General features: G+C 56.2%; 92 protein-coding genes and 2 tRNA genes (2 of these 94 cut by a window edge). 38 read left to right on the top strand and 56 right to left on the bottom strand.

The features are described from left to right. A protein-coding gene (locus RGU70_RS07425) for a LysR family transcriptional regulator (protein ID WP_322208753.1) crosses the window boundary here: on the top strand, positions 1 to 465 show its 3' portion. It extends 462 nt beyond the left edge of the window; 465 of the gene's 927 nt are visible here — the last part of the coding sequence; the start codon falls outside the window, past its left edge; its stop codon occupies positions 463 to 465. A gap of 166 nt (positions 466 to 631) precedes the next feature. Here the strand turns inward: RGU70_RS07425 and RGU70_RS07430 are convergent, their stop codons facing one another. Further along, entirely contained in the window at positions 632 to 1,219 is a 588-nt protein-coding gene (locus RGU70_RS07430; protein ID WP_322208754.1) for a DUF2889 domain-containing protein, read from the bottom strand. Between the two features lie 248 nt (positions 1,220 to 1,467). Next, positions 1,468 to 3,102 carry a 3-(methylthio)propionyl-CoA ligase gene (locus RGU70_RS07435; RefSeq protein ID WP_322208755.1) on the bottom strand — a complete coding sequence of 545 codons (1,635 nt, stop codon included), beginning with the start codon at positions 3,100 to 3,102 and terminating at the stop codon, positions 1,468 to 1,470. Between the two features lie 333 nt (positions 3,103 to 3,435). On the opposite strand from RGU70_RS07435, the gene RGU70_RS07440 reads away from it, so the two are divergent. Beyond that, positions 3,436 to 4,626: an amino acid aminotransferase gene (locus RGU70_RS07440; protein WP_322208756.1), complete on the top strand. Its 1,191-nt coding sequence runs from the start codon at positions 3,436 to 3,438 to the stop codon at positions 4,624 to 4,626. Continuing rightward, on the top strand, positions 4,619 to 5,251 hold the full coding sequence (locus RGU70_RS07445; RefSeq protein WP_322208757.1) for a YitT family protein: 633 nt from the start codon (positions 4,619 to 4,621) through the stop codon (positions 5,249 to 5,251). Before RGU70_RS07440 ends, RGU70_RS07445 begins: the two co-directional genes overlap by 8 nt. 114 nt (positions 5,252 to 5,365) lie before the next feature. Here RGU70_RS07445 and RGU70_RS07450 read toward each other — a convergent pair whose 3' ends face one another. Further along, positions 5,366 to 6,106, bottom strand: coding sequence for a hypothetical protein (locus RGU70_RS07450; protein ID WP_322208758.1), 741 nt, complete (start codon positions 6,104 to 6,106; stop codon positions 5,366 to 5,368). A 485-nt stretch (positions 6,107 to 6,591) separates the two neighbouring features. Here RGU70_RS07450 and RGU70_RS07455 point away from each other — a divergent pair, with 485 nt between their 5' ends. Both RGU70_RS07455 and RGU70_RS07460 read left to right on the top strand, forming a co-directional pair. After that, positions 6,592 to 7,287, top strand: coding sequence for a response regulator transcription factor (locus tag RGU70_RS07455; RefSeq protein ID WP_322208759.1), 696 nt, complete (start codon positions 6,592 to 6,594; stop codon positions 7,285 to 7,287). 2 nt (positions 7,288 to 7,289) lie between these two features. After that, positions 7,290 to 8,693 (top strand): ATP-binding protein, encoded by a 1,404-nt coding sequence (locus RGU70_RS07460; RefSeq protein ID WP_322208760.1) that lies wholly within the window; start codon positions 7,290 to 7,292, stop codon positions 8,691 to 8,693. A gap of 189 nt (positions 8,694 to 8,882) precedes the next feature. Here RGU70_RS07460 and RGU70_RS07465 read toward each other — a convergent pair whose 3' ends face one another. Next, positions 8,883 to 10,391: a leucyl aminopeptidase gene (locus RGU70_RS07465; protein WP_322208761.1), complete on the bottom strand. Its 1,509-nt coding sequence runs from the start codon at positions 10,389 to 10,391 to the stop codon at positions 8,883 to 8,885. 203 nt (positions 10,392 to 10,594) lie between these two features. Between RGU70_RS07465 and lptF the strand changes: the two genes are divergently transcribed. The 3 genes from lptF (at position 10,595) to RGU70_RS07480 (ending at position 13,423) form a co-directional block, all read left to right on the top strand. Next, on the top strand, positions 10,595 to 11,719 hold the full coding sequence (lptF, locus tag RGU70_RS07470) for an LPS export ABC transporter permease LptF (protein WP_322208762.1): 1,125 nt from the start codon (positions 10,595 to 10,597) through the stop codon (positions 11,717 to 11,719). A gap of 148 nt (positions 11,720 to 11,867) precedes the next feature. Then, positions 11,868 to 13,052, top strand: a complete 1,185-nt coding sequence (lptG, locus tag RGU70_RS07475) for an LPS export ABC transporter permease LptG (protein ID WP_322208763.1) — start codon at positions 11,868 to 11,870, stop codon at positions 13,050 to 13,052. Then, a complete protein-coding gene (locus RGU70_RS07480; RefSeq protein ID WP_322208764.1) occupies positions 13,049 to 13,423 on the top strand; it encodes a CbiX/SirB N-terminal domain-containing protein in 375 nt (124 codons plus the stop codon). The genes lptG and RGU70_RS07480 overlap by 4 nt, the downstream gene beginning before the upstream one ends. 170 nt (positions 13,424 to 13,593) lie before the next feature. Here RGU70_RS07480 and RGU70_RS07485 read toward each other — a convergent pair whose 3' ends face one another. Continuing rightward, complete coding sequence (locus RGU70_RS07485; RefSeq protein ID WP_322208765.1) at positions 13,594 to 14,322, bottom strand: LexA family transcriptional regulator; 729 nt, start codon at positions 14,320 to 14,322, stop codon at positions 13,594 to 13,596. 85 nt (positions 14,323 to 14,407) lie between these two features. Here RGU70_RS07485 and RGU70_RS07490 point away from each other — a divergent pair, with 85 nt between their 5' ends. After that, entirely contained in the window at positions 14,408 to 14,755 is a 348-nt protein-coding gene (locus tag RGU70_RS07490) for a helix-turn-helix domain-containing protein (protein ID WP_322208766.1), read from the top strand. Here RGU70_RS07490 and RGU70_RS07495 read toward each other — a convergent pair. The 7 genes from RGU70_RS07495 to RGU70_RS07525 all read right to left on the bottom strand — a co-directional run bounded on the left by RGU70_RS07495 (position 14,752) and on the right by RGU70_RS07525 (position 23,255). Further along, entirely contained in the window at positions 14,752 to 15,840 is a 1,089-nt protein-coding gene (locus RGU70_RS07495) for a M48 family metalloprotease (RefSeq protein ID WP_322208767.1), read from the bottom strand. The genes RGU70_RS07490 and RGU70_RS07495 overlap by 4 nt on opposite strands. Before the next feature lie 130 nt (positions 15,841 to 15,970). Next, positions 15,971 to 16,417, bottom strand: coding sequence for a dUTP diphosphatase (gene dut, locus RGU70_RS07500; RefSeq protein WP_322208768.1), 447 nt, complete (start codon positions 16,415 to 16,417; stop codon positions 15,971 to 15,973). Between the two features lie 25 nt (positions 16,418 to 16,442). Beyond that, a complete protein-coding gene (gene coaBC / locus RGU70_RS07505; RefSeq protein ID WP_322208769.1) occupies positions 16,443 to 17,636 on the bottom strand; it encodes a bifunctional phosphopantothenoylcysteine decarboxylase/phosphopantothenate--cysteine ligase CoaBC in 1,194 nt (397 codons plus the stop codon). Positions 17,637 to 17,755: 119 nt separating this feature from the next. Next, positions 17,756 to 18,256: a signal peptidase II gene (gene lspA / locus RGU70_RS07510; protein WP_322208770.1), complete on the bottom strand. Its 501-nt coding sequence runs from the start codon at positions 18,254 to 18,256 to the stop codon at positions 17,756 to 17,758. A 115-nt stretch (positions 18,257 to 18,371) separates the two neighbouring features. Further along, a complete protein-coding gene (gene ileS / locus RGU70_RS07515) occupies positions 18,372 to 21,251 on the bottom strand; it encodes an isoleucine--tRNA ligase (RefSeq protein ID WP_322208771.1) in 2,880 nt (959 codons plus the stop codon). A gap of 109 nt (positions 21,252 to 21,360) precedes the next feature. Beyond that, positions 21,361 to 22,347 carry a bifunctional riboflavin kinase/FAD synthetase gene (locus RGU70_RS07520; RefSeq protein WP_322208772.1) on the bottom strand — a complete coding sequence of 329 codons (987 nt, stop codon included), beginning with the start codon at positions 22,345 to 22,347 and terminating at the stop codon, positions 21,361 to 21,363. A 182-nt stretch (positions 22,348 to 22,529) separates the two neighbouring features. Next, positions 22,530 to 23,255: a 16S rRNA (uracil(1498)-N(3))-methyltransferase gene (locus RGU70_RS07525; protein ID WP_322208773.1), complete on the bottom strand. Its 726-nt coding sequence runs from the start codon at positions 23,253 to 23,255 to the stop codon at positions 22,530 to 22,532. 181 nt (positions 23,256 to 23,436) lie between these two features. Between RGU70_RS07525 and tkt the strand changes: the two genes are divergently transcribed. The 3 genes from tkt (at position 23,437) to RGU70_RS07540 (ending at position 27,405) form a co-directional block, all read left to right on the top strand. Then, positions 23,437 to 25,434, top strand: coding sequence for a transketolase (gene tkt / locus RGU70_RS07530; RefSeq protein ID WP_322208774.1), 1,998 nt, complete (start codon positions 23,437 to 23,439; stop codon positions 25,432 to 25,434). 112 nt (positions 25,435 to 25,546) lie between these two features. Next, entirely contained in the window at positions 25,547 to 26,560 is a 1,014-nt protein-coding gene (gene gap / locus RGU70_RS07535) for a type I glyceraldehyde-3-phosphate dehydrogenase (protein WP_322208775.1), read from the top strand. Positions 26,561 to 26,733: 173 nt separating this feature from the next. After that, positions 26,734 to 27,405, top strand: coding sequence for a hypothetical protein (locus RGU70_RS07540; protein WP_322208776.1), 672 nt, complete (start codon positions 26,734 to 26,736; stop codon positions 27,403 to 27,405). Between the two features lie 268 nt (positions 27,406 to 27,673). On the opposite strand, the gene RGU70_RS07545 is transcribed toward RGU70_RS07540, so the two are convergent. The 6 genes from RGU70_RS07545 to glnE form a co-directional block, all read right to left on the bottom strand. Beyond that, entirely contained in the window at positions 27,674 to 27,982 is a 309-nt protein-coding gene (locus RGU70_RS07545) for a hypothetical protein (RefSeq protein ID WP_322208777.1), read from the bottom strand. 71 nt (positions 27,983 to 28,053) lie between these two features. Further along, positions 28,054 to 28,314 (bottom strand): PAAR domain-containing protein, encoded by a 261-nt coding sequence (locus RGU70_RS07550; RefSeq protein WP_322208778.1) that lies wholly within the window; start codon positions 28,312 to 28,314, stop codon positions 28,054 to 28,056. Between the two features lie 2 nt (positions 28,315 to 28,316). Then, entirely contained in the window at positions 28,317 to 29,819 is a 1,503-nt protein-coding gene (locus tag RGU70_RS07555; protein ID WP_322208779.1) for a type VI lipase adapter Tla3 domain-containing protein, read from the bottom strand. Positions 29,820 to 29,835: 16 nt separating this feature from the next. Continuing rightward, positions 29,836 to 31,707 carry an effector protein Tle3 domain-containing protein gene (locus RGU70_RS07560; RefSeq protein ID WP_322208780.1) on the bottom strand — a complete coding sequence of 624 codons (1,872 nt, stop codon included), beginning with the start codon at positions 31,705 to 31,707 and terminating at the stop codon, positions 29,836 to 29,838. After that, complete coding sequence (locus RGU70_RS07565) at positions 31,704 to 34,376, bottom strand: type VI secretion system Vgr family protein (protein WP_322208781.1); 2,673 nt, start codon at positions 34,374 to 34,376, stop codon at positions 31,704 to 31,706. The genes RGU70_RS07560 and RGU70_RS07565 overlap by 4 nt, the downstream gene beginning before the upstream one ends. Positions 34,377 to 34,620: 244 nt before the next feature. Next, positions 34,621 to 37,356, bottom strand: coding sequence for a bifunctional [glutamate--ammonia ligase]-adenylyl-L-tyrosine phosphorylase/[glutamate--ammonia-ligase] adenylyltransferase (gene glnE / locus RGU70_RS07570; RefSeq protein ID WP_322208782.1), 2,736 nt, complete (start codon positions 37,354 to 37,356; stop codon positions 34,621 to 34,623). Between the two features lie 223 nt (positions 37,357 to 37,579). On the opposite strand from glnE, the gene RGU70_RS07575 reads away from it, so the two are divergent. From RGU70_RS07575 to aroG, 4 genes are all read left to right on the top strand, one after another. Further along, complete coding sequence (locus RGU70_RS07575) at positions 37,580 to 41,821, top strand: YhdP family protein (protein WP_322208783.1); 4,242 nt, start codon at positions 37,580 to 37,582, stop codon at positions 41,819 to 41,821. 38 nt (positions 41,822 to 41,859) lie between these two features. Then, entirely contained in the window at positions 41,860 to 42,666 is an 807-nt protein-coding gene (locus tag RGU70_RS07580) for a carbon-nitrogen hydrolase family protein (protein WP_322208784.1), read from the top strand. Between the two features lie 126 nt (positions 42,667 to 42,792). Then, the gene (tldD, locus tag RGU70_RS07585) at positions 42,793 to 44,253 is read left to right on the top strand and encodes a metalloprotease TldD (protein WP_322208785.1); all 1,461 of its coding nucleotides are present in this window, start codon (positions 42,793 to 42,795) and stop codon (positions 44,251 to 44,253) included. Between the two features lie 329 nt (positions 44,254 to 44,582). Then, the gene (gene aroG, locus RGU70_RS07590) at positions 44,583 to 45,641 is read left to right on the top strand and encodes a 3-deoxy-7-phosphoheptulonate synthase AroG (RefSeq protein WP_322208787.1); all 1,059 of its coding nucleotides are present in this window, start codon (positions 44,583 to 44,585) and stop codon (positions 45,639 to 45,641) included. Positions 45,642 to 45,829: 188 nt separating this feature from the next. Here aroG and RGU70_RS07595 read toward each other — a convergent pair whose 3' ends face one another. Next, positions 45,830 to 46,315, bottom strand: a complete 486-nt coding sequence (locus tag RGU70_RS07595; RefSeq protein ID WP_322208788.1) for a YajQ family cyclic di-GMP-binding protein — start codon at positions 46,313 to 46,315, stop codon at positions 45,830 to 45,832. Between the two features lie 94 nt (positions 46,316 to 46,409). Here RGU70_RS07595 and murB point away from each other — a divergent pair, with 94 nt between their 5' ends. Further along, positions 46,410 to 47,435 (top strand): UDP-N-acetylmuramate dehydrogenase, encoded by a 1,026-nt coding sequence (gene murB / locus RGU70_RS07600; protein WP_322208789.1) that lies wholly within the window; start codon positions 46,410 to 46,412, stop codon positions 47,433 to 47,435. Between the two features lie 267 nt (positions 47,436 to 47,702). Here the strand turns inward: murB and RGU70_RS07605 are convergent, their stop codons facing one another. From RGU70_RS07605 to RGU70_RS07635, 7 genes are all read right to left on the bottom strand, one after another. After that, the gene (locus RGU70_RS07605; protein ID WP_322208790.1) at positions 47,703 to 48,194 is read right to left on the bottom strand and encodes a DUF3828 domain-containing protein; all 492 of its coding nucleotides are present in this window, start codon (positions 48,192 to 48,194) and stop codon (positions 47,703 to 47,705) included. A gap of 297 nt (positions 48,195 to 48,491) precedes the next feature. Next, the gene (locus RGU70_RS07610; protein WP_322208791.1) at positions 48,492 to 48,806 is read right to left on the bottom strand and encodes a pyrimidine/purine nucleoside phosphorylase; all 315 of its coding nucleotides are present in this window, start codon (positions 48,804 to 48,806) and stop codon (positions 48,492 to 48,494) included. Positions 48,807 to 48,904: 98 nt separating this feature from the next. Continuing rightward, positions 48,905 to 50,137, bottom strand: a complete 1,233-nt coding sequence (locus RGU70_RS07615; protein ID WP_322208792.1) for an argininosuccinate synthase — start codon at positions 50,135 to 50,137, stop codon at positions 48,905 to 48,907. A gap of 72 nt (positions 50,138 to 50,209) precedes the next feature. After that, a complete protein-coding gene (gene argF / locus RGU70_RS07620; protein WP_322208793.1) occupies positions 50,210 to 51,127 on the bottom strand; it encodes an ornithine carbamoyltransferase in 918 nt (305 codons plus the stop codon). 107 nt (positions 51,128 to 51,234) lie between these two features. Beyond that, entirely contained in the window at positions 51,235 to 52,176 is a 942-nt protein-coding gene (gene rsgA / locus RGU70_RS07625) for a ribosome small subunit-dependent GTPase A (protein WP_322208794.1), read from the bottom strand. Positions 52,177 to 52,180: 4 nt separating this feature from the next. After that, entirely contained in the window at positions 52,181 to 52,540 is a 360-nt protein-coding gene (locus RGU70_RS07630) for a 4a-hydroxytetrahydrobiopterin dehydratase (protein ID WP_322208795.1), read from the bottom strand. A gap of 8 nt (positions 52,541 to 52,548) precedes the next feature. Beyond that, positions 52,549 to 53,832: a M48 family metallopeptidase gene (locus RGU70_RS07635; protein ID WP_322208796.1), complete on the bottom strand. Its 1,284-nt coding sequence runs from the start codon at positions 53,830 to 53,832 to the stop codon at positions 52,549 to 52,551. 110 nt (positions 53,833 to 53,942) lie between these two features. On the opposite strand from RGU70_RS07635, the gene orn reads away from it, so the two are divergent. Next, positions 53,943 to 54,539 carry an oligoribonuclease gene (orn, locus tag RGU70_RS07640; protein WP_322208797.1) on the top strand — a complete coding sequence of 199 codons (597 nt, stop codon included), beginning with the start codon at positions 53,943 to 53,945 and terminating at the stop codon, positions 54,537 to 54,539. Positions 54,540 to 54,704: 165 nt separating this feature from the next. On the opposite strand, the gene RGU70_RS07645 is transcribed toward orn, so the two are convergent. Both RGU70_RS07645 and RGU70_RS07650 read right to left on the bottom strand, forming a co-directional pair. Continuing rightward, positions 54,705 to 55,364 carry an outer membrane beta-barrel protein gene (locus RGU70_RS07645; RefSeq protein WP_322208798.1) on the bottom strand — a complete coding sequence of 220 codons (660 nt, stop codon included), beginning with the start codon at positions 55,362 to 55,364 and terminating at the stop codon, positions 54,705 to 54,707. A gap of 259 nt (positions 55,365 to 55,623) precedes the next feature. Continuing rightward, positions 55,624 to 56,334, bottom strand: a complete 711-nt coding sequence (locus RGU70_RS07650) for a UPF0149 family protein (RefSeq protein WP_322208799.1) — start codon at positions 56,332 to 56,334, stop codon at positions 55,624 to 55,626. Positions 56,335 to 56,417: 83 nt separating this feature from the next. On the opposite strand from RGU70_RS07650, the gene RGU70_RS07655 reads away from it, so the two are divergent. Both RGU70_RS07655 and RGU70_RS07660 read left to right on the top strand, forming a co-directional pair. Beyond that, a complete protein-coding gene (locus RGU70_RS07655) occupies positions 56,418 to 57,413 on the top strand; it encodes a serine/threonine protein kinase (protein ID WP_322208800.1) in 996 nt (331 codons plus the stop codon). 8 nt (positions 57,414 to 57,421) lie between these two features. Then, a complete protein-coding gene (locus RGU70_RS07660; RefSeq protein ID WP_322208801.1) occupies positions 57,422 to 58,030 on the top strand; it encodes a DNA-3-methyladenine glycosylase I in 609 nt (202 codons plus the stop codon). A gap of 86 nt (positions 58,031 to 58,116) precedes the next feature. Here the strand turns inward: RGU70_RS07660 and RGU70_RS07665 are convergent, their stop codons facing one another. Both RGU70_RS07665 and RGU70_RS07670 read right to left on the bottom strand, forming a co-directional pair. Then, positions 58,117 to 59,550 (bottom strand): NAD-dependent succinate-semialdehyde dehydrogenase, encoded by a 1,434-nt coding sequence (locus RGU70_RS07665; protein WP_322208802.1) that lies wholly within the window; start codon positions 59,548 to 59,550, stop codon positions 58,117 to 58,119. Positions 59,551 to 59,781: 231 nt separating this feature from the next. Next, positions 59,782 to 60,834 (bottom strand): GGDEF domain-containing protein, encoded by a 1,053-nt coding sequence (locus RGU70_RS07670; RefSeq protein WP_322208803.1) that lies wholly within the window; start codon positions 60,832 to 60,834, stop codon positions 59,782 to 59,784. 453 nt (positions 60,835 to 61,287) lie between these two features. Here RGU70_RS07670 and RGU70_RS07675 point away from each other — a divergent pair, with 453 nt between their 5' ends. Beyond that, positions 61,288 to 61,518, top strand: coding sequence for a hypothetical protein (locus RGU70_RS07675; RefSeq protein ID WP_322208804.1), 231 nt, complete (start codon positions 61,288 to 61,290; stop codon positions 61,516 to 61,518). Positions 61,519 to 61,581: 63 nt separating this feature from the next. Here the strand turns inward: RGU70_RS07675 and RGU70_RS07680 are convergent, their stop codons facing one another. Further along, positions 61,582 to 61,944, bottom strand: a complete 363-nt coding sequence (locus RGU70_RS07680; RefSeq protein WP_322208805.1) for a hypothetical protein — start codon at positions 61,942 to 61,944, stop codon at positions 61,582 to 61,584. Positions 61,945 to 62,187: 243 nt separating this feature from the next. Between RGU70_RS07680 and RGU70_RS07685 the strand changes: the two genes are divergently transcribed. The 3 genes from RGU70_RS07685 to RGU70_RS07695 all read left to right on the top strand — a co-directional run bounded on the left by RGU70_RS07685 (position 62,188) and on the right by RGU70_RS07695 (position 65,875). After that, positions 62,188 to 63,099: a LysR family transcriptional regulator gene (locus RGU70_RS07685; RefSeq protein ID WP_322208806.1), complete on the top strand. Its 912-nt coding sequence runs from the start codon at positions 62,188 to 62,190 to the stop codon at positions 63,097 to 63,099. Positions 63,100 to 63,386: 287 nt separating this feature from the next. Beyond that, complete coding sequence (locus RGU70_RS07690) at positions 63,387 to 64,703, top strand: MFS transporter (protein ID WP_322208807.1); 1,317 nt, start codon at positions 63,387 to 63,389, stop codon at positions 64,701 to 64,703. A 188-nt stretch (positions 64,704 to 64,891) separates the two neighbouring features. After that, positions 64,892 to 65,875 carry a M14 family metallopeptidase gene (locus RGU70_RS07695; RefSeq protein ID WP_322208808.1) on the top strand — a complete coding sequence of 328 codons (984 nt, stop codon included), beginning with the start codon at positions 64,892 to 64,894 and terminating at the stop codon, positions 65,873 to 65,875. 199 nt (positions 65,876 to 66,074) lie between these two features. Here RGU70_RS07695 and RGU70_RS07700 read toward each other — a convergent pair. The 4 genes from RGU70_RS07700 to RGU70_RS07715 all read right to left on the bottom strand — a co-directional run bounded on the left by RGU70_RS07700 (position 66,075) and on the right by RGU70_RS07715 (position 69,411). Next, a tRNA-His gene (locus RGU70_RS07700) sits at positions 66,075 to 66,150 on the bottom strand. Between the two features lie 110 nt (positions 66,151 to 66,260). Then, positions 66,261 to 67,178, bottom strand: a complete 918-nt coding sequence (murI, locus tag RGU70_RS07705) for a glutamate racemase (protein WP_322208809.1) — start codon at positions 67,176 to 67,178, stop codon at positions 66,261 to 66,263. A 21-nt stretch (positions 67,179 to 67,199) separates the two neighbouring features. Continuing rightward, the gene (locus RGU70_RS07710) at positions 67,200 to 68,741 is read right to left on the bottom strand and encodes a fumarate hydratase (protein WP_322208810.1); all 1,542 of its coding nucleotides are present in this window, start codon (positions 68,739 to 68,741) and stop codon (positions 67,200 to 67,202) included. A gap of 58 nt (positions 68,742 to 68,799) precedes the next feature. Then, positions 68,800 to 69,411 carry a YqhA family protein gene (locus tag RGU70_RS07715; RefSeq protein WP_322208811.1) on the bottom strand — a complete coding sequence of 204 codons (612 nt, stop codon included), beginning with the start codon at positions 69,409 to 69,411 and terminating at the stop codon, positions 68,800 to 68,802. Between the two features lie 272 nt (positions 69,412 to 69,683). Between RGU70_RS07715 and acs the strand changes: the two genes are divergently transcribed. The 3 genes from acs (at position 69,684) to RGU70_RS07730 (ending at position 72,570) form a co-directional block, all read left to right on the top strand. Continuing rightward, entirely contained in the window at positions 69,684 to 71,666 is a 1,983-nt protein-coding gene (acs, locus tag RGU70_RS07720) for an acetate--CoA ligase (protein WP_322208812.1), read from the top strand. Positions 71,667 to 71,860: 194 nt separating this feature from the next. Continuing rightward, entirely contained in the window at positions 71,861 to 72,334 is a 474-nt protein-coding gene (locus RGU70_RS07725) for a GNA1162 family protein (RefSeq protein WP_322208813.1), read from the top strand. Positions 72,335 to 72,479: 145 nt separating this feature from the next. After that, positions 72,480 to 72,570: transfer RNA gene (locus RGU70_RS07730), tRNA-Ser, on the top strand. A 204-nt stretch (positions 72,571 to 72,774) separates the two neighbouring features. On the opposite strand, the gene RGU70_RS07735 is transcribed toward RGU70_RS07730, so the two are convergent. The 3 genes from RGU70_RS07735 to RGU70_RS07745 form a co-directional block, all read right to left on the bottom strand. After that, positions 72,775 to 73,806: a hypothetical protein gene (locus RGU70_RS07735; RefSeq protein ID WP_322208814.1), complete on the bottom strand. Its 1,032-nt coding sequence runs from the start codon at positions 73,804 to 73,806 to the stop codon at positions 72,775 to 72,777. Between the two features lie 137 nt (positions 73,807 to 73,943). Further along, entirely contained in the window at positions 73,944 to 75,692 is a 1,749-nt protein-coding gene (locus RGU70_RS07740; RefSeq protein ID WP_322208815.1) for a diguanylate cyclase, read from the bottom strand. A gap of 576 nt (positions 75,693 to 76,268) precedes the next feature. Beyond that, positions 76,269 to 76,697, bottom strand: coding sequence for an RcnB family protein (locus RGU70_RS07745; RefSeq protein WP_322208816.1), 429 nt, complete (start codon positions 76,695 to 76,697; stop codon positions 76,269 to 76,271). Between the two features lie 400 nt (positions 76,698 to 77,097). On the opposite strand from RGU70_RS07745, the gene RGU70_RS07750 reads away from it, so the two are divergent. From RGU70_RS07750 to RGU70_RS07770, 5 genes are all read left to right on the top strand, one after another. Then, complete coding sequence (locus RGU70_RS07750; protein WP_322208818.1) at positions 77,098 to 78,762, top strand: diguanylate cyclase domain-containing protein; 1,665 nt, start codon at positions 77,098 to 77,100, stop codon at positions 78,760 to 78,762. Positions 78,763 to 78,893: 131 nt separating this feature from the next. After that, on the top strand, positions 78,894 to 80,129 hold the full coding sequence (locus RGU70_RS07755; RefSeq protein WP_322208819.1) for a SpoIIE family protein phosphatase: 1,236 nt from the start codon (positions 78,894 to 78,896) through the stop codon (positions 80,127 to 80,129). Between the two features lie 10 nt (positions 80,130 to 80,139). After that, positions 80,140 to 80,727, top strand: a complete 588-nt coding sequence (locus RGU70_RS07760; protein WP_416186489.1) for a SiaB family protein kinase — start codon at positions 80,140 to 80,142, stop codon at positions 80,725 to 80,727. A 78-nt stretch (positions 80,728 to 80,805) separates the two neighbouring features. Then, entirely contained in the window at positions 80,806 to 81,195 is a 390-nt protein-coding gene (locus RGU70_RS07765) for a DUF1987 domain-containing protein (RefSeq protein WP_322208820.1), read from the top strand. Between the two features lie 11 nt (positions 81,196 to 81,206). Beyond that, the gene (locus RGU70_RS07770; RefSeq protein WP_322208821.1) at positions 81,207 to 81,983 is read left to right on the top strand and encodes a GGDEF domain-containing protein; all 777 of its coding nucleotides are present in this window, start codon (positions 81,207 to 81,209) and stop codon (positions 81,981 to 81,983) included. A gap of 131 nt (positions 81,984 to 82,114) precedes the next feature. On the opposite strand, the gene RGU70_RS07775 is transcribed toward RGU70_RS07770, so the two are convergent. The 12 genes from RGU70_RS07775 to RGU70_RS07830 all read right to left on the bottom strand — a co-directional run bounded on the left by RGU70_RS07775 (position 82,115) and on the right by RGU70_RS07830 (position 97,928). After that, positions 82,115 to 83,746 (bottom strand): methyl-accepting chemotaxis protein, encoded by a 1,632-nt coding sequence (locus tag RGU70_RS07775; protein WP_322208822.1) that lies wholly within the window; start codon positions 83,744 to 83,746, stop codon positions 82,115 to 82,117. A 318-nt stretch (positions 83,747 to 84,064) separates the two neighbouring features. Then, the gene (locus RGU70_RS07780; protein ID WP_322208823.1) at positions 84,065 to 85,687 is read right to left on the bottom strand and encodes a methyl-accepting chemotaxis protein; all 1,623 of its coding nucleotides are present in this window, start codon (positions 85,685 to 85,687) and stop codon (positions 84,065 to 84,067) included. Positions 85,688 to 86,301: 614 nt separating this feature from the next. Beyond that, positions 86,302 to 86,697 (bottom strand): hypothetical protein, encoded by a 396-nt coding sequence (locus RGU70_RS07785; RefSeq protein WP_322208824.1) that lies wholly within the window; start codon positions 86,695 to 86,697, stop codon positions 86,302 to 86,304. A gap of 393 nt (positions 86,698 to 87,090) precedes the next feature. Next, positions 87,091 to 87,555 (bottom strand): type II toxin-antitoxin system YhaV family toxin, encoded by a 465-nt coding sequence (locus tag RGU70_RS07790; RefSeq protein WP_322208825.1) that lies wholly within the window; start codon positions 87,553 to 87,555, stop codon positions 87,091 to 87,093. A gap of 48 nt (positions 87,556 to 87,603) precedes the next feature. Continuing rightward, positions 87,604 to 87,963 carry a hypothetical protein gene (locus RGU70_RS07795; RefSeq protein WP_322208826.1) on the bottom strand — a complete coding sequence of 120 codons (360 nt, stop codon included), beginning with the start codon at positions 87,961 to 87,963 and terminating at the stop codon, positions 87,604 to 87,606. A gap of 79 nt (positions 87,964 to 88,042) precedes the next feature. After that, on the bottom strand, positions 88,043 to 89,002 hold the full coding sequence (locus tag RGU70_RS07800; protein ID WP_322208827.1) for a chemotaxis protein: 960 nt from the start codon (positions 89,000 to 89,002) through the stop codon (positions 88,043 to 88,045). A gap of 45 nt (positions 89,003 to 89,047) precedes the next feature. Continuing rightward, complete coding sequence (locus RGU70_RS07805) at positions 89,048 to 90,766, bottom strand: methyl-accepting chemotaxis protein (RefSeq protein WP_322208828.1); 1,719 nt, start codon at positions 90,764 to 90,766, stop codon at positions 89,048 to 89,050. A 777-nt stretch (positions 90,767 to 91,543) separates the two neighbouring features. Next, positions 91,544 to 92,503, bottom strand: a complete 960-nt coding sequence (locus tag RGU70_RS07810) for a chemotaxis protein (RefSeq protein WP_322208829.1) — start codon at positions 92,501 to 92,503, stop codon at positions 91,544 to 91,546. A gap of 256 nt (positions 92,504 to 92,759) precedes the next feature. Next, a complete protein-coding gene (locus RGU70_RS07815) occupies positions 92,760 to 95,036 on the bottom strand; it encodes a hybrid sensor histidine kinase/response regulator (RefSeq protein WP_322208830.1) in 2,277 nt (758 codons plus the stop codon). A gap of 58 nt (positions 95,037 to 95,094) precedes the next feature. Continuing rightward, positions 95,095 to 95,502, bottom strand: coding sequence for an Hpt domain-containing protein (locus tag RGU70_RS07820; RefSeq protein ID WP_322208831.1), 408 nt, complete (start codon positions 95,500 to 95,502; stop codon positions 95,095 to 95,097). 70 nt (positions 95,503 to 95,572) lie between these two features. Next, positions 95,573 to 97,249 (bottom strand): ATP-binding protein, encoded by a 1,677-nt coding sequence (locus RGU70_RS07825; protein ID WP_322208832.1) that lies wholly within the window; start codon positions 97,247 to 97,249, stop codon positions 95,573 to 95,575. Between the two features lie 73 nt (positions 97,250 to 97,322). Beyond that, the gene (locus RGU70_RS07830) at positions 97,323 to 97,928 is read right to left on the bottom strand and encodes a response regulator (protein WP_322208833.1); all 606 of its coding nucleotides are present in this window, start codon (positions 97,926 to 97,928) and stop codon (positions 97,323 to 97,325) included. A 470-nt stretch (positions 97,929 to 98,398) separates the two neighbouring features. Between RGU70_RS07830 and RGU70_RS07835 the strand changes: the two genes are divergently transcribed. The 6 genes from RGU70_RS07835 to RGU70_RS07860 all read left to right on the top strand — a co-directional run bounded on the left by RGU70_RS07835 (position 98,399) and on the right by RGU70_RS07860 (position 107,570). Continuing rightward, positions 98,399 to 98,899 carry an Hpt domain-containing protein gene (locus RGU70_RS07835; RefSeq protein WP_322208834.1) on the top strand — a complete coding sequence of 167 codons (501 nt, stop codon included), beginning with the start codon at positions 98,399 to 98,401 and terminating at the stop codon, positions 98,897 to 98,899. Beyond that, entirely contained in the window at positions 98,896 to 99,957 is a 1,062-nt protein-coding gene (locus RGU70_RS07840) for an HD domain-containing phosphohydrolase (RefSeq protein WP_322208835.1), read from the top strand. The genes RGU70_RS07835 and RGU70_RS07840 overlap by 4 nt, the downstream gene beginning before the upstream one ends. A gap of 92 nt (positions 99,958 to 100,049) precedes the next feature. After that, complete coding sequence (locus RGU70_RS07845; protein WP_322208836.1) at positions 100,050 to 101,468, top strand: HD domain-containing phosphohydrolase; 1,419 nt, start codon at positions 100,050 to 100,052, stop codon at positions 101,466 to 101,468. Next, the gene (locus RGU70_RS07850; protein WP_322208837.1) at positions 101,465 to 102,304 is read left to right on the top strand and encodes a response regulator; all 840 of its coding nucleotides are present in this window, start codon (positions 101,465 to 101,467) and stop codon (positions 102,302 to 102,304) included. Before RGU70_RS07845 ends, RGU70_RS07850 begins: the two co-directional genes overlap by 4 nt. A gap of 70 nt (positions 102,305 to 102,374) precedes the next feature. Beyond that, positions 102,375 to 103,316 (top strand): HDOD domain-containing protein, encoded by a 942-nt coding sequence (locus RGU70_RS07855; RefSeq protein WP_322208838.1) that lies wholly within the window; start codon positions 102,375 to 102,377, stop codon positions 103,314 to 103,316. Positions 103,317 to 104,243: 927 nt separating this feature from the next. Then, on the top strand, positions 104,244 to 107,570 hold the full coding sequence (locus tag RGU70_RS07860) for a hypothetical protein (protein WP_322208839.1): 3,327 nt from the start codon (positions 104,244 to 104,246) through the stop codon (positions 107,568 to 107,570). Here the strand turns inward: RGU70_RS07860 and guaD are convergent. From guaD to RGU70_RS07890, 6 genes are all read right to left on the bottom strand, one after another. Continuing rightward, positions 107,535 to 108,848, bottom strand: coding sequence for a guanine deaminase (gene guaD / locus RGU70_RS07865; RefSeq protein WP_322208840.1), 1,314 nt, complete (start codon positions 108,846 to 108,848; stop codon positions 107,535 to 107,537). The genes RGU70_RS07860 and guaD overlap by 36 nt on opposite strands. 55 nt (positions 108,849 to 108,903) lie before the next feature. Then, a complete protein-coding gene (gene xdhC / locus RGU70_RS07870; RefSeq protein ID WP_322208841.1) occupies positions 108,904 to 109,953 on the bottom strand; it encodes a xanthine dehydrogenase accessory protein XdhC in 1,050 nt (349 codons plus the stop codon). Positions 109,954 to 109,971: 18 nt separating this feature from the next. Then, entirely contained in the window at positions 109,972 to 112,329 is a 2,358-nt protein-coding gene (gene xdhB / locus RGU70_RS07875; protein ID WP_322208842.1) for a xanthine dehydrogenase molybdopterin binding subunit, read from the bottom strand. Next, on the bottom strand, positions 112,326 to 113,828 hold the full coding sequence (gene xdhA / locus RGU70_RS07880) for a xanthine dehydrogenase small subunit (protein ID WP_322208843.1): 1,503 nt from the start codon (positions 113,826 to 113,828) through the stop codon (positions 112,326 to 112,328). The genes xdhB and xdhA overlap by 4 nt, the downstream gene beginning before the upstream one ends. 367 nt (positions 113,829 to 114,195) lie before the next feature. Then, on the bottom strand, positions 114,196 to 114,717 hold the full coding sequence (locus tag RGU70_RS07885) for a hypothetical protein (protein ID WP_322208844.1): 522 nt from the start codon (positions 114,715 to 114,717) through the stop codon (positions 114,196 to 114,198). 379 nt (positions 114,718 to 115,096) lie between these two features. After that, positions 115,097 to 115,343: the final stretch of an 8-oxoguanine deaminase gene (locus tag RGU70_RS07890; protein ID WP_322208845.1), read on the bottom strand. Its footprint extends 1,115 nt past the window's final position; only the last 247 of its 1,362 coding nucleotides appear in the window; its start codon lies off the right edge, out of view; its stop codon occupies positions 115,097 to 115,099.

Consider the following 115,343-nt stretch of genomic DNA (forward strand, 5'->3'; position numbering starts at 1 on the left):
GATGCGCCTGAAAAATTCGGCATGGTTCCTCTGACGCGTTCGCGTCGGCAATTGTGGCTGCCAGCGGCGCATCCGCTATTGAATAAGCGCAGCATCGCCTTGTCCGAAGTAGCCAACTTGCCTTATATCCTCTACGACATGGACGAAACACCGAAGAACACCCTGTTGTTTTGGGAGAAAGCCGGATTGCAGCCCAACATTCGCTATCGGGTGACGTCCATCGAGGCTGTGCGCAGTCTTGTTGCGCAGGGACTGGGCGTCTCTATCGTGTCCGATGTTTGTTACCGTCCGTTTTCGCTGGACGGATTGCGTATCGAACATCGTCCCCTGCTCGATTCCATGGCTTTTATCGAAATCGGACTGGCCTGGGATGCGACGCAGGAATTATCCGGCGCGGTGGAGGCGTTCAAGCTCTTCATGGAACTCACCTTCGGGGGACCCGGCTCCGGCGTCAAAGTCATCTAGAAACCGCTCACTAAGCGACTGCGCGATGCAATCTCGGGGCGGCAAGGATTCAAAATCGTCACCGTACTCAGGCACGGCTGCGCTTCTTGCCCTGCGCTTGCGGCGCTTGCTACGCTTACTGAGCGGTTTCGTTGCGGTAATGGGGGGCGTGTTTTGCGACGTTAAGTCAGGGCTTCACGTACCACCGTGGATGGTATTGGGCGACCAGTTCGCCGTTGGTGGCGAGGGCGTGGCAACCGTCCAGTTGGAACGGCTTTCGCGTCGGGTCCTGAACAGTGCGTCCCGACATGGTTTGCATGGCGACCGAGGCCATGCGTCCTATCATTTCGGAAATATGCGTGCAGCCGTTGATGCCGCGAAATAATTCGCTGGCCCGGGCGTTGAAGCCGGGGCCGATCTGCAGGCCTTTGAGGGCGGCGTAGGCGGGGGCGATTTTGTCGCAGGTGCCGGGATAGGGGACGGCATTGGATACGGCCTGCGCTTCCACAATCATGCGCTGGCTGTTGATGGTCATGTGCAAGTTCATGTCGTGAACGGCGGAGCCTGCAGGCCGAATGCTATGAAACACGTCGTGATCGACTTGCTTGGTATCGTTGATATTTGCTTCGATATCCCACAGTCCGTCGCTGCGTTCATAGCCGTCTATGCGGATGATGCGGGTGTGAATCAGCTTGCGTTCACAGGCGGGTGTGGCTGCTCCGGCTTGGGCCAAATCCAGGGGAGGTGCGTTCTCTTGCAGGTCTGGCGCAGGCATCGTTAATCCAATCATTAATCCGCAAGTCTATCTTTAATCGGTAAAGGCAGTAGGCGGGCAAGGATTCGGGCGCTCCTGCACTCCCGTTGAGGCGACTGGCCGTCCCAAGGAAAAAGCCGCGTATGGTCTGAAACAGCACCATGCCGCGGCTTTTTTTCTGCCAATCAATCTTTAGCGTGTGGGGGAATTCAATTCCTTGCGGGTGGCGTCCAGCAAGTCCTTAGCTATCCCGGCAGCGCTTTCTGCATTCACACCTTCGGCCAGAGATGTTCGCGAAAGTCGGCGCGCAACGCGGTTTTCAATAATTTTCCTGTGGCCGTGTGCGGTAATTGATCGACGAAGACCACATCGTCAGGGATAGACCATTTCGCCACTTTGCCTTCGAAATAGCTGAGCAGCTCGCGTCGTTCGACTTCCATGCCCGCCTTGCGCACCGCAACCAGCAAGGGCCGTTCCCCCCATTTTTCGTGATAGATGCCGACCGCCGCCGCTTCGCTGATGGCCGGATGCGCGACGGCGACATTTTCCAGTTCGATCGAGCTGATCCATTCCCCGCCGGATTTAATAACATCCTTGGAGCGGTCGGTAATGTGCATGAAGCCGTCGGCGTCGAGGGTGGCCACGTCGCCGGTCGGAAACCAGCCATCGCGCAGGGCGTCGCGGTTTTCCGCGCCGAAATAGCCGCCGGCAATCCAGGCGCCGCGGATCATCAGTTCGCCGAACGCCACGCCGTTTTTGGGCAGGGGAACGTGGTTTTCATCGACGATTTTCAATTCCACGCCGAACAAAGGACGGCCTTGTTTCGCCAGCAAGGCGTTGCTGGCCGCGACCGGCAGGCTGCCATGTTTGCTCTTGAGTTTGCTGACGGTGGAGAGCGGACTGGTTTCTGTCATGCCCCAGGCGTGGATGGGCTCGACTCCCAGCGCCTGCATGGTCTGGATCAGCGAGGGCGGGCAGGCCGCGCCGCCGATCACCACCCGTTGCAGACTGCTTAAACGCACATTGTTATTTTGCAGATGGGCAATGAGTCCAAACCAGATGGTCGGCACTCCGGCGCTGATGGTCACTTGTTCCGCCTCACAGACGCGATGCAGGCTGGCACCGTCGAGATTGGAGCCGGGCAGTACCAGCTTGGCTCCCATGGCGGGCGCGCAATACGGCATGCCCCACGCCATCACATGGAACATAGGAGAAACCGGCATGACGGTATCACGCGCCGAAATATTGAAGGCATCCGGCAGCGCCGCTGTGATCGCATGCAGGACGCTGCTGCGGTGGCTGTACAGCACGCCCTTGGGATTGCCGGTGGTGCCGGAGGTGTAGCACAGACCGGACGCGGTGTTTTCATCAAGCGCGGGCCAGTCGTATTGGTCGGACTGGGACTCGATCAGTTGTTCGTAATTGAGGTAGCTCACTCCCGAGGCCGATGCAGCGGGCGTGGCTTCCGGCAGGGTGTCCGATAAAACAATCCACTCTTTGACGCCTTGGCACAAGGGAATCAGATCTTCGACCAGCTTCAGGAAGGAGGTGTCAAAAAAGATCAGCTGATCGTCGGCGTGATTGATGATGTAGGCGATTTGCGAGAGGAACAGGCGCGGGTTGATGGTATGGCAAACCGCGCCCGAGCCGGAGATGGCGTAATACAGTTCCAGATGCCGGTAGCCGTTCCAGGCCAGCGTACCGATGCGGTCGCCGGTCTTGCAGCCCTGCGCCGTCAGCGCGTTGGCCAGCATGCGGGAACGGCGGTGGGCATCGGCATAGGTGTATTCGTGGCGGGTGCCATCGCTGGCGTAGGAAACGATGGCGGTATCGCCGTGATTGGTATCGGCATGGCGGATGATTGAGGAAATCAGCAGCGGGTAATTCATCATCAGGCAAGTCAAGGAGGTCTCCTTTGTTTTTAATTATGAGGACTACGCACATGGACGCCGGCGTTGTGTGTAAATCCCGGTTATGTTGGTGCTAAGGCGTATTGAATATAGTCGGATATGCGGTACTTGTCAGGCTGTTTCGATTCGTCGGGCGTGGTATGGTCTTTTGATCTTTCCTGCCGGAATCTGCCTGGTATCTGATTGCCATTTTTCATTTGCCATTTTCGTTGAAAACAATACATTTTGAAGCTCTACATTTAACCGGTACTTGCTTTGTCAGCCATTACGCCTGATGGTGAATCCCATCGGTGCAGGCTGGAAGTCAGTGCCCTTTCAAGGATAGTGATGTTTGCCCATTTACCCCCCTACGCTGGTGACCCGATTCTGGGCTTGATGGATGTCTACCGGCGCGATCCACGGCCTGAAAAAGCCAATCTCGGCATCGGTATTTATACCGACGAAAACGGCGTCGTTCCTATTTTGCCCTCGGTGCTGGCGGTCAGTGCCGAGCTGCAAGCAGCCGCTGCACCCTATACCTACCTGCCGATGGAGGGGCTGGCCAGCTACCGGCAGGCGGTGGCCGAGTTGATTTTTGGCGATGCGCTGCCGGATGAAGCGCATCTGGCCGTGGTGCAAACGCCGGGCGGTTCCGGGGCGCTCAAAGTAGGGGCCGATTTCCTGCATCGTTTCTTCCCGACCATGCCGGTCTGGATTCCCGATCCCACCTGGGACAATCACATCGGCATTTTCGAAGGCGCTGGTGTGGAGGTGCAGCGCTATCCTTATTACGATGCCGCCACCGGCGCGCTGGCTTTTGACAAGATGCTGGACTGCTTCGACCGGCTGGCTCCCGGCACGCTCGTCCTGCTCCATCCTTGCTGCCATAACCCCACCGGCATCGATCCCGATCGGGCGCAATGGACGCAGATCATCGACCTGCTCGAACGGCGTCGCTTGCTGCCGTTTTTCGATCTGGCCTATCAGGGTTTTGCTGAGAATCTGGAGCAGGATGTCTGGCCGGTGAGGGAATGCGTACGGCGCGGCATGAATTTCTTGCTGGCCAATTCGTTTTCCAAGATTTTCTCGCTGTATGGCGAACGCTGCGGCGCGCTCAGTGTGTTTTGCCCCGCCGACGGACAAGCGACGAATGTACTGGGACAACTGAAGCAGTCTATCCGCCGCAATTATTCCAGTCCCCCTATGCATGGGGCAATGATCGTCAGCCATATCCTGCACCATCCCGAGCTGCGGCGGCAGTGGGAGGGCGAAGTTGCGCACATGCGCGAGCGCATCCGACACATGCGTGTGGCCTTGCATGCCGGTTTGTCGGCAGCCTTGCCGGATCGCGATGTCGGCTTTCTGCTCCGGCAAAACGGCATGTTCGGCTATACCGGCTTGTCTGAGCAGCAGGTCGAGCGCTTGCGTGAGCGGCATGCGGTGTATGCGATAGCGACGGGCAGAATTTGTCTGGCGGGCGTCAATCAGGGCAATCTGGCGCACGTCTGCGCGGCGCTGGCCGAGGTGATGCATGCCTGATGTCCATCAGGTATCGGCAGGATCGGCAGCGGCGGCAAAGCACGCCCTTTACGAAGATGTGTTCGCTATGCTGACCGGCACCCTGTTCATTTCTCTGGGGGTGCACATGTACAGCACCGTCGGTCTGCTGACGGGCGGTACTGCCGGGCTGGCGTTTCTGGTGCATTACCTCAGCGGCATCGGCTTTGGTCCGGTATTTTTCCTGGTGAATGTGCCGTTCTTTTACTTTTCACTGCGCAGCATGGGCTGGCGCTTCACAGGCAAAACGATCGCTTCGGTGATGCTGGTGTCCGGGTGGTCGATGCTGCATCCGCATTTCATCCGCTACGACATGCTTAATCTGTTTTATTGCGCGATTCTGGGCGGCTTGCTGATGGGCGCGGGCTTTGTGGTGTTGTTCCGCCATAGCGCCAGTCTGGGTGGCGTCAATGTGGCGGCGCTATTTTTACAGGAGCGTTACGGGATGAGCGCAGGCAAGCTGCAAATGGGCGTCGATCTGGCGATTGTTCTGGCCTCGCTGTTCGTGGTCAAACCTTCGGTGCTGCTGGCTTCAGTGCTGGGGGCGATTGCCCTCAATCTGGTCATCCTGCTCAACCATCGTCCCGGTCGCTACGCCGGGATGTGAATGAGGGAACGATGCGCGGAGGACTGCATTTTCGTCGCCGGATACGTTTCTTAATCAGAACTTACGCAAAAGGCCGCTGGCGTTGTCGCATCGCCAGCGGCCTTTTGCAGATGCTTACGCGGAGGTATTGATGACGTTACCGCTGGTGCGCGTGCCTTCCATGTCGCTCGACATCGTTTGCAGGAATTTGCTCAGCGTCACGCTGCTGCCGGAATTACCCATCGCGCTCATCAGGTTCTGAAAGCTGCTCTGCAAATTGGCGTCTGCGGTGCTGGTGGTGTTTGTCCCCGTCGTCGTGGAGCCGCTGGCGCTCGAACTGCTGCTGCTGGCAGAAGACAATTCCTGAATCAGACTTTGCAAATCGGCTTCCATGCGGCCACCGCGGTGCGCGCGCGGCGTCGGCGTTGCACTGAGCGAGAGGGCGGCGCTGGAGGCGGTGGTGCTGGCTGTACTTGCTGTGCTTGCCGCACTGGTCGTACCAGAGGCCGCGCTCACACTGCTGGTGCTGCCATCGTGGCCGCCGTCGCTGTCAGTGCCTGATTGCGAACCGCTCGGGTTGGTCTGTGCATGCAGGGCGGCCATCAGCGTTTGCATGAATGCCGACAATGCCTGAGCGACATTGGTCGAATTCGTTGCAGAAGTGGATGCACTGCCAGAGGTGGACGAGGTGGAAGCCGAGGTCGAGCTGGCTGCAGTAGCGGCTAATTGTTCCAGTGCTTTGGTGATCGCGCCCATCAGACCGCCGCCACCGCCAGGAGGAGGTGGTGGTGGGCCGCCTCCGTTCATGCGCAGACCGGCAGACGAAGAAGTGCTTTGTGAAATCCCTGCCAGTTGCGCGAGTTGGGACAGGGACATACTGCTGCCTGAGACGCTGCTGATGGACATTGTTATTCTCCTGATCTGTGACGCGAAGTAATGAAATTTGCAATATTGTCTTTTTTGCAAGTTTTGCACAGATTTAATCGTTTATTTCGTGCTGGTATGTAAAGTTCGGTTAAGACGCCGTTGATTAAGTTGCTGCGCGGCATTCCCTGAGTACGGCGTAAGTACGGCAGCGCTTTTGCCTCTGGGTTTGCCCTGAGCTTGGGTCGCTGGCTATACGTCTTGCTATTCCCCTTACTTGGGGAATGCCGCTCACAAATGAAACGTCAATACGCCCCGGTCAGTGGTCTTGAGCGCAAGTCCTGATTTGTAAAGCCGAGTAAAGATAGTGCGCTGTGGCCGGGAAATCCTGAGCGGCTTGCTATGATCCGGCCTTTTGCATGGCAAGCTGCGGTGACGGATGGTGTCCCCATCACTGCGCTTCGATACCGCTCCTAACTCTCTTCAACGTTCCTCCTATGACCAAAGTTCTTCTGATAGATGATGATGTCGAGCTGACCGGCATGCTCAAGGAATATTTCGAGCAGGAAGGCTTCGAGGTGACGGCCGTGCATGATGGCGCGACCGGTGTGACGGAAGCGCTTTCCGGTCTGTATGCGATTGCGATTCTTGATGTGATGATGCCGCGTCTGAGTGGTGTCGAGGCGCTCGGGAAAATCCGGGCCGGCAGCAGTATGCCGGTGCTGATGTTGACGGCAAGGGGCGATAACGCCGACCGCATTACCGGTCTGGAGTTGGGCGCAGACGATTACGTTGCCAAGCCATGCACGCCGCGCGAGTTGACTGCACGTCTGCGTGCCATCCTGCGACGCACCCTGCGCGATCCGGTTGTGCCGGAGGAGGAGGGGCTCAAGCCGGTGATCGTCGGTGCTTTGTCCATGTGGCCGGCGCAACGTTATGCAGAGTGGGGAGGAAAACCGCTGGCGCTGACCAGCACCGAATTTAATCTGCTGGAAATCCTTGCGCGCAATGTCGGGCGTCCGGTGAGTAAAAGTATTTTGTCGGAAGAAGGCCTGGGCCGACCGCTGGCGCGCTTCGACCGCAATATCGACGTGCATCTGAGCAGTTTGCGGCAAAAACTGGGATTACTGGCCGATGGCCGTTCCTGCATCCAGACGGTTTATCGTCTCGGTTATCAATTTATTCGGGAGTAAGGGTGGGGCGTCTTTTCTGGAAATTCTTTACCTTTATCCTGCTGGTTCAGTTGCTGGTGCCGCTTTCTATCGGCGTCACGTTTTGGCTCAAGGATCGCGCCCGCGATAAAAATGCCCAGTATCTGGATATGGGGCCGCCTGCGGTATTCATGATCAATGCCGCTGCGGCCACGCTGCGGTTTGACGGGACGCAGGCATTTGCCGATTTCGAGCAGGGCAACGACGGACGGCATCGCTTGTATGCGATCGATGCCAGCGGCCATGACTTGTTGGGTCGTACAGTCAACGCCGACATGGTCCAAGACGCCCGACGCGTGCTGGCCGAGCATGATGTGCGACCAGTGGTGCGGATGGTAACGGCGGCCAACGGTCTGGAGTATTTATTACTTTTATCGGATGAAGAGCAAATGCGCGGGCCGCCACGCGGTTTTGGTCCGGGGCCGGGGCCTGGATTATTCTTTTTTGGGAAAAACCCCCATTCTTCGCAAGAGTTTGCTCTGCATGAGCTGATGCCGGTCGTCATGGCCGTGATCGCCAGTCTGATTTTCGCGGCTTTGCTGGCATGGTATTTTTCCAAGCCGATTCGAACTTTGCGGCTGGCCTTCAAAGCGGTGGCGGGAGGCAATCTGGATACCAAGGTCGGGCCGGACATGGGTCCGCGGCGCGATGAACTCGCCGATCTCGGGCGCGACTTTGACAGCATGGCCGGTCAGTTGCGGGACTTGATGGATGGGCAGCGACGCTTGTTGCATGATGTTTCGCATGAACTGCGCTCGCCGCTGGCGCGCATGCAGGCGGCGATCGGTCTGGCGCGGCAGCAGCCGGACAAAGTAGACGTGACGCTGGAGCGCATCGAGCGCGAGAGTATCCGCATGGATAAGCTGGTGGATGAATTGCTGACTTTATCGCGACTGGAGTCCGGCGTCGCGCCGGCCCTGAGCGAAGAAATTCATATCGACGAGATCATCCGCGAAGTCGTCGACGATGCCCGTTTTGAAGCGACTGCCAAAGGATGCGCCGTGGAGTGGCGCGGGGATGGCAAGGTCAGCATCGACGGCCAGCCGGAGCTGATTCACAGAGCGATTGAAAATGTGGTGCGCAATGCGGTCAGGCATACGGCAGCAGGCAGTAGCGTGATCTTGCAGAGCAAGATTGATTTTGCGCTGCGGGAGTTGTCGCTGGCGATTCTCGATCACGGTCCCGGTGCGCCTGAGCAATTGCTGACCGCGATTTTCGCGCCGTTTTTCCGTGGCGAGTCCGGTGCCAGCAATCCCGGCGGGAGTGGTTTGGGTCTGGCGATTGCGCAACGTGTGGTCGAGATGCATGGTGGCGTGATTCGCGCTTCGAATCGGCCGGAAGGGGGCTTGTGCGTGGAAATCCGTTTGCCTTTCAGCGTGGTTCGCTAAAAAGTCTGTGAGCGCTGAATCGGGCGCGGCGGCAGGATAAAAAAATCCGCCAGTCCTTTGCAGGACGGCGGATTTTTTCATGGCCGATGTGGCCGGCAGATCATTTTGTTGCAAAAGCGTGATGGTTCAGGGCTTTTTAGTGACACCCCTGCCTCGTCTGCAACTTCTCTGCAACTTCTCTGCAACTCCTTAAGCGGCTTTGGCGCGTCCGATCAGGAAGTTGGTCAGCAAAGGCACAGGTCGGCCGGTAGCACCCTTGGCAGCGCCGCTTTTCCATGCGGTGCCGGCAATATCCAGATGCGCCCAAGTGTATTTCTTGGTGAAGCGTTCCAGGAAGCAGGCCGCTGTCACGCTGCCGGCCGGTTGGCCGCCGATATTGGCGATGTCAGCGAAATTCGACTTCAGCTGTTCCTGATAGGCGTCTTCGATAGGCATGCGCCATGCGGTGTCGCCGGAAGTCTTGCCGGCCGCCAGCAACTCGTTGGCCAGTTTGTCGTGCGGCGCATCGCTGCGGGTGAACAGGCCGGAGTTGTGATGGCCCAGCGCGACGATGCAGGCACCGGTCAGCGTGGCGATATCGACGACCACGGCCGGATTAAAGCGTTCGGCGTAGGTCAGTGCATCGCACAGCACCAGACGGCCTTCGGCATCGGTGTTGAGCACTTCAATCGTCAGACCGGCCATCGAGGTCACGATGTCGCCCGGCTTGGTAGCGCTGCCGGACGGCATGTTTTCACAGGTCGGGATGATGCCGATGACGTTGAGCTTCAACTGCATTTCCGCGATGGCGCGGAAAGTGCCGAGGACCGAGGCCGCGCCACACATGTCGTACTTCATTTCATCCATGCCGGAACCCGGCTTGAGCGAGATCCCGCCGCTATCGAAGGTAATGCCTTTACCGACCAGCACGACCGGGGCATCCTTGATTTTGCCGCCGAGATGCTTGATCACGATGAACTTGGGCGGCTGATCGCTGCCGTTGGTGACCGAGAGGAAGCTACCCATTTTCAGGGCTTCCAGTTGTTTGCGGTCCAGAACTTCGACGCCCAGCTTGAAATCGCGTGCCAGTTTTTTGGCGGTATTGGCCAGATAAGTCGGCGTGCAGACATTGGCGGCCAGATTGCCCAGTTCCTTGGTCAGCTCGACGCCATTGGCCAGCGCCACGCTTTGCGCGATCGCCAGTTTGAAGACCGGCGTTTCGGCCTTGTCGGCGGCAAAGGCGATCTTGCTCACGCCGGTAGGCACCGGGTCTTTTTTGCTTTTCAGTGCATCGGGACGATAGATGCTGTCGCGGCCGGCGGCGACGAGGACGTTGATGGCCCAGGCAGCGTCGCGGTCTTTGATCGCTTGCAGGGGCAAGGCGAGCAGGGCATCGGTCGCTCCCAGCGTGGCCAGCGTGCGGATGATGGAGGCAGCGGCGGTGCTGAAGGATTTCTCCAGAATGGCCTCGTCGCTGCCCATGCCGACCAGCAGTACGCGTTGCGCGGTGACGCCGGCGACATCGCGCAACAGCAGTGTGGAACCCGGTTTGCCGGACAGGTCGCCCGACTTGAGCGCGGCGACGATGGCAGGATTGCCGGCGAGGGCCTGTGCGCCGGAGGCCAGCTTCTTGCCATCCAGTACGCCTACGACCAGACAGCCGGTCTTTTGCGCCGTCACGGGGGTCTTGCCATCCAAAGTTTTTATGCTAAAGTCCATCGCTTAGTTCCTTTGCGTTGCGGTTTATAGGTGTTTTGCGTAGTTGTTGTCTGTTCATTGCCGCGCTGCCACGCTGTCACTTTGCGGCATTGAGTCAATAATCAAGTCATGACTCAATGCGCGGGTGCCGACCGTGCCCGACGACGCGTTTGCCGCCGTTGTCTGCGCCTCAGGATTGTTAACCTCTCGATTATAAGCCTCGAATGATTTTTCAGCGCGCACTCAGACGCGAACTGGTGAGCACCGCCGGTGCCGTTTTCACCACGCTTTTCACTATTACGATCACCGTGATGCTGGTCAAGATTCTGGGCCAGGCCGCCGGAGGCCAGATCAATTCGGGCGATGTCCTGGCGCTGATCGGTTTTCAGGCGCTCAATTATTTGCCGGTGATTTTGATTCTGACCGGTTTCATTTCCGTGTTGCTGGTCGTGACCCGCAGCTATCAGGATTCCGAAATGGTGGTCTGGTTTGCGTCCGGCATGAGCCTGACGCGCTGGGTCGCGCCAATATTGCGCTTCGGCTGGCCTATCATTGTGTTGACCGTGGTGCTGAGTTTTGTGGCGACGCCGTGGGCCAATCAGAAGAGCGCCGAATTCCGCGCGCGCTTTGAAAAACGCGACGATATCGCCCGTGTCTCTCCCGGAAAATTTCAGGAATCCGCCAGCGCCAACCGCATCTTTTTCGTCGAAGGTTTTTCCGGTGACGCCACCAAGGTGAAAAATATTTTCATCAATACCGTCAGAGAAGACGGCAAGAGCAACATTGTGGTGGCGCGCGAAGGTGAAATGCAGACCGATCAATACGGTCAGAAATTCGTCGTCATGGAGAAGGGCCGGCGTTATGACGGTATGCCGGATCAGGCGAATTTTCAGATGATCGAATTCCAGCGCTATGGGATTCTGGTCGGCAATACCTCGCAAACTGCGGCTGGCGATAAATCGGCGCGCGAGCTGTCGACCTTGGGGCTGCTGCAAAAACCGACGAATTACAATCTGGCCGAACTGATGTGGCGCGTGTCGCTGCCGCTGATGGCGCTGCTGCTGATGCTGCTGGCGATTCCGCTGTCGTTCGTCAATCCGCGTGCGGGTCGTTCCATCGGTTTGCTGATTGCCTTGCTGCTGTTTGTCACGTATAGCAACATGGTGAGTTTTTTGCAGGCCACGGTAGCGCAAGGTCGTCTGAGTTTCATGATGGGCTGGTGGCCTATCCATCTGGCGATATTGTTGCTGACCGGCTTGCTGTTCCTGTGGCGGCTTAACGTCAACAGCCGCTATCATCCGCTCGTTTTCTGGCTGGTGCTGCGCCGCGCTGTGCTGTTGCGCCAATGAGGGGGCGGCTGATGGCGTCGGCCAGCGTGGATGCATTGGCTGCATTGACTGCATTGACTGCATTGACCTTATTTACCGGATTGATTCCCTTTTTTCTGCAAGCGCCTGCGCTGAGTAATTCCACCGGCCTCCGAAGCCAGAGGGCGACATGAAAGTTCTGCAAAAATATTTTGTTACCGAAATCGTGCGTTCGGTCTCGTTCGCGCTGATTGCCTTTATGGCGCTGTTCTCGTTTTTCGATTTGATCGGGGAGCTCGAATCGGTGGGCCGCAACGGCTATACCTTGCAACGTGCCTTGTTGTATGTGGTGATGGGTTTGCCGGCGACGGCGTATGACCTGATGCCGATCGCGGTCTTGATCGGCACGATCTATACGCTGGCGCAATTTGCGGCACGCTCGGAATTCACGATCATGCGGGTGTCGAGTCTGTCGACGGTGCAGGCGGCCGGGATGCTGGTCAGAATTGGTGTGATCTTTGCGCTGCTGACGATTCTCTTCGGTGAATTCATTGCGCCCAAAGCGGCGGAGTGGGCGGAAAGACTCAAGTTGCAGGCGCAGGGCAGTGCGGTGTCGCAAGAATTTCGCTCCGGTCTGTGGGCCAAGGATGTGATCCGGACGCAGGGCTTGACCGGCGATGTGATCGGTTCGCGCTTTTTGAATATACGGAAAATGCAGCCGGACGGTAGTCTGGAAGGCGTCAAGATGTATGAGCTGGATAATGATTTCCATCTGGCGATGACGGTGACGGCCAAACGGGGCGAGTATCTGGGAAATCACCTCTGGCAGTTGTCGGAGGTGACCGAAGCGCACTTCGGCAATAAGCCAGGAGACAAGCAAGGAGATAAGCCAAGCGATAAGTCCGGCAGCGTGCAGGCGAAAGCGCTCGATATTACGGCACCGATTTCGATTACTACGGTGGCTACGCGCACCCTGGTGTCGGAAGTGACGCCGGAAATTCTGTCGGTCGTGTTTGCCAATCCAGACCGCATGTCGGCGTATGACCTGCGCGCCTATACCAAGCATCTGGCGGCGAATAATCAGCGCACTGACCGTTACGAAATCGCTTTCTGGAAGAAAGTCGTTTACCCCCTGTCGATCTTTGTGATGCTGGCGCTGGCTTTGCCCTTCGCGTACATGCATTTCCGCGCAGGCGGAGTGAGTCTGAAAATTTTTACGGGCATTATGATCGGCGTCATGTTTCAATTAATCAATAGTTTGTTTTCGCATCTCGGCCTGCTCAATACCTGGCCGCCCTTCCTCACGGCCATTGTGCCCAGTCTGCTGTTTCTGCTGCTGGGATTAGGGACGCTGCGTTGGGCGGAGCGGCATTGAGCGCCGCACTGGTGTTATTCGCCCACGGCGCACGCGATCCGCGTTGGGCCGAGCCGTTTCAGCGCTTGCTGCTGAGTACCCGGGCGCGTTTGCCGCAGGTCAGGGTCGAGCTGGCGTTTCTGGAGCTGATGGAGCCCGGCGTGCCGCAACTGGCGGCGCAGCTGGCGGCAGAGGGCGTGCAGAGTGTGACGCTGGTCCCGGTATTTCTCGGGCAGGGTGGGCATCTGCGGCGTGACCTGCCGTTGATTGTGGAGGAGTGCCGTCAGGCGCATCCGACGCTGGAATTCACGATTGTCGCGCCGATTGGCGAGGACGATGCGGTGCTGGAGGCGATTGCCGGCTACTGTGCAGCAGCCTTGCCGCTCAAGTAGGGCAATGGCAGCCTGACGCAGTACTTGCCGACCAGAATGGTTTTGGCTGAAAGTCGTATTGGCGATTGCGTAAGTGCATCAGCGCGTCAGCCAAGTCATCTGCATGACGGCGATCAGCCAGAATAATCATTACAAAATTTATTTGTACTAAAAATACAGGAAACTTGTTTCTAGCCACCCTGACGATAAACAAACCGGCCGTGTATCTTGAGCAAGGCACCCTGTTCGGGGGCGAGACGCTCGTCGGGATAGCGGTGTTTGTCTGTATTTCTGTTTTCCAATATCCAGGAGCCGTCTATTTCGCGTCGCAGTTGCTTGATGCGTAAACCGTCAGGATGGGCGATGACGAAAATTTTCCCGCTTTGCGGTTCGGTGCAGGAATGATCGAAGATGACGGTGTCGCCATCGATAATATAGTCAGCCATGCCGTTGCCGTCGGCCAGGATGGCGAAGGCATTCTCGGGGTCCAGTCGATATTTCTGGAAAAACGATAACTCCTTGAGTACCGTATCCCCCAGCTCCTTCCCCTCATTCGGCAGCGAGCTGCCGCCGCATGAGTTGGGCGCGACCCGGCAAGGGATTTCAAACAGGCGCTCCGAGATGCCTCCTGCCGTTTCGTAGATTGCTTCGGCCGGTTCCGAGCTGATCAGATTGACCCGGTTGGCCACGGGTATCGCCGCATACAGCATGGCGGCAACGGCTTCGCCATAGATCAGATCTTGTTCAGTAATGCCGAAATAAGTCGCGATTTGCGTAATTCTGTGGACGCGTGGCGTGGTGCCTTTGGAGACCCATTGCTGCACTGCTTGCGGCGTGACACCGCAGAACCTCGCCAGAGGGGTCATGTTGCCGCCATCCTTGGCGTTGAGCAGTTCTTTTAATCTGTGTTTGAATTCCATCGGGCGAGTGTACAAGCTGGGCTTGTAAGTCGCATCAAAAAAAATAATTGTAAAAATGGAAATGTTTCTTTAAGATAACTTTTCTATGGAAAACGCCATCCTAAAAGCATGTCGCCTCGTCGGTGGTCAGTCGAAACTGGCCAAAGCATTGGGCATTTCACCGCAAGCTGTACAGCAATGGGTATCGCGCCAATTCGCCCCAGCCTGTCGCTGCCGGGCGATTGAAACGGCCACCCTGGGCAGGGTCAGCCGGTTTGAACTCCGGCCCGACATCTTTGGCGATGGGAGTGATAGGGGTGACAAGGGTGATAGGGGCGATGAGAGCCTTGGGGCGAGCGTCACCGATTTCAGCGAAGCGAAGGAGGCGGGCCAGACGAGCCGGGATGGGGCTACTGCCCCGCCGTATTCCCTCGATGTGGAGGAGATGGACTAGGGCGCCAGAGGTTTGCCGGTTTCCTGTTTCATCTTGATGGTGCGCAGGCTTCTTTCCATCACTGTCATGCGTGAAGCAAAGGAAGGATGCAGCGCGGTGTGGGAATTAGGCGTACTGGCCGGATAACGTGTGGCCAGTCGCCGCCAGAAAGCCGGCGCATCGTCAATCTTATAACCGGCCCGTACCAGCATATAGAGCGAGAGGGTATCGGCGTTTCCATCCATATCCTGCGGATAAGGGCGTAGCGCCGGGCTGCCGGAAAGAGTCGTGCTATCGGGGCGGGTTTTTGTCAGGTTGTCGATAATGCCACCGGCGATCGCCATCATTTTCTGACGTTGAACATGACCCAGCGAGCTATGCGCCATTTCCTTGGCGATGACGAAGGCCAGTTCCTCGTCGGTCTTGGTGAAGTCCAGCATGCCTTGCGTGATCAGTATGCGGCGGCCATCGCTGTAGCTGTTGACGTTATCGGTATTGCCCAATTCGATGCTATAGGCGCAGGCCCGGGTCAGCGGCACCGTGGTGGAGACCGGTTCCGTACCTCGTTCCAGCATCAGCTTGATGCCGTTACGGGCGTTGAGCATCAGCGGGCCCAGTAATTGGGCGGCGCGTTGTTCGGCGTCCTGTCCCGGCGGCAAGGACTTATCGGCAACGGCCAACAGTCGGTCGCCGACCTGCACATCGCTTTTTTGCGCGCCACTGTCCGGCAATACACCGGTGACTTGCAATCGCTCACCAAAACCGGCTTTTTCTGCTGCCTTACTCAGTTCGGCCGGAAACGAGTACTTATTTTTGGCCGTAAATCCAAGCAGATTGCGCGCGCCAGCACGGCACAGGCCTGCGTTGGTGACCAACAGCGGCGCAGCAACGCGATACAGTCGGTTTTGCTGGTCGAGCAAGGTGCGCAGCGCGACCTGGTCTTTCGATATCGCTGCGCTGGAAGCGGAGGCGCCGGAGGAGGGGGTCGTGATCGATTGCGGCGGTGCGGACGGCCCGGCGCAGGCACCGAGCAGCGTGAGCAACAACAAGCCGGCATACCTGCCGGAAAATCGGCGAGGCTGCTTGCCGGGGTGTTTTTCTGCCATTGAGTTCTCCAAAATGAAAAGGAAATGCCAGGATTGATGTCCTGGCAACAGGCGTAAAAAAGGGGGAGTCCGGTGCGTACTGAACGCTGCCCGGCGGGGGTTACTTAGATTACTTGGATTCCTTGAATGCTTACTTGCCAGTGCTGCCGAAACCATCGATGCCGCGGCTGCTGGCGTCAAAATCGTCCACCACGTTGAAGCCGACTTGCAGCACCGGCACGATCACCAGTTGCGCCAGCCTGTCCAGTGGTTGCAGCACGAATTCGGTCGTGCCGCGGTTCCAGGTCGAGATCATCAGTTCGCCCTGGTAATCGGAGTCGATCAGTCCGACCAGATTACCCAGCACGATGCCGTGTTTGTGACCCAGTCCGCTGCGCGGCAGAATCATCGCGGCATAGGCCGGATCGGCCAGGTGAATCGCCAGCCCGGTCGGGATCAGGTGGGTCGTGCCGGGCGCGATGGTCAGTGGCGCATCGATGCAGGCGCGCAGGTCAAGACCGGCGCTGCCGGGGGTGGCGTAAGCAGGCAATTGGCCTTGCAACAGAGGACTGAGAATTTTGACGTCAATGATTTTCATGGGTAGAAATAAAGTGAAATGAGGATTAATGCAGCCGGCGCGCGATTTCAGCAATCAGCTTGCGGGCCAGTGTGTGTTTGTCGGCGGGCGGCAGACTGAGGTAGCCATGTTCGTCGAACAGGACCAGCGCATTGTTATCCTGCCCGAAAGTGTCCGGGCCGATATTGCCGACCAGCAGCGGCACATTCTTTTTCAGCCGTTTGGCCGCGCCGTTCTGCTCCAGATGGTCGGATTCAGCAGCGAAGCCGACGCAATAGGGACGTTGTGGCAGTGCTGCCACTTCCGCGAGGATGTCGGGATTGGCAATAAATTGCAGTTGCGGCGCATCGCCGGCGTCATTCTTTTTGAGTTTGGTGGCGCTGGCGTTCGCCACCCGCCAGTCCGCCACTGCCGCCACGGCGATGAACACATCCTGCCCGGCGACATGCGCCATCACCGCCGCATGCATTTGCAACGCGGTTTGTACCGGGATGCAGCGCACATGATCGGGCACCGCCAGCGCAGTCGGGCCGGATACCAGAGTCACCTCGGCACCCGCCTGTTGCGCTGCGCGTGCCAGCGCATAGCCCATTTTTCCGGAGGACAAATTCGTGATGCCGCGCACCGGATCGATGGCTTCAAAGGTCGGCCCGGCGGTCAGCAGCAGACGTTTTCCCGCCAGCAGTTTGGGTTGAAAGGACGCAATCACGGCTTCCAGCAATTGCGCCGGTTCCCGCATCCGGCCCGGACCGGTTTCGCCGCAGGCCTGATCGCCGGAGCCGGGTCCGAGTAGCGCCACGCCATCTTGCTGCAATAGCGCGGCGTTGCGACGGGTAGCCGGGTTTTGCCACATTTCCACATTCATCGCTGGCGCGATCAATAGCGGTGTGCCGGCTGGCCGCGCCAGACACAGCGTTGACAGCAGATCGTCGCACACCCCATGCGCCAGCTTGAACATGAAATCCGCCGAGCAAGGTGCAATCACGATGGCATCGATGCTGCGTGTGAGGTCGATGTGGGCCATGTTGTTGGCGATGCGCGCATCCCACTGATCGGTATGGACGGGATGGCCCGACAAGGCCTGCATTGTGACCGGCGTGATGAAATGCGTGGCGGCGTCGGTCATGACCACCTGCACCGACGCACCGGCCTTGATCAGCGCCCGCGTCAGTTCCGCCGCCTTGTAGCAGGCGATACCGCCGCTCAAGCCCAAGAGAATTTTTTTACCCGCCAGATCCATGCGTCGCTCCGAAGTGATGCCGCCGAGTTGCCGTCAAACCAGAAACGGGGTGAGCAAGCAGAAGATACCTTGCTGTTCCTTACTTGCTGTTTGTTACTTGCTGTTCCTTACTTCGCTGCTTACTTATTGACCCGCCGCAACTCATCCAGCACGAATAATCCAGCGCCAAGGCAAATCGCGCTATCGGCCAGGTTGAACGCCGGCCAGTGCCAGTTGCCCACAAACACGTCGAGGAAATCGATGACATGGCCGTAGGCGATGCGGTCGATGACATTGCCCAGCGCGCCGCCCAGTATCAGCGCCAGCGCCCAGCAAAACATGCGCTGTCCGGCATGGCGCTTGAGCAGGAACAAAATAAACAGTGCCGCGCAGATACCGACGACCGTCAACACATGGCGTTGCCAGCCGGATTCACTGGCCAGGAAGCTGAATGCCGCCCCCTTGTTATACACCAGCACCAGATTGAAGAAGCCGGTGACCGGCCGGATTTCACCGTAGTGGAACAGGCGGGTGATGGCGATCTTGCTGAGCTGATCGAGCAGCAGCACGATGGCGGCAATGCCCAGCCAGGGAAGAAGACTTTTCTTGGACGCGGAGGAAATGGTTTTTCTGGTAGCCATAGATGCAAAAATAAGTGCGGAAAAGAAGAAGGAATCAGCCGCTGTCTGACACGATCAAGCTGATGTCAGACGGCGGCCGGTTTTAGAACAAACTTGCGCAAACGCAAACACAAACTCAGGCAAAACGACGCGCTTCGCCGCTGCCAAAGAGATTGCTGGAACAGCGCCCGCAGAGGCCGGGATGTTCGGCGTCGGCATTGACGTCAGCGCGATAGTGCCAGCAGCGTTCGCATTTGGCGTGCGTGGAAGGGGTGACGATAATCGCTTCCTCAGTCGCATCGGCTACCGGTGTGACCGTGGCCGCCGAAGTGATGAGGACGAATTTCAAATCGTCGCCCAGACTTTGCAGCAGCGCCAGCTTGTCGCCGCTGGCTTTGATTTCTACCTCGGCCTGCAAGGAGGAACCAATGCCGCCGGCAGTGCGCACTTCTTCCAGCTGACGGGTCACGTCGGCGCGGATGGCTTGCAAGGCAGCAAACCGCTCCAGCAGCGCGGCCGCATCGGACACTTCCGGCAGAACGTAGTACTCCTGCGTGAAAATCGTCTCGTCGCTGGCGGCCAACTGCGCCGGTGTGGCGAAGGTGGCCCAGGCTTCTTCAGCGGTGAAGGACAGGATAGGCGCGATCAGTCGCAGCAGCGCCTGAGTCAGATGCCAGATCGCCGTTTGCGCCGAACGTCGTGCCTGCGAATTGACGCCGCTGGTGTAGAGCCGGTCTTTCAGGATGTCGAGATAAAACCCGCCCAGCTCTTCCGAACAATACATTTGCAGACGCGCCACCACAGGATGGAATTCATACTGCTCGTAATGCGCCAGCACCTGTGTTTGCAGCGCGGCCATGCCAGCGATGGCGTGGCGATCGATTTCCAGCAGATCGGCGATGGCGACGCTGTCGGTGGCCGGATTGAAATCGGAGGTGTTCGCCAGCAAAAAGCGCAGGGTATTGCGGATGCGGCGATAGCTTTCCACCACGCGCTTGAGGATTTCATCCGAGATCGACAGTTCGCCCGAATAATCGGTTGCCGCCACCCACAGCCGCAGGATTTCCGCGCCCATGGCGTCGGAGATTTTTTGCGGCGCGACCACATTGCCCTTGGACTTGGACATTTTCTTGCCCTCGCCATCGACCACGAAACCATGCGTGAGCAGGGCCTTGTACGGCGCGCAGCGGTTGAGCATGGACGAGGTCAGCAGCGACGAGTGGAACCAGCCGCGATGCTGATCCGAACCTTCCAGATACAAGTCGGCCGGGAATTGCAGTTGCGTCTTGTGCGAGCCGCGCAGAACCGTCTGGTGTGTCGAGCCGGAATCAAACCAGACATCCAGCGTGTCACGGTTCTTTTGATAGAGGTCGGCCTCGTCGCCCAGCAATTCGCGCGGGTCGAGCGCTTGCCAGGCTTCGATGCCGGACTGCTCGATGCGCTGAGCGATCTGTTCGATCAGCTCTGGTGTGCGCGGATGCAATTCACCGCTTTCCTTATGCACGAAAAACGCCATCGGCACGCCCCATTGGCGCTGCCGCGACAGCGTCCAGTCGGGCCGGTTAACGATCATGCCGTGCAGTCGGGCCTTGCCCCAGGCGGGGAAGAATTTGGTTTTTTCGATCGCTTGCAGCGCGGTCTGACGCAGACTGGCACCGCCGTCGGCCGGGGTGTTGTCCATGCTGGCGAACCACTGTGAGGTGGCGCGGTAGATGATCGGCGTTTTATGACGCCAGCAATGCATGTAGCTGTGTTCAAACATCACCAGCTTGAACAGCGCGCCGGTTTCTTCCAGCGCGGTGCAGATCGGCTTGGAGGCTTCCCAGATAGTGAGGCCGGCAAACAGCGGCAACCACGAGGCAAAGCGACCATCGCCCATGACCGGATTGAGGATGTCGTCGTCTTGCATGCCCTGCGATTTGCAGGAGATGAAATCCTCCAGACCATAGGCTGGTGCGGAGTGGACGATGCCGGTACCGCTCTCGGCGCTGACGTAGTCGCCCGGATAGATCGGGGACAGGCGGTCGTAACCGGCGTCGGCCGTGGCCAGCGGGTGGCGGAAACGAATGTTGGCCAGCGACTCGCCCTTGGTGACGGCGATAGTGTTGCCTTGCAGGCCGAAGCGTTGCAGCGAGGCGTCGACCAGATCGACGGCCAGGATCAGCAGCGTGGCCACACCGTTGCGCTCGGTGCTGACCAGCGCGTAGTCCAGTTCGGGATGCACGTTCAGCGCCTGATTGGACGGGATGGTCCAGGGCGTGGTGGTCCAGATGACGACGTAGCCGTTGCCGGTAGGCAGAGCAGGCAGGCCGAAGGCGGCCGCGATTTTTTCCGGCTCGGCGAAGGCAAAGCCGACGTCGATGGCGGGGTCGCGCTTGTCCTGGTATTCCACTTCCGCCTCGGCCAGCGCGGAGCCGCAGTCGAAGCACCAGTTCACCGGTTTCAGACCGCGGTAGACATAGCCTTTTTCCAGAATCGTGCCGAGTGCGCGCAGCTCATCGGCTTCGTTGGAAAAATTCATGGTCTTGTAAGGGTTATCCCATTCGCCCAGTACGCCGAGACGGATGAAATCGGCTTTTTGCCGTTCGATCTGCTCGCTGGCGTAGGCGCGTGCCTTGGCATGGACTTCGGCGACCGGCAGGTTTTTGCCGAACAGTTTTTCGATCTGGATTTCGATCGGCATGCCGTGACAATCCCAACCCGGAACATAGTGGGCGTCATAGCCCGCCATGTTGCGCGCCTTGACGATCATGTCTTTCAGGATCTTGTTGACGGCGTGACCGATGTGGATGTCGCCGTTGGCGTAGGGCGGGCCGTCGTGCAGGATGAATTTGGGCCGACCGGCCGAGGCTTTGCGGATGCGCTGGTAGATTTTCTTGCTTTGCCATTGCTGCACCCATTGCGGTTCGCGCTTGGCGAGATCGCCGCGCATAGGGAACGGGGTTTCGGTCATGTTGACCGGATAGCGGCTGGGTTGCTTGGTGTTATTGGCGGGTTTTTTTGGCTGTTCTGACATGGGGGATTTCTATAAGGGATTTCTTTAAGGTTGCAATGAGCCGCCGTGAGCGGCTGGCAAGAAAAAAGGAAAAAGCAAAGAAAAAAGCAAAGGAAGAAGCCGAGAGGCTTCAAATTCGATCGGTGGCGGAAATGGCGGCGTGGTCGTGCCGGCCTGCCTCTGCGAACCAGGCGCGCGCGCAGACGACGTCATTGGCAATGGCGGCGGTCAGGGTGGGCAGATCGTCGTATTTTTCCTCGTCGCGCAGTTTTTCGAGGAATTCGATTTGCAGCAGTTTGCCGTAGCAGTCTCCGCTGTAATCGAGGAGGTGGGTTTCCAGTAGCACGCGACCGCTGGCGTCGACTGTCGGGCGTATTCCCAGACTGGCGACGGCGGGCAGCGGCTGCTCAGCCAGACCGTGAACCTGCACCACGAAGATGCCGGACAGCGCTGGCCGGTGGTGGCCGATGTGCATATTGAGCGTAGGGAAACCGAGCGTACGACCCAGCTTCTGGCCGTGGATGACATGCCCGGAGATACGGTAGGTATGTCCCAGCAGCGATTGCGCCTGCGTGAAATCACCTTGAGCCAGCGCGCTGCGCACGGCCGAGGACGATACGCGCAAGCCCTCATGGGTAATGGTCGGCATGGTTTCGACCTGGAAGCCATAGTGTTTTCCGGCCTCGGTCAGGGTGGCAATGTTTCCGCTGCGGCGCGAACCAAAGCAGAAATCCTCGCCCACCATCAGCCAGCGGGCGTGCAGCCCTTTCACCAGAATGTCTTCGATGAATTGCTGTGGCGTCAGCGAAGCAAAACGGTGATTGAAATGCTCGACCACGACGCGGTCGACACCGGCCCGGGTGAGCGAATCGAGCTTGTCGCGCAGCCCGGCGATGCGTGGCGGTGCCTGATCGGGCCGGCCGGCCTGCATGGCGAAAAATTCACGCGGATGCGGCTCGAAGGTCATGACGGCGGCCTCCAGCTCCAGCTCGGACGCGGCATGACGCACTCGCGCCAGCAGCGCCTGGTGGCCGCAGTGGACGCCATCGAAGTTGCCTATCGTCAGAGCGCAGGGCGCACGCGATTCGGCATTGGGAAGTCCGCGAAATACCTTCATGAAAATGGGGGAGAGTGAACTGGTTGGAAAAGCGTTCGATTATAGCAGGGAGCCCCTGTTTTCCTGCGGATGCCCGGTCGGACGCTTGCCTGCCGCCAAAACGGGAGCAAGACAAGGCAAGCGCGGTGATTTGTGTCCGATTGTCTGCGAGGGGTTTTACTTTGCGGGGATCGCCTGTTTTTTTACATTTCGCCCCAGATGGCATTGAGGGCAGCCAGCGCGCTCAGCCCGGCAGTTTCGGTGCGCAGCACGCGGGCGCCCATGGTCAGCATCAAGGCACCTTGTTCGCAGGCCAGGTTTTCTTCGGTATCGGTGAAGCCGCCTTCGGGGCCAATGAGCAGACTCAGTGCTTGTGGCGGATGATGGCGCGCCCAGTCCGAGAGCGATTGCGTGCCGCGCGGCGAGAGCAGGATGCGTTTATGCAAGTCTTGCTGGGTGATCCAGCGATTGAAGTCCAGGGGCGCGGCAACTGCTGCCAAACGGTTGCGGCCGCATTGCTCGGCCGCAGCGCTGACCACGGCTTGCCAGTGCGCGCGTTTTTTTTCAGCGCGATCGCCGGCCAGTCGCACCACGCAGCGTTGCGCCGCCAGCGGCTGGATCACGGCTGCGCCCAGTTCGACTGCCTTCTCAATAATCCACTCCATCTTGCTGCCTTCCGGCAAGGCTTGCGCCAGCGTCAGGGCGTAAGGCAATTCCACTTCATGGGGGGAGAACAACTTGATGTCGACTTCTGCCCGCTTGCGTTCCACGCTGGTCAGGCTCGCGGTATATTCGCCGCCTTCGCCATTGAACAGCGTCAGCGTGGCCCCCGGTTGCAGGCGCAGGACTTGTACGTGATGCGCCAGATGTTCCGGCAGCGACAGAGTCGCGCCTACGGTCAGCGGGCAGGGGCAGTAAAAGCGCGGCATGCGATTCCATTCAGGAGAGGCGTCGCCGGAGGTGGCGACCAATGCCGATTTTAAAGGCTAGCCTGACGCTCTGGTAAAATAGTTGGTTCTGGCAAAGCTGGCGAACCGGGGCGCTTTTATCGCTTTCAACGCATTCAAAGGCTAAGCACCCAGTTTTTCTACCGCCCTCTTTGACATCGACATGACTTCCACTCTCCCGACCGACAAAATGGCCAACGCGATCCGCGTGCTGGCAATGGACGCAGTACAACAAGCGAATTCGGGACATCCCGGCATGCCGATGGGCATGGCAGATATTGCTGTGGCGCTCTGGGCCAAGCACTACCGCCACAATCCGGGCAATCCGGGCTGGGTCAATCGCGATCGTTTCCTGCTCTCCAATGGACACGGTTCCATGCTGCACTACGCGCTGCTGCATCTGACCGGTTACGACCTGACGATGGACGATTTGCGCCAGTTCCGCCAGTTGCATTCCAAAACCGCTGGTCACCCGGAAGTGCATGTCACGCCCGGCGTGGAAACCACCACCGGCCCGCTCGGACAGGGACTTGCCAATGCGGTCGGCATGGCGCTGGCAGAAAAACTGCTGGCCGCCGAATTCAATCGCCCTGAACTGGCCGTGGTCGATCATTTCACTTATGCCTTCGTGGGCGACGGTTGCCTGATGGAAGGCATTTCGCACGAAGCCTGCTCGCTGGCCGGGACCTTGCGTTTGTCCAAACTGATCGTGCTGTACGACGACAATGGCATTTCCATCGATGGCCGCGTTGAAGGCTGGTTCCTCGACAATACGCCACAGCGTTTCGCTGCCTATGGCTGGAATGTGATTGCCGGCGTGGACGGTCACAATACGGAAGCGGTCAACGCGGCAATTCATCAGGCCAAACTGGCCGACAAGCCGACCCTGATCTGCTGCAAGACCGTCATCGGCAAGGGCTCGCCAAATCTGCAAGGCACTGACAAGGTGCATGGCGCTGCTTTGGGCGACAAAGAAATCGCCGCGGTACGCGCTGCGCTTGGCTGGACGGCTGCGCCGTTTGAAATCCCGGCAGATATTTACGAAGCATGGGACGCCAAGGAGCAAGGCCAGCGTCTGGAAAATGACTGGAATGCGCTGTTTGCCACGTATCGCGCTGAATTTCCCGTCGAGGCCGCCGAGTTGCTGCGTCGCTTGAAAGGCGAGTTGCCGGCCGGTTTCGATCAGACGGTAGCGGCGTATCTCGCCAGCTGCGTCGAGAAAAAAGAAAACATCGCCACCCGCAAAGCCAGCCAGAACGCCATTGAGGCCTATGCGCAGGCCTTGCCGGAATTTCTGGGCGGTTCCGCCGACCTGACCGGTTCCAATCTGACGAACTGGAAAGAATCGGTCGCCGTGCGCGCCGATCAGTGGGGCAATCACATCAATTACGGTGTGCGCGAATTCGGCATGAGCGCGATCATGAACGGCGTTGCGCTGCATGGCGGCTACATTCCTTTCGGCGCCACTTTCCTGACCTTCTCCGATTACAGCCGCAATGCCTTGCGCATGGCAGCGTTGATGAAGCTGCGTTCGCTGTTCGTGTTTACCCATGATTCCATCGGTCTGGGCGAAGACGGTCCGACGCATCAATCGGTCGAACAGGTATCGAGCCTGCGTCTGATTCCACATCTGGACAACTGGCGTCCGTGCGACACCGTCGAATCCGCGATTGCCTGGGAGCAGGCAGTCAAGCGCAATGATGGTCCTAGCACGCTGATTTTCTCGCGCCAGAACCTGCCTTATCAGGAACGTAGCCCGGAGCAGATCGACGCTATCCGACGCGGCGGTTATGTGCTGCAAGACGCCAAGGACGCCCGTGTGATCCTGATTGCCACCGGTTCCGAAGTCGAACTGGCCGTCGCTGCTGCTGCCGCGCTGACCAAGGAAGGCATTGCCGTGCGTGTGGTGTCGATGCCTTGTACCGATGCCTTCGACCGTGAAGACGCCGCCTACAAAGCCAGCGTCTTGCTGTACGGCGTGCCGCGGGTGGCGATCGAAGCCGGGGTCACTTCCTTCTGGTACAAATATGTCGGACTGGAAGGCGACGTGGTGGGCATCGACAGCTTCGGCGAGTCGGCTCCGGCCAGCGTCCTGTTCAAGCACTTCGGTTTCACCGTGGAAAATGTGGTGTCCAAGGCCAAAATGGTACTGGCGCAGTAAAGCCGGAACAGGCCATCCTGCCCGCAAATCGGGCCGTACGCGACTCGCCTGAGCGGGCAGGATGGGCGAAAATGCATTCGTTACTTATTTTTAATCATCCCCTGGAGAAAATATGACAATTCGCGTCGCCATCAATGGCTATGGCCGTATCGGCCGCAACATCCTGCGTGCTCACTACGAAGGCGGTAAAAAGCACGACATTCAGATCGTGGCGATCAACGATCTCGGCGATCCTAAGACCAATGCCCATCTGACCCAGTACGATACCGCGCACGGCAAGTTTCCCGGCACGGTCACGGTCGATGGCGATTTCATTGTCGTCAACGGCGATCGCATCAAGGTGCTGGCGCAACGCAATCCAGCCGAATTGCCATGGGGCGAGCTGGGTGTGGATGTGGTGCTGGAATGCACCGGCTTCTTCACCACCAAGGAAAAGGCCAGCGCGCATATCAAGGGCGGCGCTAAAAAAGTGATCATTTCCGCACCGGGCGGCAAGGATGTTGATGCGACGGTCGTGTTTGGCGTCAATCACAAGGTATTGAAAGCGTCGGATGTGGTCATTTCCAATGCGTCCTGCACCACTAACTGCCTGGCACCGCTGGTTCAGCCTCTGAATGACAAAATCGGCGTGGTCAATGGTTTGATGACCACCATCCATTCCTATACCAACGATCAGGTTCTGACCGACGTGTATCACGAAGATCTGCGCCGGGCGCGTTCGGCCACGCAATCGATGATTCCCGCCAAGACCGGTGCGGCAGCCGCTGTTGGTCTGGTGCTGCCGGAACTGAACGGCAAGCTCGATGGCTTCGCTATCCGCGTTCCGACCATCAATGTATCGCTGGTCGATCTGTCGTTTATCGCCGCGCGTGATACGACGGTGGAAGAAGTCAATGCGATCATGAAAGAGGCTTCCGAAAGCGGCGCACTGAAAGACATCCTGACCTACAACACCGAACTGCTGGTGTCGGTCGATTTCAATCACAATCCTGCCTCGTCCAACTTTGACTCGACGCTGACCAAAGTCTCCGGTCGTCTGGTGAAAGTCTCTTCCTGGTACGACAATGAATGGGGTTTCTCCAACCGCATGCTGGATACGACCGTGGCTCTGGTTGCCGCTAAGTAAGTATGTAAATAAGTGCGCAAACAAGTAACACGGCAGTAGATAAAAACAAGTAAAGTAGCAATGAACACACCCGGCACTGCCGGGTGTGTTGCATCCGGGCTGTAACACAGCAAGCAGCGTGCTCCAGGCAGCCGCCGGAGCAATCGGTTACACCATCGTTGAGCGAGGATTACATGTCACAAATTTCATCTGGCCTGCGCCGCAGTTTGTCGGCTGCGGCATTACTGACGTGCGTGTTGAGCCTGAGCGCTTGCGATTTCATCAATAATTTCAACAAACCCAAAATGACGCCCGAACAGGAGCGTGCCGAAGGCATTGCGCTGGGCGCTGGTTGTCGGCATTCGGGGCAAACGCTGGAAGATTGCTATCAGCGCAATCCTGACTCGACCAAGGCGGGTATCTTCGCCGGCTGGAAGGAAATGCACGAATACATGGCGTCCAAAAATATTCAGACCGTGTTTGCCGTTGTCCCTCCGCCGAAGATGGAGGAAGGCGATAAGCCTGCCGACAAGGACGCTGCGGCCAAAGATGACAAGAGCAAGGACGATAAATCGAAAAACGACCGCTCTTCCAAAGACAGCAAGGACGACAAACCCAAGACTGGCGGTTACGTCAGGGACAGCGCTTCTGTCAGCAAGGACAAGGAAGATAAACCAAAAACTGGCGGCTACGTCAGGGACAGTGCTGCTTTCAGCAAGAGCGACAAATCGGGTAGTGAAGACCGCAGCCGGGCGCGCGAGGCCAGCAATGAAAAAGCGGTCGATGACAGCCAGTCGAAAAAAAGCGACAGACTCAGCCGTACGGCGAAAAACAGTGATGTCGCAGATGCCGACAAGAAACCGTAAGCAAAGACCCTACGCGACGTAATTTCAGGCGTTTCAGGAGGAGGGTGTTTGTCGTACTCCACTAGACCTGGCTCCTTCCTTTGAATCTGTCCCGCGTATTACATTGCCTCAGTATTTTCCGGTCGGTCAGATTTTTGGCGTGATGAGTCTGATTTTCAAGAAATCTGTACTTGGAAGTCATTTCGAATGTCAACGCTGTCAGCGGTAAAGCAATTTTTCAAAATCTGAATTGCCCCAGGTCGACGCATCAGAATTCGACTCTCCAAAATCAGTCCCTTCCCTTATCTTTTTTCTTCGCCTGAGTTGTTGGCAACAACTTGCGAGAGCTATGTTTTTTTGGCCAGAAGTAGAGCGCGATAAAAATCACGACCATCACACAGGCGAACGCCGACCCTACCAGGATGGGCTGAAAATATGGATGCTCGACGATCCTTTCCTGGAGGGTGAGGTTCATCACCGGCAATGCCGGAACGCCAGCAGGGCCGACGTGGGGGACATTTTCAGCGCCTAGCGGCACATTCAACAAACCGTCGAGGTCATCGTCCGGCACGTCAGTAGTTTTTGCGATGCGTGTCATGGGAAATTAAATAAAAAATAAAAAGAAGGTCAATCTGGCAATAGGGTGTGGCGTATTGTCCTTCCCTTTGATCAGACAGAAACCTTGGTCCTGGCAGTCGCGATGACGGCGCTGCCGCATTGGGTACGGCAGCCATCCAGCGCAAAGGGAATGCCATCTTCCATAAACGGGCCGCCGCCTTCCACAATCTGATTGTCGCCGTGCCGTGGACAACTGACCCAGTCGCCAATCCGCGCAGCGCGTTTGCCGTCGACAGGAAAATTTCCACTGACTTGCGTCACTTTGCCGCCATGGGTGGTGGCGTCGCCTTCACAACAAATGGAATGACTCATGATCAGTACCTGTTCTCGATTTTGACTGGATACATTTTTTCTCTCGGCCAGAAGGGACGGTCGATGTCCGCATCTTTTTTGACTTGCTCCGCGCTGGGTGGCGTGACGAGAATGAATGTCGCGCCATCATTGCGGCGCAGGTTGGCGATTAAAGTCGCCCCGCCCGATTGCATGGCTGCCATGCTGGCTAACGCGACCGCAACGAAGGGGCTGCCCGCGCCGGTATCGCCCAGAATTTGCGCCAGATCGAAGGATTTTTTGCGGTCGAATAAATCGAATTCTTCATCGATGTTGTGCACGCTTTGCACGAAGGGCAGATAGCGCGTGTAGCTGGTGCGGTCTTCCCAGACGCTGCCGTAATCATAAAAGATACGGGCGGGCATTTTGCCGCCGAGCGGAGCCAGCGCGGCGCGCAAGGCGGCTTCGGTGCGGCTTTGTCGTTCTGCGGCTTTGACCGGTTTGCGATGTTCGTCCAGATAGGAAATCACCTGTGGCCGGTGCAAGGTGCCGCGGTTTTCCAGATGGTCGAACTGGTCGATCTGAAACTCCGTCCACGGTGTCGCAATGTAGGGGGTAGGAACAAAGGGCTGCGGCGGTGGGCGTTTCCAACCGGCAAATTCGGACCAGTTGCGGGCGGGAGTATCGCCTTTGCTGAAAATTTTTAACACCATCGTGTCTTTGACCAGCGGCGCAAAAGAGCGCAGCCAGTCGATGCGGCCGCGCCGGACCAGGGTGAGGAAAGTCATGCTGTCGCTGTAGATACGAGACTGCTTGGGGTGGTAGGCGGGATCTATCATTTTTTCAAATGTGGGTTTATCGGTGTAATACCAATGCGCCACTCGCTCAATCATCCCGTCTTTGGAGGCGATACCCATTGCGGGCAAGTCGCCGTAGTGGTCGAAGGTCTTAAATACCGTATTGAACAATTTATCGGGATTGTCGTGCAGATAGGAATTGATGACCTGCCCGCTTTGAAACAACAGACCGGCGAATTCGCCACGCTCTTTATAGTGGGCGTCGTCTTTCGTCACAACAAAGCTATCCGCATTGGCTTCCCGTACGGTTTCGCTGCCTTTTGCATCATGGGCCTCTGGATCCCAAGGCCCCACTACTGAAATAGGGAGGGGATAACGATCCATGAATTCGCGCATCGCGGCTTCCACGGTGTCTTCTCTGCGTTTCGCGCCCATCATTTGTAAGGCACGGAAATCTTTAGGGTATTGCAAAGGATCCTGCGAAATGATGTAGCGGCCGTTGCTTTGCTCAACAGCGTTCCACAGATTATTGTCCGGGTAATACGGATGGTTACGCCACGTTTCCAGGCTGACGCCGACGCCGACGATTTCCAGGGAATCAATCAAAGGAGCCTTCTCTGCGGCAGGTTTTTTCATGGTAGTTCTAGTATTTTCAGAGGGTAAAGGGGATTGGGCATGTGCGAACGTCATCAGCGCCATGCCTGCCAGAATGGCGCAGCTTTTGCGCCGGAACGGGAGGTGTTTTTTCATATCGCGTTATGCATTGCTAACGGTGGGGAAGCTGGACTGGCGGCCGCTTCCTCTCAGGCCGCCTTTCGTCGTAAGCACCTAAATCCTGATCCCGTAGACGCGGTTTCGGTTTGGCTATGGTGTCCGAATCGATATACGGAGCCAGGCTTTCTACCGTGCAATCCATCGTGAATTGCGGCAGCGTGCCGGGATGTTTGCCATTGATGCAGTAGTAATCGTAATTGCCTTTAATAATGGCGCGCTCTGCGGGATCAATTTGGCTGGCATCTTTCAATAATGTGACCAATTCCGGTGGCGGTGGTGGGTAAGAAGGGTCCTTCTTTTTATTTCTTGCATTGTCCTTGCCAAACCAATTCGTCCGCCAATCCGCCACCGCCCGCAAGAAATCAATCCAGGTCAGGTCACCGTCTTTCATGATGTCGCTCAGGCCCAGACATAAGTCGTAGGCCGTGGCTTTTTCTGAATGCATAGGGTTGCTGACGATGCTGGAGTGATAGGAGTTTTTCTCGCTTTCGCGCATCCAGCGTACCTGTGCTTGTTCTGGCGTTTCACCGGGGAGCATGCCTTCTTTCCCCTCTCCGCTGTAAGGGCTGGTAGTGGCAATGGCGGCGTCGATGGGGGTGAGCGTTAAGCTTGACGGGCCCATTTCCGGGAAGAAGGGTTCCGGTAGTTCTTCGCCGTTAATGGTGCGAATATTCGGTTGATTCCGTTGAGAGGGCGGACTTCCCACTGGAACGGCATTGACCTGGCGCTCCTTCCGGGAGGCAAAAGCGCGCTGATAAAAACGTCCTCCGAGTCGTTCGAGTAAGTCGTTATAGACGCCGCGGGCGCCTATGCCCTGGATTGCCCACATGCTGACGGTCTCATCGTCCGGACTGAAATAGAGATAAACCTTGCCACGGTTGTCGCGCTCTTTGTTGAGGTTGTGCTCCCATTTCGGCCCGGTAATGCCGCCTTTGATCTTTTTTAGATTGGCGAAGGGAGGCGTGTTGGCGGGATTGGTCGTGATGTAGTGAATCAGCGCGCGCAAGGTTTCTTCGCGCCCGGTCGGGGTTTGCTGCCGACTGCCGATCATGACTTCTTCCAGGAGGGTGTCGACATCGCTGTAGGGTGGGTTGTTCATGATCAAGGTGTCAGCTTTAACCTCCTTGCCTTCTTTGGCCAGTATGGCGTGCGCCAGTAGACTTACCAGACAGCCCTGACTGTGGGCGACGATGTTGATCGGTTCGTGGGGTGATTTTTTACGGATGATGCGGATCAGACTTGCCAGTCTTTGCGCCGCCAACACCATGTAATTGCGCGGCGGGGCGCTGCATAGGTTGTGCGTCGGGTCTTTGGGGTCAACCAGCTTAATTTTAATGTTGCGCTTAAACCCGGGTCCGAACATGTCGGGAAGGGTGGTGGTGGCGTTGGCGAACGGGCCGCCGTTTTTGGCGTAGCGTTTGTCGAGGCGGTTGCCATAACGATCAATCTGCTGACCATGTTTAGCTTTGTTACTGGACTCCGTGGTCACTTCCCGAAACCCCCAGTAAAACGGAATCACCGGCGAATTGACGCTGTCAGCTGCTCGTGCGAAACACACCTTGTCGGGGTCGGGGTGTATGTCTTTCGGACGGAAGGTTTCGCCCTTTTTTAAAACGGGTGGCAAGGTGTAATTTGCCGGCTGCATGTCGTCGCCGCGAAACATCCGTTGGTTGAGGCCCTTGCAGATACCTTGCTCCTGAAACGGATAGGCTTCGCCGACATCATTGACACCGTGGACCAGAATGACGATACCAGCCGTCGGCCGCGTCAAAGGGACGTAGGCTCTGCCGCCGCCCGGCAGTAGCCATTGCATTTCGTAGCCTTTGACCACGAGGTTGACGCGTTTTTTCTCGGGAGTGCTCATGGGGTGTCCTTCCAGAATGCAATGTTGGCGTGGTGTATGGTGTCTTTTTGCGCCAGTTCAGTACTCCCTTCTGTGCCGGTATCACCTTGTAATAGCGTGCCGTCATTTGCGTCGAGCCGATACTGGTGGTCTTGCGCTACGTCACTTTTGTCGCCGCTGAAGTGCGGAGTAAACAGGCGTTGCGCATCGCTGACCGGGAAGGTCGGCATTGCCACCTCCGACCCCACGGCCTTAATAATCTGCGGCGCATTGCTTTGTAAAATCAGCGATTTGGCATCGATGGTGATTTCCTCCGGTGTCATGCGCAGGAAGCTGCTGCCGACTTGCAGCATCAGGTATTGACCCGCTTTGACGGTGATGCCGTCTTGCACGGAGGTAATCGTGAGGCTCTTGTCGGCAATCAGCTCCATGCTGTTGTGCTGCGCCTGCACGGTGACTTTGCCCTTGCCCGCAATCTGGCGCAGATCGCCTTCGACTGCGAGCTGTTCGATATCGCCACGGGCGGTGTGCAGGATGTGGCCCATGGCGTAGTGCTGCTGGTTGTTGCCGGCAACGGTGTCGATGTTGTGACCGGCGTAGTGGGTTTGGTCTTTGGGCGTGGCGCTGGCGAGGCCGGCGGCGGCACTGAGGGCGATGACCGCTTGTCCGGCGGCAGCGGTGCTGGTGGAGCTGGTTTCCGGGCCGCTGCCCTTGCCGAGCGCATCGACGGCCGCGCTCAGGTGCTGCTGCGGGGCGGTGTCACGGTGACTGCCGTGATGGGTGACGGCGGCACTGCCGAGTCCTCTGGCAATTTCGAGCGCTTGTTCCAGGCAATGCACCAGTTCGTCGCGACTGAGCGTGCCGCCGACCGCTTGGGCGCGACCGTCCGTCGTGAGCAGTAAACCCTTGCCGGCACGCAGTGCGCCAGAGCCTTCGGTTTCCAGCGCATAGCCTTCTCCGCGCGCGTCCTTTCTTCCGTAGTTGTCCTCGATGCGGGTAATAAATCCCAGCGAAAGCTGACTATGCTGATGATCGCTTTTGAGCTGCGCCTGAATTTGCTCGAGCGTGTCGTCGAGAATAAGGTGGTTGCTGCGCCCACTCCCGAAGTTGCTTTTGCCGGGAATCAGTTCGCGACTGCGCAGGCCCATTAACGCTTTCTCGCTCGGTAAATTCCAGGGCGGCGGGTTGCAGCCGTTATGCACGCTGCCGAGAATGAGCGGATGGTCCGGGTTGCCATCGAGCCAGGTGACGACGACTTCCTGCCCGGGTCGCGGCAGCGTGTGCAGGCCGTGCATGTTGCCGGCCCACGGTGTGGCCATGCGCACCCAGGCCGAGCTGAGCGAGGTTTTCTTGCCCAGCAAGTCCCAGTGAAATTGCACGCGCAGACGGCCGTATTTGTCGGTGGCGATTTCGCCTTGCTCGTAGCCGACCACCAGTGCGGTCTGCGTGCCGTGGATGCGGGTGTCGTTGCTGCTGTAGCCGGGGCCGGGTCGCCAGACGATGCTTTTGCGGATGCAGTTGAGCGTGTTGCGGTAGTCGGCCGGTTCGTTTTCTTGCAGGTAGTTATTGGTGACGGTGTGACGCACGTCGATGATGAGGAAGCGTTGTTTTTCTTCGCGGACATCAAAGCCCAGCAGATCGCGCAGGCGCGGATGTTTGCGCATCTGGAACCAGCGGCCGGGTGAGACGTAGCGGTTGTTGCCGGCCATCGGGTGCTGTTTGGCCTGCGCGTCGGTTTCATCCATGCGGTAACGCGCCTGCGTTTCGCCGTAACCGTTTTGACTATGCTCGCGGCTGTAGGCACCGACGTAGTCGTGGCTTTCTATTTGGGGGACGTTGTTGCCTTGCGCATTGGGGCTCGTGGCCCAGGCTTGATGGCTGGGCAGATGCGCGGTTTTGAAATTGTAGGCGGTGGTGGTGCGGCTGCCGGGAGAGATGATGCGCCCGGGGCGCCAGGTGTGGATGGCCTCGTGCTGTTCGGCGTCGTTGTCTTCGCTGTGGAAGCGGATGTCGGGGGTGCCACCATCGATGGGATTGGCTTCCTGCGCGGTGTTGTGACACAGCATGAGCTGGTGGCCGCGCTCGGTGTGTTCGTAGCGATAACTGAGACCTAACGCTTCCCAACGGCGATGCAGATAATTGGCATCGGTTTCGTTGAACTGACAGCCCATGTGCATGAGCTTGAGGTAAGCGTGGCCGCTCGGGAACGCATAGCGATAGTCGCAGCGGATGGAGGGGTAGTGACGGAAAATTTCCATCGCCTGATCGTTGAGGGTCTGGTGACAAAACACGGCGTTGTTCTTGCGCTGGCGCAGGAAGGCCATCCAGGGTTTGAGCACCATGCGGTAAAAGACGACGTTGCCTTCGCAGCGCTCGAGGCCGAATTCAAAGACGTAGCCGTTGAAGTAACGCAGGCTGCCGTCTTTGCGTTTCAGCGAGAGCGTGACCAGCTTGCCTAGCACGTCGGTTAAAGGAATGCGCGGATCGTCGGACAGCACTTCGACGGTGTAGGTGAAATCGCGGGAAAGGCCTTCGTCGGCATCGAGGCGATTGGGGATGAACAGAGCGTCGCGCTGGTAGCGTTCGGGGCCGCTCTGGGGGCCGTTGTTATCGGGGAAATCGAGGGTGAGGATGCGTTTGTGCTGGCGGTTGTAGATCCAGCGTTCGAGGTCTTTGATGGGGGGCAGCATGCGGTGGATTCTGTGAAAGAAGAATCCTCGCTAGTGTAGGCATCGCCTGAAAAGGGTCAATCGGGGGTGGGGTGACTGGTCTGATAAAGGGTTTTTATATTTTTGGCGTTTATATTTTTGAGTGCAGGGGGAATTGTGGGTCTAAGGACGTTCGCGTAAAAAAATGGTGAGGGTCGCATGTTGGAACTTCTGATTAAGCAACTGGGCTGCGCAGCAGCTTAATCAGTGTGTTCTTAATGCTTTTTCAAACCGGTGTTTCCGCAAACGTGTGTCGCCACAGCTGCTGTACGGCGAGACTTTGCCGCTCTACTTGAGTCGGGGCAACCGAGGCTTTTTCTTCTCCCTGCAGACGCAGCTGATGCTGCAATTTACGATAGTCGCGATAGGCATTGGCGGCAGCTTCTGCCAGCGAGGCATCGGTCAGGCAGAGCGAGGCGCAGAGTTTGAGCAGGGCGATATTGCCGATATCGGCGGTCAACTGCGGGTAAGCATCGGCATGCGCCAATACCAAAAATTGCACGATGAATTCGATGTCGATCATGCCGCCGGCGGCATGCTTGAGGTCGAATTTCGCCGGGCGTTCCGGGTTGGCAGCGCGCATCCGGTCGCGCATCAGCACGACGTCATGCTTGAGCGCGAGGATGTCACGCGGCTGGCGCAGTACCGCTTCGCGCAGCGCTTCAAAGCGCGTGCCAAGAGCGGCGTCGCCGGCGCACCAGCGGGCGCGGGTCAGCGCCTGATGTTCCCACGGCCAGGCCGACTGGCGCTGATATCGTTCGTAGGTGGCGAAGGACGAAACCAGCAAACCGCTGGCACCGTCCGGACGCAGTGCGATATCGATATCGAACAGGATGCCGGCCGGGGTATAGGCCGTCATCCAGGTAATGAATCGCTGCGCCAGCCGGGCGTATAGTCCGGGCGCTTCAGGATCGTCGTCCTCATACAGAAACACCACATCCAGATCCGAGACATAGCCCAGTTCTTTGCTGCCCAGCTTGCCGTAAGCGATGACGGTAAAGCTGGGACTTTCCTTGTGACGCTGCGCAATGGTTTGCCAGACGGCGTTCAAGGTGATTTGCACTAAGGTGTCGGCCAGCGCGGACAGGTGGTCGGCCAGCCGTTCCACGCTGAGTTCTCCTTCCAGATCCTGCGCCAGCAGCCGGAATTGCTGGGCATGGTGCATTTCGCGCAGGATATCCATCTGCCGTTCGATATCACCGGCGGTGCTGGCCAGTTGCTGTTCGCAATCGGCAGCGAAGGCGGGCCAGTTGGGTGCGGCGTTGAGGGCGGCGTCGTCCAGCAATTCGTCGAGCAGAAGCGGATGCTTGGTCAGATAGGTCGCGGCCCAGCCGCTGGCGGCGATCATGCGGATGAGCCGGTCCAGCGCGCGCGGATATTCCGTCAGCAGCGCCAGGTAGGCAGCGCGGCGGGCGATGTTGTCGAGGAAGTCGAGCAGCCGTCCCAGCGTGGTCAGTTGGCCCTCCGGCTGCTTGCTGATGATTTTCAGCGCATCGATGATCAGGGCGACCAGGCGATCCCGACTGACTTCGGGCAGCGTTTGCATGCGCGCAGAGCCCCAGGTCAGCAGCAAACGCTGCGCGGCGGCCTCGGCATCCTGAAATTGCAGGGTGTGCAGGTGAGCCTTGATGTCGGTCAGGCTGTTCTCGCCATTGAGCGCGCTCAAGGCGGCGGCGACACCGGCGGCCTGGATATCGTCCGGCGTTTCGCTGTGCTTGTCGCTGAAAATGGCGTCGAACTGGGCGGCGACCTGCTGCCGGTGTTGGTCCAGCGTCTTGAGCAGCGACGCTGTGTCGGGATAGCCCATCATCTGTGCGATCAGCAGACAATCGGCGTCGTTGTTGGGCAGAGTGTGCGTCTGGGCGTCTTCCAGGTATTGCAGCCGATGTTCCAGATTGCGCAGGAAGGTGTAAGAACACAGCAGTTGCTCGACTACCTCAGCTGCCAGCAAGCCTCTGAGCGACAGCGTGGCCAGCGTGGCGCGGGTGGAGCGGTCGCGCAGATCGGCTTCGCGACCGCCGCGTATCAGTTGGAATACCTGACTCAGAAATTCGATTTCGCGAATGCCGCCGCGACCCAGCTTGACGTTGTTGCTGCGGTCGGGGTGCAGGGTTTCCTGGCGGTTGACCTCGGCGCGGATCTGCGCGTGCATCGAGCGCAAGGCGTCGATGCTGCCGTAATCGAGGTAGCGACGGAAAATGAAGGGGTGGCTGATCGCTTCCAGCGCGGCGATATCTTCGGCGGCACCGGTCACTGCCCGCGCCTTGGTCCAGGCGTAGCGTTCCCATTCGCGCCCCTGACGGATCAGATATTGCTCGACCATGTTCAGGCTGGACACCAGCGGTCCCGAGGCCCCGTTCGGCCGCAGCGCCATATCGACGCGGAAGGTAAATCCTTCTTCGGTGATTTCAGACAGGGCGGCAATCAGCTTTTTGCCGAGACGGATAAAAAATTCGTGGTTGGACAGGCTGCGCTGATCGGCTTCGGTAGTGTGGGTATCGCCATCTTCGGGGTAGACGAAAATCAGGTCGATGTCGGAGGACACGTTGAGTTCGCCGCCGCCCAGCTTGCCCATGCCCAGCACGATCATTTCCTGCGCACGGCCCGACTCATCGCCCACCGGTACGCCGTGCAGGGCGATCATTTCCTGCATCAGGGCATCCAGATGGGTAGTGATGGCGAAATCGCCGAAGGCGGTCATGGTGGCGACGACTTCCGCCAGATCGGCGCGTCCCGACAGATCGCGCGCTATGAGCGTGGTGACCACCAGATTGCGCAGCCGACGCATGGCGGCCGGTAAAGTCAGGCCGGCGTCGGTTTCGCGTTGTAATAGCCGGATGAAATCACTCACGCTCAGTGGCGCCTGTGCGCAATCGGCAATCATTGCCGGGCGGCACGGGTCGGCCTGACTCCAGCGGACGAAGAAACGGGAGGCGGAGCTGTCCACCAGCGCCGGCTTCATCAGCGATTCCCGTAGACGAACGGGAGGGCGACGCCCGGAATTGATCCCTTGGGGCGCGTACTGCGTCGAGCGCTACATATCAGTGCGATAATGAGAGGCGATTGCTGGACGGGTCGGGAATGTTTCAGAGTCTGATGCATGGAAGAGGCGTTTCATTGGGGGCAATGCCTGACATCATGCCACCCGCTGCTATTTTTGATGATTGTTTTTTTAGATTTTGCCGATGCCCGCACCCGATTCCGATGAGCGTAACCCCGACCACCCGAAAGGGTGGCGCTGCGCCATCAAATGCACCATCAGCCGGGCCATCAAGACAAGCAGTGCCGTGCTGTGCCGCTGCGCACACCATCCCTGGTGCTGGCTGAAGCTGGCGCTGCGGCTCGCCTTGCGGGTAACGCTGGTCGCTTATTTTGTCTTTTGCGCCTTGTTCCTGGTGCTGCGCTATGCGGTGTTGCCGCATATCGATTATTACCAGCCGGCCATCGAGAAACTCGCCGGAAGGGCGGTTGGCCGCCCACTCACAATCGGCGTATTGGATGCTTCCTGGAGTGGCTTGCAGCCGCATCTGGTCTTGCGTGATGTGGCCATTCATGGGCCGGATGGCGCCGTCGCACTGAGTTTGCCGCAAGTGTCGGCTACCTTGTCCTGGAGTTCGGTATTGCTGGGGGAGGTGCGCTTCGACCAATTGACGATCGATGCGCCCGATCTGAGCATACGCCGCGCTGCCGATGGGCAACTGTGGATTGCCGGCGTGCCGCTCAACCGTGGTGGCAACGGCGCGGGCATGGACTGGATGCTGACGCAACATGAAATTCTGATCCGCAACGGACGCGTGCGCTGGCAGGATGACTTGCGCGGCGCGCCCGAACTGGCGCTGGACCAGGTCAATCTGGTATTGCGCAATGGCTGGCTAAGACACCAATTCTCCCTGCGGGCGACACCGCCGTCGACGCTGGCAGCGCCGCTGGATGTGCGCGCCGATTTTTTCCATCTCCCGTTTGCGCGAAAAATTTCCGACCCTCTGCGCTGGAAGGGCGAACTGTATGCCGATCTGCGCCAGACCGATCTGAGCGCATGGAAACCCTGGTTCGATTATCCCTTTGCGCTCGACAGCGGAAGCGGTTCGGTACGGGCCTGGCTGAAGCTCGATAGCGGCAAAGTCGAGAACCTGACGGCGGATGTCAATCTGGGCAAGTTGTCGGCGCAACTGCGTCCCAGCCTTCAGCCTTTGCATGTGGCGCAGGTCAGCGGCCGCATTACCGCGCAAGAATACGGAACCGGCGCTTTGGCCTCGGTGACGGATAAGGGCGTGCTGGCGTTTGGTGAGGGTGGCCACACCATTGCCGTGAGCAATTTTTCTTTGCAAATGGAAGATGGCTTGCGCCTCGCGCCCACCACTATTAGCGAAACGTATATCCCCGCCGCCAGACAACGCCCTGAACAATTCACCATTGTCGCCAAACGCCTTGATCTGGACACCCTGGCAAACCTTGCTGGCCGTTTGCCGATAGCGCCGGCGCAACGTCGTTTGCTGACCGATCTGTCTCCCAAGGGACAGCTGCGTGATTTTTCCGCCCAATGGCGCGGTGCTTATCCCGATATCGTGTCCTACCGCTTGCAGGGTGATTTTACGGGCTTGAGCCTGCACAGCCAGCCGGCCCGTCAGGCATCGGTTAACGGCAAGTTGTCGCTGACGGGGCGGGCGGCGACGCCGGCCATGCCTGGTTTCGATAATCTGAGCGGCCATATCGATACCAATGAACGGGGTGGCTCGCTGATGCTCGATTCCCGGAAATTGTCCTTGCAGTTACCGATGTTGCAGGTCGCTACACTGCCGCTCGATAGTCTGGCGCTGCATGCGCGCTGGAATTTGCGCAAGGACCAGAAACTGCAGGTGCAAATCGATGACATGAAGTTCGCCCAGGCGGCGTTTGCCGGAAGTCTGAGCGGTTCGCATTTGTTGCCTTTAGATGGCAGTGGTGCTGGCGTGATGGACATGAAGGCGCATCTCGACCGTTTCGACATCAAACAGATACCGTCGTATTTGCCATTGAACATGCCACCCCTGACGCAGAGCTGGTTGAAGGGCGCCTTCCATGCCGGCAATGCGCAGGATGTGAATCTGGTGTTGCAGGGCGATCTGGCGCACTTTCCGTTTCAGCCGTCCGCCTCTGGCAAGCCGTCAGATGGTCACTTTAGTGTGGCCGGTAAATTCGATGGCCTGACCATGGAGTACGAGCCGGGGCGATTTGGCAAAGATGGCATTTCACCGATCTGGCCACTGTTGGAAAATGTCAGTGGCAATTTTGCGATCGACCGGACACGCTTGACGGTGCATGGCGATACCGGCAGCACTTACGGGGCGGCGCTTTCAGACATACGGGTGGCCATTCCCAATTTGCTGGAAGACGTCACCCTCGACATCAGTGGTAACGCCAGCGGCCCTGCGAAAGACATGCTGCGGTATGTCAATGACAGCCCCGTGGCGCAATGGATTGAACATTTTACCGAGGACACACAAGCCAGCGGCAACAGCAAATTAGCCCTGAAACTGCATGTTCCTCTGGAGGATGTGAATCGCGCCAAGGTGGTTGGCGAGGTGCTTTTCTCAAATAACGACGTAATGCTGCAAAAAGACTTGCCGATGGTGTTCAAGGCACGTGGCGCGCTCAATTTCAATGAAAAAGGCTTCAGCCTGAATGCCATCAAAGGCGTGTTTCTGGGCGAGCCGGTAGCGCTGTCCGGCGGCACTCAGTCTGACGGGACTACAGCGGTCAAAGTGGTCGGCGGGGCGAATGCCGAAGGCTTGCGCAAAGCTTATCCTGACGCCGCCATGCAGCGCTTGCTGGCGCGCGTGAGCGGCGCGACGCGCTTTACGGCAACGGTAGGATTGCGGCAACACCTGCTGGAGGTGGCCGTCGATTCCAACTTGCAGGGCCTGGCCTTCGACTTGCCTGCGCCCTTGCGTAAGCCTGCGGCAGAAGCGCTGCCCTTACACGTTCAGCTTAACCAGTTGGCAAGCACGGATGCTCTCTTGCAGCATGATGATCTCCGGCTGACGCTGGGGAATGTCGTCAATGCCCGGTTTCAAAGACAAAAGCCGCTGGATCGGCATGCCGAGTGGGCGGTACAGACAGGGTCCATAGGGATTAACCGGTCGGCTTCCTTGCCCGCCAGTGGCGTACTGCTTTCCGTTGCCACGCCGCTGCTGAATCTGGATGAGTGGAGTGCGTTCCGCACGGCCATGGACGGGCAGGATGAAACACCGACCCAAGCCGGTGCCGCTGTCAATAATGCGCTGGTCCAATATCTGGAGCCAAACGCCATTGCGGTGCGCGCCGATGCCGTAGTGGTCATGGGCAAGCGGCTTAACAAGATGGAGCTGGATGCGACGCGTCGTGGCAGCTCCTGGGGACTTAACCTGCATTCGGATCAGGCAACAGGCAAGGCGACCTGGACGCCTTCGGCTGATGGTCGGGGCGCAGGAAAAATCAGCGCGCAACTGGTGCGATTGAGTATCCCGCGGGCAGTGCCGGGGGCGGTAGCGGAGACGCCAGAGCACTCCTCTGAATCTTCGTCAACAATAACGACGCAAATTCCGGCGCTCGATATTGTTGCCGAAGACTTTGAACTGTTCGGTAAATCGCTGGGCCGACTGCAATTAGTCGCCAGCAATGCGCCCGTTGGTGGCGGCAGCGAATGGGCTATTGATAAGCTTATGCTCAAAAATGAGGATGCCCTGCTCAATGCAACCGGTAGCTGGGTCGTGGGTGAAAAACAGAGCAAAACACATTTGACGTATGCACTGGACGTTCACAATGCCGGCAAGCTGCTCGACCGTTTTGGTTTTGATCGGGTGGTTGGTGGCGGTAGCGGTAAGATGGATGGCGTGGCCAACTGGAACGGCGCGCCTTACGCGCTGGATGTGCCGTCGCTGTCGGGGCAGGTGCAACTGGAGATGGCCAGCGGACAATTCTTGAAAGTCGATTCAGGCGCTGCCAAATTGTTAGGGGTATTGAATTTGCAGGCCTTGCCGCGCCGGCTGCTGCTCGATTTCCGTGATGTGTTTTCGCAAGGATTCGCCTTCGATAAGCTGGCGGGTTCGGCTTCGATTGCATCCGGCGTTGCCAGTACCGACAATCTGAAGATGACCGGTGTCGCGGCGACGGTACTGATGAAAGGGACGGCGGATATCGTCAAGGAAACGCAAAAGGTGCGCGTGGTGGTGATTCCTGAGTTCAATCTCGGGACGGCATCCGTGGTGGCGACGGTATTCAATCCTGTCATTGGCGTCGGCAGCATGCTGGCGCAATTATTTTTCCGCAATCCCCTGATGCGTTCGCTGACCTACGAATATGAGGTGAGCGGTTCCTGGAGCGATCCGCTGGTCACCAAGCTTGATCATGTCGACGCCGGAGCAGTCCCGCCGCCAGCGACTGGTTTCAAGGCGCTGCTGGCGCCATAAGCAGCCGCATCGACGGCTATTTTCGAAGGAGTGCAGACATGGGCAACACATTTAAGGTGGCGGCGGTACAGATGGTATCGACGCCGCAGGTCGAAGAAAACATGCAGGTCGCGCGCGAGCAGGTGGCGCTGGCGGCAGAGCAGGGCGCGCAACTGGTGCTCTTGCCGGAATACTGGCCGATCATGGGCCTGCATGAAAACGACAAGCTGGTGCATGCGGAACAGGACGGCGACGGGCCGCTGCAAACTTTCATGGCGGAGCTGGCGGCGCAGCATGGCATCTGGCTGATTGGCGGGACGCTGCCGCTGGCGAGTGCGGAAGCGGGCAAGGTCGTCAACACCACGCTGGTGTATGGGCCGGATGGGCAGCGCGTGGTGCGCTACGACAAAATTCACCTGTTCAGTTTCGCCAAGGGTGAGGAAGTCTACGATGAGGCACGCACGATCGTGCGCGGCGATAGCGTCGGCAGTTTCGAAGCGCCATTCGGCAAGGTGGGTTTGTCGGTGTGCTACGACTTGCGTTTTCCCGAGCTGTACCGGGCGCTCGGCGAGTGCGCGCTGATCGTGGTGCCGGCGGCGTTTACCTATACGACAGGGCAGGCGCATTGGGAAATTCTGCTGCGGGCGCGGGCCATTGAAAATCAGTGCTATGTGCTGGCGTCGGCGCAGGGGGGCAAGCATGTGAATGGGCGTCGTACCTGGGGCCACAGCATGCTGATCGATCCTTGGGGCGAGGTGAAATCCGTGCTGCCGGAAGGCGTTGGTCTGGTCAGCGGCGAGATTGACGCCCTTCGTCTACAATATGTCAGAGAAAGTCTGCCTGCATTGAAACACCGTAAGCTGTAGCGCTGTGAAGGGAGTTTCAATCAGCCCTGGCGCGGCGGCAATAGTCTTCCCGGCAATCCCTAACATTTCGTCCACCCGACTATCGGGTCGGCTCTTTACCCCTAGTCAACGTAGTAGCGATCCATTATGAAACCATACGAACCGAATCTGAGTGCTCTTGCCGTCGCCCGCGATATTTTGCTGACCCCCTTCGGGCTGGATGAATCCAAACTGATGTCGGCGCTGGGCAGCATGTTCCACCACAAGGTGGACTATGCCGATCTGTACTTCCAGTTCACGAAGAGCGAAGGCTGGAGTCTTGAGGAAGGCATCGTCAAGACCGGTAGTTTTGCAATCGATCAGGGCGTCGGCGTGCGGGCAGTGGTCGGTGACAAGACGGCGTTTTCGTATTCCGATGAAATTTCCGAACTGGCCTTGCTGGAAGCCGCTGCGGCCACGCGTACGATTGCGCGTCAGGGTAGTGGCAAGATCAAGGTGGCCGGTGCGGCCAAGCACAGTGGCGGCCGCTCCTTATATCTGCCGAACGATCCGCTCAATTCGCTGGACGCGACCGCCAAGGTCACGCTGCTGGAGCGTGTCGAACGCATCGCCCGTAGCAAGGACCCGCGCGTGGTGCAGGTGATGGCCAGTCTGGCCGGAGAATACGATGTGGTGCTGGTGGCGCGCAGCGACGGCGTGATCGCTGCCGATATCCGGCCGCTGGTGCGGGTGTCGGTGACGGTGATTGCGGAACAAAACGGTCGACGTGAAATGGGTAGCAGCGGCGGCGGCGGTCGCTACAGCTATGACTATTTCAGCGATGAGCTGCTGGAACAATATGCGTCGGAAGCCGTGGCAACGGCGCTGGTCAATCTGGATGCGCGGCCGGCACCGGCGGGTGCCATGACCGTGGTCTTGGGTTCCGGCTGGCCGGGCATTCTGCTGCACGAAGCGATCGGTCACGGACTGGAAGGCGATTTCAATCGCAAGGGTTCCAGCACGTTTTCCGGCCGTATCGGCGAACGGGTGGCGGCCAAGGGCGTTACGGTGGTCGATGATGGCACGCTGGCTAACCGGCGCGGCTCGCTCAATATTGACGATGAGGGGAATCCCACTCAGTGCACGACGCTGATCGAGGATGGCATTCTGAAGGGCTATATTCAGGACACAATGAATGCGCGCCTGATGAAAATGCCGGTGACCGGTAATGCACGACGCGAATCGTTCGCTCACTTGCCGATGCCGCGCATGACCAATACCTATATGCCGAGTGGCGACAAGGACCCGCAAGAAATTATTGCCTCCGTCAAACATGGCTTGTATGCGGTCAATTTCGGCGGCGGTCAGGTCGATATTACGAACGGCAAGTTCGTGTTTTCGGCCAGCGAAGCCTACATGATTGAAAATGGCAAGATTACTTATCCGGTCAAGGGCGCTACGTTGATCGGTAATGGCCCTGATGTGTTGAACCGGGTCTCGATGATAGGCAATGACATGCGGCTTGATCCGGGTGTCGGTGTGTGCGGCAAGGAAGGGCAAAGCGTACCGGTGGGCGTAGGCCAGCCGACCTTGCGTATCGATGGCGTGACAGTGGGTGGGACTGCATGATTTGTGCATATGACCATGCGATGAGTGCTTAAAATGCAATAAATACTCATTTTTAGCGATTTTCTGAGAAAATTTCCTGCTCCGCTTGCCAATGCTAGAAAAATGTAGCAATATGCGTTCTTAGATTTGAAACTTACTGACGAAATATGTCTAGCCACCACGCTTACTTTTATTATTTTTACTTTAGCTATTCCAGCCCAAAGGCGGTGAAAAGCGGTAAGCGTGCGTAAGCAGAGACTTTAAACCGAATTCAAAAACCGCCAGCGATGGCGGTTTTTTTTTACCCGATCATGTTGCCGTATCGAAGCGACCGAAACCTGGAGAGAAAAATGCCGCGCACCGATGATTTAAGAATAAGAGAAATGAAAGAATTGCTTCCCCCCTCGCATTTGATCCGCGAACTCGGTCTGACCGAAAAGATTTCCGCCACAACGGCGGATTGCCGCACCGCGCTGCATCGCATCCTGCACGGCCAGGACGACCGCCTGATGGTAGTGATTGGCCCTTGCTCGATTCACGACACCAAGGCGGCGATGGAATACGCCCGCCGTCTGGCTGGCGAGCGTGATCGTTTCAAGGGCGAGCTGGAAATCGTCATGCGTGTCTACTTTGAAAAGCCACGCACTACAGTGGGATGGAAGGGCTTGATTAATGACCCCTACATGGACAACAGCTTCCGTATCAACGATGGTTTGCGCACGGCGCGCGAACTGCTGCTCAATATCAACGATCTGGGCTTGCCAGCCGGTACCGAATTCCTCGATGTGATCAGCCCGCAATACATTGCCGATCTGATTAGCTGGGGAGCGATTGGCGCGCGTACGACCGAATCGCAGGTGCATCGTGAGCTGGCGTCCGGCTTGTCCTGCCCGGTCGGATTCAAGAATGGTACCGATGGCAATGTCAAAATTGCGGTCGATGCGATCAAGGCGGCGTCGCAGCCGCATCATTTTCTGTCGGTGACCAAGGGCGGCCATTCGGCCATCGTTTCGACTTCGGGGAATGAGGACTGCCACATCATTCTGCGCGGCGGCAAGCAGCCCAACTACGATGCTGCCAGCGTGGATGCCGCCTGCAAGGATATCGCCGGTAACGGTCTGGCATCGCGCCTGATGGTCGATGCCTCGCATGCCAATAGTTCCAAGAAATGGGAAAACCAGGTCCCGGTCTGTGCCGATATCGGCGCGCAAATTGCGGGTGGCGATCAGCGCATCGTTGGCGTGATGGTGGAGTCGCATCTGGTGGCGGGTCGGCAAGATATGGTGCCGGGCAAGGAACTGACGTACGGTCAGTCGATTACCGACGGTTGCATCAATTGGGAGGATAGCGTGGCAGTGCTGGAGGGATTGGCGCAGGCCGTACGGCAACGTCGTTTGGTAGGCGAATAAGCAGGATTCTTCAGAAGTGCAATTTTGGTCTGAATTGGTCTGAATTGGTCTGAAGGAGTGTTTGAAAAGAGCGCCGCTATGTGCCGATGGAAGGCATATGGCGGCGTTTTTCATTGCGGGGGTACTGTGTGGTGTTGGGAGGGGGCAATTTGCCATCGCAGGCAGACTTGCCCGTGCGCGGAGACGTCTTAATCGCGGAAGTTGTTGAATTCCAGCGGCAGATCGGCAATTTCCTTGCGCAGCATGGCCATCGCCGCTTGCAAATCGTCGCGCTTGGCACCGGTGATGCGTACGGCATCGCCCTGAATGCTGGCCTGTACCTTCATCTTGCTGTCCTTAACCACGCGCACGATTTTTTTTGCGTCGTCGGCTTCGATACCGTCCTTGACCTTGATAACTTGCTTGACCTTGTCGCCGCCAATTTTTTCGATTTTGCCGATATCGAGAAAACGGATATCCACATTGCGCTTGACCATTTTCGAGGTCAGCACGTCGCGCACCTGGGCGAGTTGGAATTCGGAATCGGCATAGGCAGACAGATCGCGCTCTTTCAGCTCAACCCGGGCGTCGCTGCCCTTGAAGTCGAAGCGCGTGGTGATTTCCTTGTTCGCTTGTGCAACGGCATTCTTGACCTCTTCCACATTGGCTTCTGAAACGGTGTCGAACGATGGCATGGCAATTCCTTCTATATTGATATGTACGCATTTTAACGGACTGACTGACAGTTAGCGTAATTTGCCAGAGTCTTGCCGCTATAATTTCACCCCTATGCTGCCCATTCCCCTTCAGCGCGATTTTTCATTGCGCAATTTCAATACCTTTGGCGTCGACGCCCGGGCCCTTGCTTACCTCGAAGTTACGGATGCCGACATCCTCGCTGCCGTCAGGCGGGACAGCGCTTTGTCGGCTTTGCCGCGGCTGGTGTTGGGCGGCGGCAGCAATCTGCTGCTGACCCGCGATTTCCCCGGATTAGTGCTGCATATGCGCAACCGTGGCATCGCCATCGCCGGGGAGGATGCGGACTATGTCTACGTGCGCGCTGCCGCCGGCGAAAGCTGGCATGGGCTGGTGGAGTGGACATTGGCGCAGGGGCTGGGTGGACTGGAAAATCTGGCGCTGATTCCCGGCAGTGTCGGTGCCGCACCGATCCAGAACATCGGCGCTTATGGTGTCGAACTCAAGGATCGTTTTCATCAGGCGCTGGCCTACGATTTTCTGACTGGCGAACGGATGACTCTGGATACGCTTGCTTGCGCCTTTGCTTATCGCGACAGTGTTTTCAAGCAGACGCTGCGCAATCGCGCCGTGGTACTGGAAGTGACGCTGGCTCTGCCGCGGCGCTGGCAAGCCAATTGTCGCTATGCCGATGTAGCGCAGGCGTTGGAGGCTTCAGGGATTACTGATCCGACACCAAGGGAGATAGCGGACGCCGTGATAGCGATACGTCGCCGCAAGCTGCCTGACCCTGCCGTGACAGGCAATGCCGGAAGTTTTTTCAAGAACCCATTGGTATCGGCGCAGCGGTATCAGGAACTGGCACTGCTCTGGCCGCAATTGACTGGCTATGTGCAGCCAGATGGCAGCTATAAGCTGGCAGCGGGCTGGCTGATTGATCAATGCGGCTGGAAAGGCCGGCAGCTAGGTGCGGCGGGTGTGTATGAGAAGCAGGCGCTGGTGCTGGTCAATCGAGGCGGTGCCAGCGGCCAGGAGATTGCGGAGCTGGCGAAAGCGATACAGGCCGATGTTGAGGCGCGCTTTGGCGTGAGGCTGGAGCCGGAGCCGGTTTATATCTGATCGATATCAGGGCCATTATTGTGTTCCGTTGGCAGCTGCAGCTGCAGCTGCATTTGCGTTTGCAGCCGCCATTGATTTTCCTGCAATTGACTTCCCTTTGTGAGAAGTCATACCTAATCAGTTCCTATTGGTAACCTGGCTTGTTAACTGTCCAACAGTTTGGACGGGACAGTTTCGGTTGAATGCGGGCTATTATTTTTACGGATAAAAAAATCCCGTGAATGGGACTGATAAGCCGAGCTACTGGCGTCTGGAGTAAGGCCAAAATTAGTCAGGAATTTTTGTTATTGCCCGTATTTTCCAGATATCTTTTTTACGGATTAATTTGATATTGAGTCGAACGAGGTTTAGTTCTGCTAAGCCTAGGGTTACGGCAACCGTCGCAGTGTCCCCATTTATTTTCGCTTTCCCAATCTTTATATTCTGGATCCAGTCGTCAAAACAACAATCCTCCGCTTGAACGAAGGGAATGTTACCTACAAATTCCTGAGTTTCTTCTTCTTTTTCAATTTCACGGAGTAACTCATCGGAAATGTAAGAGGAGAATTTGGTTTTTTCATCGTTTGGTGAGTCGGCCTCTTCACGCGAATAACTCAGATACCATTGGTAAAAGCTCAATACGGTTGCTGAAGGTGAAGATTGGGTTTCGGCCTGCGCCGACTGCCGGAGTGATAATTGAACTAATAAAGTCAGCAGGCATAGTGCGATAAAAATACCTATTTTTGAGGTAATAAATGTGTTCTGAGTTTTGAATGGCATAGTAAATAGGCAACGATGGAACGGCAAAGTCAGATGGGAGGTTTCGATCGTCTGGCAATACAGATTTTTAGTTATTTTTATCTGATTCTGGCGAAGCGTTGCAGCGTTATATAAGGTTATTGAAAATCATTTTTAAAAAACAATTATGATTTTAATTTCCGAATAAATAATTAAGACGGGTCAGATTTCTTCGTCAATTAAACGAGGAAAGCGGTATTGCAGGAGGGGAGAGAGAAGCGCCGCGCCTTAGCGCGGGCTTTTGAGATGGTTCAAACCTGACGAGACTGACCGTGGCTGTCAGCCGAAATGACAAACATAATCCAGCGTTTCCAGCGTTTCGATATCGAAACTGGAATTGGCCGGCACGTCGAAACGGGTGCCTGCGGCGTAGGTGGTCCAGAGCGTTTCGCCCTGGAGTTTTACCTTGCAGACGCCGCCATTGATTTCCATGATTTCGGGTGCGCCGGTATTGAAGGTCAGCGATGAAGGCAGGATCACGCCCAGGCTTTTTTTGCTGCCGTCAGCAAAGACGATGGTGTGCGAAATGCATTTGCCGTCGAAATAAACATTGGCTTTCTTGATGGCCGATACGTGGTCGAATTGGGTGCTCATCGATCATTTCCTTGAATGTTGACTTTGTCTGATCTGCCGCCCGGCTCTCCACGGCATTCAGCCGGGAAAGCGGGCGTCAATTTCTTAGTGCCTCAGTTTTACTGACCGCGCTTCGTTTTAGCATTGGCGGCAATTCGCATGCGCAAGGCATTGAGCTTGATGAAGCCGCCGGCATCGGCCTGATCGTAGGCGCCATTGTCGTCGTCGAAGGTGGCGATTTGCTGATCGAACAGGGAATCGGTCTTCGAGTCGCGGCTGACCACGATCACATTGCCCTTGTACAGCTTCACGCGCACCCAGCCGTTGACCGTTTGCTGCGTCTGGTCGATCAGGGTTTGCAAGGTGAGCCGTTCCGGCGCCCACCAGTAACCGTTGTAAATCATCGACGCATAGCGCGGCATCAGATCGTCTTTCAGATGGGCGACTTCGCGGTCCAGTGTGATCGATTCAATAGCGCGGTGGGCGCGCAGCATGATGGTGCCGCCCGGGGTTTCGTAGCAGCCGCGCGATTTCATGCCGACGTAGCGGTTTTCGACCAGATCCAGACGGCCGATACCGTGTTTGCCGCCGAGGCGGTTCAGTTCGGTCAGCACAGTGGCGGGCGAGAGGCGCTTGCCGTTGAGGGCGACGATGTCGCCTTTTTCGTATTCGATATCGAGGTATTCGGCTTGGTCAGGTGCCGCTTCCGGGCTGACCGTCCAGCGCCACATGCTTTCTTCGGCTTCCGCTGCTGGATTTTCCAGATGGCGGCCTTCGAAGCTGATGTGCAGCAGGTTGGCGTCCATGGAGTAGGGCGCGCCGCCGTTTTTGTGCTTCATGTCGATTTCGATGCCGGCGTCTTCCGCGTATTTCAACAATTTTTCACGCGACAGCAAATCCCATTCGCGCCACGGGGCGATGACTTTGACGTTCGGCATCAGGGCATACGCACCTAGTTCAAAGCGCACCTGATCGTTACCCTTGCCGGTGGCCCCGTGCGAAATGGTATCGGCACCGGTGGCGCGGGCGATTTCGATGAGCCGTTTGGCGATCAGCGGACGGGCGATGGAGGTGCCCAGCAGGTATTCGCCTTCGTACACGGTATTGGCGCGAAACATCGGGAAGACGAAGTCGCGCACGAATTCTTCCCGTACATCGTCGATGAAAATATTTTCCGGCTTGATGCCGAATTTCAGCGCTTTTTGACGCGCCGGTTCCACTTCTTCGCCCTGACCCAGGTCGGCGGTGAAGGTGATGATTTCACACTGATAATTATCTTGCAGCCATTTCAGGATGACCGAGGTGTCGAGTCCACCGGAATAGGCCAGTACTACTTTTTTTACGTCGCTCATGGTTTGCTTTCTGCTTACTTGTCGGTTATGAATAAATGAGGGGTGCCGGAAGGGGCGGGGCCTTCTGGAGCATCAGCTAATTTTGCCCAGTACCAGGTATTCCAGCAGCGCTTTTTGCACATGCAGCCGGTTTTCCGCTTCGTCCCAGACCACCGATTGCGGCCCGTCAATCACGTCGGCGGAAACTTCTTCGCCGCGATGTGCTGGCAGGCAGTGCATGAACAGTGCGTCAGATTTGGCCCGGCGCATTTTTTCAGCATCGACGATCCAGCCGTCGAAGGCTTTCAGGCGGGCGTTTTTTTCCTCTTCGTAGCCCATGCTGGTCCAGACATCGGTCGTGACCAGATCGGCGTCGTGACAGGCATCGGCCGGATGGGCAAAGAAGGTGTAGCGACTCGCGCCCTCGGCAGAAACCTGCGTGGGATCGATATCGTAGCCGGCAGGGGTCGACACATTGATGTGGAAACCGAACACGGCGGCCGCTTGCAGCCAGGAATACAGCATGTTGTTGGCGTCACCGACCCAGGCCACGATCTTGCCGGCGATGGAGCCGCGATGCTCGATGAAGGTGAAAATATCGGCCAGTACCTGACAGGGATGCTGTTCGTTGGTCAGGCCATTGATCACCGGGACCCGCGAAGAACTGGCGAAGCGCTCGATGATTTCCTGACCGAAGGTGCGGATCATGATCACGTCGCACATGCGCGAAATCACTTGCGCCGCATCTTCTATCGGTTCGCCGCGACCGAGCTGGCTGTCGCGGGTATTGAGATAGATGGCGGCACCGCCCAGCTGGTGCATGCCGGCTTCAAATGACAGCCGGGTGCGGGTGGAATTTTTTTCGAACACCATCACCAGCGTGCGGTCTGCCAGCGGGTGATACGGTTTGTAATCTTTGAACTTGCGTTTGATGATGCTCGCGCGCTCCATGACGTATTGATACTCGTCGAGGGAGAAGTCAGAGAATTGCAGATAATGTTTGATTGCCATAAATGAAAACGGCGGCCTGATTTCTCCGCCGCCGGTTGTGGTAACTGGTTCAATTATAAGGGATTTTGTAGCATTTCCAAGCTTGATTGGGATGAAAGAGCCGGCGTTTAGTATAGCTTTTGCGAGGATTCGTGCAGTAATTGCGCATACAGGGTGTGCCGCATGGCGGCGATCTTGTTGTCATGCACCGCTGCCAGCACGGCACAACTCGGTTCCGCGAGGTGATGGCAGTTGTAGAACTTGCAATGACCCAGATACGGAGTGAATTCACGGAAGGCGCGTTCCAGCATGCCTTCGCTGAGCTGATACAGGCCGAATTCCTGGAAGCCGGGCGAGTCGATGATGCTGGTTTCATCATCCATCAGATAGAGGCGGGTGAAGGTGGTGGTGTGCTTGCCGGTGTCGAGTGCGGCGGAAATTTCGCGCACGGCGATATCGGCACCCGGGATGATGAGATTAATCAGCGAAGATTTCCCCATGCCGGACTGGCCGATCAGGATGGTCGACTGGCCTTGCAGCAGCGGCATGAAACACTCGCGCGTGGCTTCCGGCGTGGCTCTGGCCGACACTTCATGGATCGGATAGCCCAGATTGCGATACACATCCAGCCGGGCGCGGGTGCGGTCCAGAACGTCCACCAGATCGCACTTGTTGAGCACGATATGGGCGGCGATGCCGGCCGCTTCGGCGGCCACCAGTGCGCGCGAAATGAGGTCGTCGGCAAAGCCGGGTTCGGTCGCCACGACGATGAATAATTGCGTGACGTTGGCTGCCAGCAGTTTCGATTTGTATTGATCGGAACGGTAGAGCAGGGTGCGGCGCTCTTCTATGCCTTCGATCACCGCCTGATTCAATGAGGTGCGTTGCAACTGCACGCGGTCGCCGACCGCGACGTCGGTCTTCTTGCCGCGGGTGACGCATTGCAGTTTGTCTTCACCGCTTTGGGCCAGATAGTGGCGGCCGTGAGCAGCAATGATGATGCCGATTTCGGTGGCAGCTTTGCTCAATCGAGCGTTTTTTGGCCCGGTGGCGGATTTCTTCGCTTGCATGTGTTCAGACACGCTTGGAAAAAGACAGGTCGAAGACGGCATCGACCTTGGCGGCGCAGATGAAATCATTGACCGACAGCCCACCTTTTCCCTCATTGACGCTATGCGTATCGAAACGGATGACGCAGCGGTTGTATGTGACGATCAATTCGGGGTGGTGGTCCTGCGCATGGACTACATAGGCAATAGCGTTGATGAATGCCAGGGTTTCATAGTAATTCTGAAAGGAGAAGGTCTTGACGATGTGCTGCCCGTCCTGCTCCCAGCCTTCGACGGCGGACAGATAATGCAGCACTTGCTGGGCGGATAAGGCGTCTGCCTGAGGCTGGCATTGCTGCGCCATCAGGTCGCTGGAATTTGACATGGAGATTCCTAACTTGCTTGGTGAAGATCGGCTGCGGCCGCATGCAGCTTGCTAATGCGGACGGTGGCAGGAGGATGCGAATCGTAAAAAGCCGAATGCAAGGGATCGGGAGTCAGTGTCGACGCATTGTCTTCATAGAGTTTGACCAGTGCCGACACCAGATCGGCGGCATTCGTGTGACGCACGGCAAAGGCGTCGGCTTCGAATTCGTGCTTGCGCGACGTCAGCGAGGACAGCGGCGACAGCAGGAAGGTGAAAATGGGCAGTGCCAGCATGAACAGGACCAGCGCCATGGCGTCGTTGTTGCCAAATAGCAAGGGATTAACGCCCAGGCCGGTATAAAACCAGACCTGATTCTTGAGAAAGCCGAGTAGTGCCAGGAAACCGAGCGACAGCAGGAACATGACCGCGATACGCTTGACGATGTGCTTGAGTTTGAAGTGCCCGAGTTCATGCGCCAGCACTGCTTCGATTTCCTGCGGGGCCAGCCGGGCCAGCAAGGTATCGAAAAAGACAATTCGCTTTCCTGCGCCGAAGCCCGAGAAATAAGCATTGCCATGCGCGCTGCGCTTGGAACCGTCCATGACGAACAAGCCCTTGGAGGCAAATCCGACACGCGTCATCAGACCTTCTATGCGCGTGCGCAAGCTATCGTCGTCGAGCAGCGTGAATTTATTGAACAGGGGCGCAATGACGGAGGGGTACAAGACCATCATCAGTAGCTGGAAGGCGCTCAATACCAGCCAGACATACAGCCACCAGAACTGACCGGCGCTGGCCATCAGGGTCAGCGCCACCCACAGCAGCGGCAGGCCGATGACAGCGCCAAGTAGCGTGGATTTGAGCATGTCGATGAAAAACAGGCGCGGCGTCATTTTATTGAAGCCGTAATGTTGCTCCAGCACAAACTGACGGTAGTAGCCAAAAGGCAGGTCGATGACACCGGAAATGACGGAGAAGGCAACAATCAGACCAATCTGGTAGTACATGTCAGGTGCGCCGGCCCAATTCAGCAGAGCGCCCGACAGGAGCTGCAATCCACCCATCAGCGTGAAACCTATCAATACCGCGGCATTGATCCCCAGCGTGAGCATGCCGAATTTGGTTTTGCTGACGGTGTAATCGGCCGCTTTGCGGTGGGCGGCAGCGGGGATTTTTTCAGCGAATTCTTGCGGTACTGCATCACGATGCAGTAGCACATGGCGGATCTGGCGCGAACCCAGCCAGAAGCGCACGGTAAGGCTCAATAAGAGAAAAGCGCAAAACAAAACCGAAAACACGAGTGAAGACATGCTTGCCCTGTGAGAAAATGAATGCCCGCTTGCCGACCAGATCGTTATTCTTCATTGCGGATGACGAGGCGAATGACTTGCGGCGATGCTTAAAATTACAAGGAACGATTATGTCACAAGCCACCGATGGCAATGTTATCGCTAGCAACACGCCGCAGCAGGCGCGTCCCAATGAGTTCAATCTGGTGTGGGTCGATATGGAAATGACCGGCCTCGATCCCGATAATGACCGGATCATCGAAGTGGCCGTCGTGGTGACCGATTCGGAACTCAACATCCTGGCCGAAGGCCCTGTGTTTGCGATCCACCAATCCGATGAAACGCTCGACAAGATGGACGCCTGGAACAAGGGCACGCACGGCCGTTCGGGTCTGATCGAAAGAGTGAAGGCCTCTACCGTCTCGGAACTGGATGCGGAACTGGCGCTGATTGATTTCATGAAGCATCTGGTACCGGCTGGAAAATCGCCGATGTGCGGTAATACGATTTGTCAGGATCGTCGCTTTATGGCACGCGGTATGCCTAAGCTGGAAGCGTTCTTCCATTACCGTAATCTGGATGTATCGACGCTGAAGGAATTGTGCCGTCGCTGGAAACCGGAGCTGGTCAGCGGTTTCAAGAAGCATCAGAAGCATACGGCGCTGGCAGATATTCTGGAGTCGATTGAAGAATTGAAATACTACCGAGAGCATTTCATCAAGGCTTAGTGATTAAGTACTAGATAAGTACTCAGGTTGAAGTGACGTTGGATTAATCTTCTCTTGCCTGAATCAGACAGCACTGCCGGTTGCCGGCAGTGCTGTTTTTTCTGATAGTTCGCCCGCGATCAAACTGTTTAAAACTGTTGGGAGGAAATGGCTTCCTCCCATTTTTTAGAACGTGTAACGGACGCCTGCGGAGAGCAAGTGGTTTTGCATTTTTGCATCGGAGTCACTACTAACGGGAGTTTTTCCAAAATATTCGTATTCCACGCGTAGTGCCAGTTTAGGTGTGATTTTGTATTCTGCGCCTACGCCCAATAACAGGCTGACACTATGTTTTTTCGATTCATATTCGCGGGAATAGGAATAACCAGGGCCAGTATTTCTAGTGCTATCAGTAATTTTGGTGTTTTTATAGATGCCACCGACTTTACCCATTAACGAAATTTCGCTTGTAACCGGCAGTAGACCGACTGCAGCAATACCTAGACCGTAAGTTTTGACTTTAAAGTCTTCGTGATATCCGGCCCGTCTTTCTTCGGCGGTGTATTTCCCCATATCGATCCAGCTGCCTTCGATGGCGAAGTTCTGGTTGAATTGGTAGCCGCCATAAATTTTCATGCCGAGACCAGAATCTTTTTCTGAGACATCGTAGCCGTTCTTGCGGCGGCGATCTGCATAATCACCGATATCGTCGATGTCGGTATTTTGATAACCAAGACCACCACCCATATAAAAACCCGATTCGTCAGCAGCGAAAGAAGGGATGGAAACCAGTGCGGCGGTCATGGCGGCGAGGGTCAGTGAAGTACGTAAAATGCGTTTAGACATGATGCTTCCTTAATTAACAAATTGATGGAGCAGACAAAAAATTTGTCTGCCTGGTTCTGCATGAGCCGGGCTTGTTCTCTGGCTGTATCGCATTACATCAATTTGCTGAAATCAAGGACATCAGACGAGAACGAAAAGTCTCGTAAAACTTCGAAATACAAACCGCCGCGCAGAGAGTCTCCCCGGGCGGCGGTTGGTAAGGTTGTTGGCGGCTAACAACAGCTACGTTGCTGCCGCCTGATCATTCTTGCAATTTAGTTCATGTATTGGATTCCGAGTCGGGAACGTCCTGCCCGCAGCACTTCTTGAATTTCTTGCCGCTGCCGCAGGGACATACATCATTACGCCCGATTTTGGGTTGATCGCGCTGCACCGTTTCCACCGCCGATTTGCGCAGCGGTTGCCAGAAACGATAAATATGCGGGATCGCCGATTCGACTTCCACGGCCAGCTTGTCGGATTTGATCGGGGTATCAATCAGCAGCAATTCCTCTTCTTCCAGCTCATCTGCGCCGAGCAGATAAATCGGACGCATCAAGGGTGCCAGCGGCGAATCGAAAATGGCTTGCCATTGCGGCCAGCGCAGTTGCATGCCCTCCCAGAATCCGGCAGACCATGCCTCGCCGTCGAGCAGACTTTTGCCTTCCCATTCGCGTTCGCAAAACAGCGGTTCGTATTCTTTCGGTGCGACTTCCAGCGTGATCGCGATTTCATTCATGAAGCGGGCGATCAGGCCGGTCAGTCGTTCTGCTTCCTTTTCGGACGCAAATTGCGGCGGCGTCGGGCTGTCGTTGCTCCAGACCTGCGGCAGCCATTCGGCCATCAGCACTTCTTGCGGGCCGATCGCCAGCGCAGTCAGAAAACCGTGCAGGGTGTCCATGGTCATGCTGTCGTGGGCGCAGCGGTCGGAAAGCAGGAAATCGTCTAATTCTTCGAATTCTTCATCGGATAAGGGCTGGTCGAGTTGCATGATGGCGCTAACTTTAAAGGTAAAGACCGCAGTGTAATGCCTGCGCCCGGCGCGCGGGTGGCAAGCACGTACAATGGATCGCTATGGATACTACTGAAACCGCTCTATCGTTTGCCGGACTTTCCCCGGATACCGTACTTGATGCGCTGGAGTCGGTCGGATTGCAGGGCGATGGCCGTCTGCTGGCCCTTAACAGTTATGAAAACCGGGTGTACCAGATTGGCATGGATGAAGGGCCGCCGCTGATCGCCAAATTTTATCGGCCGCAACGCTGGAGCGACGCGGCGATTCTGGAAGAACACGCCTTCGTCGAGCAACTGGTCGCGGCGGAAATTCCAGTCGTGCCGGCGCTGCATCTGGCGGGGCAGGGCTCGTTGCATCATTTTGGCGGATTCTGTTTCTCGGTCTTTTCCCGTCATGGAGGGCGAGCGCCCGAACTTGAGGACAGCAACACGCTGGAATGGCTGGGCCGTTTCATCGGCCGCATCCACGCGTTGGGGGCGACGCGCGATTTCGCACTGCGACCAACGCTGGACATTGACACCTTCGGTCGTGAGTCGCGTGCCTACCTGCTGGAACACGACTTTATCCCCGCTGATTTACTGCCCTCCTGGCGTACCACGGTGGATCAGGCGCTCGAGGGCGTGCAGCGCTGCTTCGATCGCGCCGGGATGGTGCGCTTGATTCGCGTGCATGGCGACTGCCATGTCGGCAATGTGCTGTGGACCGACGCTGGCCCGCATTTTGTCGATTTTGACGATAGCCGCATGGCACCGGCGGTGCAGGATTTATGGATGCTGCTGTCGGGCGAGCGTAGCGACATGGTGCGGCAACTGAGCGATTTGCTGGCCGGCTATGAGAGTTTTTGCGATTTTGAGCCGCGTGAGCTATACCTGATCGAAGCCTTGCGCACCCTGCGGCTGATTCATTACGCCGCCTGGCTGGCGCGGCGCTGGGACGACCCGGCGTTTCCGGTGGCCTTCCCCTGGTTCAATACCCAGCGCTACTGGCAGGACCGGATATTGGAATTGCGCGAACAGATTGCTTTGATGGATGAGCCGCCTTTGTGGCCGGCATAGGGAAAACAATGACAACACAAGTACGCTGCGCCTGGGTCAATCTGGACAATCCGCTGTATGTGGACTATCACGACCACGAATGGGGTGTGCCCTGTCGCGATGAAACGCAATTGTTTGAAATGCTCAATCTGGAAGGGGCGCAAGCGGGACTCAGCTGGCAGACGGTGCTCAATAAGCGGGCCCATTACCGCACGGTTTTCGATGCCTGGGATGCCGAAAAAATCGCCACTTACGACCAGCGCAAGGTGGCGTCGTTACTGTCCGACCCGGGTATTATCCGTAATCCCTTGAAAGTTGCTTCGACGATCAATAACGCCCACAGCTATTTGCGGCTGCGCGAGGAAGTCGGCGGTCTGGCGCCGTTTTTATGGGCCTATGTCGATGAACAACCCATACGCAATGCCTGGCCGACCACGGCCGATTGCCCGGCTAAAACGCCCTTGTCCGACCGGATTGCCAAAGACCTTGCCAAGCGCGGATTCAAGTTCGTCGGCTCGACTATTGTTTATGCGTATATGCAGGCGATAGGAATGGTCAACGACCATTGCGTTGAGTGCTGTTGCTATGCAGCGCCGTTGGCGGCGGCCCCAGCCACCCTTATCGATACGGCCGATTAAATACAAAAGGGGCGCTACCTTCCGGCAGCGCCCCCTGATGCAGGCTGAATCAGATCAGTCGATTAGTCGATCAGTCGGCCGGTGGCTCAAATATCGAGCTGCGTCACCAGCTTGGTATTGAAGTAGGACTCGATCGCTTCGGTACCACCTTCAGAACCGTAGCCGCTGTCCTTGATGCCGCCGAACGGTATTTCCGGCAATGCCAGTCCGGGATGATTGATGGTCAGCATGCCGCATTCGACGCCGCTTGCCAGCGCATGTGTGGTTTTCGCCGAGCCGGTGTAAGCATAGGCAGCCAGGCCGAATGGCAAACGGTTGGCTTCGGTCAGCACTTCGTCCAGTGTGTCAAAGGAGTTGATGAGTGCCAGCGGGCCGAACGGTTCTTCATTCATGACGCGGGCCGTCAATGGCACATTGGTCAGCACGGTCGGGGCAAAGAAATAACCCTTGGTGCCGATGCGCTTGCCGCCGGTGCGCAGAGTAGCGCCCTGAGCGACGGCATCGTCGATCAATGCTTGCAGCGCAGGCAGGCGACGCTCGTTTGCCAGCGGGCCCATGGTGGTTTCTTTCTCCATGCCATCGCCGACTTTGAGTGCTTCAGCAGCGGCGACGAATTTATCGACGAAGCTGTTGAAGACATTTTTCTGCACCAGGAAGCGGGTCGGTGCGACGCAGACCTGACCGGCATTGCGGAATTTGCTTGCTGCCAGTTGCGCGACAGCGGTATCGATGTCGGCATCGTCGAAAATGATGGCCGGTGCATGACCGCCCAATTCCATTGTCGCCCGTTTCATGTGCTGGCCAGCCAGTGCCGCCAGTTGTTTGCCGATCGGGGTAGAGCCGGTAAAGGAGATTTTCTTGATGATCGGATGGGCGATCAGATACGATGAAATTTCCGCTGGTATGCCATAGACCAGATTGACGACGCCTGCTGGTACGCCGGCGTCGGCAAAGACGCGGATCAGTTCGGCCGGGGAGGACGGTGTTTCTTCCGGGGCTTTGACGATGATGGAGCAGCCTGCTGCCAGCGCGGCCGACAGTTTGCGCACAATCTGATTGAGCGGGAAATTCCACGGCGTAAAGGCAGCGACCGGGCCAACTGGCTCCTTGATCACCATTTGATACACACCCGGCGCACGGGCCGGCACCAGACGGCCGTAGGCGCGTCGGCTTTCTTCCGCAAACCATTCGATGGTATCGGCCGCGCCCAGCGTTTCGGCTTTCGCTTGCGCCAGCGGTTTACCTTGTTCCAGCGTCATTTGGATGGCGATGTCGCCAGCGCGCTCGCGCAGCAGACCTGCTGCTTTGCGCATCAGTTTGGAACGGTCGTAGGCCGACATGGCGCGCCAGACTTCAAAGCCGCGTTGTGCCGATGCCAGCGCCGCATCCAGATCTTCTTTGCTGGCATGGGGAATGGTACCGATGACCGCTTCTGTCGCGGGATTGACGACGGGGAGAGTGCGGCCGGAAAGACTTGGCATCCATTGACCATCAATGAATAACTGGACATTTTTATACATGAAAAACCTCGGCTGAAAAATGATGGGTGGGGAAAGTGGTGTGGCAAAAAGCGCCAACAGATAAGGATAGGGAGACAAAAATCGTGAATTTATCTTGCGGAATAAGGCCGCAAATAAGAGACGCTGCGTACCTTGACCCAGGCATCATTTATAACACGTAGCGGAAAAAACGGCTGGCGACGGTAGTAAATGAGGGGGATATGAGAGCCCCTGCGCAACCCGGTGCTGTCCTTAGAAAAATTCTACGGTGTCGTTGCTGATTTCAGATTGCAGCAAACCTGTGCTCACCAGTTCGTCATAGAAGCAAATTTGGTTGCGGCCATTTTCTTTGGCATAGTACAAAGCCTGATCGGCGTGTCCTAAGATGACGACGGGGGATTCACTTTTAATGTTGACAAAGCCCAGGCTGATGGTCACTTTGCCGACTTGCGGAAAGGCGTACTGCTCCACGTTATGACGGAAACGGTCGAAGATGCGCTGTGCCGACGTCAGCGTAGTCGAGCGCAGCAGAATGACAAATTCTTCTCCACCGAATCGGAAGATGCGGTCTTCCGTGCGGAATGAGGCTTTGAGCAGATTGGCAATGAGGATCAGGACTTCATCGCCATACAAATGACCGAAACGATCGTTGACCAGCTTGAAATGGTCGATGTCAACGACGGCCAGCCATTGCGTGTTGACGTCCTCAAGCTCTTGCCGGCGATCTTGTTGGACAGGAGCGTCTGGCCGCAATTCTGCGCTGGATGGGATCGCCGTAGTTTTGGTGAATTGTTCATCGAAAGTCTTGCGGTTCAGCAAGCCTGTCAGTGCATCGCGTTCGCTGTAATCGAGCAGGCTGTGATAGTTTTTATAAACCTGAAAAATGCCGTGGATGACATCCAGAATTTCTGGCGAGTAAGCTTTCAGATTGTGAATTTCGACGCAGATGCTGACCTTGTCGTTGTGCCAGACCGGCAGCCACAGTAAATGATCGCCGCTGGCCGTGACCGCTGTCGCGCTTTGCAGGCGGTGTTGGATACAGGAGAGTAATTCCGGGAAATTGCTGAGCGGTTCCTGGCTGACGGCATTGGTACTGGCGTATTCGGAGGCGATGACCGCAAGATCTTCCAGTGTCGTTTTCTGCTGGATCATCAGTTCACCGCGCACGGTAATAATTTCCAGGGTGCGTACACCGCTGACCCCCGTTAACTGATGGAGGGCAGAAAGTACCGCAATTTCCAGGTGGGAGTGATCGCGGTGTCCGGTAATTTCTACCAGATGGGCAAGAAAGGGACGTAGGGTCACGGAGTCAGTTTGTCTTATTTAATGTTTTTTTTATCAGACTCAATGCCCATCGAACAGATGGAAAAGTCTTGCGAAAGGTATTGCGTTTTTATTTTTCTTACTTTTCATCAACAATAAAAAAGTAAAAATGTATATTAGCAGCTCTACATGCTGTACTGCCTCATAAAACATAATTTTGATAGCACTTGCTTGCAATTAAGCGTTTTTAAGGGGATTTTATTGCCATGTGGAAATTATTGACAATGTTTTGTCGAGAAGCCTTGATGGCAGGCAAAGTATTTTCTATCGGGGATGGGTTGGGCGGCAAGAGCGCATCCGGATAATGCGCAGCAGGTCTTTGTACCCGGCATGGACTCAAGCGGCAATGACGGGGACGGGTTTTTCCATAGGCGCGCGCCGATGCACTTTGAAGCGCGTTATGATGGCGCCCTTGTCAAACTGGATGGAGGGCGTGTGGCCACACTCGAAGATGTCGTCAACAGGCAGCGCCAAGGGGCGCAATTCGTTATTTCAGCGCAAATGCTGGGAATGACCGTCGAGGAATTCGATTTGCTGGCGAGTAACTGGCTTGAGGAGGACGGCCCCGGCTTCAATGTGCTGGGCGTACCGCATAGGACGGTGATTGATGGTGAATTTCTCATCAGCCGGGTGACGGTGATCAAGGCGCATACCCAAGAAGGCTAGGTGGTGGCTTGCTCGATTGCAGGGAATTATTCGGAAGGCGCCCGCGAGCGCCTTCTCTTTATATCAGCGGCAATTCGAACCGCGGCCGGACCGGGAGTCATCCAGGCGTACTGTCAATACCTGGGAAATTAAACTGATCCCGATTTCCGCAGAAATAAGCGGCAGCAAATAGAGGGCGACAGAAACGCCTGAGGCAAAAACCAGATCGTCTATCAGCGAAACGGTTTGGATGGCGATTTCGGCCAGACTGCGCAACAGGAACAGGCTGGCGGCGGAAGTCAGCGTGAAAATCACACCGTACAAAAGCATGGTTCTGCGTTGAATTTTATCTTTTCGCATCAGCGTGATGTACATGCCAAGCGGCAGGATCACGCAGAAAACAATCAGCGCGTGAAATTCGGGGTCAACGAATACGGATTCTTCCATGATCAGCTTACCTTTCTTGATGGGTGAGATTGGCTAGTTGCAGCCGGGGATGTGGTTACGGGGAGTGGCATCTGCTGGCATGTCTGGCCGAGATGCGCGGAAAAATTTTACTTCATCGGGTTGGTTTTTCGCATGGGATAAATGTGAGTTTTGGATCAGATTTAGCCTTGATTTTGTTATCTTGATGCGCCAGCCAGGACCGGCCAAAAGCAGTCTCGATGCCGGGATAAAAAAGGATGAAGCATGCAACTGACATGGCTTGAGGATTTTGTCGAGCTGGCGCGTACGCACAGCTTTTCCCGCGCGGCGGAAAATCGTTTCGTCACGCATCCTGCCTTCGGACGGCGTATCCGGGCGCTGGAGCAGTGGGTTGGTGCCGCGCTGGTAGAGCGCAAGCAGCCGGTATCGCTGACGCCGGCCGGTGTCTTGTTCCTTGATGCGGCCATGCATACGATTGATGTATTGCATGCGGCCCGCGCTCAATTGCATGACGCAACGCTGCGGCCGGAAGAAACGCTGCGCATTGCCACCGGCCGCACGCTAGCCAAAACATTTTTTCCCGATTGGTACGATGCGCTGAATCAGCGTTGCGGGCCGTTTCTGGTATCGCTCAGCACCGGCGGAGCGCAAGAGCTGATCATGCGTCTGTCGGCGGGCGATGCCGATCTGCTGGTCATGTATTCCAGTCCCACTACGCGATTGTTGATCGATCCACTGCGCTTTGAGTCGATCACTATCGACCGCGAAATTCTATTGCCGGTCAGCGCCCCGAATACCAAAGGGCGTCCCAAGTTCCGACTTCCCTCTACCGGCCCGACGCCGGTTCCATGGCTGGCTTTCGCGCCTTCACTGACCCTGCGCGGCGTGCTGGCCCATCATCTGGCGGGTTTGCCGCAAAAACTGTCGCTGCGGATGGCGTATCAGGCCGATTCCTACGAATCGATTCTGGAAATGGCCAAGCGCGGGACGGGCGTGGCGTGGCTGCCGAAACGACTGGTGCAGGAGGAACTGTCGAAGGGGCAGTTGCTGGTCATCGGTGACGCTGCCATGCGTGCCGGCTTCGATATTTCCCTCTGCCGTTTGCGCGGCAACACTAACGCGCAGGTCGCCGCCATCTGGGAGAGTGCGGTGTCGGATGCCGCTGCACACGTCTGAGAATCCCTTCCGCCTGCTTGCACAAGCGGTCAGTCCCCCATCCGTAGCAAAAAGCACAAGCCTGTGCCGAAACGGCAATGAGTCCTGAGTCGGGCTCCCTATACTTCTGCAAGTCCATCAATATGGTTTCCAACAGGGCTACAAGCTGTTCGCGAGAAGTCGCGGCCTTGTGGCGCAGGAACATCGATGTGGCAATCGCTACTCTTGCAGTTCTGGACATCAACAAGAGCGCTTCACCGGATGCCTGTGCTGCCGCGTGGAACGCATAACAATCCCGGAGACTCACCATGGCAGCACCGCTTCATCCCGCCGAATCAGGCGTAAAGCCAGTCCTCGTAAAACGCAATCCCTGGAAAGAAATTTGCGCAGCGAGTATCGGCAATGCGCTCGAGTTTTACGATTTGCTGATCTACGGTTATTTCGCCATCGTGATTGCCAAACTGTTTTTCCCCGCCGCAGATGAAACCACTTCTCTGCTGCTCAGTGTCGGCACCTTTGGCATTTCATTCATCATGCGACCGCTAGGCGCCATTATTTTAGGATCGTATGCAGACCGGGCCGGACGCAAGGCCTCGCTGACCTTGTCGATCATGATCATGATGGTCGGTACCGCGATGATTGCCTTTGCCCCGACGTATTCCCAGATCGGCATCGCCTCGCCGCTGCTCATCATCGTTGCCCGAATGCTGCAAGGGTTTTCCACCGGAGGTGAGTTTGGCGCGGCGACTGCTTTCATGGTGGAACATGCCGATGCTAAACGTCGCGGTTTCTTCGCCAGCTGGCAGCTCTCAACGCAAGGGCTGGCCACCGTGCTTGCCGCCGGCATCAGCGCGCTGCTCAGCTATACGCTGACCGATATGCAGATGGAAAGCTGGGGCTGGCGGGTGGCTTTTTGTTTTGGTTTGCTGGTGGGGCCGGTCGGACTGTACATTCGCAGCCAGATCGACGAAACGCCGGAATTCAAAAAAATCCTCGCCGTTCAACCCGAGAAATCGCCGCTGCGCGAAGTGCTGGTGCATGACCGTCTGAACCTGGTGCTGGCCATCGGTGTGGTTGCCGGCGCAACGGCATTCAACTACGTCCATAAGCTGTACATGCCGACGTATGCGCTCAAGCAATTGCACATCCCCGCCACGTCCTCATTCCTGAGCGCGATGGTCACCGGGCTGGTGCTGATGATTACCGCGCCTATCTTCGGTACCTTGTCGGATCGTTACGGACGCTTTCGCGTGCTGTCGGTCGCATTGCTGCTGGTGGGGCTGACCTCGTATCCGCTGTTCCTGGCGCTGACTCAATGGCCGACGGTTGGCACGCTGCTGATGGTGCAGGCGCTGGTCGGCTTGTTGATTGCCGCTTCTTTAGGGCCGATACCGGCCATGCTGTCCGATATTTTCCCTACCCGGACGCGCGGTACCGGGCTGGCGCTGAGCTATAACTTTTCGGTGACGCTGTTCGGCGGGTTTGCGCCGCTGATCGTGACCTGGATGATCGCTTCCACCGGAAGCAAACTGGCCCCCAGTTTTTATGTGATGGGGACGGCGCTCATCAGTATTGCCGCCGTATGGTTCCTTGGCCGTCGCATGGCGCGGCGCGGGAGCATCTGATTAAGCTGCTGCGCGACACAATTTCAGCGCCCGCTGTACCCAACCCGCTGCGCTGTTTAGCCTGAGCTTGTGCTGCTCGCCAGGCTTGCTCAGAGGTTCCGGTATCGGTATGGGGTAGTTAGTAGAAGTGTTTTTTTACCGTACGGCAGCACAGGCCGACGGCAATTTTTCGAGAGGGAGTTGACTCAATGAATACCCTGGAACACATTCGCGCCCAATTGCAAGCGTATCCGATCGAGGTCGATTTTCCTGCGATTTTAAAATGGAAAGACGGGAATGCCGGTGTCGATTACGTGCATAGTTTCGACAGCGGCCTTGCCGGCCCGCACGTCATGATCGTTGCGCTGACACATGGTAATGAAGTCAGCGGTGCTATTGCGGTCGACAAGCTGTTGCAACTCAGATTACGTCCGCAAAAAGGCCGCGTCACGCTCGCGTTCGGCAATGTCGAGGCCTATGCGCGTTTCGACAGCGCTCATCCTGATGCGACGCGTTTTGTCGATGAAGACATGAACCGCGTCTGGTCTCCCTCCCGGCTCGACAGCACAGATGATTCGCTGGAACTGCGCCGTGCGCGGGCGCTGCGGCCGATCGTCGATAGTGTCGATTTTTTGCTGGATATTCATTCCATGCACGAAGAAGCGCCGCCGCTGATGATGAGTGGCCCGCTGGATAAAGGGATTCGCTTCGCCGCTGAAATCGGCGTGCCGGAAAACGTGATTGTCGATGCCGGTCATCCCAACGGAACGCGGATGCGCGACTACGGCGGTTTTGGTGATGCCGCCAGTGCCAAGAATGCTTTGCTGATTGAGACCGGGCAGCATTTTTCGGTTCTCAGCCGAGATGTCGCGCTGGATGCCGCATCGCGCTTCCTGATTGCGACCGGTGTGGTTGCGGCGGCGGATCTGGCGGAGTTTCTGGTGGCGGAAAAACCTGCCGCTCAGCGTTTGCTGCAAGTCACGCAGCCTATCGTTGCCGACACGATGGATTTCACCTTTGCGCAGGATTTTCGCGGACTGGAACTGATCGGGCAGGCCGGTACCGTGATCGCGCGTGACGGTGCGCGGGAAATTGTCACGCCTTACGACAACTGCGTCATTGTGCAGCCTTCGCTGCGCCATCTTGGACCGGGTGTGACAGTGATGCGTCTGGCGCGTGTGATTGGGGCTTAATTACCGGGCTATTCTTTGGCTTTGCCCGCTTGTTGTTCGTACGTTTGCTGTTTGTATTTAGGCACCTGTACTGCGTCCGTACATCGGCAATCCGGGCTGCCGCGTCACTGAGCGGTTCAGGAACTTTTTTCTAGAGTGGAAAATAAAAAAAGAGTTACAAGCTTAAGCCTGTAACTCTTTTTATTTGCTGCCAATTCTGTGGGGTGGACGACGGGGCTCGAACCCGCGACAACAGGAATCACAATCCTGGACTCTACCAACTGAGCTACGACCACCACTGCCGGGAATCCCGCACTTGACGCACGGAATTAACGAAGAAGAAGATTATACGAAATTGGCGCGACTCTGGCAAATGAATTACCAAAAACCTGCGTCAAAACCGGTTTTAGCGGGCAATAAGCGTATTAACTAGCGGTAATGATGGGCTCGCCTCCCCTGTTTTTTGCGCTTCGATCGCTAAGACGGATGGGCTGATCGTCAGCAGGACGTCGAAAGCCCGGGACAAACTGCTCGCGCTGCCCGTCGTGAATGCATTGAGGACGCCAGGCTGAGTGGACGGATTTTCCAGGCCAGCAATATGCAATTGACGTCGCAATTCCCGCGACACCGCCTGTCCGGTATCGATAAGACGGAATCCGGTTTTCCCCTCGGCATCCAGCAACTCGGTGATCAGTGCGCTCACGAAGGGGTAATGGGTACAACCCAACACCAGCGTATCGGCACCCTGTTCCAGCAACGGCGTCAGGTAGCGGTGCAGCAGCAGGGCAGTCTGGGGCGAATGAAGCTCTCCCTTTTCGATTTGCTCTACCAGTCCGACGCAGGCCTGTGTAATAAAGCGCACGCCAGTCGTTGCACCGATCTGATCGCGCAAGGCTAGAAAGCGCTTGCTGGCGACGGTGCTGCGGGTAGCAAACACACCAACGATCTTCGATGTGCTTTGCAGCGCAGCCGGCTTCAGTCCGGGTTCTACACCGATGAGGATCAGCGCCGGATAGCGCGCACGCAGCGCTTGAATGGCGGCGGCGGTGGCGGTATTGCAAGCCACTACCAGCGCTTTGACCTTGCGATCCAGAAGGAAGGCGGCAACGGCCAGCGAGCGGGTGACGATGTCACTGTCGCTGCGCTCGCCATAAGGGGCGAAGCCGGAGTCGGCGAAATACAGCAGATGCTCGCCCGGCAGCGCCTGCTGGATGTGCCGCAGAACCGACAAGCCGCCCACGCCGGAATCGAAAACGCCGATCGGCGCATCAGCGCCCTTGGCTGAGATCAAGGGCGTAGTCTGCGGCAAATCGGCGTTCTTCATCTTATCGGCGCTACTCTTTATTTACTGAACGGAAACGGGAATCTTGCTCAGCGCTGAGTGGCTGGCGATCCGTTCTTTCCACTCTTGCGGGCCGGTGTTATGGACCGAGACGCCGTTGGAATCGACGGCGACTGTGACCGGCATATCCTTGACATCGAATTCATAAATCGCTTCCATGCCCAGATCGGCAAAGCCCAGTACCCGCGCCGATTTGATTGCTTTCGACACCAGATAGGCCGCACCGCCGACGGCCATGAGGTAGGCCGATTTGTGTTTGCGGATGGATTCGATCGCTTCAGGGCCGCGCTCGGACTTGCCGATCATGGAAATCAAGCCGGTCTGTTCCAGCATCATGTCGGTAAATTTATCCATGCGCGTGGCGGTAGTAGGGCCGGCCGGACCGACGACTTCATCGCGTACCGGATCGACCGGGCCAACGTAATAGATGACGCGGTTGGTGAAATCGACCGGCAGTTTTTCACCCTTGGCCAGCATCTCCTGAATGCGTTTGTGCGCGGCGTCGCGACCGGTCAGCATCTTGCCGTTCAACAGAAGTGTTTGCCCCGGTTTCCAGGCGGCGACTTCTTCCTTGGTCAGCGTGTCCAGATTCACGCGTTGCGATTTTTCAGTGTCCGGCGTCCAGTGCACGGCCGGCCAGTCCGACAGCGACGGCGGCTCCATGTAGGCCGGGCCGGAACCATCCAGCACGAAGTGGCCGTGACGGGTCGCGGCGCAGTTCGGGATCATCGCCACTGGCTTCGAGGCGGCATGGGTCGGGTACATCATGATCTTGACGTCCAGCACCGTGGTCAGACCGCCCAGTCCTTGCGCGCCGATACCGAGTGCGTTCACTTTTTCAAACAGTTCGATGCGCAATTCCTCGCGCTTGTCGTTCGGGCCGCGCTTGAGCAAGTCGTACATGTCGATATCTTCCATCAACACTTCCTTGGCCATCAGCACGGCTTTTTCTGCTGTGCCGCCGATACCTATGCCCAGCATGCCCGGAGGACACCAGCCGGCGCCCATGGTCGGGACGGTTTTCAATACCCAGTCCACGATGGAGTCGGAAGGATTGAGCATCACCATCTTGCTCTTGTTTTCCGATCCGCCGCCCTTGGCTGCGATGCGCACATCGATGGTGTTGCCAGGGACCAGTTCCATGTGAATGACAGCAGGGGTGTTGTCCTTGGTATTTTTACGGTCGAAATGCGGGTCTGCCACGATGGACGCACGCAGCACATTGTCGGGATTCAGATAGCCTTGTCGCACGCCTTGATTGACCGCATCCGCGACCGAGCCGGAGAAGCCTTCCAGGCGCACGCCCATGCCGACTTTCAGGAAGACGTTAACGATGCCCGTGTCCTGACAGATAGGCCGTTTTCCTTCCGCGCACATGCGTGAATTGGTCAGGATTTGCGCAATCGCATCCTTGGCCGCAGGACTTTGCTCGCTTTCATACGCACGCGCCAGATGCTGGATGTAATCGGCCGGATGGTAGTAGCTGATGTATTGCAGAGCGGCGGCGACGGATTCGATGAGATCGTCTTGCTTGATGATGGTCATGGCTGGTTTTCTCGAGTGGATATGAGGGGGCAGGGCTGATGCAATAGGGCGATCTGGTTCAATGTTCTTTCTGTGGCAGCGTGTGCGACATCAGCTTGTCGCAATAGGCGATGGCCAGTGCAGAGACGAGAAAGGTCAGGTGGATCGCGGTTTGCGCCACCAGTGCCTTGACATCATAGGCGTTGGCATTGATGAAGGTTTTCAGCAAATGGATAGAGGAGATGCCGATGATCGCCGTCGCCAGTTTGACTTTCAGCACTGAGGCATTGACGTGCGACAGCCATTCCGGCTGGTCTGGGTGGCTTTCCAGATTCATGCGCGAAACGAAGGTTTCGTAGCCGCCGACGATCACCATGATCAGCAGATTGGAAATCATCACCACATCAATCAGACCCAGCACCACCAGCATGATGGTCGATTCGTTGAGCGAAGTTGGTCGCGGCATACCGTTGACGGCCACCGCATCAAGGATATGCGCCAGCGATTGCATATTGCCAAAGACCGCGCCGATCAGATCGCTCAGTTCGACCCAGAAATGATAAACATAGACGCACTGCGCCAGAATCAGCCCCAGGTACAGCGGTAATTGCAGCCAGCGGCTCATGAAAATGATTTTTGGCAGCCAGCCGATTGCCGGTGCTGTCTTTGTTGCGTCAGAGGGAGTGGGCATATTTTCCATGTGTAATCTGAATCTTTCCTTGGATGCTGTGCTGAAAAGCGGAGTGGGAATATTCATTATTGCCTTAAGCCCGGAAGTTCCACGGGCCTGCTGGCAGCCTGCTATTTTACACGCCGGCACCTTGCTTCGCGCGTACACTTGCCTGAGCCGAACCGGCCCATGCTGACCGTTCGCAAGGAAAATTGTGTAAGGACTCAGTAAGAGTAAAAGTCTACTGTGACTTAAAACATTACAATAACCAGTTCACCGGCAGGAGACCCATTGTGGCTGACATCGAAACCTTCAAGCAGGAAAACCGCGTTTTTCTTCCCCCAGCCGAGTTTGTACGGCAAGCCAATATCTCCGGCATGGAGGCTTACCACGCACTGTGCGCCGAAGCCGAGCAGGACTATGAGGGTTTTTGGGCTCGCCTCGCTCGCGAACAATTGCAGTGGAGTAAGCCGTTTACTAAAACGCTGAACGAAGCCGACGCGCCTTTCTACAAATGGTTCGAAGACGGCCAGCTCAATGTCTCTTACAACTGCCTTGATGTGCATCTCAGTAATGGCAACGCTGACAAGACCGCCATCATTTTCGAGACCGACGACGGCAAAGTTGCGCGGGTCAGTTTCCGCGAACTGCATCAAAAGGTCTGCCGCTTCGCCAATGCGCTCAAGGCGCGGGGCGTAGTCAAGGGCGACCGTGTCGTTATCTATATGCCGATGTCGATCGAAGGCGTGGTCGCCATGCAAGCCTGCGCCCGCATCGGCGCAACGCATTCGGTGGTATTCGGCGGCTTCTCCGCCAAATCGCTGCATGAACGTATCGTCGATGCCGGCGCAGTGGTCGTAGTCACCGCCGACGAACAAGTGCGCGGCGGCAAGCATTTGCCGCTCAAAGCGATTGTCGACGAAGCGCTCGCAATTGGCGGCTGCGACACGATTCGCAATGTCATCGTTTATAAACGCACAGGCGGTCAGGGCGCATGGACAGAAGGCCGCGACCTCTGGATGCACGAGATCGTCGCCGATGAAGCCGATACCTGCGAAGCCGTTGCCGTCGATGCGGAACATCCCTTATTCATTCTCTACACCTCGGGTTCGACCGGCAAACCCAAGGGCGTGCAGCACTCGTCCGCCGGATTCCTGCTGTGGGCCAAGCTGACGATGCAGTGGACCTTCGACATCAAGCCCGACGATATCTACTGGTGTACCGCCGATATCGGCTGGATCACCGGGCATACCTATATCACCTACGGCCCGTTGGCCTCGGGCACTACGCAGATCATCTTCGAAGGCGTGCCGACCTATCCGAATGCGGGACGTTTCTGGGACATGGTTCAGCGGCACAAGGCCACCATTTTCTACACAGCACCTACTGCCATCCGTTCCCTGATCAAGGCGGCGGAAGCGGACGAAAAAATCCATCCGAGTCAATACGATCTGAGCTCGCTGCGGCTGCTGGGATCGGTCGGCGAACCGATCAATCCTGAAGCCTGGATGTGGTACTACAAAAATATTGGCGGGGAGCGCTGTCCCATCGTCGATACGTTCTGGCAAACCGAAACCGGCGGACATGTGATTTCGCCCTTGCCCGGCGCGACGCCGCAAGTGCCGGGCTCCTGCACCTTACCCTTGCCCGGCATCATGGCAGTGATCGTCGATGAAACCGGGCATGAACTGCCCAACGGCAGCGGCGGCATTCTGGTCATCAAGCGTCCGTGGCCGTCGATGATCCGCACGATCTGGAACGATCCTGAACGGTTCAAGAAAAGCTATTTCCCTGAAGAACTGGGTGGCCATATTTATCTCGCCGGCGACGGCGCGATACGCAATCCCGAGAACGGTTATTTCACGATTACCGGCCGTATCGACGATGTGTTGAACGTCTCGGGTCACCGCATGGGGACGATGGAAATCGAATCCGCGCTGGTGGCGCATCCTATGGTGGCGGAAGCTGCCGTGGTCGGCAAACCGGACGCCACTACCGGCGAATCGATCTGCGCTTTCGTGGTGCTAAAGCGTTCGCGTCCTACCGGCGAAGAAGCCAAACAGCTCGCCAAGGAATTGCGCGACTGGGTCGGCAAGGAAATCGGCCCCATTGCCAAACCGAAGGAAATCCGTTTCGGCGACAACTTGCCGAAAACGCGTTCCGGCAAGATCATGCGGCGCCTGCTGCGAGTACTGGCCAAGGGCGATGAGATTACGCAGGATATTTCCACACTGGAAAATCCGGCCATTCTGGATCAGCTCAAAGAAGCGCAATAGTCACATCAGCTCCGGCTGATTCTTGCCGGAGTAGCATTCCCGATTCAACTGCACGAGATTCATCCTGAACCGCGCTCATCCTTGTGATGGCGCGGTTTTTTTATGCTTCAAAATTTTGTGACGTCACTGGGGTCTGTTGACGGTTCATTGACGAGTGCGAACGCGCGGCAGGCGGTGACTGCCTAGGCACAGCGATGCGTGGTAGCGGGGCTACGGCAAGGAGCTGCAACAACGGTGCCCTGATCGACGAAACGCTCAAACGCAACGGATTGAGCAACGCCTCTGATATTCAGGGAATTCCGCCCGCCAAGCTACAGGAAATTTTCGGTGCCGATGCGGCTTTGTATGTCACCGTAAAGCAGTACGGCGCTTCCTATCGGATCATTAAAAGTGTCGTGACGGTAACGGCCGATGCCAAATTACTGGATCTGAAAAGCGGCGTGCTGCTCTGGGATGGTTCCGCATCCGCCTCTAGTGAAGAAGGGGGGAATACTTCGGTCGGAGGTTTAGTCGGGATACTGGTGTCGGCGGCCATTAATCAAGTGATTAACAATGTGACGGAGGCAAGTCACAAGATGGCGGGAATAACCAGCGAACGATTGCTGGCCGCCGGCAGCAAGAATGGCATTTTGTATGGCCCTTACTCTCCGAGATATGGCGCAGACTGATCATGTCGATATCCAATTTCCTGCGCGTCAAGGAGATGGTATCCGCCATCCTCATGCAAGGTGGTGAGACATTTACATAAAGGGTCGATTCCGCGGGGATTTTTTGCTATAATAAGCGGCTTCGTTAAAAGCGAAGAAGAATACAGGAGAGATGGATGAGTGGTTTAAGTCGCACGCCTGGAAAGCGTGTGTAGGTTCATAGCCTACCGGGGGTTCGAATCCCCCTTTCTCCGCCAAGTACATAGCAAACGTTGTCTAAGTTTGCAAAAAAGCCCCTAAGTAATCAACGACTTAGGGGCTTTTTTACGTCTATAGCGCCAAAGTTTGCCTATTGCCTATTGCCTATTGCCTATTGCCTATGACTATTGGCTGCCGACTGCCACGTTTTTTTTGGGGCATTCTTGGAGGCATACATCAAAAACAGGGTGGCGATTCCCTCGTCAAACCCGCCAGGCCCCATCCCGATACACAAGCTCGTCATCAAGGTAAACCGCCTCCGTCACCGCAAACACGTCAACGTGATAACGCGCAGTCGCACGCCGGATATTGGCCTTGTTATAGACCCCATGCTTGGCTCCGAGCGACAGATGGATTCCGCACATCCGCTCGTAGGTGCCAATATCGTCGACCATTCGCTCCCGTGAAAACGCACGGTTCATGCCAAAGCCGAGCTCGCGCAACCACACCTCGCCCTCATCGGCCCGAATCTCGGCTATCACCTGATCGAAATCCGGTGTGGAGTCCATCACCTCGCTCACCCGGCCTTTGGTAATCACCAAGGTAATGGCTTTTTCCGGTTTGTTGACCCGAAATGAGGTGTCGCCAAAAACAAAAATGCGTACGCGCCCGTTGACCGTCTCCAGGTCTTGCGCTTCGGTAAACACTTCTCCTATCGGGAACTGGCCACCGACGTTATTCATTTCGCGGTAGTCGCCGACGTTCAGCTTTGCCGACTCGAACGGCCCGGCAAAGACCAGACGCTCACCGCCGCTATCGACCACGCCGCCGTGCGCGCGATCAATGCGCGCTTTCAGGGCATAGCCAAGGTCGCGGTAGTACGTCGGGTCATAGGCCAGTGAATTGATGTAGTAGTCGGCTTGTGAGCCGGTCATGCGCGACAGATGGGGATGCTCTATGACCTTGAGCGAACGCTTGAACAGCTCGACGCGCAGGCGGAAAGCCTCAAGCCGAAAATTGGTGGATTGAATCAGTATCACCAGATCGCCGGCTTCCAGCAGGGCGAAAGCAGCCAGGATAGCGTCCGGCGTGACCGTATCAAAATCGATAAAGTTTGCCGTTGGCAGGCAGCGCCGATAGGCTGCTGTCAGGACGACTGCGAGTTCGCAACGCGTATCGGCCACCACTACGGCGACACGCGGGGGTGCATGCTCAATCGCAATGCTAAGTATGTCGTGCAGATGTTTTTGCGCCACATCAACCGACTCCCTGGTGATCGTGCCGAAGGAGGGCATGGCTGGTTCTTGGTTTTCTATCGTGTGCATCGTCAATTGATCGCGTCAGGAAGTCGTGGAAAAGTCATTGAAGGGACGACATCACAAGGGCGCACCTTTGCCTGTCAGAAGGATGCGGCAAGTTTAGCGCACTACATTCAGGTGTTCGTTAACGCAGTCAAAGCAGCTTCCTGGACCTGATTGCGGCCATTGTTCTTGGCCTGATAGAGGGCCTGATCGGCGCGCCAGATGAGTATGTCGAGGCTGCTGTCGTCGTTGTATTCGGCCACACCGAAGCTGGCGCTGACGCGTAGCGCATCCCCGGAAACCAGTTGGATGCTGGCCGTCATCAGCGCCTGGCGAACTTTTTCAGCGACGTGGCTTGCTTCTATCAGACTCGTATGCGGCAGCAGCATCAGGAATTCTTCTCCACCGTAACGGACCACGATATCGGATTTCCTGTAGATCAGGCGACATAACTCGGCAACATGTTTGAGTACTTCGTCGCCGTTTTGATGGCCGTGATCGTCGTTGACCTGCTTGAAGTGATCGATATCCATCAATATCAGCGACAGTTCAGTGCCATAGCGCTGCGCCGTGGCAAAAATTTGTTCGCCCTGCAGGAAAAAGGCGCGACGATTGAGTAGTCCGGTCAGGAAGTCGGTATCCGAAGAGTTCTGTAGTTGGGTGATCAGCGCTTCACGTTCCTCTTCGAGGAAAACGCGAGCAATGCAACTGGCTTTGAATGCTTCCATTGCCCTGAACAGGTTGCTGATTTCATAGACGCCGGTTGGTCGCGGTATTTCCTTATGCAGTTCACCGTTGGCCAGCGAGACGAACAAATTCGTCGACTCCAGCACGGGAGTGATGATGCGTCGATAGAAGGTGCGCAGTAGTACATAAAAAATCAGCAGCGACAGGGTGCCGATGCCTATCGTTGCGGCGAGCGCCTGTTTGGCCCGGGCGACATGAATCTCTGCTTCATGGCGAGTGTCACTGAGTAGCAGATCGCGCAGATTGAGAATGCTCTTCATGGTTGGCACGTAGCGTTGCGCCAGCTGGCTGGTAGTGATGCCGTAGTTGCCTGATTGGAGTCCGATATCTATCAGGCCGTTGAGCATCGGCAGACCTTTGTTGAAATACTCGGTATTGATGGCTAGTAGCGCCGCTTGTATAGCGGGGCTGCTTTGATGATCGTGCCGTCGCAGGGCAAGAATTTCGCGCATCTGCTCAGCGCGTCCTTCCAATTTGGCGATGTCGATTATTTCGCTCGATTGCAGTGGCCTGTGGGCCGCTACGGCGCCGGTGAATTTGGAGCCGATCTGGCCGGCATACTCTCGCAGGTGAGCGGCCAGGCGCACGCCGTCGATACCATCGCGCAACGAGGGATCGACTTTTAAGGTACGGACAGACAGATCACTGTTGGCCTGCAAAGAGTGCCGGATCAGAGCAATCATCGAATCGACTGCCTCTTTGATCGCGGCAGCGCTGCGCGAGGTGAGAGGCATCGCCGCCAGTCGGTCTACATTCAGACGGGCCTGCGTCAGCTCTTCACGCAGGGACAAAATATTAGCGATGACCGGCTGATAATCCGCACGGTGAGCGGCCTGCATCGCGTCGAGCATGTTCTTGATAGCCTGATCGCTGTTGGAGCGAGCCGTACTTAGCCGGAGGCGTGCTTCCGGTGCCTCATCCCTATCCGTCCCCAACAGACTGTTGGCCGGGCCACGCTCTACCGAAATCAACTCCATGACCTTGAGCGACAGTCTGAGATCATCAATCACGTTAATGCTTGCTGCCCCGTCTTTATAGGAACCCCATTGCGTCGCCACCAGACCTGCCGTCAGCAAAAGGCAAAGTGACATCAAGGCAAAGGAGATAAGCCAGAACAGGCGGGTTAAAGACATAGGTTGTCCGAAATATGATTTTCAAAAATAATCAAAAGATTAGTCCGGTCGATTTAGCAATTCCTTTGAATCTATTGATCTTGATGCAGGGGAGGGCGCATCTTCGCATAAGACTGACAGGAGGATATTATTTTGAGAGGAGTTTCAACCAGATATGTTGCTGGATGCATATTTTGTGGGCAATTATAGGCTCTTGCTGTCGCATTTTCACTTGTTAAAATCATTCTAAATTGATTTTAAAAAAACATATTAAATGATTATTAATGGATTTATGGTGCATCTTCGCGAATTTTTATCATTTTCCCGTTAATACGGCGGGTTTTCCCGGAGCAGGATGGTGCGGCTGACTGGTTCGATTCTATTTTTGCATCCAGTTTTGCTCGCAGATTTCCAGGCAGGAATGCCGCTGGCGCAATACGCGGCCGATCACCACGTTGTCGGACTGGCGCAGGCATTGGTTTTCGTCGGGAAACATTAAAAAACCGGATTGCAGGAAATCGCAATCCGGTTCGATAAGACCGCTCCCGGTGTTTTTGCAATTAGCAACTTGCAAAGCCAAGGGGCGTTGATGACTGTTTAATGACCTAACAACAATTGCATGATGATGCCGGTGCCGATGGCTACCAGAACATAGTCGCCGCCGGTCTGCACCCAATGGTAGCCGCGTGGAGGCGCACTCAAGCGGTGCCCGCGCCAGTCGTCCACCACATACTGGCGTTCGCGGTATTGTGGCGGCAGGCGATTGCCGCGACGGAAGGCGTGATCCGGGCCTGCGCCGCGCTCATCGCCTCTGAAATCAGGGCGGCCTTGCGGGCCACGGTGGTCATCCCGGTTGTCGCGGTGGTCACGGTCGTCATGGTCATTGCGGCGATCGTTGCCGCCACGATCATCTCCCCGTTGCTGCTCATGCTGGTCATTTCTACGGCCGTTATCTTGGGCGAACGCCAGGTTACCCGTGCAAAGGGTGGCGGCAATGAGGGCTGAAACGATTATCTTGTTTTTCATGCAAACTCCATTTCGTTCATGTCGCTAGGCAGGATTGCCGGGATGCCCGGGTTATTGTGCGGGTCTTTGTTTTGATACTTTACTTGTACTACACATGCACTTGGTCTGTAAGTAAGTTTCTGTAAGAGAACTTACATTTGGCCGGGCGACCAGTGCGTCTCTCGTGACAGCTAATTTATATGAGATTTGAAAAAAACAAAAACAACACTAAAAATCACAATATAAATAGCATTATTTCTGGAATATGTTCAATCTAACGCGCTAAATCGATTAGAATTTAAGCGCGAATCACTTGGTGCCGGCAGTTACGTCCGGCGATCCGAATCATACTCATTCGAACAACATGAATGATGTCGCTGTTTTTTCAGCATCTATTTCGGGCTCAAGGGTGGTATCACCGTTGCACACTATTAAATTTCGTCTTGCAGCGCTGACACTGGCGCTCCTGGCCATTGGATTTCTCTTCCGCGTGTTCTTTGCTGTCCCGTATGCCGAGAGTTTGCTGCGGGATGTGGCGACCCGCGAGCAATCCTCCATTGCCACTTATATTGCGCGTGATGTCGATCAACGGCTGACGGCGCGCCATGCCTTCCTTTCCCGCTTGTCGGCGTCCTTGCCTTCAGAGGAATTACAGCGTCCGGCCGCCTTGTCGCAATGGTTAAAAGAGCGGCAACAGCTCAATCCTTTATTCAGTCTTGGCTTGCTGGTGTTGACGCCGGACGGTCGCCTGCTGGCGGATTATCCCTCTCTGGCCAAGCGCGCAAAACAAAATTTTGTGGATGAGCGCTGGTTCAGGAAGGCGCTCAATGGTGACGTACATTCCATGAGCCAACCGCAATATGGTCGGGCCAGTGGCAAGCCGGTTCTGATCATGGCGGTGCCGGTGCGGGATACCGAACAGCGTGTGGTGGCGGTGCTGGCCGGTGTGGTTGAATTGAATGCGCCGGGTTTTCTCGACTTGTTCCAGGACACGCGTTTCAGCGCACATGGCGGAATTCTTTTGATTTCCGCTGAGGATAAATTATTTGTCGCCTCTTCCGATCCAGCGATGGTACTCAAGTCGACCCCGGCTTCGGGAATCAACCTGTTGCACGACCGTGCGATGGCGGGTTTTCGCGGCACGGAAACGACGATCTCGACAATGGGTGTGGAAAAACTTTCTACCGTAGCCTCTGTGCCGGGCACCGATTGGTTTGTCGTTGTGCATGTTCCGCTGGAAGAGCTGTTCCAGCCACTCAGGACCATGAGCGGCTTCTTCTTCAAAGCTACAGTAGGCTTACTTGCCCTGCTGCTGTTGATACTGTTCCTGTCGCTGCCTTACATCCTCAAGCCGCTGCTGGATGCGGCGCACGCCATGCGCGATATGGCCGACGGCAAGCGGGCGCTGGAACCTTTGCACATCAGGCGCAAGGATGAAGTCGGCTATCTGGTGATTGGCTTCAATTACCTGATCGGACGGTTGCGAGAGCAGGATGCTGCACTGAAAGCGAGCGAAGGGCGACTGGAATACATGGCGCACAACGATTCACTGACCGGCTTGTATAACCGCGCCTATCTGGAAGATCGTTTGAAACAGGCCCTGGAGAAGGCAGAACGAGACGGTTCCCGTTTCGTGCTCCTGTTTTGCGATCTGGACGACTTCAAACCGATTAACGACCGCTTCGGCCATGAAGCTGGCGACGCCACCTTGCGCGAAGTCGGCAAGCGCTTGTTGCAAGGTCGCCGGCGCGTCGATATCGTTGCCCGTTTTGGCGGCGATGAGTTCGTTGTGCTGCTGGCCGATGTGGACGCCGCTGTCGATGTTGGCATCAGTGTCGCCAGGCAAATTCTGTCGGAAATTGGTATGCCGCTCCTCATCGAAGGCCATACCTTCAGACTGGCCGCCTCGATTGGCATTGCCATCTCTGGCGGCGTTGACGTGACTGCCGCACAATTGCTCGCGCGCGCCGATACGGCAATGTATCGCGCCAAACGCGCCGGGAAAAATCAGTTCTGGATTTTTGACGAAGAAGGCGTAGCCGTTCCCGGCCAGCAAACTTTTTCCCCCGATGTATTTCCGCTTTAGTCCTTGCATCCTCCCCTCTGACGCGGTAACGCCGCTCATCATGCCTGACATCGTCATACGCCGGTAACACAGCAGGGCTAACATGTCGCCTTTGGTAGTGGGTGCTCATACCCACGTCAAGGACTGTAAAAATGGAAACGGATTTCAGTTTGATGCCGGCTTCAAGCCGATTGTTTCAACCGCTGTCGGCGCGCGATCTGGCCATCGCCGTACCCAACGTCACCTCAGATGACACCAACGAAAAAGTGTTGGAAGTATTCAGCAGACACCGCGAACTGATCAGTTTGCCCGTGCTGGAAAACGAACGGCCAATGGGACTGATCAGTCGCCATATCTTCATGTCGCAAATGTCCCGGCCCTACCACCGCGAACTGTATGAAAAGAAAACCTGCATCGCTTTCATGGACAAAGATCCGCTGATTGTCAGCGCCGACACCTCCATCGAAATGCTGGCCGCGCTGGCAGTCGATTCAGGCGACAAGACACTGGCCGATGGTTTCATGATTGTGGAAGACGCGCGTTTTATCGGACTGGGTTCCGGCCTCGACCTGATGCGCAAGATGGTCGATTTGCAATCGGAAAAAAACCACCAGGTCATGCAAAGTATCGACTACGCCAGCGTGATTCAGCGGGCCATGCTCAGCACTTCGCGCGGTGCCATGAGCGCCGCTCTGGGCGATGCCTGTCTGGTCTGGGAGCCGCGGGATGTGGTGGGCGGTGATTTTTATCATTTCGAACGCTTCCCCGATGGCTGGTTCGCCGCCGTTGCCGACTGCACCGGGCATGGCGTGCCGGGCGCATTCCTGACGCTGATCGCCTCCTCCGCACTGACGCAGGCGATCGGCCGGCATGGCCCCAAGGACCCCGGATTGCTGATGGGCGAAGTCAATCGCGGCATGAAACAGGTATTGGGTCAGCACTCCGTGGATGATCGTTTGTCGGATTCCGATGACGGCATGGACGCGATTTTCATGTGGTTCGACAGCCGCACCCGGCAGCTCACTTCGGCCAGCGCAAAAATGCCCATGATGACGCTGTCGGCCGAGGCGAAGGAAGTCGAGACTATCGATGGAGAACGCGTCGGGCTAGGGTATGTCGGCACCTCAAACGCGATGCGCTGGGCTAACCGTACGCTGCAACTGGCCCCTGGCACCATCATTTTTACGATGACCGACGGCATCATCGACCAGATTGGCGGGGGCAAAAATATCGCCTTCGGCAAACAGCGCCTGCGCGATGGTTTGCTGCGGCATCGTGATTTGCCGATGGCCTTGCTGGCAGAAACTCTCATGCTGGAACAAAGCAGCTATCAGGGCCAACACCGTCGTCGCGATGATTTAACTTTTTTTGGCTTTCGCCTTGATTGAATACTGAACCATGACAGGATTACAGCGACAGATGGAAAGCAAAACGATAGGCCAGGAATGGGATGCCCTGTGTCAATGTCCGGGGCGACAGGACGTCATTTTTTATTATGTCGGGTATTTTTCGCAAAATATTATTTCTGCCATGGCGGAAGCCGTAAAGACGCGTATCGAATATGTCGGCGCCGAGGGCATGACACGGCGCAAGCTGTTTTCTTCGTTTGTGGAGATGGCGCAAAACATCATTCATTACTCCGCCGATTTTTTTGAAAGAGTCGGCCATGGCACGGAAGGAATGCGTCATGGTTCCGTATGTATTTCGGCCAAGGGCGAGCATTACTTTTTACATTGCGCCAATCCGGTCAAGATAGAAATTGCGGAACGTCTGCGAGAAAGACTGGAGCATGTACGTTCACTCACCATCGATGAAATCAAGCGCGAATACAAAGCAACATTGCGCGCAGAAACACCCGAAGACAGCAAAGGCGCGGGGCTGGGATTGCTGACCATGGCGCGCGACGCCAGTGCGCCACTGGAGTTCGAATTTACGCCCGCCAGCGCGGCCGGCAATGTGATGTTTTATTTAAAGGCGACGATTTGAGGCGCAGCCCTGATCAGGCGCGCCATGACATCAGAAGCTTATTGGTAATCAGACAAAATATTTTTCGAAACTATAACAATGGATAATCTTTTTATCGCCGCCAGCGCCAGCTCCCCTGAAGTGGACTTCCGTTTTTCTGAACATCGTCTTTCACTCAAGGGCGAGTCCTATCCTGAAAACGCAGCCGCATTCTGGGGCGGCATCATTGCCGCAGTCCGTGATTATCTGGCGCAAAAAAATCCTGATGAGGCCATTGCCGTTCATGTCGCATTGGCCTATTTCAACAGCTCCAGCACCAAAATGCTGTTTTCGCTGTTCGATACGCTCAATGAAAAAGCGAAAACCGGAACTCCCGTCGCGCTCAACTGGTATCACGATGCAGAGGACGACACCATCTTTGAATTCGGCCAGGAGTTGCATGAAGATTTTTCCGACCTGACCTTCCTCGATCATCCGATCAACACTTGATGGAATCGCACATGGAACAGCAGATGAAACCGAAGGTGGCGGTGCTGACGAACACGGTAGATCTGTTCCATGTCGAAACCGCCGCTCTGGCACGCGCTTGCGATACGCTGACCTCGGAGGAAACGCCGGCCGACGGTTACCGTTCGGCCTTGATCGAGCTGACCGGGCATTATCAACGGTTGATGCGAGAAAGCCGCCGGCTGATTGCCCGCAGCGACCGCACCGAGCTGGAGTTGAACATACTCAACTCCAAACTACAGCAACTCAGCGCAGAGCTCGATTACAAAGCGAAGCATGACAATCTGACCGGTGCCTTGAACCGGGGCGCTATTTTTGAACGGGCCAACGAGATTCTGACGACATCCTCTCTGTCGCTGATCGTGCTCGATATCGATTTTTTCAAACGCATCAATGATGAATTCGGCCATCCCGCTGGCGACGCCGTGATCCGGGAGCTGGTCAACCGCTTGAATCACAGCTTGCAGGGCCGTGGCGATGTTGGCCGTGTGGGAGGGGAAGAGTTCACTGTATTGTTACCCGCAATCGATCTGGCAGACGCCATGGATATCGCGGAAGCGGTACGACGCGCTATTGCCGATGCCCCATTCCTTTGCCTGCCGTCGCATCAGGTGACGGCCAGCTTCGGCGTCAGCTGGAGTACACCGGGTATTGATTTCGAGGATGCCTACGGCCATGCCGATACGGCACTTTATCAGGCCAAACATGGCGGGCGCAATCGCGTCGAATCCGCCGGTAAGACGACCAGGATCCTTGCGCTTAATGCTTAATGCTTAACGCTTAACGCTTAACGCTTAACGCTTGACGAATGGCCGGACGACTGTATCGGTCAGGCTTTTTCGCCAAGGCCGGTTGATGCCTCACCAATGAAATATCAACCGGCCCTGGATGCTTCCGCTATTCAGGCGATACCCAGAACATGCTTGCCGCTGATGTCCCGCGTTGTCCGCTCATGCGGATGAGGGGGGGATTCGCTCCATGACGGACTCAGTTTGAATATGCTGACCACCTGTTCCAGCTCGCTGGCCTGACTGCGCAAGGAAGCCGCAGCCGCAGCGGCTTCTTCCACCAATGCCGCATTTTGCTGAGTCACGTCATCCATTTGCGTAATGGCGAGGTTGACTTCCTGAATGCCGCTGCTTTGCTCCTGGCTTGCAGCGTTGATTTCCGCCACGATATCGGATACCCGCTTGATACTGGCCACCACTTCAGCCATGGTGGCGCCGGCTTGTTGTACCAGCGTCGTGCCGTTGCCGACCTGGATGACGGAATCATCAATCAGCGCCTTGATTTCCTTGGCGGCGGCGGCGGAGCGCTGCGCCAGACTGCGCACTTCTGACGCGACCACCGCAAAGCCGCGCCCCTGTTCGCCGGCACGAGCGGCTTCGACCGCGGCATTAAGCGCCAGAATATTGGTCTGGAAGGCAATGCCATCAATGACGCTGATGATGTCGACAATTTTCCGTGAAGAGGTGCTGATAGCGACCATGGTGTCGATCACGCCGGAGACCACTTTTCCCCCTTCGATAGCCAGATCCGATGCGCTGACGGCCATCTGGTTTCCTTGCCGTGAATTATCGGCATTTTGGTTGACCGCGGACGTAATCTGCTCCATCGCTGAAGCGGTTTCTTCCAGCGAACTGGCTTGTTCTTCGGTACGGCCGGAGAGATCAAGATTGCCGGTGGCGATTTGTGCCGAGGCAATGGCGATGGCGGAGGTACCGCTACGGACTTGCGACACAATATTGACCAGCCCGCTATTCATGTCGCGCAGTGCCGAGAGCAACTGACCGGTTTCATCTTTCGAATCGACCGTGATCTCGCTGCTCAGATCGCCGTCGGCCACTTTGCGTGCGATCAGCACCGCCTTGTTGAGCGGGACGGTGATGCTGCGCGTGGCCAGCCAGGCAACGATGCCGCTGATGATGACGGCGGCGAACGCCAGAATCAGCACCAGATATTGGGTTTGCCTGGCCTTGTCGGCAGAGGCAGTGCCCGCCTTGGTCATCATCGCGCTCTCATGTTCGATCAGTTGGTCGAGTCCGGCCAGATAGGCTCCCTGCACAGGGCGAATTTCATTCAACAGGATGTCTTGCTCAAGTTGTCTATTGCGTTCTGGCAAGGCTATTTGTGCGATTAGTTTATTTCTGACCGGCAAAAACTGACTGCGCAGAACCAGCAGATTGGCTATCGTGTTGCGGCCCTCTTCCGATTTGACTAGCAGGCTGAGCTTGTCGAGGGTCTCGCTGATAATTCTGGTGGTATTGATGATGTTGTCGGATTCAAGCTTCATCTTGGCCGGATCGGATAAGAGCAGCAAATTGCGTAGATTGCGCGCCGTCAGGTTGAGTTGATCCTTAATCACATGCGCGAGCATGGTTTTTGGGTAACTTTCGTTGTTAATTTTATTGATTGAATTGCTCAGCTCACCTATCTGGGCAAATGTCAGTGTGGCGATGATCACCAATAACGCCACAATCAGGCTGAAACTCAGGGTAAGTCGTTGCCCTATACGCAAATTGCTTATTTTCATATCGCATGCTCCTTTGAATAGTTACCTACTTGGAGAACTGATGTTTTTCTTGCGAGCAATGCATAGTGCATGTGGATCGCTTTGCTGGCGATTTCCACAGTAATTACAAAAAAACCCACATCCATACTAAGCGAAATTTGCCATAAGCAATTTATTTATTGTTTTTTGGCAATGCGGCACGGTGTGTCGTGCGGTCGCAGATGGAAGGATGGGAAACGAGGTGCGCGTGCCGCGCATGGGGAGGGGGTTGGCATGAGCCGTCAAAGGCAGTCAGATCAGAGACGTTTCCCTGCGACTGCCTCTGATCTGAAAAAAGATTTATCCGAGAGTTAACGCACGCGCATTGGCTGAGGAAGAAAGACTTGCCCTGACGATCTGGTCAGAGTGGGAGCCGCGCGCTGAATCATCCAGCTTGAAGACGCTGACCACCTGCGCCAGTTCGCCGGCCTGACTTTGCAGCGCGGCGGCAGCGGCGGCGGCTTGTTCCACCAGTGCGGCATTTTGCTGCGTCACGTCATCCATCTGCGTGATGGCGCGGTTAATTTCTTCAATTCCGGTACTTTGTTCCTGACTGGCGGCACTGATTTCGGCCACGATGTCGGACACCCGCTTCACACTGGTTACTACCTCGGACATCGTGACGCCGGCTTGTTCCACCAAGGTCGTACCCTCGCTGACCTGATGCACCGAGTCGTCGATCAGTGCTTTGATTTCCTTGGCGGCCGCGGCAGAGCGCTGGGCCAGACTACGGACTTCAGAGGCAACCACCGCAAAGCCGCGCCCCTGCTCGCCGGCACGCGCTGCCTCGACGGCGGCATTGAGCGCCAGAATATTGGTTTGAAAGGCGATGCCATCGATGACGCTGATGATGTCGGCGATTTTGCGCGAGGAACTATTGATCTCCACCATGGTGCCGACGATGCTGGAGACAACATTGCCGCCTTCCACGGCTAACAGAGAAGCGCTGACCGCCATCTGATTGGCCTGACGGGCATTGTCCGAATTCTGGCGGACGGTGGAGGTGAGCTCTTCCATGGCAGAGGCGGTTTCCTCCAGCGAGCTGGCCTGTTCTTCGGTGCGGCTGGACAGATCCAGGTTACCGCTGGCGATTTCTGCGGAGGCGGTATCGATGGCGCGGGTACCGGTGCGGACTCGGGTCACGATCTTGACCAGACCGTCGTTCATGTCGCGCAGGGCCGACAGCAATTGGCCGGTTTCATCTTTCGAATTCACCGTGATGTGGTTGTCGAGGTCGCCGTCGGCTACTTTGCGGGCAATGCGTACTGCATCTGCCAGCGGCGTGGTGATGCTACGGCTGGCAAGCCACCCTACGAGAACGCTGGCGCAGACCGCCGCCAGCGCCAGTATCAGGATTTCATAGCGAGCTATTTCTGCCTCTTGAGCTGATTTTTCACCGGCGGAGGTTGTCAGGGAGTCCTGGTAGGCGATCAATTGGTCGAGCGCGGACAGATACTTAAGCTGTGCCGGACGGACTTCTTCAAACAGGATGACCCGCGCTGTGTCGCGTTCATTCAAGGCAATCTGCGCAAGAAATTTGTCGCGTGCGGCAATAAAGCCGGCGCGCTGAGCGGTAACGGTAGCCAGATTCTGGCGGCCGTGCTCGCTGGTGAGCATTTGGTCGAGTTTGGCGAGCGCTTCGGTGATGGTTTTGCTGTTGAGTAAGATGTCGGCGATGGCTGCTTTGATGTCAGCCGGTTCGTTAAGCAGAAGGATTCTTAGCGAATGACGGGCGGTTTCATTCAACGCATCTTTGACTGCATGAGCTAGCACCGTCTTTGGATAGCGATCATTGCTGATCAGTTTGATTTCATCGTCGAGTTTGTTGATTTGAATATAAGTCAGTGTGCAGATTGCCGCGAGAAAAATCACAATCAGGGCGAAGCTCAGGGCAAGGCGTTGCCCTATGCGGAGGTTTTTCACTAGAGAAGTCCATTTCGGATGAAAAGCAGCAGATCTGAAGTTCCGCTTTTGCCGACGGCGGAAGGAGACATGCAGGGACGCTCCATCTGTTTCTTTTGGAAAATAGTATTCCGAGGGCAATAGTAACAACATTAAAGTTATTGATTTGTATAAATAGTTAAATTCGCATTATTTACTTTTAAATTAATTCTTTTGTTGCAATTAATTGTTGCTTGTGAATAAGTATGTATGAACTTTTTTGTGCTGTTGCCGGGGCCTGTTGATGTTTCATTGGCGAGATGCGTTATCCCCAGAAAGCGCGTTGGCGGTGTTGCATGGGGTGGCAGGTAGGCCCGCCACCTACCATCCCGTGCGCTTTGCCATCACACTTTCCGGGGAAAACCCTCCGGTAACGGGGGCGCGGTATCGTCGTTGAGGTGAGTGTTAGCTGGGGTGCCAGTGGCTTCTCTGATGAAGCGGGGCGAAGCGATCGATGGGGTGTTGTGGTTGGCAAGGAATGCCATACGGAAGGGGGTTGTGCCGGAATATATTTAAAAAAACCTGAACGGGGTTGATCTCCGGTTCAGGTTTTTCTTTGCGCGTAAAACAGGGGGGCGGTGGATTGCCGCTATGCCTTAAACCGTGACATCCACGTTTTGCCCGAGGCTGGATTGACCGGATTGTCCTGACTGGCTGGCTGCCGTTGTCGACGGGGTTTTGGCGCTTGCGGCGGCAGCCGGGTGGGCAAGATCGTAGATGAGCTGTTCTGTCGCCGATACCGTTCCGTCCTTATTGGTGTCCTTGACGTCGTAGGTGGTCGTGGTGGATGCGGTCGATGTGCTGGCAGAGGACCCTGAAGCCGCCGGCTTGCTGCCGGATTTTGCAGCACTGCTGGTGCTGTCGGTACTTGTGGCGCCAGTGGTGCTGGTGGTACTTGCGGCAGCGCTTGCGGTATTCGCTGCGCTAGCCGTATTTGTTGACGGATAGCTGACAGTCGCCGCATTGATACTTTGAATTCCACTTATTGACATGATGAACTCCTTCAGAGGCGATCGTTTTGAATGGGTGAAACGCAATCGCATGATTTTTATAACGACCCGAATCCCTTCAAATGAAGCGTGCTCCGAGTAAAAGGAAGTAAAGAGCGCTCCCTTGTTCCCGAGGGCTATTCAAATCCTATCAATGGCAACTCATGCCAATTTATGCCAACCCATACCAACCCATACCAACCCATACCAACCCATACCAACCCATACCAACCCATACCAACCCATACCAACCCATACATCAGGCCCAACGCTGCCAAACCGCGGCAAGCCATGTCGCAAATGAACGTCGGTAAATGAATGCCAGCAAACGCCGCTCATCCGTGAAAAATAAGCTGCACCGGTGAGTCGCCGCGCGACCGGCCAGGACTGTCTGACTCACAGACTTTCGTGTTCTGCCAGCAGACCCTGAATCGATGTCGGCACTTCGCCGCGCATGAGCATGCGCTTGAAAGTTTCGTAGACATCTCCTTCTGCTTTCTCGTTGCGGGTCCGGTTCAGGTCGTTGAACCATGCGTAGACGATGAGCGGCACGGTTCGGGACGAAAAACGTGAAAAAAGCCGGTATCCGTCAGGAGCGTCTTGTTTGAGGCGACGCCAGTTGCTGACCGCATTGCCTGGGGCCTGGCTCAATTGCAAATCCTCGGCGTTCGGGTTGGCCGGTATTTTTCGCGTGATGGATTCGTAGACCGATGCCAGCAATTGGGTCTGCGGATACGATTTATAGTCTTGCGGGTATTGCAGCGCCAGATCAATAACATCTTGCTCCAGGTCGTCCAGCGCAACTTTAAACAGCTTGAAATAAAACAGCTGCCAGGCGTCCGTCGTTTGGTTGAGTGGCATGATGGATTTTCCTTCGTTGTGCGTTTAGTTGTGCGTTTAGTTGTACGTTTAGTTGTGCGCGTCGGCGCTGCTGCCGGTAGATACGCCGTCGATCAGTTTGGCGATGTGCAAGAGCTGGGCTTTATCCGCTGTTTCGATCAGCTCAGGATGCTGCAACATTTGCTCTTCCATAAATTGCAGAAAGCTGAGCATGACCGGATCGTTATCGTTGTCGATGGCGTCTAGCCGCACGCCGGCGACGGCGGATAGCAATACCTGGCCGCTTGCCAGCACCGTTGCGCGGACTTCGCCATTGAATTCCGGATGAGCCTTGAAAAAAGCGGCTTCAAACCGGATCCCTTTGGAGTTGCCGACGGCGGTCACCTTGCCTTTGTATTGCTCCGCTTGGGAGCTTGTGGTGTCAGTCATGAGGATTCTTTCTGTGCTGGCGGGGCGTGTGATGCACGCGGCGCAGGGGTAAATGTCGCTGCCAGATGCGGCAGCGTTCTTATGCAAGGGCTTTTTGAATAGTCGCGGCCAGTTCATCGATGGCAAATTTGGCGACATAGCCATTGGCCCCGGCGGTTTTGACATGGTCTTCATTGGCCGAGCCGGACAGCGAAGAGTGGATTACCACCGGGAGGTGTTTGAGGCGCGGATCCCCCTTGATGTTGCGGGTCAGGGTGAAGCCATCCATCTCCGGCATTTCGATATCGGTCAGTATCATCGCCACCTTGTCTTCAATCGGTACGCCCTCGCGCTCCGCTTCCGCCAGCATGTGCAGCAGTTGCAGCCAGGTTTCTTTGCCGGTTTTGCCCATGATGTAGGGAATGCCGAGGTCAGTCAGACCTTGTTCGATCAGGGCGCGCGCCACCTTGGAGTCGTCGGCGGCCAGCACGACTGCGCCGGGTTTGAGTTCGGTGCGATGTTTTTTGCTGCTGGCTTCGCTCAGCGTATGAACTACGGGGGAAATCATGTTGAGGATTTGCTCTACGTCCATGACCTGTACCAGACGGCCGCCGCCGGAGTCGGCGTTGGCATCGAGACGGGCGATGCTGGTGACGATTTCGCTGCCGGCGCTCGATTCTGCCGTCAGTACCTGGCTCCAGTCGAGGCGGACGATTTCTTCTACCGACTCAACCGCAAAGGCCTGGGTATGACGCGCATATTCCGTAATGAGCAGAATGTTGGGGCCGTTTTTGCTGACGCAGCCGGCGATGGCAGAGAGGTCGATCACCGAAATGACCTGCCCCCGGATATCGACCACGCCCATGATCGGCGACTGGGTGCCGGCGGTTTTGGTCACCGGAATCATGGGAACGATTTCGCGGATCTTAAAGACGTTGATGCCAAACAGTTCACCCGGGTCGTCGGCCGTTACGCCACCGAGACGGAATAACAACAACTCAAACATGTTGCTGCTGGTGAGGTTGGTGCGTTCATCGATTTCTTTTTGAAATGCATCCATGGTTTTCTCAATATCAGGTGGAGGGTTAAGCGGGGCAATACCTGGTTAAAACTGTTCCCAGGCCTCATTGTCAGCAGTTGCTTTCGCCATTTTCGGGTCGTTGGCGGAGTGCTTGATCTGTGTTTTAGCCGGGTGGGCAGCCACTTTGGCGGGCCGGGGGCTAATGTTCACGCTGCGTTGTGGCGCACTGGTCCGGCTGGCGCCGGTCTGGTTGCCATTGTTGAGCTTGAAGATACTGACAGCTTGCAGCAGGTGGCTGGCCTGTTCCTGCATGGACTGGGCAGCAGCAGCAGCTTCTTCCACCAGCGCGGAATTTTGCTGGGTCGCTTCATCCATCTGGGTGACGGCCCTATTGACTTCTTCAATGCCGGTGCTTTGTTCCTGGCTGGCAGCGCTGATTTCGCCCATGATGTCGGTGACGCGCTTGACGCTGCTGACGACCTCATCCATGGTGATGCCGGCTTGTTCGACCAGCTTGCTGCCGTTGTCGACCTTGTCGACTGAGTCGCCGATCAGTTCCTTGATTTCCTTGGCGGCGGCGGCAGAGCGTTGTGCCAGGTTACGCACTTCCGAGGCGACTACCGCAAAGCCGCGGCCTTGTTCGCCGGCACGGGCCGCTTCGACCGCAGCGTTGAGTGCCAGGATGTTGGTCTGGAAGGCGATACCGTCGATGACGCTGATGATGTCGACAATTTTTTTCGATGAGCTATTGATCTCTTCCATGGTCGTGACGACCTGGCCGACCATGTCGCCGGCGCGTATGGCAACCGTTGATGCGGCATCCGACAATTGATTGGCCTGACGGGCGTTGTCGGCATTTTGCTTGACGGTGGAGGTCAGTTGTTCCATGGCCGAGGCGGTTTCTTCGAGCGAGCCGGCCTGGGTTTCGGTGCGGGACGACAGGTCGAGATTGCCGGCGGCGATTTCAGCAGAGGCGGTGGCGATGGTGTCGGTGCCGACGCGCACTTCTCCGACGATTTTCATCAGGCTGTCGTTCATTTGTTTGAGCGACATCATCAATTCACCGGTTTCATCCGTGGCATGAGGGCGGATGTCGGCGGTCAGGTCGCCGCTGGCGACTTGACTGGCGATGCGGACGGCTTCATTGAGCGGGTGCGATACGGTGCGAGCGACGAACATTGCCAGCGTCATTGAGGCAAGGACGCATAGTGCCAGCGCTCCCATGATCCAGATTCGGGCGCTGTGGTAGATGTTTTCCGTCTGTTTGGCGGATGCGGTGGCGCCGTTGTTGTTGACCGTGACCAGTTTTTCAATATTGGCCATGTTGCTCCTGTAAAGCGGAGTCGCTTCGCCACGCAGAATATCGTTGGCTTCGGCTTTTTTTCCCTCCCGGGATAGGGTGGTAATGAGCTTTTCTGTCTTGCGCAAGCTTTCTATCGCTTTTTCAATTTCAGGATAGAGCGCTTTTTCTTCGGGTTCTGATATATCGATGGCGTAGCGTTTTTGCTGCTCGATCAAGGCGGCGTTAAGTCCGAGCAAATCGGCATCGATGCTTTGAATCTGTTCTGGCTTGCTGGCAGTAATGTGCTGAAATTCTGCGCTGCGGATGCGCGAGAGGGACAGTTTGATATCCGACAGGGTGCGGATGCTCGGCAGCCAGTTGCTGCTGATATCGGTTGCTGCGCGGTTGACGTTGTTGAGCTCGGAAAGGGCAAAGATGCCGACGCCGACGGCGAAAGCAACAACGACCAGGAACGTGAGGATCAGTTTTCTGGCGATTTTTAAGTTGTAAAACCAATTCATGATGCTGCTCCTCAAGAAATAATTGAGTGATGGGTAAAAATAATGCCTAAAAGCATGTTGCGGTGGGTCATTGTGTAAATCCGGATCTGATAAGTTGAATTATATAGAAAAAAATGAAATTAACAATAAAAACACATTAATGTTAATTTTATTTCCATGGTTTTTTATTTGTCGCGGAAAGCATTTTCCGTGATTACGTGTGAATTTTTATGGAATGCAGGGCTCTTCATAGGAATATTTACATCGATTTGCAATTGCTCTGCTGTGGTTCCCTGCATAGCGACTTCAGCGTGAGTGTGGTGCTGTAACTACATTTGAGAAATTTGATGGGGTTTGTACGTTGACTGTGCGCGCCGAAAAACACGCGGCCTTACTGGCTAATGGGATGAATACCGGGATGAATACCGAATGAGGTGACTCGGCAGGTCGGGTGTGCTGTGGGGAGTTGCTTGAATTCCTGAATGTCCGGGGGAATGTGGCCGAGGCTCTGTTAAGTGCCTCGGTCATTTTTGCTGATAGCCGTCGCGATACTGAGTGAGTTGATGGGGCATGCGATGCTGCTGCCACGATTGATACGATGGCAAGGCGTAAATTCAGGATTTCGCCAAGCACCATGCTGTTGGGTACGGTGCTTGGCTAGGTCTGACTCTGATTCTTGCAATGAGTCTTGCACTGAGTCTTGCAATGATTCTTGCAATGAGTCTTGCACTAAGCCCGGCTTTGCATCGCGCGCGACACTAGCGACATTAAAGCCGCGGCTCTTTCTCTCAGTGATCGTTAGGCGAGTGCGTTTTGAATGGCGAGCGCCAATTCGTCGACGGCAAACTTGGCAACATAGCCATTGGCGCCGGCGGTCTTGACATGGTCTTCGTTGGCCGAGCCCGATAGCGAGGAGTGAATCACCACCGGCAGCGACTTGAAGCGTTCGTCACCCTTGATGTTGCGAGTCAGGGTGAAGCCATCCATCTCCGGCATTTCGATATCGGTCAGCACCATGGCGACCTTGTCTTTTATGGTCTTGCCTTCGCGTTCCGCTTCCGCTGCCAGTTGCAGCAGTTGCAGCCAGGTTTCCTTGCCGGTTTTGCCCATGATGAATGGAATGCCGAGGTCGGTTAAGCCTTGTTCAATCAGGGCGCGGGCGACTTTGGAGTCGTCGGCTGCCAACACCACGGAGCCGGGGCGGATGACGGGCTTGGCTGTTTTTTCAGTGGTGACGGTCATGCTGGTTTCGACCGGGGCGATCATGTTCAGGATTTGTTCCACGTCCAGTACCTGGACCAGGCGTCCGCCGCCAGATTCGGCGTCGGAATCCAGGCGGGCAATACTGGTAACGATGTCGCCACCGTTATTGGATTCGGCTGACATGACTTTGCTCCAGTCGAGTCGGACGATCTCTTCCACCGATTCCACTGCAAACGCTTGTGTGCGGCGGGCATATTCGGTGATGAGCAGGATGTTCGGGCCGTTTTTGGTGACGCAGCCGGCGATGGCCGAGAGGTCGATCACGGAAATGATCTGGCCCCGGATATTGACCATGCCAAGAATGGGTGGCTCGGTGCCGGCGGCCTTGGTGACCGGAATCATGGGAACGATTTCGCGGATCTTGAAGACGTTGATGCCAAACAGTTCACCCGGGTCGTCGGCGGTTACGCCTCCTAGCCGAAATAACAACATTTCAAACATATTGCTACTGGTCAGGTTAGTGCGCTCATCGATTTCTTTTTGAAATTCGTCCATTGTTTTCTCAGTCAGGTGAAGATTGGGATAGGGCAACTTATTTCAGTGGGTCCGGTAACGGCATATTATCCCTTCAAAATTGCTTGAATGTATCGAAATTCCAGCCCAGATCTTAACTATTTATTAACTTCAGTAAATTTATTTGTGATGTCGTATTTTTCGCGACATTCGTTTGCTCTCCCTCGTTGGGACGAGGCGCAGCAAGCGAATTTAACGAAAATAAATCATGCGATGGAGGGGCGACGGGGCCGTCGCTTCAGGCGGGTTGGGAATTGGCCCAGCGGTGGACTGTGGCGATGAATTGAGCAGAGGTGAAGGGTTTGATGAGATAGTCATCCATACCGGCGGCAATGCAGCGTTCGCGGTCGCCGGCAATGGCGCTGGCCGTTAGCGCAATCACTGGTAGCCGGGGGCTGTCGTTGGCTGCTTCCAGCAGGCGCAAGCGTCTGCTGGCTTCATAGCCATCCATGACGGGCATCATGCAGTCCATCAGCACCAGATCGTAATGTTGACGTGCAATGGCTTCTAGGGCCAGAGCGCCGTTTTCCACATCGTCGACCAGATAACCGTGTTTGGTCAGCAGGATACGTACCAGTTGCCGATTGATTTCGGTGTCCTCGGCAACCAGAATGCGGCGGTTACCGGTGTTGATCGGTACCGGCGGCGGGGTCGTCGTTGTCGCGAGGTTTTCTTCTGCCTGAGGGGATATGGTCAGCGCGGCGGGTGCGATGCTGACGATGCGGGCGGAAGGAAGCTGGAAGGTGAAGCTGGAACCGAGACCGGGTTCGCTGTGGCAAGTGATTTTTCCGCGCATCAGCATGACGAGTCGTTTGCAGATCGCCAGACCCAGACCGGTGCCGCCGTACATGCGGCTAATGGTGTTGTCGGCCTGATGGAAGGGCTCAAACAAATGGGTAATGGCTTCTTCGCCTATGCCTATGCCGTTGTCGGTAACGGTATAGGACAAGCTCAGGATGGATGGGTCGTCGGCATCTTCTTCAATCAGCAGGGCAACGCTGATCTTGCCGGCGGGACTGAATTTGATGGCGTTGCTGATCAGGTTTCCCAGCACTTGCCGGATTCGGTTGGAGTCGCCGGAGACGCACTGTCCTTGCAGGGCGTTACTCGTCACATTCAATTCAATATGTTTTTTGTGCGCAGTGGCCCGGTGCAAGTCGACGACGGCGACCAGTTCTTTGAGCGGGTCAAAGGGGCTGCTTTCCAGATCCATGCGCTCGGATTCTATTTTTGAAAAATCAAGAATGTCATCAATGATGTGCATCAGGGCTTTGGTACCGCTGTGCACATTTTCCGCATAGTTTTTCTGCACCGTATCGAGCTGCGTTTCCAGCATCAGTTCGGTCATGCCGACGATGCCGTTCATGGGGGTGCGGATTTCGTGGCTCATCATCGCCAGAAAACGCGATTTGGCTTGATTGGCTGAATCGGCTTGTTTCTTGAGTGACAGCGCGGCCTCGGTTTCCTGTTCGCGTCGTTTCAGGATGATGAGTATGAGTGCGAAGGCAATCGATACCGCGAGCAGGCTGACCAGTGAAATCGGGCCTAGCAAACTCATGGTGCGTAGCCAGTCGTCCATGATGACCTGGTTGCGGGTACTCACGCTCATGATGAGCGGATAGCCCCTGACAAGGTGGATGGTGCCGGAGTGGTCCTGATCGCGGAAGCGGGCGGTTTCGCGTTGCCCGCGCAACAGGGTGATGCCGGGCTCTTTTTCCGGTCTTGTATTTTGATGGTGAGGCCCTTCAGTTTCTTGCGTGCCGATCAGATTTTCGGCCAGCGGCCAGCGCGCCAGCAGGGTGTAATTTTGTTGGTAGAGCGAGATCGCAAGGTGTTTTTCCAGGCTGATGTTCTTGAAGAAGTTGGTGAAAAAAGAACAGGGAATGCCCAACATGGCGATGCCGATAAACTTGCCTTGGGCGTTATTGAGCCGGCTGCTCAGGTAAAAGGTCCAATTCCCGTTGCTTCGGTTACGGACTGCCTGGCTGAGGAAGATGCCGGCATGCGGATCGTCTCGCTGGCGAATGAAATAATCCCGGTCGCCGACATTGACGCCGCCTTCCCGACGGCCGTGCGTCAGCACAATGACTTCACCATCGGCATTGGTTATGGCTGCCGAGGCGAGTTGTGGCAGACCGCTGATCTTGTCTTGCATCATGCGCAAGGTGAACGGGTCGTCGTAGGCTTTCAGTAATTGCTCAGAAGTGCGAAAGGCGTTGGTTTCTTCAACGTGTTCGACGATGCTTTCCAAAACGACCTGGGCGGAAGTCATTGTCTGGGCTGTGTTCTCTGCAAGGACGGTCGATAAGTTGTCGACATCCTCGGCCCAGCCATCGCGCGTCGAGTTATATAAAATCCAGCCGGAGGCGATGCCGGCCGTCGCCAGTAGTGTCACGATGAAAATGCCGAGCGTGACGGTGATGCGTCGTGCGTGCCTGCCGGACCAGAGGATACTTGCCCAGTTGCTTGATTGCGGTGTGCGTGTGACACCACTTTTTTTTGTTGTAGTTTGCATATGGTGCGACTGATTGAGACTAGCTCGGTTGTACGGGAGTGCTCTGTTCGTCTTGCTGTTATTTCTGGCTTAGTGTTTTACAGTTACTTTTCAGGATTCCTTGAAAGTGGATGATGCTGATTTTTACTTCTTCCATGACCTTGTCAAACAGTTCCGTCATTTCCTGCGCCGGCACAGGGTCTGGTCCCGACTCTTCAGCGCGGGCCAGCCGTTCCATGTCGCGCAGTAGTTGCGAGAGTTGGTTCGCGCCGATAAGCGATGTCGATCCACGCAGCGAATGCGCGGCATGGGCAATCGCCACACGGTCGTTTGCCAGCACTGCTTTTTGCAGACGCTCATGCATGGGGGGAGCTGTTTCCAGGTAGATGCCCGAGATGTGGCGGAAAGCATCCATGTCCTGCACCACGTCAAAGAGGACGAGGGGATCGATATGCCGGTATTGATATGGCGCTTGCATGTTGCTCATTCCGGCTGGCTCCGCAGTAAAATTTTGTTCGTAAGGCGCATCTGTTGCGCTCGTTATTGCGTAAGTCCTGCTAGTGTTTTTTTTGCCTGCCAGATTCATGCGGTAGTGTGAAAGAAAAAATGGAACCATTGCCGGCCTTGGATTCCAGGAAGATATGCCCCCCCATCATTTCAATCAGTCGCGCTGCAATACTCAGGCCAAGTCCTGCGCCGGCTTTGGCGCGTGCGGGTGAATCATCCGCTTGAGAAAACTTTTCAAAAATCTTTTTTTGCAATTCGGGCGCTACGCCGACGCCGCTGTCAATGACCTGGAACAACATGCCTTCGGGTACAGGTCCAACTTTCAGCAGTATGCGGCCCTTTTCAGTGAACTTAACGGCATTGTCGAGCAGGCTATCTAGTACGCGCGACAGTTTTTCGTTATCGCATACGATGAATTTCGGTGCGTCAGGAGCAAGCTCAAAATCGAGGGCGATGTTTTTGACGCTTGCCTTGTTCTGGTACCGGTGGACAGCAATCCGGATGATTTCAGAGAGGTTTTCTTCGGTGCCGAACAGTGTCGCAGTTTCGGTCTCCAATGCACTCATTTCGAGTACGGCGTCGACTAATATCAGAAGTCGCATTCCACAATCGTGAATGATTTTCGCAAACTTTGCCTGTTTCTCATCCGTCAAATCCTCACTGAGCGTCTCAGAATAGCCCAGAATGCCATTGAGCGGTGTACGAAATTCGTGGGACATGTTGGCGAGGAAGCGGAATTTGGCGTCGTTGGCTGCCACGGCTTGCAGTCGGCTTTTTATCAGTTTGCCTACCAGGACGATGATGCCGAGGCTGAACAGGAGGATGGTAGCTGAGATCAGCGCGGCCAGAAACAGAGATTCTTTGCGCGCGACATAGTAAGGAGCGAGACGCTCTTCCAGGTCGATGCCAACCGATACGTACAGAGGGTAGTTGCGCAATTTTTCATACGCGTAAATGCGTTGCCGGTTATCGACCTGACTGATGGTGTTGATGGCGCCGTGTTCGTTGCTCAGCATGGCGTTGAGGAGCGGGCTACCCGCTACATTTTGCCCCATCGAGTCGCTCGTTCCCATGCGGCGCACGCGTATGATGCCGTCCGCTCCGACGATGGAGATGGTGCCGAGGCGGCCGACGTCGATGTCGTAGTAGAGCTGGGTAAAATATTGCGGGTCCATCGAGACCACTACTACACCCTTGAATGTGCCATCGGGATGGTTGATGCGGCGGGTCATCTGTATCGACCATTTGTTGGAAACGCGGCCGAGTAGGGGTTTGCTGACGTAGAGCGCGTCGCTGTTGGTAATCATGTGCACACGGATGTGCTCGCGGTCGCTCAGATTGACTGGCACGAAGGGTTTGCTGGAAAGGACGACATCGCCTTTTTCGTCAACGATCGAAAACAGATTGTAGATGTGATCGCTTCCCAGTCCTTCTTTCAGGTCCTGGTTGATATTGAGTTTGGTACCGGCGATGTTGTAGCGGTAGCGCAGGTAAACCGAGGCCTGATCGGCTGCTTCGAGAGTGCGCGCCGCGTGTTCTTGAAATACGCGGGCCAGGCTGCGCACGTCACGTTGCGCATCCGTTATTTGCGTCTTGCGCATTTCATTGAGCTGCAGCAGAGTCAGTAGCCAGACAATGGCGATCAGTACGGCTGCGAACAATCCAAGCAGAAGACGGACATCGATTCTGCTGGTGACAGCGCTGAACTTGAGCCAGCGAGCTTTCATAAGGAGCAACTTTCGATAGGGAAGTGGTTCAATTGAAATCTCTCTGGCACAGGTGACGCGTTTCGCCGTTTAGTCAGGCGTGGTGTGCAGCATGCCGGCGTGATTTCTGTGCGCAGCAGGCGCGCAGGTAACCATACAATTCGTCGAAATTGACAGGCTTGCTGAAAAAAACCACGCCGTCAGGCACACCGCCACGTGCCGCTATTTCTTCATCGCTCAAGCCGGAAAGAATGGCGATACTCATGTCCGCCAGTTCCGGATAGCCGAGAATAGTGCTCACGACTTCATAGCCGTCGATGCCGTCCATGACGATGTCGGCCAGCAGAATGTCCGGCTTGTGGCTGGCGATTTCGATCAGGGCCTGATAGCCGGTTTCGCAGAAGGTAAGGGCGATGGGCAGGTTCCAGGACGTTATTTTTTTGTCGTAGATTTCCCGCTGCATCTTGTTATCTTCAATGATCAGAATGGAGACAGTTTTACTGAATGCCGCCGCCGCTTGTGGTGTGCTGCCTGGAGTAGATTTGTACGCCAGCACGGCAGTAAGCGGGATGCGACGATGCCCGCCTTTGGTTTTCCACGCCTCTATGACGCCGGTTTCCACGAGCTGTTGAATGGTTGTAACTGAGACGCCAAGTATGTTGGCGGCTTCCTGTGTCGTACATACATCGGATGAAGACATGGTGGGGTAACTCCTGTGCGATTGTGTCTAGAATACACCAATAAAACAAATATAACAAATAATTTAATTATTTGATATAATCAGACGGTGTAAATATTTGACTTAATTGTTTAATTTATTCCATACATTTGCTTTAAAAATTGATGGCTTATCTACAGCAAGATAAACCTGTATCCTATCGTTTGTTTTTTTTGTAAAAAATAAGATCAACCGCAATTATGGTGTTGGTTATGGGTATTTGCAAATAAAAAAACAGAATTTCAATCAAGAAAAACCGAATCTTCTCGAAATATATTGAAAACACAACTTATTTGCCTGAGCGTACGCGGTTTTTTTGGCGATCTGTTCTGACATAAAAAACAAACAGTGCCAGGGGTGATGTGCAAGAGGTGGCAGCAAGTCCTTGTATTGATCGTGCGTGTGGGTCGTGCGTGTTCGTAATAAATTTGGATCAAGAAAGTTGTCCTGACATGAGAATCAGCGGTGAGTTTGATGAAAACGATTCCCAAGGTGGCGCGGAGCCGCGCGACACTGGTTCTGCTGTGGATGGGAATGAAACGCGAGTTGGCTCGGACGGCATCGGCATCCCTGAGAACGCCTTGCCTGAGCAAGCGCATTCTTCCAGGGCGTTGGCGGTATTGAACCTGAACCGGCTACAGGATTTGTTTTCGGATGATGAGCGAGTACAGCGCAAGATGCTCGATTTATTCCTGTCCGGTACGCCCGAAACCTTTGATCAGTTAGCGACGGCAATCGGCAATAGAGATTTTGAACATGCTGCGGCCTTGGGCCACAGACTCGCCGGATCATGCGTCAACCTTGGCGTGGAAGAGCTGAGCGGGCTCGCTCGTGAGGTCGAGAGTGCCGCTCACAAGAAGGATTTATCACGACTGATACAGCTACGCGAGGCCATGCTTTCCGCATTCGCGCGCTTGTATGAATACATTAATAAAATGAGAAAGCCAATATGAACATCTTGCTGCTCGACGATGATCCTACCAATGTAGCCTTGCTCGCCCATTTGCTCGACGGCGTTCCTAATGTGGTGCTGACGGAATTCACGGATCCCATGCGGGCGCTGGAATGGTGTCGCACCGAGCAGCCGGATCTGCTCCTGATCGACTACATGATGCCGCAGATGGATGGCTTGCAATTCCTCTCGCTCTTTCGCCAGTTGCCAGGCCAGGCAACGACGCCGTTGATCATGATTACGGCCGCCGCCGAAACTGCGCTGCGTAATTCCGCTTTGCAAATGAGTGCTACCGATTTTCTGGCCAAGCCGGTGAACCGGGCCGAGCTGCGCGCGCGGGTGGGCAACATGCTTGCGCTACGCAAGAATCAGTTAGAACTGATTGCGCAGGCTGAGGTACTCGCCGAGCAAGTCAAAAACGCCAGCAAGGAAATTGAGCGGCGCGATCTGGAATCGATTCGCTACCTGTCTCTGGCCGCACAGTGTCGGGACGAGGAAACCGGCGGCCATCTGCTGCGCATGGCCACTTACGCGCACCTGATCGCCACTGAGCTGGGTTTGAGCGAGGAAGAGTGCGCCATCGTCAGGGATGCCGCACCGCTGCATGACATCGGCAAGGTGGGTATTCCCGACAGGATTTTGCTCAAACGAGGGCGGCTCGATGACGATGAAATGGCGATCATGCGCACGCATCCAGCCCTTGGTGCGGCCATTTTGAGTGGAGGAACTTCACCGTTATTGAGGGCGGCGGCGAGCATTGCCTTGTCCCACCATGAAAGATATGATGGAAGCGGGTATCCTAGCGGGACACGGGGCGAGGATATACCTTTGTATGCACGAATTATCAGTGTGGCGGACGTGTTCGATGCGCTTACCACGGCGCGACCTTACAAGCAGGCGTGGGAGCTGGAGCGGGCGATGCTGTTTTTGCAAGAGGGCGCGGGCAGTCACTTTGACCCGCTCTGCGTTGAGGTATTCTTGAAAAACAGAGAATCCGTGGGGCAGATTTGTCAGCGGCTCCGGGATGAAATTACCGCGGTTGACGAACTACCTCATTAATTTGCCAGGATTTTTCTGTGATGCAACAGTCGCATCGTCATTGCCGGGCGAATATCCTTCGCGCAAGTTTTTTAACGCAAACGAGAACGAACATGGCTGAGAACCACACTGACCTCAATCCGCAGAACCCTGCCGATAACAGCCCACCTGCCGTGATTTTGCTGGTGGATGACGAGAGCAGCATCCTGTCATCGCTCAAACGTTTGTTCCGGCCCTACGGTTACAAAATTCTGACGGCGGAGGGCGGTGCGGCAGGTCTGGAGGTGCTGGCCACCGAACCGGTCGACCTGATCATTTCAGACATGCGCATGCCCGACATGAACGGCGCGCAATTCCTTGCTCTGGCAAAAGATCTGTATCCCGATACGGTACGTATTCTGCTGACCGGCTATGCCGAAATCGATGCCACCATTGCGGCCATCAATGACGGCGGCGTCTACCATTACGCCAACAAGCCTTGGGACGAGCGCAATCTATCGATGATTGTCAAAAGCGGACTTGAGCAGAGTCTTCTGAAAAAAGAAGCAGTGCGCCTTTCGGAAGAGACGCTGCGACTCAACCAAATCGTGCGGCAGCAAAACGAAGAGTTGACTGCGTTTAACCTCAATCTCGAAACACAGGTGATAGCGCGGACCGAAGAAATCCGCCAGACCGTTTTGTTTCTGGAAAGCACCGCAGAAGATACCAAAAGAAATTTCTTGACCATGCTCAAGGTGTTTTCCAGCATGATCGAACTACGCTCAGGGGCGTTTGGCGGTCACTCCAGCCGGATCGGTGATTTATCGCGCAAGCTGGGCAGTGCCATGCAATTGAGCGAGCATGGACAACATGAACTGATGATCGCCGGTTTGCTGCATGGCATTGGAAAAATCGGTCTTTCCGATGAGCTGGTGCGCAAGCCGATGGAAGAAATGACGCAGGAGGAAGCCCGGGTTTACATGGCGCATCCTCTGAAAGGACAGGCGGTATTGACTCCCGTGGAGGCATTCAACGGAGCCGGCCGCATCATTCGCCATCAATATGAACGGTATAACGGCAGAGGAACGCCGGATGGCATTGCCGGCGACGTCATCCCTATCGGCGCGAGAATACTGGCCGTGATCCGCGATTTTGAAGAGTTGCGCACGGGCGCAATTTCCACGCAGCCCTTGTCCAATGAAAAAGCCATTAGTGTTATCAAATCGCAAAGCGAGCGGCGCTATGATCCTGCCGTGGTGACGGCTTTTCTGCAGTTAATGGTGAGAGAAGGCTTGAGCCGTCCGCTCGACACGCTCGAAGTGGAAGTGCAAGGTTTGATGGAGGGAATGCAGCTGGCCGATGATTTGATGACGCTCGATGGCATCCTGTTGCTGGCCAAGGATTATGTACTGAAGCCGCAGAATATCGACAACCTTATCCAAATGCAGAAACTGGAGCGCTTGCCGCAATTCATCATGATCCGTCGGGTCAACCTGCAAGAGCCGGACAAAGACGCAGATAGCGATCCCGTTATGGAAGCAATCAAATCATGAGCCTCCCGGACGACGACGGCCCCAAAGACAACGCCTCGCGTGTCCTGCTGCTGGTGGATGATGAAAAAAATATTCTGTCGGCGCTTAACCGGCTTTTACGGCGCGACGACTACACCATACTGATGGCCAATAGCGGTGCAGAGGCATTGGAAATATTGTCGAAGACGCATGTGGATGTGATTGTCTCGGATCAACGTATGCCCGGCATGAGCGGGGTTGAATTTTTCCGGATTGCAAAAAAAACCCATCCCGATTCGGTGCGAATTGTTCTGAGCGGTTATACCGAACTCGAATCCGTCACAGCCGCCGTCAATGAAGGCTCCATCTATAAATTCCTGACCAAGCCCTGGGATGACGTCCAGCTATCCGAACAGATCGCGGAAGCATTCAGAAAGAAATTTTTTGAGGACGAAATTTTTCAGCTCACTGAAAAACTGAGCAAAGCCAATGCCGGACTGGAACTCATGAACGGACAGCTGGATGCCGTTCTCCAGCGCAAAGAAACCATGATCAGAACCCACGAAATCAGTCTGAAAATCGTGCATGAAATCCTGCAGCATCTGCCCGTGCCGGTAATTGGTCTGGATGAGACGGATACCATTGTCCTGGCCAACGCGGCGGCGCAATCGCTTTCAGGCCTGACCCGGCCGCTGCTGGGCGAGGACATCAAGCAATCCATGCCGGCCGCATGGGAACAACTGCGACAAGACGGCACACCTTCTACCGTCGAGATCAGCGGAGAACGGTTTGATGTACGCCTGCATTCGATGGGAGAGAGCTCGCAATCGCAGGGTAAATTAATGACCTTCATTAAGTCGCCGGGACGAGGGTCATGAGCACGCAGGAGCCGTACAGCACTCCATCGGCGCTGGAGCCGGTCGCTGAAAGCACGGCTATCAGCGACAATTGCGCACGTCAACTGCTTCGCTTGGATCGATTATTCCGCCGTTGCGGGAAGATCGCGCCAGCCGCGCTTTTGTACGAGTCACTGGTGCGCTACCGGCGAGGTGGGAAGTGAAACTGGAACTGAGCGATGTCATTACCGGCATTCACGACTTGCCCTCCCTGCCAGTAGTCGTACTTCAGTTGATGCAAAATCTGAACGATAAAGACGCGCATTACATCGCGCATAAAATCGAGCAGGATCAGGCATTGACTACCAAAATATTGCGCCTGGCAAACTCGGCGTTTTACGGAATGCAGCGGCAAGTGATGAGCATCCGGCAAGCGATCAGCATTCTCGGCCTCGATAGCGTACGGGTACTGGTGATGGCCGCAGTGGTCACGGAAAAATTCACAGGCTCGGCCGGCAGCAGTCTCGATTTCACTGTTTTCTGGCGGCATTCGATCGGTACCGCGCTGTGTGCCAGGGCGCTGGGAGCCAGATTGTCGGTCAATCCGGATCAGGCATTTATTGGCGGATTGCTGCACGACATAGGTCGGCTGGTGCTGGCGGCGCATGCTGCTCCTGCTTACGAAGAGGTCATCATTTACCGCAAGGAAAATGACTGTTATTTATTCGAGGCCGAAAGAGCCGTGCTGGGACTCGACCACATGCTTGTCGGCCGCGCCATGATGGAGCACTGGAATTTCCCCAGTCTGATTCTGGATGCGGTCGAACACCATCATTCCCCCGAAAAATGCAGCGCCAGTGGGCTTGTGGCAATTGTTAATCTGGCCGATTGCATTGCGCATGGACTTGATTTTTGCGGCAACGAAGAGGACCTCGTCCCGCCAGTCGCACCAGCAGCATGGAACAAAATACAGCTCAATGAGGACCTTCTCATTCATCTCTTCAGTGAAGTGGATCAGCAGTTTGAAGAAGTCTGCGCCATTCTTTTTTCCTAGTGAACACGAGGATCTGTTGACGTTTCATTTGTGAAATGTGTTTCCCTCCGGGACGCGTATCTGCAAGGCGCATGGCTCTATTCATCAGCGAAGAAAATTCACTTTTGAAATAAACCACTGGATTGCGCCGGATCTGCAACACCTCCACCTCCATCCCCTCCCAAAACTGCGCGCGCATGACAAATTGAGTCAAGCGGCGTACCTGAGTCGTCCCCCCTGTTCGTATTGCCAGGCAGGCAATCTCTTGCATTTGCGCAATCACACCGACTTGCCCGTACAACTGCGCCCGCAGTTAAGTCGATTTCAAAAGAATTTTTAATTTCATATTTGTATTCTTGTAAATAACTGGTCCGACCATTACTTTAAGGGTACACGCTGACAAAGTTATTTTTGTCTGCTACTGGAAAAACAAAATCACGATAAGCGCTCCATGGGCAGGCCCCGATTTGACTGCGTAGCCAATGTAGGCCCGCTGTTACAGGGGTTTGTGCGTACAGGGAAATAAGAGGGATACAGGGAAAAAGCTTTATAAACAGCCATTTTGCCCGGATGTTCCACATGAACTGTTTTAAAGAAAATATTGTAAATACAGGACGTCTCAAGTAAATCCGGCCAAACAACAAGCGGGTCATGGGAGAAATAAAAAATACGCTTCACGCGCACAACGCCAATCCTTATTGGCCGACAAGGTTTGCCATAAGCAGGCTGGGCTGGTCAATTTTTTTATCACGTACTCCCAAAAGGGGAACCTACCTTCACTCAGAAACTTGGCGGATGTTCCGCGCAGTAGATGTTCCCTGAGAACGGCAGGGGACGCGCTCCTTGAGCGCAAGTTACTTGTCGTTCCAGGGTCTTTATTCTTGTGCAGGGAAATGGGAATGGCACAGGAATTAATTGATTTCATTTATTTACGGTGAAAGAAACGCCATGCGCCTCTCTTTTATTTCAATGGCCTCGTCCTACTCTTTGGCTCAGTCTGACATTGCACGTCAGCCTGGAGGCCTCTCCAGACTCGCAGCAAGACTGCGTGGCGCCAAACCTGTTGACATCACGGTATTGAGTTCTCGATTCACCAGCTTCGACACCGACATTCCCTGCGCCGACAGCAAACGTACGCCAGTAAAAATACAGGCCAATGAACCTCTGTACGACACGCGTGGAGAACTCAATCCGGCAGCGATGAGCTGCCTGCTTGGCGACATAAAACAGACGATGGGCCACTATCAGCGCGCCGCAAAATACGGTCTCAGTCCGCTATCTGGCGCGGCGCTCAGACTGGCCGCGCATAAAACATCGGTGCTGAGCCGGAGTCTGAATCGTCAGGCCGTCAATGAAGATGAAAACCACCGCGTCAATCGCCGGCATCTTTACAGTGAATTGAAATCGATCGCGTGGAGTTTGCGCTTCGCGCATTATCTGAACAGAAAAAACGGACGCTCCAATTTCGCCATCGAGGAACTCGCCAATGTCATTACGCAAATGGCGCGGGTGGAATTTCATCAGCACGGCATCGGCATTTACGATCAGGATGCCGATGCCGCCACAGAAAGAATGCAGCACGCCTTGCCTCATCTTGATCATGAACTCAATAATTATGTAGAAGAGAATTCCACTACAGGACTGGATGTCAATCTCAAGCTCGGTTTCGATGCCTGTGCCGCCAGGATAGGGCTGAAAATGGGTGTCGGGGTGTCGCGAGATACCACCGATTTCATGGTCAAGGACCATGATGGCGATCTTATTTATGCCAGACTCAGAAGCCGGGGCGCCAGCGCTAATGTAAGCGCCACCGTCGGTGGTTCGGGCATGAAAGCCGCCAGACTGAAAGGCTCAGCCGGAGTGAAAAAAATCCGGGGAGACCTCTATGAAACCGCCGACGTGCGCACAATGAACCAGAAAGTAGTGCAGCTTGGTCGTGAACGCTACCGCCGCGGCAATGAAGAAGAAAAAAAACAGCGCGTCAATCTGACCACGACCGGCGCCGGCGTTGCCATAGGAAACGGCCTGAAACGCGTGCGGTATTCACTTAAGCAACGCTTCCTCGGCTGTTGTTTGCCGCAGGACATGCATCCCGAACTGACCTCTGAAAAATTGCAAAAAGGCGCAATGCCAGAACTGGTGCCGGAAATGCTGAGTACCCGGCGAACGTATTTCCGAGACTCGCGCAGTCTGTTCAAGGGCCCGGAAACAAAGATCCGTGAAAATTGCCATCAAAGTTTCAACCACTTGAAAAACAGACTGGAGACGTATTACGGCAACCTGTCCGCGCTGCAAAAACCGAGTGGACTCAATCGTATCGTTCTCGATGGTAAATGGGATGAAAGCCGTGTCGACGGCAGGGTCAGAGCAGATTTTTTAAAAACAGAAATGCTCAGTTCACTACCGGGTAATCAACCCTATATCTCCACCGGGGCGACGACCGCAGTGGCGGGTAGCGTGGCGTATCGTTTTGTGCCTGCCGGTCTGTGGATGGCTCCGCATGAAGCGATAAGTAAAGGCTGCGCCGATGCGAAACAAACCGAGCAGAGACTACAGACTATCTTTGCCAGCAATCCCCTGATTGCGGAATATCCGCAGCAAATCCGCCATGCTTTGACGGAGGGTCGGCATAAGCTGGCAGAGGTGCTGGCGCAGGTCAGGCTGGATATAGAGGGGTTCGAACAGCAAGCCCGGGGTTTGCTGGCAGGAAAATCGATGTCCATGAGTCGCCAGGGCGCGCGTCAGCTGGGCAGGCAGATTGCCGAAGAGAGCGCCGGAAAACTGGTAAAAGAATTTTTCGCCGCAGCAAGCAACACAAAAAAGAGCAATCAATATATGCGCGACATGACGGAACTGGCCCTCGCTCACCCAGAAGAATTTATCGGATGCTGCTGGAATGCGCTTTCGCTCAGTCTGGCCGTACTCCGGCAGCATATGGATGAACATGCCCTCTCAGAAGATTCTGTTCGCTTGGAATGGGAAAATCTCAGTCAGCGTGTGATTGAGCCTGCCTTGCTGATGTCGCCAGAATTTCTCTACAAAAAATCGGTGCTCTCCGTTTCTGCCGAACTGGAACGACGTAAGATTAACGCCTCGTTCAATGTAGGCATCAACCTTGGTCTCAGTGCTACCCCGGCTTTTACGGAGCAGGTATCGCAGAGTGGCGCGTTGGCACCCACACCGTTCAACGAGGCCCTGGTCACATCGCAACTGACGCAGACGGCCGCCATTTCCGTCGACGTGTCCTATCAAAAAATAGCGCAGCATCCGAACTACACCAGGAACGGCGAGTTCGTCGACCTCTCGTTTAAATTGACCGGAACCGGGCTGTTTGAATTACCGGTACGCAGTTTTATCGATCTGATCCAGCGTCGCTTCAGCGAACTCGGGCATGGCAACCTTGCCGACAGCGGCATCGCTGCCGGACTCGAGCTGTCGCTGGCCGGCGTATCCTGGACCGGCGGACATTCCTACACTCTGCGCCTGCATAAACCCAATCACTCTGACCGGTGGTTCCGGCAATACCTCCAGCAAGAGGTGAGCCGCACCATCAGCGGAAGAATCAATCCCGATCTGGGATTTTCCGCCGGTGCGGGAGGAAGCATCGCCCCCATGTTCAGCGCCGATCTGACCTCCAACGCGGTAGTGAAGACGGTGCTGGGCAATGACCCCGCAATTCATCTCTTGCAATATCCGACCCTGAAAAATTATCTGAAAGAAGCCGGTCTGATGCACAAGCTTGACGACACGCTGCAATTCCCTGCCGAGTTCCGGGAAGCGACGGATTTACGCACCATGCTGATCGATCATTATTTTTCCAACGACAACTTACTGGACGTGCTGACCACCATGCAGTGCATCAGACAGAATGGCCCTGGCCTTACGGGCGATGATTTCAATGCGCTCGCCGCTGAATCGTTCTCTGCCCCGGTGCTGGAGAGGTACCAGCAGAATGGCCTCGATGATGTCGAATTCAGGCGCAATATTGCGCTTGCCCGTGCGGCAACCAAGGAGATGAGCGCGACTGAGCGGTATGACTATTTCACCCAAAACAAGGGGGACAATACCGTCGGCAACAGTCTGCTGAAAAATTACCTGGAGGGTTTGCAATATTTTTCAGAAATGAAAAGTCTGGCGTCCTTCAACAAGGGGCTCAATTCGACGCCCTTTGAACTCAAGGTCAACCAGATTGATCGCTTATTGAATGCACCGGTCAAGAAAAAAATCCCGGAGACTCCCTCACGCCGTACGGCTATGCACGCATACGCCGGCTGAGTAGGTATGCGCAATTGCCCTATCATCGGCCAGAATAGCCAGCGCGAACAATTGCTCTTCCAGCGTGCCGGTAGTGGCGCTGCGGCGCGCCAGCAGCGGAGTCGATTGCAGGTCGACAACGATGAAGTCGGCATCGCAGCCGGCTACAAAATTGCCTATCGTTCCTTCGAGCTGCAAGGCGCGTGCGCCGCCCAGCGTTGCCATGTAAAACATGCGCAGCGCGGGTAGATGGGTGCCGCCCATGCGCCCTACCTTGTAGAGCGCATTCATGGTTTGCAGCATAGAAAAACTGGTGCCGCCGCCCACATCGGTCGCCAGAGAGACCGGCATGTGCATTCTGTCGGCCGCTTCAAAATCGAACAATCCGCTACCGAGGAACAGATTGGACGTCGGGCAGACGGCGGCCACCGATTGCGTGGCCGCCATACGGGCGCGGTCGGCATCGTCGAGCCAGATGCAGTGGGCAAACAAGGCCCGCGACCGCATCAGCCCGACCTGATCGTAGACATCCAGATAACTGCGGCTGTCTGGAAATAAGTCCCTGACCCACTTCACCTCATCGGTATTTTCAGCGACATGGGTTTGAATATAGGTATCGGGATACTGCGCCGCCAGTTCCCCCGCCAGCTTCAGTTGCGCCATGCTCGACGTCGGCGCGAAGCGGACGGTAATGGCGTAATGCTGACGTCCCTTGTTATGCCAGCGCTGGATCAGTTCCTCGCTTTCGCGCACGCCGCTCTCGGCGGTATCGAGCAGGAAGTCCGGCGCATGCCTGTCCATCAGACATTTCCCCGCCACCATGCGCAGATTGAGCGCATCGCTGCGCTGGAAAAACGCGTCTACCGATTGCGGATGCACGGTGCAATACACGGCTGCGGTGGTGGTGCCGTTACGCAGCAGTTCGCGCAGGAAAAAGTCAGCGACTTCGCTTGCATGGGCGCTGTTGTCAAAACGCCGTTCCGCCGGAAACGTATAGGTGTTGAGCCACGGCAGCAAGCCCGGTGCCGGCGAGCCGATGATGTCGGTTTGCGGATAATGCACATGGGTATCGATGAAGCCGGGCATGAGCAGTTTGCCGCGCCAGTCCTCAATCGCTGTGCCGACCGGCAGCGTGGGCAGCAGACGAGCGTAATCGCCGGCGTCCAGAATTTTTCCGTTCTGAACGAGCAGCAAGCCATCGGCATGCCATCGCACGGCCTGCTCGTCGAAAGCAGGATCGTTGACAAAATGCAGCACACTGGCGCGGTAGGCTTGCAGGGTGGGAGGGGTATCGTTCATATTTTTTTTGTCATTCTGCTTGCGATCGAAAAGGAAATGCCAGTCGCGATCGACGCTACTGTGTGAGAAGCCGGTGAATGTCCGGGCTATGTTGATGCAAGGCCTGCCGTTCCCATAATTGCAACAGTTGCGCCGCAACGGACAGGGCAATGCTGGCAGGCTCCTTGCCGTTGATGCCGGCGATACCAATCGGACAAGTCATGCGATTGACGGCTACATCGTCGAATCCGCGCTCGCGCAAACGGTGCTCGAACTGACGGCGCTTGCTCAGCGAGCCTATCAGCCCGAACCAGCCCATATCGCTACGCCGCAAAATACGCTCGGTCAATTGCTGGTCCAGTGCGTGGCTGTGCGTCATCACCACAAAATAAGCGCCGGGTTCGGCCAGATCGACAACGGCGTTCGGCGTGTCGGTCGCTTCGATCATAACGTGCGGCGGCAAGTCGGCAGGGAAGAGGTCGGTGCGCTCATCGACCCACAATACGCTGCAGGGAAGCGTGGAAAGCACACGCACCAGTGCCGTTCCGACATGTCCTGCGCCGAACAGCACGACTTGCGGCCTTTGCGCCCGGCAGTGGTCGTACAGCCAGCGGTTCCCCTGGGCATCTTGCGCGATATGCGTGTCACTTGCGGTATACGCCCCCGGCATAGCCAAGGAGTCGGCTTCTAGTGTGGGGGGGGCGGAAGGGTCGTCGATGGATACTTTGCGCCACAGATCGACACCTTGCTGTTCGTGGCGGTGGAGCGTATCCAGCATGCGGCTGTCCGCCGCATCCCTTGCGTCCATGCGCTCGAAGGCCAGCGTCACCGCGCCGCCGCAGCATTGCCCCAGACTGGGGCCGAGCGCGATGCGTTCCAGACGACGGCGGGCGGCGGGAGCGTCCGACTCGGCTTCCAGCGCATCTTCCAACATCCTGCGAGCAATCTGCGCGGCGCGCCATTCAAGATGACCGCCGCCTATGGTGTCGCACTGATCTCCCGCACTAAACACCATGCGTGCGCCTGCCTTGCGCGGGGTGGAGCCTTGCGTGTTGGCCACCGTCACCAACACCGCCGTAGTTCCCGCCGCGTGCCATTGCCTCAGTGCGCTAAGCCAGTTGTTCATATAGTTCAGCTTCCCCGATCAGGCCAGCGCGGCGCGCACAGCATCTACCGCGTCGAGTATCGCTTCGCAGGTAGCCGGTGCGCGCAGCGGTGGATGAATGCGGTTGTTGCCGACAGCGGCAATCGCGTCGCGCAGCGCCAGAAAAACTGCAAACGGCAGCAGCAGCGGCGGTTCGCCCACGGCCTTGGAACGATGGATGCTGTCCTGCACATTGCTGTTCTTGAACAGCGCGACGCGGAAATCGGCCGGGCAATCCGAGATCGCCGGGATCTTGTAGGTCGATGGCGCATGCGTCATCAGCTTGCCTTCCGGGTTCCACCACAGTTCTTCGGTAGTCAGCCAGCCCATGCCCTGAATGAAGCCGCCTTCAATCTGGCCGATATCGATGGCCGGATTGATCGATTCGCCGGCGTCGTACAGCACGTCGGCGCGCAGCACTTTGGATTCGCCGGTGAGCGTATCGATCACCACTTCCGCGACCGCCGCGCCGTAAGCGAAGTAATAGAAAGGGTGACCGGTCATGGTCTTGGGGTCCCAGTGCACCCGGGGCGTGGAGTAAAAACCGTCCGACCAGAGCTGGGTGCGGGCCAGATAGGCTTGCATTACCAATTCTGGAAATGGCATCGACGCCCCCGCAGCGCTCACGATGCCGTCGGCAAAAATCACCTCCGCCGGTGCGCAGTCAAACTTTTTCGCTGCGATTTCTGCCAGCCGCTCACGTATGCGCAAGGCCGCATTCTGCGCCGCTTTGCCGTTCAGATCGGTACCGGTGGAAGCGGCTGTGGCCGAGGTATTGGCGACCTTGCTGGTATCGGTAGCGGTACAGCGCACTTGCTCCAGCGCGACGCCCAGCGCCTGCGCCACGACTTGCGCGACTTTGGTGTTGAGCCCCTGACCCATTTCGGTGCCGCCATGATTGACCAGCACCGAGCCATCGGCATACACATGTACCAGCGCGCCCGCCTGATTCAGATGCGGCACGTTGAAGGAAATACCGAACTTCACCGGCGTTAGCGCCAGACCTTTTTTCAATATCGGACTACCGGCGTTGAATTGCCGTATTTCCTCGCGGCGCTGTTGATAATTGCTGCTGGTTTCCAGTTCATCGACCAGCGCGACGATCACATTGTCCTCAACTTTCTGGCCGTAGTGGGTGACGTTGCGATCTTCGCCATCGCTGTCGCCATAAAAATTGGCGCGTCGCACGGCCAGCGCATCCCGACCAAGGTCGCGGGCGATTTCATCGAGGATGTATTCGATGGCGATGGCCCCCTGCGGGCCGCCGAAACCGCGGAAGGCGGTGTTCGACTGGGTATTGGTTTTGCCGCACACGGCGCGGATATCGACATCCGACAAATAGTAGGCATTGTCGAAATGGCAGACGGCGCGGGTCGCTACCGGCGCCGATAGATCGGCCGAGTAACCGGCACGCGCAATCATTTGCACCCGCGCTGCGAGGATGCGGCCGCTCTCGTCGTAAGCCACGTCGTAGTCGTAGGCGAAGCAATGGCGTTTGCCGGTCACCATCATGTCGTCGTCGCGATCGGCGCGCAGTTTTACCGGACGACGCAAGCGCGCCGCTGCCAGCGCCGCGCAGCAGGCCCACAAGGCCGATTGCGATTCCTTGCCGCCGAAGCCGCCGCCCATGCGTCGGCATTCCACCAGCACATGGTGCGAAGACAAGCCCAGCATGTGCGCCACCAGATGCTGCATTTCGCTCGGGTGCTGCGTCGAGCAATGCACATGCAGCGCACCGCCTTCCTTGGGGATGGCGTAAGAAATCTGTCCTTCCAGATAAAACTGTTCCTGCCCGCCGACATCGAACTGCCCCTGCCGCCGGTGTGGGGCAGTGGCGAAAGCGGCATCGGGATCACCGCGTTGCAGACGCATCGGCGGCACTACATACGATTGCGCGGCATGCGCGGCGCGCGGGGTGAGTACTGCCGGTAATTCTTCATAGTCGATCACGGCCAGACGCGCAGCGCGGCGTGCCGCGTCATGGCTGTGCGCCACCACCAGAAAAATCGGCTGGCCGACGTATTGCACCAGTTCCTCGGCCAGGATGGGATCGTCATGCACGATGGGGCCGCAATCGTTGACGCCGGGAATATCGGCGGCGCTCAGGACGGCGATCACGCCGGGCGCGGCCCTGACCTTGTCGAGATTGACCGAGCGCAGACGGGCATGCGCCTTTTGCGACAGGCCCAGCGCGGCATGCAGGGTGCCGTGCAGTTCGGCGATGTCGTCGGTGTAGATCGCTTCGCCGGTGACGTGCAGGATGGCCGATTCATGCGGGTGCGCTTTGCCGGTTTCAGCCCATGCTGTTTCGGAGCTGGGGGAAAGGGCGTTCGGGAGGGATGTTGTGGGGAGACTCATGGCGCGACCTTCAGGCGATCTGCAGCGACGGCGAAAGCGCGCAGCGAACTGGGCGGCAAGGGCGCGTCGGCGCGGGTTTCCAGCCAGTAGCGGTAGAGCAGATTCTGCGCGGTTTTAAGACGATAGGCGGCCGAGGCGCGCATGTCCGACAGTGGCGCAAAATCCTGTGCCATCGCTGCCATGGCGGCGCGGACGTTTTCTTCGTTCCAGAGTTTTCCTTGCAGCGCGGCTTCGGCCAGCGCTGCGCGTTTGGGCGTGGCGGCCATGCCGCCGTAGGCGAGGCGGGCGTCGACTACCTTGCCGTTTTCCAGCGTGCAGGCGAAGGCGGCGCAGACGGCGGAAATATCCTGATCGAAGCGCTTCGCCAGTTTGTAGATGCGCAGTGCCACGCCCTTGCGCGGCAGCGGAATTCGCACTGCTCGAACGAACTCATCGGCTTGCAAGGCGGACTTTTGATAGGCCAGATAAAAATCTTCCAGCGGCATGCTGCGTGGTCCCCGACTGCCATGCAAGACGATATGCGCACCCAGCGCGATCAGCCACGGCATTGAATCGCCGATAGGCGAGCCGTTGGCGAGGTTGCCGCCTAAGGTGCCGGCATTGCGTACAGGCAGCGAGGCGAAGCGTTGCCACAGTTCGGACAGGGCTTCCGGATAGTGGGCATGCAGCGCGGCATAGGCTTTTTCCAGCGAGACGCCGGCACCGATGTCGATCCAGCCGTCTTGCTCTGAAAGGGTTTGCAATGCCGCGACCTGGCCGATGTAAATGAGGTCGCCGAGTTCGCGCAATTGTTTCGTCACCCACAGACCGACATCGGTGGAGCCGGCCAGAATGCGTGCGTTTGGTAGTGTGCTGCGCAGCGTGGTGAGTTGTTCCAGCGTGCGCGGGGCGTGGAAAGTCCGGCCGCCTTCTGTCACGCTGAGCGGTTCTTGCCGTTGCAGGCCGCGCAGGGCGGCGATGAGTTGTTCGCGGTCGAATGGAGCCGGCGGCAATGCACCCATGCGGTGCGCGGCGTCGATAATGGGGCGGTAGCCGGTGCAGCGGCACAGGTTGCCGGACAGGGCGTCATCGATCTGTCTGGCGCTGGGCGGCAGAGCGGCGTTTTCCTGTTCCAGATACAAGGCCCACAAGGACATGACGAAACCGGGGGTGCAGAATCCGCATTGCGAACCGTGGCATTCGACCATGGCCTGTTGCACCGGGTGCAATGCGCCGTCGGCTTGCTTCACATCTTCCACCGTCAACAGCGCCTTGCCGTCCAGCGTGGGCAGGAACTGGATGCAGGAGTTGATGGTAGTGAGGCTGAGGTGGTCGCCGTGCAATTCGCCGACCACGACCATGCACGCGCCGCAATCGCCTTCGGCGCAGCCTTCTTTGGTGCCGGTGCAGTGCAGGTCTTCGCGCAGGTATTGCAAGACAGTGCGGGTGATCGGAGTCGACGATGAGGCAGCCACTTCTTGAATGGCACCGCGATGATAAAAACGAATCGGTTCGGACATGATGATGTTTGCCAGGTTGTGTTGCAGTTTTTTCAGCTTACTGCAAAAGCGGCAGAATGCAGCCGGGTTTTTTTATGTCGTGCCTGACGGTTGCCCGCGCCTGCTTTTTATCCGAAATGGCCACGATTGTTATCAGAATGTCATAGCGGAAATCCCTATGAATATTCAGGCGACATTCCTGCGCAACAATGTCATCCGACAATAAAGAAAGTCACTTTTCGGGAACAAGACGGGAACAAAAAACGATGGGGCAAGGGATGACTGCCGGTCCAAACCTTAAAGCAGGAACCACGCCAGAGGGCAAGGTTGCTTTACATCCAGGAGTGAACCGGCAGCTTAGTTGGTAGCTGAGTTTGCAGCTTAGTTGTTACACCCGCGAAGAACGGGCGTATCGGATGACGGAAGGGGCTTCGGTGTTGGTGCCTTGCGTTCTGTAGGTAATGGCGACTTGCCCGGTGTTATCGGTCTGGCATTCCTTGTCGACCAAGACCACTTCATGTTGAACTGCGACATCTGCGGTAATGCGGAATATTGGGTGAGTTTGGGCTTCCATTTTCTTCAATTGTGCTGCCTGTCTATCAATATGGTCTCTGAAATAACGGCCGATGGTCGATGCGCTCACGCCATATTTCCATGCCACCGACTGCTGCGTTTTTCCCTCCATGATTTCATTGATGCACTGCTGGACTTCTTTTTCCGACAGTTTCGTGACGTTGTGTTTGGTGACAGGAGCCGGAGAGGTGTACTCCTGAAGCAATAGAGGGCTATCGAAACAATTGCCGGACGCCTTCAGAAAACCGCTGATTAAGCTACTTTGCGACAACAAATCAGCGCTGCCCGGTACGGTCGCGCTTCTTGGTCTGACCTTGCCTTGCGCGCCAGATCTCATTTGAAGCCCCTCTGGCTGGGCAGAGGATGCTGCCTTGGGGGGGCTGGTCATCGGGTTTTGATTCAGATCTTGTGTTCGCAGCTGGTGAGCTGCTGATGCAACAGAATGCGAGGAAGGGCCTGCGGAGGTGGGAGGCATCATGTTAAAAATCCTTACGAAAGTTGATGGAGAACCTCCGATGCAGTGACGGTGCGTCGCAACAGCAGGACCTGACGACGGTCCCTTTGCAGCGAAGCTTGCCAGGCTTCATCAGCGGTTCCAGAGTGCTTACTCAATGCCCGCCCCTTTTGAGGGCAGGGCACTTGCAGTATTGGCATTTTCAACAATGCGCACTATCAAATTTCAAGGTTCCATCGGGTCATGGCAGTCTAGTGGCCCCCTAATGCGCCGCTTCCGCCAGCGTATGCGCCAACGTATTGTGGCGTTCGCACAAGATGCCGGTATCGAGCGTGGTGCAGTGACCGTCGCGCACCACTATCCGGCCGTTGATGATGCTGTAGGCCACGTTGGGCGGGGTGCAAAAAACCAGCGCGGCAACCGGGTCGTGCAAGGCCCCGGCGAAACCGATGCCGTCCAGACTGAAGATCGCCAGATCGGCTGACATGCCCGGAGCCAGCGCGCCGATA

The organism is Herbaspirillum sp. RTI4, from assembly GCF_034313965.1.
GTDB lineage: Bacteria > Pseudomonadota > Gammaproteobacteria > Burkholderiales > Burkholderiaceae_D > Herbaspirillum.

Bases quoted from the DNA above. Each gene is read 5' to 3' on its own strand.
- orn (WP_322208797.1), top strand. From the start codon at position 53,943: ATGTCACAAGCCACCGATGGCAATGTTATCGCTAGCAACACGCCGCAG.
- RGU70_RS07540 (WP_322208776.1), top strand. From the start codon at position 26,734: ATGTCACAAATTTCATCTGGCCTGCGCCGCAGTTTGTCGGCTGCGGCA.
- RGU70_RS07525 (WP_322208773.1), bottom strand. From the start codon at position 23,255: ATGCCGCGCTTTTACTGCCCCTGCCCGCTGACCGTAGGCGCGACTCTG.
- RGU70_RS07830 (WP_322208833.1), bottom strand. From the start codon at position 97,928: ATGTCTTCATCCGATGTATGTACGACACAGGAAGCCGCCAACATACTT.
- RGU70_RS07805 (WP_322208828.1), bottom strand. From the start codon at position 90,766: ATGAATTGGTTTTACAACTTAAAAATCGCCAGAAAACTGATCCTCACG.
- RGU70_RS07685 (WP_322208806.1), top strand. From the start codon at position 62,188: ATGCAACTGACATGGCTTGAGGATTTTGTCGAGCTGGCGCGTACGCAC.
- RGU70_RS07825 (WP_322208832.1), bottom strand. From the start codon at position 97,249: ATGAAAGCTCGCTGGCTCAAGTTCAGCGCTGTCACCAGCAGAATCGAT.
- tkt (WP_322208774.1), top strand. From the start codon at position 23,437: ATGACTTCCACTCTCCCGACCGACAAAATGGCCAACGCGATCCGCGTG.
- RGU70_RS07485 (WP_322208765.1), bottom strand. From the start codon at position 14,322: ATGGAATTCAAACACAGATTAAAAGAACTGCTCAACGCCAAGGATGGC.
- RGU70_RS07795 (WP_322208826.1), bottom strand. From the start codon at position 87,963: ATGACTGACACCACAAGCTCCCAAGCGGAGCAATACAAAGGCAAGGTG.
- RGU70_RS07785 (WP_322208824.1), bottom strand. From the start codon at position 86,697: ATGTCAATAAGTGGAATTCAAAGTATCAATGCGGCGACTGTCAGCTAT.
- RGU70_RS07455 (WP_322208759.1), top strand. From the start codon at position 6,592: ATGACCAAAGTTCTTCTGATAGATGATGATGTCGAGCTGACCGGCATG.
- RGU70_RS07450 (WP_322208758.1), bottom strand. From the start codon at position 6,106: ATGTCCCTGTCCCAACTCGCGCAACTGGCAGGGATTTCACAAAGCACT.
- RGU70_RS07645 (WP_322208798.1), bottom strand. From the start codon at position 55,364: ATGTCTAAACGCATTTTACGTACTTCACTGACCCTCGCCGCCATGACC.
- RGU70_RS07850 (WP_322208837.1), top strand. From the start codon at position 101,465: ATGAGCCTCCCGGACGACGACGGCCCCAAAGACAACGCCTCGCGTGTC.
- RGU70_RS07465 (WP_322208761.1), bottom strand. From the start codon at position 10,391: ATGGACTTTAGCATAAAAACTTTGGATGGCAAGACCCCCGTGACGGCG.
- RGU70_RS07650 (WP_322208799.1), bottom strand. From the start codon at position 56,334: ATGCAACTCGACCAGCCCTTATCCGATGAAGAATTCGAAGAATTAGAC.
- RGU70_RS07545 (WP_322208777.1), bottom strand. From the start codon at position 27,982: ATGACACGCATCGCAAAAACTACTGACGTGCCGGACGATGACCTCGAC.
- lspA (WP_322208770.1), bottom strand. From the start codon at position 18,256: ATGGCTACCAGAAAAACCATTTCCTCCGCGTCCAAGAAAAGTCTTCTT.
- RGU70_RS07690 (WP_322208807.1), top strand. From the start codon at position 63,387: ATGGCAGCACCGCTTCATCCCGCCGAATCAGGCGTAAAGCCAGTCCTC.
- RGU70_RS07885 (WP_322208844.1), bottom strand. From the start codon at position 114,717: ATGAGATCTGGCGCGCAAGGCAAGGTCAGACCAAGAAGCGCGACCGTA.
- RGU70_RS07490 (WP_322208766.1), top strand. From the start codon at position 14,408: ATGGAAAACGCCATCCTAAAAGCATGTCGCCTCGTCGGTGGTCAGTCG.
- RGU70_RS07665 (WP_322208802.1), bottom strand. From the start codon at position 59,550: ATGTATAAAAATGTCCAGTTATTCATTGATGGTCAATGGATGCCAAGT.
- aroG (WP_322208787.1), top strand. From the start codon at position 44,583: ATGCCGCGCACCGATGATTTAAGAATAAGAGAAATGAAAGAATTGCTT.
- RGU70_RS07520 (WP_322208772.1), bottom strand. From the start codon at position 22,347: ATGAAGGTATTTCGCGGACTTCCCAATGCCGAATCGCGTGCGCCCTGC.
- RGU70_RS07655 (WP_322208800.1), top strand. From the start codon at position 56,418: ATGGATACTACTGAAACCGCTCTATCGTTTGCCGGACTTTCCCCGGAT.
- ileS (WP_322208771.1), bottom strand. From the start codon at position 21,251: ATGTCAGAACAGCCAAAAAAACCCGCCAATAACACCAAGCAACCCAGC.
- RGU70_RS07635 (WP_322208796.1), bottom strand. From the start codon at position 53,832: ATGTCTTCACTCGTGTTTTCGGTTTTGTTTTGCGCTTTTCTCTTATTG.
- RGU70_RS07755 (WP_322208819.1), top strand. From the start codon at position 78,894: ATGGAAACGGATTTCAGTTTGATGCCGGCTTCAAGCCGATTGTTTCAA.
- RGU70_RS07595 (WP_322208788.1), bottom strand. From the start codon at position 46,315: ATGCCATCGTTCGACACCGTTTCAGAAGCCAATGTGGAAGAGGTCAAG.
- RGU70_RS07560 (WP_322208780.1), bottom strand. From the start codon at position 31,707: ATGAGCACTCCCGAGAAAAAACGCGTCAACCTCGTGGTCAAAGGCTAC.
- guaD (WP_322208840.1), bottom strand. From the start codon at position 108,848: ATGAACGATACCCCTCCCACCCTGCAAGCCTACCGCGCCAGTGTGCTG.
- tldD (WP_322208785.1), top strand. From the start codon at position 42,793: ATGAAACCATACGAACCGAATCTGAGTGCTCTTGCCGTCGCCCGCGAT.
- glnE (WP_322208782.1), bottom strand. From the start codon at position 37,356: ATGAAGCCGGCGCTGGTGGACAGCTCCGCCTCCCGTTTCTTCGTCCGC.
- murI (WP_322208809.1), bottom strand. From the start codon at position 67,178: ATGAAGAACGCCGATTTGCCGCAGACTACGCCCTTGATCTCAGCCAAG.
- RGU70_RS07565 (WP_322208781.1), bottom strand. From the start codon at position 34,376: ATGCTGCCCCCCATCAAAGACCTCGAACGCTGGATCTACAACCGCCAG.
- dut (WP_322208768.1), bottom strand. From the start codon at position 16,417: ATGAAAATCATTGACGTCAAAATTCTCAGTCCTCTGTTGCAAGGCCAA.
- RGU70_RS07715 (WP_322208811.1), bottom strand. From the start codon at position 69,411: ATGCCCACTCCCTCTGACGCAACAAAGACAGCACCGGCAATCGGCTGG.
- RGU70_RS07860 (WP_322208839.1), top strand. From the start codon at position 104,244: ATGCGCCTCTCTTTTATTTCAATGGCCTCGTCCTACTCTTTGGCTCAG.
- RGU70_RS07725 (WP_322208813.1), top strand. From the start codon at position 71,861: ATGCGTGGTAGCGGGGCTACGGCAAGGAGCTGCAACAACGGTGCCCTG.
- RGU70_RS07840 (WP_322208835.1), top strand. From the start codon at position 98,896: ATGAACATCTTGCTGCTCGACGATGATCCTACCAATGTAGCCTTGCTC.
- RGU70_RS07775 (WP_322208822.1), bottom strand. From the start codon at position 83,746: ATGAAAATAAGCAATTTGCGTATAGGGCAACGACTTACCCTGAGTTTC.
- RGU70_RS07835 (WP_322208834.1), top strand. From the start codon at position 98,399: ATGAGAATCAGCGGTGAGTTTGATGAAAACGATTCCCAAGGTGGCGCG.
- lptG (WP_322208763.1), top strand. From the start codon at position 11,868: ATGAAAGTTCTGCAAAAATATTTTGTTACCGAAATCGTGCGTTCGGTC.
- RGU70_RS07605 (WP_322208790.1), bottom strand. From the start codon at position 48,194: ATGCCATTCAAAACTCAGAACACATTTATTACCTCAAAAATAGGTATT.
- xdhC (WP_322208841.1), bottom strand. From the start codon at position 109,953: ATGAACAACTGGCTTAGCGCACTGAGGCAATGGCACGCGGCGGGAACT.
- RGU70_RS07440 (WP_322208756.1), top strand. From the start codon at position 3,436: ATGTTTGCCCATTTACCCCCCTACGCTGGTGACCCGATTCTGGGCTTG.
- coaBC (WP_322208769.1), bottom strand. From the start codon at position 17,636: ATGGATCTGGCGGGTAAAAAAATTCTCTTGGGCTTGAGCGGCGGTATC.
- lptF (WP_322208762.1), top strand. From the start codon at position 10,595: ATGATTTTTCAGCGCGCACTCAGACGCGAACTGGTGAGCACCGCCGGT.
- RGU70_RS07810 (WP_322208829.1), bottom strand. From the start codon at position 92,503: ATGGACGAATTTCAAAAAGAAATCGATGAGCGCACTAACCTGACCAGT.
- RGU70_RS07790 (WP_322208825.1), bottom strand. From the start codon at position 87,555: ATGCCACTCAACCAAACGACGGACGCCTGGCAGCTGTTTTATTTCAAG.
- RGU70_RS07735 (WP_322208814.1), bottom strand. From the start codon at position 73,806: ATGCCCTCCTTCGGCACGATCACCAGGGAGTCGGTTGATGTGGCGCAA.
- xdhA (WP_322208843.1), bottom strand. From the start codon at position 113,828: ATGTCCGAACCGATTCGTTTTTATCATCGCGGTGCCATTCAAGAAGTG.
- RGU70_RS07495 (WP_322208767.1), bottom strand. From the start codon at position 15,840: ATGGCAGAAAAACACCCCGGCAAGCAGCCTCGCCGATTTTCCGGCAGG.
- RGU70_RS07695 (WP_322208808.1), top strand. From the start codon at position 64,892: ATGAATACCCTGGAACACATTCGCGCCCAATTGCAAGCGTATCCGATC.
- RGU70_RS07550 (WP_322208778.1), bottom strand. From the start codon at position 28,314: ATGAGTCATTCCATTTGTTGTGAAGGCGACGCCACCACCCATGGCGGC.
- gap (WP_322208775.1), top strand. From the start codon at position 25,547: ATGACAATTCGCGTCGCCATCAATGGCTATGGCCGTATCGGCCGCAAC.
- murB (WP_322208789.1), top strand. From the start codon at position 46,410: ATGCTGCCCATTCCCCTTCAGCGCGATTTTTCATTGCGCAATTTCAAT.
- rsgA (WP_322208794.1), bottom strand. From the start codon at position 52,176: ATGCAAGCGAAGAAATCCGCCACCGGGCCAAAAAACGCTCGATTGAGC.
- RGU70_RS07445 (WP_322208757.1), top strand. From the start codon at position 4,619: ATGCCTGATGTCCATCAGGTATCGGCAGGATCGGCAGCGGCGGCAAAG.
- RGU70_RS07430 (WP_322208754.1), bottom strand. From the start codon at position 1,219: ATGCCTGCGCCAGACCTGCAAGAGAACGCACCTCCCCTGGATTTGGCC.
- RGU70_RS07800 (WP_322208827.1), bottom strand. From the start codon at position 89,002: ATGGATGCATTTCAAAAAGAAATCGATGAACGCACCAACCTCACCAGC.
- xdhB (WP_322208842.1), bottom strand. From the start codon at position 112,329: ATGAGTCTCCCCACAACATCCCTCCCGAACGCCCTTTCCCCCAGCTCC.
- argF (WP_322208793.1), bottom strand. From the start codon at position 51,127: ATGGCAATCAAACATTATCTGCAATTCTCTGACTTCTCCCTCGACGAG.
- RGU70_RS07845 (WP_322208836.1), top strand. From the start codon at position 100,050: ATGGCTGAGAACCACACTGACCTCAATCCGCAGAACCCTGCCGATAAC.
- RGU70_RS07610 (WP_322208791.1), bottom strand. From the start codon at position 48,806: ATGAGCACCCAATTCGACCACGTATCGGCCATCAAGAAAGCCAATGTT.
- RGU70_RS07555 (WP_322208779.1), bottom strand. From the start codon at position 29,819: ATGAAAAAACACCTCCCGTTCCGGCGCAAAAGCTGCGCCATTCTGGCA.
- RGU70_RS07710 (WP_322208810.1), bottom strand. From the start codon at position 68,741: ATGACCATCATCAAGCAAGACGATCTCATCGAATCCGTCGCCGCCGCT.
- RGU70_RS07615 (WP_322208792.1), bottom strand. From the start codon at position 50,137: ATGAGCGACGTAAAAAAAGTAGTACTGGCCTATTCCGGTGGACTCGAC.
- RGU70_RS07820 (WP_322208831.1), bottom strand. From the start codon at position 95,502: ATGAGCAACATGCAAGCGCCATATCAATACCGGCATATCGATCCCCTC.
- RGU70_RS07765 (WP_322208820.1), top strand. From the start codon at position 80,806: ATGGATAATCTTTTTATCGCCGCCAGCGCCAGCTCCCCTGAAGTGGAC.
- RGU70_RS07745 (WP_322208816.1), bottom strand. From the start codon at position 76,697: ATGAAAAACAAGATAATCGTTTCAGCCCTCATTGCCGCCACCCTTTGC.
- RGU70_RS07580 (WP_322208784.1), top strand. From the start codon at position 41,860: ATGGGCAACACATTTAAGGTGGCGGCGGTACAGATGGTATCGACGCCG.
- RGU70_RS07630 (WP_322208795.1), bottom strand. From the start codon at position 52,540: ATGTCAAATTCCAGCGACCTGATGGCGCAGCAATGCCAGCCTCAGGCA.
- RGU70_RS07660 (WP_322208801.1), top strand. From the start codon at position 57,422: ATGACAACACAAGTACGCTGCGCCTGGGTCAATCTGGACAATCCGCTG.
- RGU70_RS07575 (WP_322208783.1), top strand. From the start codon at position 37,580: ATGCCCGCACCCGATTCCGATGAGCGTAACCCCGACCACCCGAAAGGG.
- RGU70_RS07740 (WP_322208815.1), bottom strand. From the start codon at position 75,692: ATGTCTTTAACCCGCCTGTTCTGGCTTATCTCCTTTGCCTTGATGTCA.
- RGU70_RS07815 (WP_322208830.1), bottom strand. From the start codon at position 95,036: ATGCAAACTACAACAAAAAAAAGTGGTGTCACACGCACACCGCAATCA.
- RGU70_RS07760 (WP_416186489.1), top strand. From the start codon at position 80,140: ATGACAGGATTACAGCGACAGATGGAAAGCAAAACGATAGGCCAGGAA.
- RGU70_RS07680 (WP_322208805.1), bottom strand. From the start codon at position 61,944: ATGGAAGAATCCGTATTCGTTGACCCCGAATTTCACGCGCTGATTGTT.
- RGU70_RS07770 (WP_322208821.1), top strand. From the start codon at position 81,207: ATGGAACAGCAGATGAAACCGAAGGTGGCGGTGCTGACGAACACGGTA.